The organism is Enterocloster aldenensis (assembly GCF_003434055.1).
GTDB classification, from domain to species: domain Bacteria; phylum Bacillota; class Clostridia; order Lachnospirales; family Lachnospiraceae; genus Enterocloster; species Enterocloster aldenensis.
On the sequence record NZ_QVEX01000021.1, the window covers coordinates 1 to 82508 of the forward strand.

64 protein-coding genes are annotated in these 82508 nt (G+C 51.7%); 60 read left to right on the forward strand and 4 right to left on the reverse strand.

What is annotated here, in order from left to right:
* The first annotated feature begins 100 nt into the window (after window positions 1–100).
* From DWX59_RS25160 to DWX59_RS25430, 54 genes are all read left to right on the forward strand, one after another.
* A complete protein-coding gene (locus DWX59_RS25160; RefSeq protein WP_117562811.1) occupies window positions 101–3586 on the forward strand; it encodes a DNA polymerase III subunit alpha in 3486 nt (1161 codons plus the stop codon).
* Window positions 3587–3676: 90 nt separating this feature from the next.
* On the forward strand, window positions 3677–4651 hold the full coding sequence (gene pfkA, locus DWX59_RS25165; RefSeq protein ID WP_117562814.1) for a 6-phosphofructokinase: 975 nt from the start codon (window positions 3677–3679) through the stop codon (window positions 4649–4651).
* Window positions 4652–4776: 125 nt separating this feature from the next.
* Entirely contained in the window at window positions 4777–5121 is a 345-nt protein-coding gene (locus DWX59_RS25170) for a DUF6145 family protein (RefSeq protein WP_117562816.1), read from the forward strand.
* Window positions 5122–6108, forward strand: a complete 987-nt coding sequence (dusB, locus tag DWX59_RS25175) for a tRNA dihydrouridine synthase DusB (protein WP_117562819.1) — start codon at window positions 5122–5124, stop codon at window positions 6106–6108.
* A 129-nt stretch (window positions 6109–6237) separates the two neighbouring features.
* A complete protein-coding gene (gene greA / locus DWX59_RS25180) occupies window positions 6238–6720 on the forward strand; it encodes a transcription elongation factor GreA (protein ID WP_008716565.1) in 483 nt (160 codons plus the stop codon).
* A 45-nt stretch (window positions 6721–6765) separates the two neighbouring features.
* Entirely contained in the window at window positions 6766–8709 is a 1944-nt protein-coding gene (lysS, locus tag DWX59_RS25185) for a lysine--tRNA ligase (RefSeq protein ID WP_117562822.1), read from the forward strand.
* A 153-nt stretch (window positions 8710–8862) separates the two neighbouring features.
* Window positions 8863–10140 carry an ABC transporter substrate-binding protein gene (locus DWX59_RS25190; RefSeq protein WP_117562824.1) on the forward strand — a complete coding sequence of 426 codons (1278 nt, stop codon included), beginning with the start codon at window positions 8863–8865 and terminating at the stop codon, window positions 10138–10140.
* Window positions 10137–13487 carry a response regulator gene (locus tag DWX59_RS25195; protein WP_235845181.1) on the forward strand — a complete coding sequence of 1117 codons (3351 nt, stop codon included), beginning with the start codon at window positions 10137–10139 and terminating at the stop codon, window positions 13485–13487. The genes DWX59_RS25190 and DWX59_RS25195 overlap by 4 nt, the downstream gene beginning before the upstream one ends.
* A 156-nt stretch (window positions 13488–13643) precedes the next feature.
* Window positions 13644–14075 carry a hypothetical protein gene (locus DWX59_RS25200; RefSeq protein ID WP_117562826.1) on the forward strand — a complete coding sequence of 144 codons (432 nt, stop codon included), beginning with the start codon at window positions 13644–13646 and terminating at the stop codon, window positions 14073–14075.
* Window positions 14072–15028, forward strand: a complete 957-nt coding sequence (locus DWX59_RS25205; RefSeq protein WP_117562829.1) for an ABC transporter permease — start codon at window positions 14072–14074, stop codon at window positions 15026–15028. Before DWX59_RS25200 ends, DWX59_RS25205 begins: the two co-directional genes overlap by 4 nt.
* A gap of 31 nt (window positions 15029–15059) precedes the next feature.
* Complete coding sequence (cdaA, locus tag DWX59_RS25210; RefSeq protein WP_117562831.1) at window positions 15060–15929, forward strand: diadenylate cyclase CdaA; 870 nt, start codon at window positions 15060–15062, stop codon at window positions 15927–15929.
* Window positions 15910–17244, forward strand: a complete 1335-nt coding sequence (locus DWX59_RS25215; protein ID WP_117562833.1) for a CdaR family protein — start codon at window positions 15910–15912, stop codon at window positions 17242–17244. Before cdaA ends, DWX59_RS25215 begins: the two co-directional genes overlap by 20 nt.
* A gap of 132 nt (window positions 17245–17376) precedes the next feature.
* Window positions 17377–17640: an HPr family phosphocarrier protein gene (locus tag DWX59_RS25220; RefSeq protein ID WP_008716550.1), complete on the forward strand. Its 264-nt coding sequence runs from the start codon at window positions 17377–17379 to the stop codon at window positions 17638–17640.
* Window positions 17641–17725: 85 nt separating this feature from the next.
* Window positions 17726–19447: a phosphoenolpyruvate--protein phosphotransferase gene (ptsP, locus tag DWX59_RS25225; RefSeq protein ID WP_117562835.1), complete on the forward strand. Its 1722-nt coding sequence runs from the start codon at window positions 17726–17728 to the stop codon at window positions 19445–19447.
* Window positions 19447–20754 (forward strand): O-antigen polymerase, encoded by a 1308-nt coding sequence (locus DWX59_RS25230; protein WP_117562838.1) that lies wholly within the window; start codon window positions 19447–19449, stop codon window positions 20752–20754. Before ptsP ends, DWX59_RS25230 begins: the two co-directional genes overlap by 1 nt.
* A 226-nt stretch (window positions 20755–20980) precedes the next feature.
* The gene (licT, locus tag DWX59_RS25235; RefSeq protein WP_117562841.1) at window positions 20981–21811 is read left to right on the forward strand and encodes a BglG family transcription antiterminator LicT; all 831 of its coding nucleotides are present in this window, start codon (window positions 20981–20983) and stop codon (window positions 21809–21811) included.
* A 57-nt stretch (window positions 21812–21868) separates the two neighbouring features.
* On the forward strand, window positions 21869–22363 hold the full coding sequence (locus tag DWX59_RS25240) for a PTS sugar transporter subunit IIA (protein WP_117562844.1): 495 nt from the start codon (window positions 21869–21871) through the stop codon (window positions 22361–22363).
* A 17-nt stretch (window positions 22364–22380) separates the two neighbouring features.
* Window positions 22381–22632 carry an HPr family phosphocarrier protein gene (locus DWX59_RS25245; RefSeq protein ID WP_117562846.1) on the forward strand — a complete coding sequence of 84 codons (252 nt, stop codon included), beginning with the start codon at window positions 22381–22383 and terminating at the stop codon, window positions 22630–22632.
* A gap of 133 nt (window positions 22633–22765) precedes the next feature.
* Window positions 22766–24241: a PTS transporter subunit EIIC gene (locus DWX59_RS25250; RefSeq protein WP_117562849.1), complete on the forward strand. Its 1476-nt coding sequence runs from the start codon at window positions 22766–22768 to the stop codon at window positions 24239–24241.
* 372 nt (window positions 24242–24613) lie between these two features.
* Window positions 24614–25729 (forward strand): ROK family transcriptional regulator, encoded by a 1116-nt coding sequence (locus tag DWX59_RS25255; RefSeq protein ID WP_166460305.1) that lies wholly within the window; start codon window positions 24614–24616, stop codon window positions 25727–25729.
* A 117-nt stretch (window positions 25730–25846) separates the two neighbouring features.
* Window positions 25847–26959, forward strand: coding sequence for a substrate-binding domain-containing protein (locus DWX59_RS25260; RefSeq protein WP_117562854.1), 1113 nt, complete (start codon window positions 25847–25849; stop codon window positions 26957–26959).
* A gap of 158 nt (window positions 26960–27117) precedes the next feature.
* Window positions 27118–28650, forward strand: a complete 1533-nt coding sequence (locus DWX59_RS25265; protein ID WP_147325861.1) for a sugar ABC transporter ATP-binding protein — start codon at window positions 27118–27120, stop codon at window positions 28648–28650.
* A 1-nt stretch (window position 28651) separates the two neighbouring features.
* The gene (locus DWX59_RS25270; protein WP_117562859.1) at window positions 28652–29791 is read left to right on the forward strand and encodes a sugar ABC transporter permease; all 1140 of its coding nucleotides are present in this window, start codon (window positions 28652–28654) and stop codon (window positions 29789–29791) included.
* A 20-nt stretch (window positions 29792–29811) separates the two neighbouring features.
* On the forward strand, window positions 29812–31263 hold the full coding sequence (locus tag DWX59_RS25275; RefSeq protein ID WP_166460306.1) for a M81 family metallopeptidase: 1452 nt from the start codon (window positions 29812–29814) through the stop codon (window positions 31261–31263).
* An 11-nt stretch (window positions 31264–31274) separates the two neighbouring features.
* On the forward strand, window positions 31275–32690 hold the full coding sequence (locus DWX59_RS25280) for a M24 family metallopeptidase (protein ID WP_117562864.1): 1416 nt from the start codon (window positions 31275–31277) through the stop codon (window positions 32688–32690).
* 26 nt (window positions 32691–32716) lie between these two features.
* Complete coding sequence (locus DWX59_RS25285) at window positions 32717–34129, forward strand: hypothetical protein (protein WP_117562866.1); 1413 nt, start codon at window positions 32717–32719, stop codon at window positions 34127–34129.
* A 350-nt stretch (window positions 34130–34479) separates the two neighbouring features.
* Complete coding sequence (locus tag DWX59_RS25290; RefSeq protein ID WP_117562869.1) at window positions 34480–34764, forward strand: autorepressor SdpR family transcription factor; 285 nt, start codon at window positions 34480–34482, stop codon at window positions 34762–34764.
* Window positions 34748–35404: an SdpI family protein gene (locus DWX59_RS25295; protein WP_117562871.1), complete on the forward strand. Its 657-nt coding sequence runs from the start codon at window positions 34748–34750 to the stop codon at window positions 35402–35404. The genes DWX59_RS25290 and DWX59_RS25295 overlap by 17 nt, the downstream gene beginning before the upstream one ends.
* 59 nt (window positions 35405–35463) lie before the next feature.
* Window positions 35464–36567 carry a DUF362 domain-containing protein gene (locus tag DWX59_RS25300; RefSeq protein WP_117562958.1) on the forward strand — a complete coding sequence of 368 codons (1104 nt, stop codon included), beginning with the start codon at window positions 35464–35466 and terminating at the stop codon, window positions 36565–36567.
* A 20-nt stretch (window positions 36568–36587) separates the two neighbouring features.
* Window positions 36588–37868, forward strand: coding sequence for an O-acetylhomoserine aminocarboxypropyltransferase/cysteine synthase family protein (locus tag DWX59_RS25305; RefSeq protein ID WP_117562874.1), 1281 nt, complete (start codon window positions 36588–36590; stop codon window positions 37866–37868).
* A 357-nt stretch (window positions 37869–38225) separates the two neighbouring features.
* A complete protein-coding gene (locus DWX59_RS25315) occupies window positions 38226–38828 on the forward strand; it encodes a TetR/AcrR family transcriptional regulator (RefSeq protein WP_117562880.1) in 603 nt (200 codons plus the stop codon).
* A 1-nt stretch (window position 38829) separates the two neighbouring features.
* Complete coding sequence (locus DWX59_RS25320) at window positions 38830–39612, forward strand: nucleoside phosphorylase (RefSeq protein WP_117562883.1); 783 nt, start codon at window positions 38830–38832, stop codon at window positions 39610–39612.
* 162 nt (window positions 39613–39774) lie between these two features.
* The gene (locus tag DWX59_RS25325) at window positions 39775–40836 is read left to right on the forward strand and encodes a hypothetical protein (RefSeq protein ID WP_117562886.1); all 1062 of its coding nucleotides are present in this window, start codon (window positions 39775–39777) and stop codon (window positions 40834–40836) included.
* Window positions 40833–41183, forward strand: coding sequence for a hypothetical protein (locus DWX59_RS25330; protein WP_227115686.1), 351 nt, complete (start codon window positions 40833–40835; stop codon window positions 41181–41183). The genes DWX59_RS25325 and DWX59_RS25330 overlap by 4 nt, the downstream gene beginning before the upstream one ends.
* 14 nt (window positions 41184–41197) lie before the next feature.
* Window positions 41198–42103 carry a cell wall anchor protein gene (locus tag DWX59_RS25335; protein ID WP_227115685.1) on the forward strand — a complete coding sequence of 302 codons (906 nt, stop codon included), beginning with the start codon at window positions 41198–41200 and terminating at the stop codon, window positions 42101–42103.
* Window positions 42104–42161: 58 nt separating this feature from the next.
* Window positions 42162–43733 (forward strand): hypothetical protein, encoded by a 1572-nt coding sequence (locus DWX59_RS25340; RefSeq protein ID WP_117562891.1) that lies wholly within the window; start codon window positions 42162–42164, stop codon window positions 43731–43733.
* A 177-nt stretch (window positions 43734–43910) separates the two neighbouring features.
* Window positions 43911–45287 carry an FAD-dependent oxidoreductase gene (locus DWX59_RS25345; protein ID WP_117562895.1) on the forward strand — a complete coding sequence of 459 codons (1377 nt, stop codon included), beginning with the start codon at window positions 43911–43913 and terminating at the stop codon, window positions 45285–45287.
* 27 nt (window positions 45288–45314) lie between these two features.
* Complete coding sequence (locus tag DWX59_RS25350; protein ID WP_117562897.1) at window positions 45315–46691, forward strand: redoxin domain-containing protein; 1377 nt, start codon at window positions 45315–45317, stop codon at window positions 46689–46691.
* A 4-nt stretch (window positions 46692–46695) separates the two neighbouring features.
* Window positions 46696–48333 (forward strand): VanW family protein, encoded by a 1638-nt coding sequence (locus DWX59_RS25355; protein ID WP_117562899.1) that lies wholly within the window; start codon window positions 46696–46698, stop codon window positions 48331–48333.
* A 152-nt stretch (window positions 48334–48485) separates the two neighbouring features.
* Window positions 48486–48920 (forward strand): RrF2 family transcriptional regulator, encoded by a 435-nt coding sequence (locus DWX59_RS25360; protein WP_117562904.1) that lies wholly within the window; start codon window positions 48486–48488, stop codon window positions 48918–48920.
* Window positions 48921–49068: 148 nt separating this feature from the next.
* Window positions 49069–50619, forward strand: a complete 1551-nt coding sequence (gene cls / locus DWX59_RS25365; RefSeq protein WP_117562964.1) for a cardiolipin synthase — start codon at window positions 49069–49071, stop codon at window positions 50617–50619.
* 138 nt (window positions 50620–50757) lie between these two features.
* Window positions 50758–52419: a SulP family inorganic anion transporter gene (locus tag DWX59_RS25370; protein ID WP_117562966.1), complete on the forward strand. Its 1662-nt coding sequence runs from the start codon at window positions 50758–50760 to the stop codon at window positions 52417–52419.
* A 103-nt stretch (window positions 52420–52522) separates the two neighbouring features.
* A complete protein-coding gene (locus DWX59_RS25375) occupies window positions 52523–53518 on the forward strand; it encodes a dipeptidase (RefSeq protein ID WP_117562907.1) in 996 nt (331 codons plus the stop codon).
* A gap of 146 nt (window positions 53519–53664) precedes the next feature.
* On the forward strand, window positions 53665–54351 hold the full coding sequence (locus DWX59_RS25380; RefSeq protein ID WP_117562969.1) for a response regulator transcription factor: 687 nt from the start codon (window positions 53665–53667) through the stop codon (window positions 54349–54351).
* A 62-nt stretch (window positions 54352–54413) separates the two neighbouring features.
* The gene (locus DWX59_RS25385) at window positions 54414–55814 is read left to right on the forward strand and encodes a sensor histidine kinase (RefSeq protein ID WP_117562909.1); all 1401 of its coding nucleotides are present in this window, start codon (window positions 54414–54416) and stop codon (window positions 55812–55814) included.
* A gap of 154 nt (window positions 55815–55968) precedes the next feature.
* A complete protein-coding gene (locus DWX59_RS25390) occupies window positions 55969–57027 on the forward strand; it encodes an ABC transporter substrate-binding protein (protein WP_117562911.1) in 1059 nt (352 codons plus the stop codon).
* 250 nt (window positions 57028–57277) lie between these two features.
* Entirely contained in the window at window positions 57278–58237 is a 960-nt protein-coding gene (locus tag DWX59_RS25395) for an ABC transporter permease (protein WP_117562913.1), read from the forward strand.
* Window positions 58237–59034, forward strand: coding sequence for an ABC transporter ATP-binding protein (locus DWX59_RS25400; protein ID WP_117562915.1), 798 nt, complete (start codon window positions 58237–58239; stop codon window positions 59032–59034). Before DWX59_RS25395 ends, DWX59_RS25400 begins: the two co-directional genes overlap by 1 nt.
* Window positions 59035–59146: 112 nt before the next feature.
* Window positions 59147–60778, forward strand: a complete 1632-nt coding sequence (locus DWX59_RS25405) for a C40 family peptidase (RefSeq protein ID WP_117562918.1) — start codon at window positions 59147–59149, stop codon at window positions 60776–60778.
* Window positions 60779–60950: 172 nt separating this feature from the next.
* Entirely contained in the window at window positions 60951–61709 is a 759-nt protein-coding gene (locus DWX59_RS25410) for a ClpP family protease (RefSeq protein WP_117562920.1), read from the forward strand.
* Window positions 61710–61863: 154 nt separating this feature from the next.
* A complete protein-coding gene (locus DWX59_RS25415; RefSeq protein WP_117562971.1) occupies window positions 61864–64818 on the forward strand; it encodes a DNA translocase FtsK in 2955 nt (984 codons plus the stop codon).
* 29 nt (window positions 64819–64847) lie between these two features.
* Window positions 64848–66518, forward strand: a complete 1671-nt coding sequence (locus DWX59_RS25420; RefSeq protein ID WP_117562923.1) for a formate--tetrahydrofolate ligase — start codon at window positions 64848–64850, stop codon at window positions 66516–66518.
* Between the two features lie 21 nt (window positions 66519–66539).
* Window positions 66540–68087, forward strand: coding sequence for a UDP-N-acetylmuramoyl-L-alanyl-D-glutamate--2,6-diaminopimelate ligase (locus DWX59_RS25425; protein WP_117562926.1), 1548 nt, complete (start codon window positions 66540–66542; stop codon window positions 68085–68087).
* Between the two features lie 2 nt (window positions 68088–68089).
* Window positions 68090–69547, forward strand: coding sequence for a UDP-N-acetylmuramoyl-tripeptide--D-alanyl-D-alanine ligase (locus tag DWX59_RS25430; protein WP_117562928.1), 1458 nt, complete (start codon window positions 68090–68092; stop codon window positions 69545–69547).
* Here the strand turns inward: DWX59_RS25430 and DWX59_RS25435 are convergent.
* The 4 genes from DWX59_RS25435 to DWX59_RS25450 all read right to left on the reverse strand — a co-directional run bounded on the left by DWX59_RS25435 (window position 69507) and on the right by DWX59_RS25450 (window position 74074).
* Window positions 69507–70469 carry a LysR family transcriptional regulator gene (locus DWX59_RS25435; protein WP_165642415.1) on the reverse strand — a complete coding sequence of 321 codons (963 nt, stop codon included), beginning with the start codon at window positions 70467–70469 and terminating at the stop codon, window positions 69507–69509. The genes DWX59_RS25430 and DWX59_RS25435 overlap by 41 nt on opposite strands.
* Complete coding sequence (locus DWX59_RS25440) at window positions 70459–71418, reverse strand: LysR family transcriptional regulator (RefSeq protein WP_166460307.1); 960 nt, start codon at window positions 71416–71418, stop codon at window positions 70459–70461. Before DWX59_RS25440 ends, DWX59_RS25435 begins: the two co-directional genes overlap by 11 nt.
* A 92-nt stretch (window positions 71419–71510) precedes the next feature.
* Window positions 71511–72578, reverse strand: coding sequence for an NAD/NADP octopine/nopaline dehydrogenase family protein (locus DWX59_RS25445; protein ID WP_117562945.1), 1068 nt, complete (start codon window positions 72576–72578; stop codon window positions 71511–71513).
* Between the two features lie 35 nt (window positions 72579–72613).
* Window positions 72614–74074: an SLC13 family permease gene (locus DWX59_RS25450; protein ID WP_117562946.1), complete on the reverse strand. Its 1461-nt coding sequence runs from the start codon at window positions 74072–74074 to the stop codon at window positions 72614–72616.
* A gap of 219 nt (window positions 74075–74293) precedes the next feature.
* Here DWX59_RS25450 and DWX59_RS25455 point away from each other — a divergent pair, with 219 nt between their 5' ends.
* The 6 genes from DWX59_RS25455 (at window position 74294) to DWX59_RS25480 (ending at window position 82476) form a co-directional block, all read left to right on the forward strand.
* On the forward strand, window positions 74294–75076 hold the full coding sequence (locus tag DWX59_RS25455; RefSeq protein WP_227115678.1) for a maleate cis-trans isomerase family protein: 783 nt from the start codon (window positions 74294–74296) through the stop codon (window positions 75074–75076).
* Between the two features lie 14 nt (window positions 75077–75090).
* Window positions 75091–75798, forward strand: coding sequence for a maleate cis-trans isomerase family protein (locus DWX59_RS25460; RefSeq protein ID WP_117562947.1), 708 nt, complete (start codon window positions 75091–75093; stop codon window positions 75796–75798).
* A 158-nt stretch (window positions 75799–75956) separates the two neighbouring features.
* On the forward strand, window positions 75957–77336 hold the full coding sequence (locus DWX59_RS25465) for an MmgE/PrpD family protein (protein WP_117562948.1): 1380 nt from the start codon (window positions 75957–75959) through the stop codon (window positions 77334–77336).
* A gap of 225 nt (window positions 77337–77561) precedes the next feature.
* Entirely contained in the window at window positions 77562–79034 is a 1473-nt protein-coding gene (locus tag DWX59_RS25470; RefSeq protein ID WP_117562949.1) for an MmgE/PrpD family protein, read from the forward strand.
* A gap of 12 nt (window positions 79035–79046) precedes the next feature.
* On the forward strand, window positions 79047–80324 hold the full coding sequence (locus tag DWX59_RS25475) for an NAD(P)/FAD-dependent oxidoreductase (protein ID WP_117562951.1): 1278 nt from the start codon (window positions 79047–79049) through the stop codon (window positions 80322–80324).
* A complete protein-coding gene (locus DWX59_RS25480) occupies window positions 80317–82476 on the forward strand; it encodes a molybdopterin-containing oxidoreductase family protein (protein ID WP_117562953.1) in 2160 nt (719 codons plus the stop codon). Before DWX59_RS25475 ends, DWX59_RS25480 begins: the two co-directional genes overlap by 8 nt.
* Window positions 82477–82508: the final 32 nt, after the last annotated feature.

Sequence of the window (82508 nt, forward strand, 5' to 3'; positions counted from 1 at the left end):
AGTGTGCTTTTCAGTACACCCCAACATTCAGTATAGAACCTCTTTTCTTTTGGCCGGATCTATGCTAAACTATAACTCATATGGAAGGAGAAGAGAACCAATGGCATTTACCCACTTACATGTCCATACGGAATACAGCCTGTTAGACGGCTCCTGCAAGATCAAGGAGCTGACGGCCAGGGCCAAAGAACTTGGGATGGACAGCATGGCTGTTACGGACCACGGTGTGATGTATGGTGTGATTGATTTTTATAAAGCTGCAAAGGAAGCAGGTATTAAGCCTATTCTTGGCTGTGAGGTCTATGTGGCGCCGAACTCCCGCTTTGACAGGGAGACGGTCAGCGGTGAGGACAGGTACTATCATCTGGTGCTTCTGGCAGAGGACAACCAGGGATATGAGAACCTGATGAAGATTGTGTCCAAGGGATTTGTGGATGGTTTTTATTATAAACCCAGGGTGGATTATGAGGTGCTTGCCAAGTACCACCAGGGGGTGATTGCACTGAGCGCCTGCCTGGCCGGCGAGGTGCAGAGATATCTTACCAGGGGCATGTACGAGGAGGCTGTGCGGGCAGCCGGACGGTATGTGGACATATTTGGACAGGACAACTTTTTCCTGGAACTGCAGGACCATGGGCTGCCCGACCAGAAACTGGTCAATCAGGGACTGATGCGCATGAGCAGGGAGACAGGGCTTGAACTGGTGGCCACCAATGATATCCACTATACGTTTGCAGAGGATGAGAAGGCCCACGATATACTGCTGTGCATCCAGACCGGCAAGAAGGTGGAGGATGAGGACCGCATGCGCTATGAGGGCGGGCAGTACTACTGCAAGTCCGAGGAGGAGATGAAGGCACTGTTCCCCTATGCGCCCCAGGCCCTGGAGAACACCCACAAGATAGCACAGCGGTGCAATGTGGAGATTGAGTTCGGTGTGACCAAGCTTCCCAAATACGAAGTGCCGGAAGGCTTTGATTCCTGGAGTTATCTGAACCATCTGTGCCGCGAGGGTTTTAAGACAAGATACCCGGAGGATGACGGTACCTTAAGCAGCCGTCTGGATTATGAGCTGGACACCATCCGTACCATGGGATATGTGGACTATTTCCTGATTGTCTGGGATTTCATCAATTATGCCCGCTCCCAGGATATCATGGTAGGACCGGGGCGCGGTTCTGCGGCCGGAAGCGTGGTGTCCTATACCCTGGGAATCACCAATATTGACCCGGTGCGCTATAACCTCCTGTTTGAACGTTTCCTGAACCCGGAGAGGGTGTCCATGCCGGATATTGATATTGATTTCTGTTATGAACGGCGCCAGGAAGTCATAGACTATGTGGTACGCAAGTACGGTAAGGACCAGGTGGTCCAGATTGTCACCTTCGGTACCCTGGCAGCCAAGGGCGTGGTCAGGGATGTGGGAAGGGTGCTGGGCCTGCCCTATTCCATGTGCGACACCATTGCCAAGATGATACCGGGCGATTTGGGAATGACCCTTGATAAGGCATTGATGATGAATCCGGATTTAAAAAAGGCGTATAATGAAGACCAGCAGGTGCGTTACCTGATTGATATGTCAAAGCGTCTGGAAGGCCTGCCGAGGCATACATCCATGCATGCCGCAGGCGTGGTGATCGGCAGCCGCTCCATTGATGAGTTCGTACCCCTTTCCAGGGCAAGCGACGGTACGATTACCACCCAGTTCACTATGACCACCATAGAGGAACTGGGACTTCTGAAAATGGATTTCCTGGGCCTGCGTACCCTTACCGTCATCCAGAATGCGGTGCGGTTGGCTGAGAAGGATTATGGCATAAGCATTGATATAGACCAGATTGATTTTAACGACAGGCAGGTCCTGGAGTCCATTGGGACCGGAAGGACAGAAGGCGTGTTCCAGCTGGAAAGCGCCGGGATGAAAAGCTTCATGAAGGAGCTTAAGGCGGAGAACCTGGAGGATATCATTGCAGGAATCTCCCTGTACCGTCCAGGTCCCATGGATTTCATACCAAGGTACCTGAAAGGCAAGAACGACAAGGGGTCCATTACCTATGAGTGCCCCCAGCTGGAACATATATTAAGCCCCACCTACGGCTGTATCGTATACCAGGAGCAGGTCATGCAGATCGTGCGTGACTTGGCCGGATACACCATGGGACGGAGCGACCTGGTGCGCAGGGCCATGAGTAAGAAGAAGACCTCGGTCATGGAAAAGGAACGCCATAATTTCGTGTACGGCAATGAGGAGGAGGGCGTTAAGGGCTGTGTGAAGAATGGGATTGATGAGAAGACGGCCAACCACATCTACGATGAGATGATTGACTTTGCAAAATATGCATTTAACAAGTCCCATGCAGCCGCGTACGCCGTGGTATCCTATCAGACCGCCTACCTTAAGTATTACTATCCCCGTGAGTTCATGGCTGCGCTTATGACGTCGGTCATGGACAATGTTGGCAAGTTTTCCGAATATGTCCTTACCTGCCGCCGGATGATGGGAATCCCGGTGCTGCCCCCGGATATCAATGAGGGGGAGAGCGGCTTTTCCGTGTCAGGGGATGCAATCCGCTATGGGCTTTCCGCCATTAAGAGCGTGGGCAAGCCGGTTGTGGATGTAATCCTTGCAGAGCGTGGGAAGGGCGGGCCCTTCCGTTCCATGGAAGACTTTGTGGGCCGTATGTCCATGAAGGAGGTCAACAAGAGGACGCTGGAGAACTTTATCAAATCCGGCGCCCTGGACACACTGCCAGGCACCAGGCGGCAGAAGATGGCGGTGGCGCCCACCATGCTGGAGGAAAAGGCCAGGGAGCGCAAATCCATGTTTGAGGGCCAGCTGAGTCTGTTTGACATTGCCGGCGATGAGGCCAGGGACGAGTTTCAGATTACCTTTCCCGATGTGGGGGAATACTCCAAAGAGGAGCTGCTTGCTTTTGAGAAGGATATCCTGGGCGTGTACATCAGCGGCCATCCCCTGGATGACTATGAGGATGCCTGGCGCAGGAACATAACCGCCACGTCAGCTGATTTCATGGTGGATGAGGAGACGGAAAAAGCAGGGGTCCAGGACGGGAGCAGGGTCATTATAGGGGGAATGGTTGCCGGAAAGACAGTGAAGACCACCAGGACCAACCAGCTGATGGCGTTCATTACCCTGGAAGACCTTATGGGGTCCGTGGAAGTAATCGTGTTCCCAAAGGATTATGAGGCCAACCGTGAACTGTTTACCGAGGACGCCAAGCTTTTTATCCGCGGCAGGGTTTCCGTTGGCGATGACCCGGTGGGAAAGCTGGTGTGTGAACAGGTGGTGCCCTTTGAGGACACGCCCAAGGAACTGTGGGTCCAGTTTGCGGATAAGGAAGCCTACCGGGAAAGCGAACAGAAGCTGCTTTCCCAGCTGAAGTCCAGCGAGGGAAAGGACAGGGTGGTCATTTATCTCCAGAAGGAACGGGCCAAAAAGATGCTCCCCCCCTCCTGGAACGTCCATGTCACGGACCAGCTTTTACAAGGGCTGCAGCATGAACTTGGTGAAAAAAATGTCAAAGTGGTAGAAAAAGGTCTTGAAAAGCTGGTAAAAATGCATTAGAATAGCGTTGGGCATAAAATGAGAGAATGAATAAGAGTGACATTGCGCGGGCGGTGGACGCAGGCGCTTAATACAAGGAGGTAAATTGCTATGGCAAAGGCAGTGAAGACCATTGGAGTACTTACAAGCGGCGGGGATGCGCCGGGAATGAACGCGGCAATCCGCGCAGTGGTTCGTGCGGCAATTAACAAGGGACTTAAGGTAAAGGGAATCATGCGCGGCTACGCAGGACTTCTGGAAGAGGAAATCGTGGATATGGAGTCCACCAGCGTATCGGACACTATCAACAAGGGCGGTACCATACTTTACACAGCCAGATGCAAGGAGTTTACTACACCGGAAGGCCAGCAGCAGGGCGCTGAAATCTGCCGTAAGCATGGAATCGACGGCATTGTGGTGATTGGCGGCGACGGTTCCTTCCGCGGCGCTGGCAAGCTTTCCGCCCTTGGAATCAATACAATCGGACTTCCGGGAACCATTGACCTGGACATTGCATGTACGGATTACACCATTGGTTTTGACACGGCTGTCAACACGGCCATGGAGGCCATTGACAAGATCCGTGACACCTCCACTTCCCATGAGCGGTGCAGTATCGTTGAAGTGATGGGAAGGAACGCGGGTTATCTTGCGCTGTGGTGCGGCATTGCCAACGGCGCTGAGGATATCCTTCTTCCGGAACGGTATGACGGAGATGAACAGGCGCTCATCAACAGGATCATCGACAACCGCAGACGGGGCAAGAAGCACAATATCATCATTAATGCCGAGGGAATCGGACATTCCGGCTCCATGGCAAAACGTATTGAGGCAGCCACCGGGATTGAGACAAGGGCCACCATCCTGGGACACATGCAGAGAGGCGGCACGCCTACCTGTAAGGACAGGGTTTATGCTTCCATCATGGGCGCCAGGGCAGCCGAACTTCTGGCGGAAGGCAAGAGCAACCGTCTGGTGGCGTATAAGCACGGCGAATTCGTTGATTATGATATCCAGGAAGCGCTGAACATGAAAAAGGACATTCCGGAAGAGCAGTATGAGGTTGCGAAGCTGCTCATAAGGTAAGGAGCGCTGCGGCAGTGTATCCATAATGCAGGGCACTGGCTGCATCCGAATATAGAATGAATGGAAAGTCCGCGCCTGCGGTAGGTTATCTCCTCCGGGGCAGCGGACTTTTGTGGAGAGATGAGATGATGGATACAAAGGTGCTCTGCGGAGCCAATTCCTATGAACAGAAGTATTATTTTAACCAGGAATTCAGTTCACTGCCCCAGTCCGTTAAGGATGAACTGCACATCATGTGCGTTCTTTATACAGAGGATGTGGGGGGAATCCTGACCCTGGAGTTTGATGACAGCGGGACCCTGGAGTTCAAGGTAACGGCTCCCGAGGAGGATTACCTGTTTGATGAAATCGGCAGTGTCCTTAAGATTAAGCAGTACCAGGAAGAAAAAAGGGAGATGCTTGAATCACTGGAACTGTATTACAGGACGTTTTTCCTGGGGGAAGACCTGGACCTGGATGAGGAAGGATAGATGGAACTGAGGATAGGAAACACCATTCTTGAAAATAATGTAATACTGGCACCCATGGCAGGAGTGACGGACCTGCCATTTCGTTTGCTCTGCCGTGAACAGGGGGCCGGATGTGTGGTGACGGAGATGGTCAGTGCAAAGGCCATCCTGTACAATAACAGGAATACAAAGGAACTGATGCAGATACACCCACAGGAACGCCCCGCGGCCATCCAGCTCTTTGGATCGGACCCGGATATCATGGCTCAGATTGCTGCCAGGATTGAGGACGGCCCATATGATTTCATCGATGTGAACATGGGGTGTCCCGTGCCTAAGGTGGTGAATAACGGCGAAGGCTCCGCCCTTATGAAAAACCCCAAACAGGCAGAAAAGGTCCTTTCCGCCATGGTGAAGGCGGTAAAGAAACCGGTTACGGTCAAGTTCCGCAAGGGATTCAATGACACCAGCGTCAACGCGGTGGAGTTTGCAAAAATGGCTGAGGGCAGCGGCGTGGCGGCAGTGGCTGTCCATGGCAGGACAAGGGAACAGTATTATTCAGGAAAGGCGGACTGGGATATCATACGCCAGGTAAAGGAGGCGGTGAAGATTCCGGTGATTGGGAACGGGGACATCTTCACGCCTCAGGATGCCGGGCGCATGATGGAGGAAACTGGCTGCGATGGAATCATGGTGGCCAGGGGAGCGAAGGGGAATCCGTGGATTATCAGGCGCATCAACCATTACCTGGACACGGGGGAAATCCTTCCAGGACCTTCTATAGAAGAGATACAGGCAATGATCCTGCGTCACGGACATATGCTGGCAGCGTACAAGGGTGAGCAGACTGCCATGCGTGAGATGCGGGGGCACGTGGCCTGGTACACCAAGGGAATGCCCCATTCGGCTGCCCTCAGAAATGAAATCAACCAGGTGGAAACACTGAAAGGGCTGGCAGGACTTCTCAATCAGGCCGTGCCGTCAAACCCGCTATCAATTCCAGGTTGAAAAGATGGAAACCATTCTTGACAATAGCCATATTTTCTTATATAATACACTGAATGTGTGGATAGTAAGACAGATACTTAAGTGAAAACAAACATAAATCAAAGAATCAAAAGGAAGGAAGCAGGTAAAATGGCGGATAAGAAACACATATTGACATATGCCGGACTCAAACAGTATGAGGATGAACTGCAGAATCTGAAGGTTGTCAAAAGAAAAGAAGTAGCACAGAAGATTAAGGAAGCTAGGGAGCAGGGAGACCTGTCTGAGAACGCGGAGTATGACGCTGCCAAGGATGAGCAGAGGGATATTGAACTGCGTATCGAAGAACTGGAAAAGCTGCTTAAGAACGCAGAAGTGGTTGTGGAGGATGAGATAGACCTTGACAAAATCAACATCGGATGTAAGGTAAAGCTTCTGGATGTAGAATATGATGAGGAGATGGAATTCTATATCGTAGGTTCCACAGAAGCCAACAGCCTGCAGAATAAGATAAGCAATGAGTCACCGGTAGGCCGTGCCCTGATTGGCAAGGTTGTGGGTGACTGCGTTGAAGTGGAGACACAGGCAGGTGATATCCAGTATAAGGTGCTGGAAATCCAGAGGGTTTCATAAGGAAAACCATTGATAGAATAGATGAACGCAGGAGGAGCGCGAGACGTGGGAGATCAGCAGAAGGTTAACCAGGCAGAACAGGATTTGAATCATGTGCTGAAGGCCAGGCGGGATAAGCTGGCAGAGCTTCAGGCAGCTGGAAAGGACCCTTTCCAGATCACAAAATATGATGTGACTGCCCACAGCATGGATGTGAAAGACAATTACGGGCAGTGGGAAGGGAAGGAAGCAGCCATCGCAGGCCGTATGATGTTCAAGCGCGTCATGGGTAAGGCTTCTTTCTGCAATATACAGGATTTAAAAGGCAGTATCCAGGTCTATGTTGCCCGTGACAGCGTGGGGGAAGAGACTTATAAGGATTTTAAGAAGATGGACATCGGAGATGTGGCCGGCATCAGGGGAACTGTGTTTACCACCAAGACAGGCGAGATTTCCATCCATGCCACGGAGGTGACCCTTCTCTCCAAAAGCCTTCAGGTGCTTCCTGAGAAGTTCCATGGACTGACAGACACGGATATGCGTTACCGCCAGCGTTACGTGGATTTAATCATGAATGCGGAGGTCAAGGATACCTTCATCAAGCGTTCCAAAATCCTTGCCGCCATCCGCAGGTATCTGGGAGGGGAAGGCTTCATGGAAGTGGAGACCCCCATGCTGGTTGCCAATGCGGGCGGCGCTGCCGCAAGACCTTTTGAAACCCACTTCAATGCGCTGGATGAGGATTTAAAGCTGCGCATTTCACTGGAGCTTTACTTAAAGAGGCTGATTGTAGGCGGGCTTGAAAGGGTATATGAGATTGGACGTGTGTTCCGCAACGAGGGACTGGACACCAGGCACAACCCGGAGTTCACCCTGATGGAACTGTATCAGGCATATACGGATTACCATGGCATGATGGACCTGACAGAGAACCTGTACCGTTTTGTGGCCCAGGAGGTACTGGGGACCACCACCATTACCTATAACGGGATTCAGATGGATTTAGGGAAGCCATTTGAGCGTATCACCATGGTAGACGCCGTGAAGAAGTATTCAGGCGTGGACTTTAGCCAGATCCATACCCTGGAAGAAGCCAGGGCCGCCGCCAGGGAAAAGCATGTGGAGTTTGAGGGGCGCCATAAGAAGGGCGATATCCTGAACCTTTTCTTTGAGGAGTTTGTGGAAGAGCATCTGGTCCAGCCCACCTTTGTCATGGACCATCCCATTGAGATTTCACCGCTGACCAAGAAGAAACCGGAAAATCCGGAGTATGTGGAGCGTTTCGAGTTCTTTATGAACGGCTGGGAGATGGCTAATGCCTATTCTGAACTGAATGACCCCATTGACCAGAGGGAGCGTTTCAAGGCCCAGGAAGAACTGCTGGCCCAGGGGGATGAGGAAGCAAACCATACGGATGAGGATTTCATCAATGCCCTGGAAGTGGGTATGCCTCCCACAGGCGGTATCGGGTTTGGGATTGACCGTATGTGCATGCTTCTGACGGACTCAGCGGCAATCAGGGATGTATTGCTGTTCCCAACAATGAAGACACTGGGTGGTTCTGATAGTGGGAAAAAGGCAGAAAAAGTTGTTTCGGTAGAAGGAAGGGCAGAGGAAAAAAAGGCAGAAAAAATTGATTTTTCCAACGTGAAAATCGAGCCGCTGTTTGAGGAAATGGTGGATTTTGAGACCTTTGCAAAGTCCGATTACCGTGCTGTAAAGATAAAAGACTGTGTTGCAGTACCGAAGAGCAAGAAACTTCTCCAGTTTACCTTAGACGATGGCTCTGGCACGGACCGCACGATTTTAAGCGGGATTCATGAATATTATGAGCCGGAAGAGCTGATTGGGAAGACGTCCATTGCCATTGTAAACCTGCCTCCGCGCAAGATGATGGGAATTGATTCCTGCGGTATGCTGATTTCTGCGGTACATGAAGAGGACGGAGCAGAAGGACTTCATCTCCTGCTGGTGGACGACCATATACCGGCAGGCGCAAAGTTATATTAAGAAGCTGTTTGATGATTCATCCGGGAACTTGTTCCTGATAAGCGGTAAGAGGACATTTCTAAGAAGATTTTAGAAATGTCCTTTTTGCATTGGCTGTTACGTGGTATAATATATATGTTTGTCTTAAGTGAAGCTGATAAAAGGGGGGTATCGATGAAAAGACGCATAAAAACAGGGATTTTCATATCGGGAGCCTTATCCGCAGCCCTCCTTTCAGGCTGTGGAGCCGGGAACCAGGTGGTGGATTACGGGAAAACCCAGGAAGAACCTGTGACAATTACTTTTTTTGGAAATAAATATGAAACGGAAAATGTGATTGTTATTGAAGAAATCATTACCGGTTTCATGAAGGAAAACCCGGATGTACGTGTCTCCTATGAAAGCCTGAAGGGCACGGAATATTACGATGCCCTCAGCAAGCGCATGGAGGCCGGTAAAGGGGATGATATCTTCATGGTGAATCATGATGCGGTGTTGGAACTGCGGGATAAGGGACAGCTGGCAGACCTATCTGCGGTCAGTACGCTTTCCAACTATACGGAAAGCATGCTCAGCCAGATGGAGGAAGACGGGGAGATATACTGGCTGCCCACCACCGTTTCCGTATTTGGCCTTTATTGCAATATGGACCTGTTAAAGGAACATAAGCAGAAGATACCGGAAAACCTTGGGGAGTGGGAGGATACCTGCGGTTATTTTCTTTCACGGGGCATAACACCAGTCATTGCCAATAATGATATCTCCTTAAAAACCCTGGCAATCGGCAGGGGATTTTATGACGTATACCAGGAAAAACGTCAGGCGGAAGTGTTTGAACGCCTGAACAGCGGGCAGGAACCCGTCAGCAGGTATCTGGAGCCTGGTTTTTCCCTTGCAGAGGAACTGATAACCAAAGGTTATGTTGATGCAGGGAAAACCCTTACTACAATGAAAACCTCAGATGACCTGGAGGAATTTATCAAAGGTGTGTCGCCTTTCCTGCTGACCGGTGCATGGGCTGTAGGACGGGTCAAAGGCATGGAACCGGATTTTACGTTCCAGGTGGTCCCTTACCCTGTCCTGGATGAGGGGAATCTTGTGGTCATTAACGCAGACACGCGCCTGAGCATCAATGCTGACAGTGATTACCCGGAGGAGGCGGTACGGTTTGTGGAGTACTTTACCAGGCCGGAAAATATTCAGAAATTCGCGGACCAGCAGTCATCCTTAAGTCCACTGAAAAACGGGGCGTCTTCATCTGTCGACGAAATTGCCCCCTTGATATCCTGCTACCAGGAAGGCAGGACCGTAATCGGGGCGGACGGATTTCTTGAACTTCCTATATGGAGCCTGACGGCAGAGGTTTCCCAGAAGCTTCTTTCAGGGGAGCCCCTTAAAGCTGTCATGGACTGGATGGATAAACAGGGCATTACAGAAGGAGGAACACCATGACCGACCATGATGGTGTACATATGAAGACAAAAATAATCCTGGCAGTGGTCTGCATTGGCGCTGCGCTTAGTTTTCTTACCGTCCTTTTCGTACAGGATGTGAGCACGCAGCTTTGGGAACAATCTATCCATACAATCATGGAAAGCACAAAACAGGGCTGTACCACATTGCGCATCCAGCTTCAGGAAGCATATGAGGATATGGGAAATGTTGCAGTGGATTTAGAGGGATATTCATTGCAGCAGAAGCAGGAGATTGTGGAAATACTGGAACACTCCGCCCAATCACGTCATGGTACAGAGCTTTATCTTTCCGATGGTACCTGCCTGTCCGGATATGGAGTATGGGATCAGGCGGTTGGAAAACAGATTTTTGGACAGCAGAGGAAAAGCGGGATTGTCAACCCGCACATAAGCAGCGTGACAGGAGTCAATGTCTTTAACCTGTACATTCAGGTCCTCCTGGCTGACGGCACAAAAGCTTATCTGGTTAAGGAGTATGAAGTGGATACCATTGTGGACAGCTTCAGCCTTTCATTCTATGATAATGCAGGTTTCTCCTATGTTGTCAATACAAAAGGGGACATATTAATCCGGTCCCCACATCCCGGAAGCAATAAAACCGTGAGGAACCTTTTTGACATGCTGGATGTGCCGCAGAATGCACCAGCACAGATGGAAGCGTTCAGACAGGCCCTGGAAAACTCCGGGAATGGCTGGGCAGTGTTCACATACCAGGGAGAAAAGACCGTATTCTGCTTCATACCGCTTCAGCTGCAGTCTGACTGGTATCTGGTATCAATCATCCCGAAGGATACCGTGAATGAGCAGACCCATGAAATCCTCATGCGTGCCCTGACCCTGATGGCCAGCATCATATTGGGGATATCAATCCTGGCCGCCTTTTATATCCGCTATGTGAGACGGACCAATAAGCGGCTTATGGACCAGGCCGCCTACATCGGACATCTGTATAACGCTGTGCCGGAAGGCATTGCCCTGATTACCGTGGAAGAACCCAACCGGATCATCCAGCTTAACAGGGAGGGGATGGGACTGCTGGGCTATCCGGACGGGACCTCCGATGACGCTGTATCCGGACGGAACCTCCGTGAAGTCATACATCCGGATGATTATGAGGACATGGACCGCCTCTTTGACCAGTCGTCAACAGAAGGTGGCAAGGCCGGTTTTGAAAAGCGCATGCTGAAAAACAGCGGGGAAGTTTTCTGGGGAGCAGGTATTCTGGAGAAGACAATGGATGAAAACGGAACCCCTGTCTTAATTGTAACCTTCCATGATATAACGGCTGAGAAACTGGAGAAGGAAGCTGCGGAACGCGACAAACTCCAGGAACGCATTACATTGGTGGGGGCCATCTCCAATGCTTATCCGGTAATCATACGCCTGAACCTGACCAGGGACACCCTGAATTTCATCTATGTCAGACAGGGGCTTATGACAGACCTGGGAAGCCAGGAAACATACAGTCAGCTTTATGAGGACTTTTCATCCGGCGTTCACCCTGATAACCGGATGGAATACGCAAGCCGTTTTTCACTGGAATCCCTGCGTGAAAGCCTGGTCCATAATAAGAATGAGGTATTCCTGGAATCAAAGCATCTGCTGACAGATGGGGAGTATCACTGGATATCCACCCAGATTATTTATGTGGATAACCCATATTCAGATGATATGCTGGCCATCCTTATTTCCCGTCGCATTGACGAACAGCGCCATGAAGAGGAACAGCAGCGGCTGGCCCTTAAAAGCGCCCTGGACAGCGCCAAGGCGGCAAGCAATGCAAAGAGCCGGTTTCTTTCTAACATGAGCCATGATATACGGACCCCCATGAATGCCATCATAGGAATGACGGCAATTGCAGCCGCACACATTGACGACCGGGACAGGGTGCTGGAATGCCTGAAGAAGATTAATCTTTCAGGAAAACATCTCTTAAGCCTGATTAACGATGTCCTGGACATGTCAAAGATAGAGAACGGAAAACTCTCAATCAGGGAAGAACCCTTTAATTTCCCTGAACTGGTAGCAGATGCGGCCGGGCTTATACATTTACAGGCAAATGCAGGCAGGCTTGCCATGGATGTCTGTCTTCCGCACATGAAAAATGAAAATGTCATTGGTGACCCCCTCCGTATGCGCCAGGTGTGCATCAATATCCTGAGCAATGCGGTAAAATATACCCCGCCGGGCGGGTTTGTCAAGGTTGAGGCCTGGCAGGAGGATGGTCTGGTCCTGGGTTATGGAAATTTTGTGTTCCGCTGCACGGATACCGGAGTGGGAATGGACCCATCATTTCTGGAACATATCTTCCAGCCCTTTGAACGCGCCCAGGACCATGCCGGCATGAAGGTTGCCGGTACCGGTCTGGGAATGGCCATAACCAAAAACATCATTGATCTTATGAATGGGGATATACAGGTGGAAAGCAGTCCCGGTAAGGGTACCGTATTCACCGTAACCATACCGCTTAAACTGCAGGATGCACCTGAGGAGCAGGTGCCAAAGGCCTGGCTTGGGATAAACAGCCTGATTGTGGATGATGACAGGCAGACCTGCCTCAATGCAGTGGAACTGCTTAAGGATATGGGACTGAGGGCATGCTTTGTCACGGACGGAGAAACAGGTGTAAGGTATGCTGCGGATGCAAAGGACACAAAAGACCCGTATGAACTCATAATCATTGATTGGAAGATGCCTGGTATGGACGGGATTGAAACAACGCGCCGTATCAGGAAGGAAGTGGGGGCGGCAGTACCGGTCATTGTCCTGACCGCTTATGACTGGTCGGAGATAGAGGGCGAGGCCAGAGAGGCAGGAGTCACTGCTTTTATCTCCAAACCCTTTTACCGCTCCAAAATGTGTTACCTGCTCAGGGGATTGGACGGCGGCGCAAACGAGGATAAGAAGCCGGCAGCGCGGCCGGATTATAAAGGGAAACGAATTCTTCTGGCAGAAGACAATGAGATTAACAGGGAGATTGCCGGAACCCTGATTCGGGAGATGGGCATCATGGTTGAGGAGGCTATGGACGGCAGTGAGGCTGTAGAAATGGTGAGGCAGTCAGAGGAAGGATATTATGACTTGATATTCATGGATATCCAGATGCCGGTCATGGACGGATATCAGGCGGCCAAGGTTATACGGGGCCTGGAACGCGGGGATGCATGCCATATGCCCATTATTGCCATGACTGCCAATGCTTTTGAGGAAGATGTGAGGGAGGCCATGAGGGCCGGTATGAATGCACATTTTTCAAAGCCCATTGACCTGGATGCATTGGAAGCCCTGCTCTCCAAATACCTGAGTGGGGAAAGCGGCAAATAGAACGGGCGCCGGAATAAATTCCCGGCGCCTGTTCTTTTTAAGGAAACAATTCTTCCAGTTCCTTACAAAAACATAAAAATTAATTTAAGGTGTCGCAAAACATAAAAACTTGTGGTATACTAAATTGATATGTTATGAGATTCTTAAGGAGTGCCTATGCTGAACGAAGAAAAGGTCAGATATATGACGGAATTGGCCATATTTGAAAAGAACGAAGGCAAGAAGATATTCCCTATTAACCGCTATTTTAAAAAAGATTATGTAGGCGGACAGATGTTCCGCTCATTTTTTGGGTATACCTTCTGTTATTGTCTTCTGCTTCTGATGTGGGTTCTCTATAAACTGGACGAGCTGCTGAATGATATGAGTATTGACGAGATCCTCCGCGCCGGTGAACGCTGGGGAATCATCTATGTGGCCGGCCTGGCGGTTTACCTGTTTATTACCTGGATTGTGTATGCCAAGCGGTATGATTACGCATCCCGTTCCCAGACCATGTACGCTTCCAAGCTTAAGCACCTGCTGAAGCGCTACGATAAGGACAGGACTGACCGAATGAGGGATAACAGAGGAGGAAGGGCCAGATGACAAGTCTTCTGCTATGGAAAGAGCAATTAAAGCAATTTTATAATAAGTACAGTTATGGCGTACAGCCGGTCATCCGTTTCCTGTTTGCGCTGTGCACGTTCCTGAGCCTGAATGCCAATATCGGATATATGAACAAGCTTAAGAACCCCCTGGTAATCATCCTGGTATGCCTGGTAAGTTCCCTGCTGCCCTACGGTGCCATTGTGTTCCTGGCAGCCTGCCTTCTTGTGGCCCATGTCTATGCGGTGTCGCTGGAGATGGCGTTGATTACGCTGGTGCTTATATTGACCGTGGCAATCCTTTACTATGGCTTCAAGCCGGGAGACAGCTACCTGATTGTACTAACGCCACTGGCGTTCTTGTTTAAGATTCCCTATGCAATCCCCCTTTTGGTGGGGCTGGGAGGCAGTCTTGCATCCGTAATCCCCGTGGGATGCGGGGTGTTCCTGTATTATCTTGTGATGTATGTAAAGCAGAATGCGGGTATCCTTACCAATGAAGGTTCTGTGGATATTGTACAGAAGTACAGCCAGATCCTTAAGTCCGTCATATTCAACCAGACCATGATGGTCATGATTGCAACCTGTGCCGTGGGCATCATCATCGTGTATCTGATACGCAGGCTGTCCATGGATTATTCCTGGATCATTGCCATCATAGCCGGTTCCGTGGCAGAACTTCTGGTCATTTTCATAGGGGATTTTGTTTTTGGCGTATCCGTGGCAGTGGGGCAGCTGATTCTGGGCATACTATTGTCAACCCTGATTGCAGTGGTGTACAATTTTTTTATCATCACAGTGGATTATACCAGGACGGAATATGTCCAGTTTGAAGATGACGATTATTATTATTACGTGAAGGCAGTGCCCAAGATGAACGTGAGCACACCGGATGTAAAGGTACAGAAAATAAGTTCCAGAAAACGCAGCACAAGGGAGAGAAACGTGTATTAATGAAAAAGATTGATTGCAAGGAGGTGACAGCATGGCAGAAATGCTAGAACAGATGTCATCATGGCTGACTCTGTTGCCAAGGATATCACTTGGGAATATTCTGGAGATTGTGATTATCTCCTTCCTGGTGTATGAGATCCTTGTATGGATTAAGAATACCAGGGCATGGAACCTGTTAAAGGGCCTGCTGGTTATCCTGATGTTTGTGGTATTTGCTGCCGTGTTCCACCTGACCGTTATATTATGGATATTAGAAAACACTACAACCATTGCGGTGACAGCCCTGCTGGTAATATTCCAGCCTGAACTGCGCAAGGCCCTGGAACAGCTGGGAAGCCGCAATATACTTTCCAACATCCTTTCCTTTGATGACGGGAAGGACAGCCAGGCTTTCAGCGACAAGACCATCAATGAACTGGTAAGGGCCACCTTTGAGATGGCTAAAGTCAAGACAGGGGCGCTGATGGTAATCGAGAGAGGGTCCTCACTTAAGGAAATCGAGAGGACGGGGATTGAGATTAACGGCCTGGTCACCAGCCAGCTGCTGATAAACATATTTGAACACAACACCCCGCTTCATGACGGCGCGGTTGTCATACGCGGGAACCGTATTACCGCGGCCACCTGTTATCTGCCGCTTTCCGACAACATGACCATCAGCAAGGACCTGGGCACCCGCCACAGGGCAGCGGTGGGGGTCAGCGAGGTGACAGACAGCGTGACGATTGTGGTTTCCGAGGAAACAGGAAGGGTTTCCGTGGCAGAGGAAGGGACTTTGACTAAAATTGCGGATGCGGAAGGATTAAAGAAGATTCTTGCCACCGTTAAGGAGGAAACAGTCTCTTTGAACCGTTTTAAAATATGGAAGGGAAGGCTGAAGAATGGAAAAAAAGCTGTCTAATAACCTTGGGCTTAAAGTCCTTTCTGTCTTCCTGGCATTCTTTGTATGGCTGGCAGTCATGAACATAGCGAATCCAAAAGTAATGCGCAGCCAGGAAGTACCCTTGGAAATCCTCAATGGGGATATCCTTGAATCCAGTGGAAAGACATATGAAGTCATAGGCGACAGGGACACGGTTACTGTTTACTATAAGGTGACTACATCGGATTCCGCCAACATCAAGGCCTCTGATTTCAGGGCTTATATCGATTTGGCAGATGTGTACGAGCCAACGGGCGCGGTGCCGGTTAAACTGGAAGTAAAGAATAACAGCAACAAGCTGGAGTCCGTGGTATCAAAGCCCAGTGTCATCCGGATTGAGACCGAGGATTTACAGCGCAAGCCCTTTAATCTTGAGACCAAGACAGAAGGCGTGACCGAAGACGGATATAATCCCGGCGTGGCCACTGTCTCACCCACGTATATATATGTGAGCGGACCCGTGTCCGTGGTGGGACGGATCAGTTCAGTGGGAATCGTGATTAATGTTGAGGGCGCTAACAGCGACCTGTCAGGCACATTGCCTGTGAGGTGCTTTGACGCCAATAACAATGACCTGACGGACCAGATCGGCGACAGGGTAACCTTCAGCCGCTCTGAGATTGATTATACCCTTCCCATACTGAAGGAGAAGAACCTGAACCTTACCTTTGAGACAGAAGGGACGGTGGCGGACGGTTACCGGTTTACGGGAATTGAGAGCAGCAGGAATTATGTGGAGGTCAAAGGCCTTAAGTCCGATCTGGCCAGGGCGAATTCAGTGACAATCCCAAAGTCCGAGCTGAACATGGATGGGGCAACAGGCGATAAGGAAGTTACCATTGACCTGAACAAGTACCTGCCGGAAGGCGTTGAACTTGCTGACCCGGCTGCCAATGAGATTAAGGTAGTCATTAAGGTGGAGTCCCTGGAGAGCAGGACGTATGAGGTGCCTGTGAGCCAGATTAAACAGGTTGGCGCATCCGGCCAGTATGATTATGAATACGACAGGAAATCACTCAATATAGTAGTAAAGGGGCTGAAGGAAGACCTGGACCAGCTGACGTCCGCAGCAATCCAGGCTGAACTGGATGTAAGCAGCATGGAACCAGGGGACAACATGGGAACTGTAACGCTAGAACTGGGCGATGCTTATGAGCTTGTAAGCGGCAACAGCGTTCTGGTAACAGTCACTGAGAAAGGGCCGTCTGCGCCGGATGGCGAGGCAGAAGAGGATGAAAGCCAGTCCGGGACCAATGAATCCGGGGAATCCGTGAAGGAGACAACCGGGGCATAGGGAATGTCCCGGACATCCATTCCAGCCAACTGCATACCCCGGGGCCTGCCGCCCATCCAGGCCGGCAGCCGCGGTTGCATCAGAATATAGCAGCACTGTACAAAGAGGTGCAGTGCAAAGGAGAGAGGTAACATGGTAAGTGCGACAACCGTTATTAAGAATCCATCCGGCCTGCATCTGAGGCCGGCAGGTATCCTCTGCAAGGAGGCATTGCTCTATAAATCCAAGATATCCTTCAAAATACGGACCACCACGGCCAATGCCAAAAGTGTCCTCAGTGTTCTTGGCGCCTGTGTGAAGTCCGGGGATGAAATCACATTTGTCTGCGAGGGACCGGATGAGGAGGCGGCATTAGCAGCCATGGTGAAGATTGTGGAGGATGGTTTAGGGGAGTAACGGCCTCCATGGTGGGAAATGACCGGAGAGTGACGGCAACCAAAGGTTGTGAGTATAAATGAAAGCAATAAGGAGGTACAAGAGTATGTACAAGGGAACTAGCGCTTCTGCAGGAATCGGGATTGGAAAAGCAGTGATTGTGGAAGAAGCAGAGCTGGTAATCACCAGACAGGCAGTGAGTGATGGGGAAGCAGAAATACAGCGTTTTAAGGGAGCGCTGGAGCAGACCATTAAGGACACGGAGCGTCTGGCAGAAGACCTGGCTGTCAGGGTAGGGGAAAAAGAGGCGGAAATCATGCAGGGCCATATGATGCTGCTGTCCGACCCCATGCTCACAGGGGAGATTGAGAATTCCATTAAGAACGACGGGGTCAACAGTGAGTTTGCCATTGAGAATGTATGCAACATGTATGCGGATATGTTTGCCTCCATGGGAGATGAACTGATGCAGCAGAGGGCCACGGACATGCGTGATATCAAGACGCGGATGCAGCGGGTGCTGATGGGCATCCAGTCCGTGGATATCTCCTCCCTTCCGGCGGGAAGCATCCTTGTTGCAAAGGACCTTACGCCATCCATGACAGCAGGAATCAATCCTGCCAATGTAACGGGCATCGTAACGGAGCTGGGCGGCAGGACAAGCCACAGTGCAATTCTTGCAAGGGCCCTTGAGATTCCGGCCGTGGTGGCTGTGAACAGCTTTATTGAAGGCGTTAAGGACGGGGATGATGTGGTCCTGGACGGCAGTACCGGTGAAGTATATGTGAATCCGGAAGCAGATGTTAAGGCCGGATATGAGGCTAAGAAGGTCCGGTTCCAGGAAGAGAAAAAGGAACTGGAGCAGTTTATCGGCAAGGCTTCTGTGACAAAGGACGGGGTCCGGGTTGAGATTGTGGCTAATATCGGCAAGCCCGAGGATGTGGATAAGGTACTTGAGTATGATGGAGAGGGAATCGGCCTGTTCCGCACCGAGTTCCTGTTTATGGACAGGACTGCCATGCCTACGGAGGATGAGCAGTTTGAGGCCTATAAGAAGGTAGCAGCGGCCATGAACGGCAAGCCTGTCATCATCCGCACCCTGGATATCGGCGGCGATAAGGAAATCCCATACATGGGGCTGGAGAAGGACGAGAACCCATTCCTGGGCTACCGCGCAATCCGTTTCTGCCTTGACCGCAAAGAGGATGTCTATAAGCCGCAGCTGCGCGCCCTGCTGCGCGCCAGCGCTTTTGGCAACATCCGCATCATGGTCCCCCTTGTTACATGTATTGAGGAATACCGTGAGGCAAAGGCATTGGTGGAGGAACTTAAGGCGGAACTGGACAGCAATGGAATTGCATATAACAAGGACATCCAGGTGGGTATCATGGTGGAGACTGCCGCGGCATCCCTGATTGCGGATATCTTTGCAAAAGAGGCTGATTTCTTCAGCATAGGTACCAATGACCTGACCCAGTATACCATGTCGGTGGACAGGGGCAATAAGAAGGTGTCCTACCTGTATTCTACTTTTAACCCTGCTGTGTTAAGGAGCATCAGGCACATCATTGCCTGCGGACGGGAAGCAGGCATCATGGTAGGTATGTGCGGAGAGGCTGCCAGCGACCCGATGATGATCCCGCTGCTTCTTGCATTTGGCCTGAATGAATTCAGCATGAGCGCGTCTGCCATGTTAAAATCCAGGAAGATGGTCATGTCCTACAGCACCAGCGAGCTTCAGGCGGTTGCTGACAAGGCCATGAGTTTTGCAACAGCAGCGGAGACAGAGCAGTATATGAAAGAATTTGTGGAGAATGGAACAGTATAATGCCAGTTTATCTTGTTAGTTATAGTATCAGTTTCATATTGGCCCGGCAGCATTTTTACATGCTGTCTGGGCTGGTTTTAATTATAGCTGCCCTGTGGCTGTATTACAGGGATTATGCGGACAGCGGGAACATCATTCATCTGAGGGGGCTGTTCTGCCTCTTTTTCGTGGGCGGACAGGGGATATCCTGTTTTAAGCTGAGCCGCCTGCAGGGGGATTGGGACAATATGACCTGGCTGTGCCTGGGACTGGCTGTGGTGGCTTTCTGGGGAGTGTTTGAGGTGCTTACAAGGCTGTTTGACGGCTGGAGCGAGGATGATATGGAATCGGTGTACCGGTTCTATGCGTCAGCAGAGTCACCATACCAGGTCAGACGTCTTTTGCAGGCCATGGCAGGGCTGACGGCTGTTTCCTGGCTGGCATTTGCCTTTGAAGCCTGGAAGCTTGGGTTCATACCGCTTTTTTCCTATGGCGTGCCCCATGCGTATTCCTATTTCCATGTGAGCGGCGTCCATTATTTTACGGTGGCCTGTGTGCTGGTGCCCAGTCTTTCCGTGGTCTACAGCCTGATGGTCATGAGGCGGGGCAGGGGAGTGACCAGGTCGGGCGGGTTCTGGCTGTCAATGTGCTTTAACGTGCTGGCCCTGGCCATCCCAGTGCTGTGCGTGTCCAGGTTCCAGCTGATCCTGGCAGTGGGAATGGCGGCTTTTACCTATATTTCCATGGCGGGGAACATTAAGCCTCTTTATGTGGGCATCCTGTTTGCATGCATGGTGCCAGCCTATCTGCTGCTTACCGTGATGCGCAGCCACAGTGTGGAATACCTTAACGGCATATTTGAGATGAAGAACGCCAATATGCCTATTTTCGTCACCCAGCCGTATATGTATATTGCCAACAATTACGACAATTTTAACTGCCTGGTGGAACAGCTTCCATCCCATACATTGGGGCTTAGGATGCTTTTTCCTTTGTGGGCGTTTACCGGGCTTAAGTTCCTGGTGCCGTCGCTGGTGGACTTTCCTTTGTTTGTGACAAAGAAGGAACTGACCACGGTTACCCTGTTCTATGATGCCTATTATGACTTTGGCATTGTCGGGATGGTGCTTTTTGGTGCGCTTCTGGGGGCTGCGTGTTACTACCTGGTGCGGCGCAGGAAGAAGCTTACATGTCCGGCCGGCCATCTGATTTATGCACAGATAGCCATGTATATGATGCTGTCCTTTTTTACAACCTGGTTTTCCAACCCGGCAACCTGGTTTTATCTGGTGGTTACAGGCATGATTTATATATTTGTGAAATCCTGAAAATTATAATTATAAAAAATATCTAAAATATTGTTGACTTTTATCTTAAGATTTGTTATTATTTGGTTAGTGAAGTAAATCTATGGAAGTATAATTAAATAATTAATAAGGATTGTTACTGTTCGGCAGGCAAAACCAGGTTTGTTAAGGGAATTGGATGATATCCGCATAAAAGGCGTATATCTCTTTAACAAAGTTGGTTTTTTTGTTTTTTTCAGGAGCAATTATGAAAATATCGAGAATAATTAATAATAATGTTGTAAGTACCTGCGATGAAGAAGGCAGGGAAGTCATTGTAATGGGAAGAGGCGTGGGCTTTAAGGCCAAGGAAGGCAGCACCATTGATGAGGATAAGATAGAGAAGGTATTCCGTCTGGACAGCCAGAACACCATGGATAAGTTCAAGGAACTGCTTGTGAACCTTCCGATGGAACACGTACAGATATCCGCTGAAATCATCAGCTATGCAAAAGAAGTGCTGAACCGTCCCATTAACCCGAATGTGTATATCACCCTTACGGATCATATAAATTTTGCGCTGGAGCGTTTCAAACAGAAAATGATGTTCAGCAACCCGTTGATCAGAGAGGTAAGAAGCTTTTATCATGCGGAATACCTTATCGGCGAATACGCCATTGCCATGATTGACAGGGACCTGGGGATAAAGCTCCCTGTGGATGAGGCTGCTTCCATTGCCCTCCACATTGTCAATGCGGAATATGATGCGCCTATGGGGGATACAATAAAAATCACCAATCTAATCCAGCAGGTATCAGAGGTGGTTGAGGAGTATTTTAATATAAAACTGGATGAACAGTCCCTGAGTTATGAGCGGTTCATCACACATCTGCGTTTTCTGGCCCAGCGGGTATTTACAGGGGAGCATATGGAACTGGATAACCTGGAGTTCCAGAAGGTCATCGACAGGTTATATCCGGAAGAATATGCCTGCAGCCAGAAAGTACAGGCGCTGATTAAATTGCAGTACGGACATCAGGTGACGGAAGAGGAAGTGGCTTACCTGGCCCTGCACATCAAGCGTATCAGGACAAAGTAGTATGGGTAGTATTATGGTTAAGGTCCCATGCAGGGGACAGAGAAAGGAGTAATAAGGATGTTTGGTTCATTAAAGAAACTGTTTGGGGGAGAAGAAAAGGATGAAAAGGTCATCGCAGCTCCGGTGAGCGGCAAAGCCGTGCCCATGAGCCAGGTCAATGACCCTACATTCAGCCAGGAGATTCTTGGCAAAGGCACGGCCGTCATTCCTTCTGAAGGGAAAATCGTTGCACCGGCAGACGGCCAGGTTACCATGGTGTTTGACACAAAGCATGCACTCAGCATACAGACCGATAACGGCGCGGAGCTGATAATCCATGTCGGACTGGATACCGTACAGTTAAAGGGACAGTATTTTGAAGCCCATGTACAGGCGGGAGACAGGGTCAAAAAGGGAGACCTGCTTCTGGACTTTGACATGGATAAGATAAAAGAAGCCGGATATGATGTGATTACACCTGTCATTGTGTGCAACACACCCCAGTTCCCGAAGATGGAGTGCATCAGCGGAATGGAAGTAAAGGCCGGGGAGACAGCAATCATTCAATTATAATCAGAGGTGGGGATGAGTTGATAGAGCGCAGCTTTATCCTGAAGGATGAGATGGGACTTCACGCAAGGCCGGCAGCCTTGCTGATGATGAAGATGCTTCAGGTCCGATCCGATGTGAAAATATCCTGTAATGGGAACACGGCGGATGCAAAAGATGTGATGGCCATCATGGCCATGAACACGGTGGCGGGGGATGAAGTCGTCTTCTGCATAGAGGGGCCGGATGAAGAGGAGGCCATGAAAGCAGTGGAATCTGTCCTGGCCGGATAACGGCCGGGACAGGTAAAAAATGATTTAAGCCTGAGACCAGGTTTAGATAAAGTAATCATGAACAAGTAAATCAGAGTTTTCCTATGGGAATAATGCCATAAGAGGGCTCAAAATAAGAAAGGGGATTTATGTTATGATGAAATGGCTACAGAAACTAGGTAAATCTTTGATGCTGCCAGTTGCCGTCTTACCGGTTGCAGGTATACTGTCCGGTATTGGTTATTGGCTCTGCCCGGCTGTCATGCAGGGAGGTGATATCACGGGTACGATCCCGATGATTGGTTATTTCCTGACACAGGCGGCCCTGGCATTGATTGACGGCGCAATCATCGCGCTTTTGTTTGCAGTGGGCGTTGCGGTCGGCATGTCAGATGACCATGACGGCACGGCAGGCCTGGCCGGTCTTGTTTCCTGGCTGATGATTACCCATCTGCTTTCACCGGGAGTTGTCCAGACATTGGCTGGCATTGCACCGGACAGCATCCAGGGGATGGCCTTTGCTAAGATCCAGAATGCACTGATTGGTATCATCGCCGGTGTGATTGGAGCTACCTGCTATAATAAGTTTAAGAACACAAGGCTGCCGGACTGGCTGGCATTCTTTTCAGGCAAACGCTGCGTTGCCATTGTTACCGCATTGTTTTCCGTCATAGCGGCAGCTATCCTGTTATTTGTATGGCCGATCGTATTCGGCGGACTGACTGCCTTAGGACAGTCAATTGCAAAGATGGGTGCGGTAGGCGCAGGTCTCTATGCGTTCCTGAACCGTCTGCTGATTCCGTTTGGTTTACATCACGCTTTAAACAATGTATTCTGGTTTGATACCATTGGACTTGGTGACCTGTCACACTTCTGGGCCGGCGACACATCTGCCAATGTAAGCTGGAGTCTGGGTATGTATATGTCAGGATTCTTCCCATGTATGATGTTTGGTGTACCAGGCGCCGCATTGGCGATTGTACACTGCGCAAAGGACAACAAGAAAAAAGTCGCTATCGGCCTTGTGGCGTCCGCAGCCCTCTGTGCATTTATCTGCGGCGTTACAGAACCCTTTGAATTTGGCTTCATGTTCCTTGCACCTGTATTGTACGTGGTATACGCTGTGCTGTACGGTATTTTTACCTACATCACCGTGCTGGTTGGTTTCCGTGCCGGTTTCTCCTTCTCCGCAGGCGCAACAGATCTCCTGTTCTCAGCATCCCTTCCGGCTGCTGCGAAAACCTGGATGATCATCCCCTTAGGAATTGCGGCATTCATCGTATTCTATGTGGTATTCCGCTTCATGATTACGAAGTTTAACTTAAAGACACCTGGCCGTGAGGATGATGATGAGCTTGATGAGACAGTTGTAAAACTTGCCAATAACGATTATACCCAGGTTGCAAAAATTGTGCTGGAAGGTCTTGGCGGCAAAGGAAATATCACAAGCGTTGATAACTGTATTACCAGGTTAAGACTGGAAATCAAGGATTACACCCAGGTGGATGAGAAGAAGATTAAATCTGCCGGCATTGCCGGTGTCATCCGTCCAAGCAAGACCAGTGTACAGGTCATTGTCGGCACACAGGTACAGTTTGTTGCGGATGAGTTTAAGAAACTGATGAAGTAATAGGTATATGGAAGTGTCCAGATTGAGGGGACGGCGAAGGCCGTCCCCTTTTGTGTCTTAAGATGGGAGTGGCCTCCCTGCACCATGATTGACAGATGGAGTGCCATGACGCCGTACAAAAATGAATTAAGTAATGACTAAATTTGGAAATAGTTGTATCATATTAAGAGAGGGGGGAATGGATTGTGCATGATTCATGATGTCAGAGAAGGAAAACAGGAAAAATATACAAATAGCACAAAAAGTAGTTGACAAATAAAACGTAACTAATTATACTACTATTTATAACACCACAGGAGAAATAAAATGAAGGATTTAGCAGCACAACATCAAAATGTACTCAGGTACAATAATAGTAAGGCTGTTATCAGAGTGATACAAACAAATAAATTCAATCCTATATCAAGGGCGGACATTGCCAAAGTGCTCCAGATGAGCCCCACTTCCATCACAAGGATCATCACATCCCTGATGGAGCTGGACCTGATTAAACAGGAGGAGGCTTTCTCAAAAGGTGTTGGAAGGAACGGGATTAATATCTGTATCAATAAGGACGCATTTTTAAGCCTTGGATTTGCCATTGACTGTGATTATCTTAAACTAAGTATCATTGACTGCGAACGCTGTGTGGCAGCGGAAGATATATTCCGCCTGGAGACAGAGGACTATGATATTGATAAGCTGATGAGCCGGGGAAAGCACATGTTCTGGCAGCTCTGTAAAAGGGAAGGAATCAATCCGTCGCTGGTTAAGTGCATGGGGATTTCCTGCTGCGGACTGGTGGATTATAAAAATGGGGTGTCATGTTTCTCACCCCAGCTGGGATGGAAGAACCTGGATATCGGAAAAAAGGCGGAGGAGATATTCGGCATGCCGGTGTGTGTTGACAATGACATTAAGATGGCGCTGGTGGGTGCTACCTTCCAGTCCACGGACATGAACCACGCGGATGTCACATATCTGTCCATTGGCTCCGGCGTGGGGGTGGCCGTCATGTACGGCGGGAATATGGTCCGTGGAATCAACAATGCGGCAGGTGAGATTGGGCATACCATGTTCTCGCTGAATGGAAGGCTCTGCGCATGTGGTAAGCATGGATGCCTGTCAGCCTATATATCGGAGCAGGGAGTGGTAAGGGAATGCAGCAATCAGGGGCACCCCATAGGTGAGCTGAAGGAACTGATGGCCGCCTACCATGGAGGAGAGGAGTGGACGGTGCCCATTATCGACGACCTGACAAAGAATATGGCCATGGCTTTCTGCAATATGATATACACCTACAATCCCCAGTATCTGCTGGTAGGGGGCAACATGGTGGTGGATTTCCCTGAGCTGTATGAGATGGCAAGGGTCAAGTTTTTAGATTTAATCAACGAGGATTTTAATCTGGATATCATAATCAAAAAAAGGGAATTTAAGAACAATGAGGCTATGGGCGCCGCATTTGTGGCCCAGGAACAGTATATAGACAGGTTGCTGACAACTTGAGATCCTTAACAGCATATTTGAATCTGCAAATAAGCGGAAACAGATATGCTTTCAATCAAAAACATTTATTACACCAATGGAGTAATAAATTAAATAAAAAAACCAGGAGGAAAAAGTATGAAGAAATTAACAGCCCTATTATTAACCGTTTCCATGGTAGTATCCCTGACCGCCTGTTCCTCAGGGGGAACATCCGGCACCACAGCTGCTTCGCCGGCCGGCGAAGCAGGCACCCAGGCCACAGAAGCAGCATCACAGGCCACTGAGGCGGCCAAGGAGGCCAGCGGAAAAGAGGAAGGGTTCACCATTGGAATTGCCTTTGCCAATGAAAATGGCGCCAGATGGCACTATGATGAGAAATTCATGGTAGAGACCATTGAGGCGGCCGGAGGCAAGGCATTGGTACAGTGGGCCAATTATGACCAGACAAAGCAGGAGAACCAGGTGGATAACCTGATTACCCAGGGAATCGACGCACTGATACTGATTGCTGTTTCTTCTAATATGTCTGCAACTGTGGAGAAGGTAAAGGAAGAAGGGATTCCGGTTGTCTGCTATGACAATTTTGTTGAGAATGCGCCGTTGGATGCATATCTGGACCGGGATAACGTGGAAGCTGGCCGCATTCAGATGAAAGCAGCCATGGAGGCCATTGGCGGCAAAGGAAAGATTGCCATTATCCACGGCGAACCCACCTCCAGCGTTGTTCTTGGCATGAAGAAGGGATATGACGAGGTCCTTGCTTCCTATCCGGACGTGGAAGTGGTCCTGGAACAGTACTGTGAGGGATACAGCGCAGAAAAAGCCCTTAAATATGCAGAGAATGCACTTTCCGCCAACAACGATGATATCCAGGCAATTGTATGTACGGCGGACGTGCTGACGCTTGGAATCCTGCCGGCGCTGGAATCAGCCGGTCTGGCCGGACAGGTATTCCTTACCGGCATGGACTGTGAGGTGGCAGCTATGCAGGCAGTCAATAAGGGGTATATAGGGGTGGACATCTGGACAGAGATTGATGTATGCGCATCCGAGGCCGCGAAGGCAGCCATAGCCCTGGTTAAGGGTGGGGAAGTGGATTATGATGAGATGATTGATAATGGTGATTACAAGGTCCCGAAAAAATATGTTCCTATCGTAGGCGTGACAAAAGACAATATTGAGGAATGGGCAACACAGATCGCACCGGAAGGATGGATAACAATGGAGCAGATTGAGGGCGGACAGTAACAGCAGGCATGGAAACGCGGTTTATCGGGTGGTAACAGCGGGCAGTAACAGCAGGCAGTAGCAGCAGGCATGGAAATGCGGCTGGATAAGTGGATGGACTTCCTGACAGGGAGTCCATTCCGCTGAAGGGCCCGTATTACAAAAGGAGCGTAAGGGACATGGAAAAACGAGAACCAATACTTAAGATACATAGCCTGACAAAAGAATTCCCAGGAGTGAAAGCAGTATCGGAAGCCGACCTGGAACTGTTCGGCGGCGAGGTGCATTCCATCGTGGGAGGCAACGGGGCCGGGAAATCGACCCTTATGAAAATGCTGGCGGGCGTATATCCCTATCATACATTTACCGGCACAATTGAACTTGGCGGGGAAAACTGTGAGTTTAAGACCATACTGGATGCCCAGAATAAAGGAATCGTCATGATTCCCCAGGACCTTAACATGCTGGAAGAGCTGAGTGTGGCGGAAAATCTCTTTATGAATAAATATCCGGTACATGGGGGTTTTATTGACTATCACAAAATGTACGGGGAATCCCAGAAGATTATTGATGATTTTGGACTGGGCCTGGAACCCCAGACAAAGGTAAAAGAAATCGGGATTGCCCAGAAGCAGCTTCTTGTCATTGCAAGGGCCATGTACAACGATGTGAAGGTACTTTTGTTGGATGAGCCTACGGCCACGCTGTCTGACAAGGAATGTAAAATCCTCTTTGGAAAAATTAAGGAGCTGAGAAACAGGGGGATTGCCTGTATCTATATTTCCCACAGACTGGAGGAGGTAAAGGAGATATCCGACATCATAACAGTCATGAGGGACGGCCATATCGTGGGGACGGCAGAGAATGTGGATATGGATGAAAAAAGGATTGTATCCCTTATGGTGGGACGCAAGGTAGATGAAGTCTACCCAGCCCATCACAGGACGCCGGGGGAGGTAGTGCTGTCCGTAAAGAATGTGACCATCATGGACCAGAAGGTGCCGGATAAGAAGATTGTGGACCATGTTTCTTTTGATTTGAGAAAGGGAGAGATCCTTTCACTGTACGGTCTGGTGGGGGCTGGCAGAAGTGAGACAGCGCTTGCCATTATCGGGGGATTTAACGGGGAAGTCACATGTGAGCAGGAAATCAAAGGAAAAACAGTGTACATAACATCGCCCGGAAAGGCCAACCGTTACAAAATAGGCTATCTGCCCGAGGACAGAAAAAAACAGGGGGTGGTGGACATAGCCAGCGTGGGGCGTAATATCACCATGTCTTCCCTGGAACATCTGGCCCATTATGGTTTTCTGGATAAGGACAGGGAAAGGGATGTGATTCGTGATGTCATTGACAGGCTTTCCATTAAAACCCCTTCATCAGAAACACTGATCCGCAACATGAGCGGGGGAAATGCACAGAAATGCGTGCTGGGAAGATGGATTGCCGCGGAATCGGAAATCCTGATTCTGGACGAGGCAACCCAGGGCATTGATGTGGAGGCCAAGACGCAGATTTATCATATCATGGATGAACTTGCAAGAAAGGGAAAGTCAATTTTGTTTATTTCTTCCGACCTGTCGGAGGTTATGGGGATATCGGACCGCATACTGACCATGCGCCATGGACGGGTGGTCAATATAACGGACGGCAAAAAGGCGGATAAGGACCAGATACTGTGGGAGGCCACGGTAGGAAACAAGGAGGAGTAAGATGGATAAGACAAAAAAACATATATTGAAGCGGGCGGGGACCTGTGTGGCAGTGGTGCTGATGCTTTATCTGTTCAACCGGCTGACAAACCAGGCGTTTTTCTCACAGTGTAACCTGACCATGCTGTTAAAACAGGCCTCTGTACTTATGATACTTACCTCAAGCCTGATGCTTCTGCTTATTGAGACCAACATTGACTTAAGCGGCGGCGCAGGTGTGTATCTGTCCGGCGTTACCTGCGCCCTCCTTGTGGTCAAATGCGGCTGGCCCATTTTCCCGGCCATTGTGGTCACCATTATGGTGGGTATCATGATGGGCGCTGTCAACGGTTTCTTTATTGGCAGGATAGGCCTTCCGGCTTTTATTGTAACCCTGGCAGCGCAGCAGATATTCCGCGGGACAGGTTATGTCCTGACTGACTGCGCCACCATAGGACCCATGCCAAAGCAGTTTACGGCAATCAGCGAGAACTTCATCCCCCCGGCCATTTCGGTCGCGGCCGTGATTTTGATTTTTGCGGCATTTGCATTTATCAATCTGCGAAATTACCGCAGGATGGGCAAATGGTACGGCACGAAAGGACATCTGGTGGAGAACCTGCTGCTTGGCGCAATGGTGGCAGCGGTAGCCATCTGGGTGTTTTACGGATATAAGGGGATTCCCATGGCAGCGGTCATCGCAGGCCTGATTGCATTCATGTCCTATATCATAACCACAAAAACCACCTTCGGAAGGAAAATATTCCTTATCGGCGGCAATAAGGAAGCCTCCAGGCTGGCAGGTATCAATATAGAGAATATTGTATTCAAATCTTATTTATATGAGGGACTGATGTATGGAATCGGAGGGATCGTACTGACGGCCCGGCTTGGAGGCGCTGCATCCACAGGAGGAAACCTTCTGGAACTGGATGCGGTAGCAGCGGCCTGTATAGGCGGTGTCAGCATGAGCGGCGGTGCAGGAAGCATCATGGGATGTATCAGCGGCGTACTTATCCTGACAGCCATAGATAATGTAATGAGCCTTATGAATATTTCCTCTTACCTGCAGATGGTCATTAAGGGCATTATCCTTCTGTTTGCAGTATGTCTGGATTTATATACCAACAAAGCTAAATTTAAGTTTAAATTAAAAAAATAATGTAAAAGAGGTAGATGATTATGAAGATTGCAGAGGGTATGTTCTATCACGAAGCCAATTCCTTTAATCCTCAAATGGTACATAAGGATGATTTTGTATATGAAGAAGGGCAGAATGTGATAGACAGGATGTTTGCCACAGAGGTGTTTGAGGAGGAAGGGGCTCAGATCGTGCCTCTGGTGTATGTAAATACGCTGCCAAACGGAATCTGTTCCAGGGAGGCATATGACTTTTATTCAGCCAGGATCTTAGAACTTTTAAGCCAGGACAAGGATGTGGACGGAGTCATGCTTCATCTGCATGGCAGCCTGGAAGTGGAAGGGCTGGGATCCGGTGAATATGACCTTGTGAAAAGGATACGCAGTCTTCTGGGAAAGGATGTGATAATCGGCCTGGCCCTGGACGCCCATGCCAACAATCATCCCAAGCTGGCATCCCTGGTCAATGTAATCCGCAATTACCGCACGGTTCCCCATACGGACCAGGATGTGACTGAGAAAACAGTTGCACGGCATATGGTGGACTGCATCAGGCATCACAAAAAGACCGTTCCCCAGTACGTAAGGATGCCCTATGCCATCCATCCGGAAAAGGCCACGGCTGCAACCTGGCCCCTGTGCGAGATTTATGATAAGTTGTGGGAAATTGAAAAGATGGAAGAGGTGTCGGTTGCAACACTTGGCATTGGCATGGTTTGGTGCGACTGTGAATCAATGGCCTCTAATATTGTAGTCACCCCATCTGAGGAACGTTATACTGAGGCATGTGCAAGGATAGCAAGGGAATTGGCAGATTACGTGTACGGATACAGGGAGCTGTTTGAATTCGAACAGGTTCCGATGGACCCCCATGAGGGTGTGAAATTCTCTGTCCAGTATCCGGAAAGCCCTGTGTACATATCTGATTCCGGTGATAATACAACAGGCGGCGCCGTAGGTGACCATACCATCCTGCTCAGGGAATTCTTAAAACTTAGGGATTTTAATGGAAGGAAGGTCCTGGTGACGTCCATATGGGATGAAAACGCCGTGGCAAAGTGCCTGGAACACAAGGAGGGGGACAGGATTACCTTATCAGTGGGACATGGCTATGATGAAAACACAAAAGCAGTGGAGGTCACAGGCACCATTAAGAAAATCGGCAGGCTGTTTGGATATATGGGCTGTGAACATGACGCGGTGGGAAATGCGGTAACCATTTCCACGGAAAATGTGGACTTTGTGATTATTGACCGTCCGGGTTCCTTTATTTCCGTGGGGCATTTTACGGAGGGCGCCGGGCTTGACCTGGATGAATACCAGGTAGTCGTGGTAAAGCAGGGGTATCTGTTTGCGGAACTGCGGAAACTGGCAAAACTGGCGATTCTGGCCCTTACGCCGGGAGCAACCCATCAGATTATTGAGAACATGGAATACCACAAAATAATACCGCCTGTCTACCCGCTGCACATCACGCCTGAAGTGGCAGGATAAAGGAGGTGCGGATGGATTCTAAATACGTTGAAGTAACATACGGGGCAGTGACCCCGCCTGAAACCAGTGTGGGACTGGTTCCGGTAGACCTGACAGCGGATACCTGGAACGAACGGCTCCAAAAGATACGTTCCAGGATGAAAGCGGGGGCAATGGATGCACTGGCGGTTTATGGGGACAGGGAGCATGGAGGGAACTTCGCATACCTGACAGGATTTGAGCCCAGGTTTGAGGAAGCAGTCCTGGTCCTCAGGCAGGATGGGCAGGCAGCGCTCATGGTTGGCAATGAAAACAGGAAGATGTGCGCGCACAGCGCCCTCCGGGCAGGTCTGGTCCATGTGGCCTATTTTTCCCTGCCCAACCAGCCCATGGGGAATGACAAAGATATGGCCGGACTTTTTGCAGAGGCCGGAATCGAACCAGGGATGACCGTGGGGGTGGCTGGCTGGAAAATGTTTACCAGCCAGTTGGAGGATAACAGCCAGCTGTTTGATGTCCCTTGTTTTATTATGGATGGGATTAAGAAGGCGGCGGGTCATGGAGCCATAAAGGCAGCATCCCATCTGTTCATCCACCCGGGACATGGGGCCAGGACCATGGTGAACGCCAACGAGGTGGCACATTATGAATTCGGTTCAGCCCTTGCATCAGACTGTGTGTACCGGGCAATGGACAGGCTGGCTCCCGGCATGACCGAGATGGAGGTGGCCGGACATATGTGCAGCCTTGGACAGCCTGTCAGTGTCACCACAATCTGTGCGGCCGGGGAACGGTTTGGCGGGGCTGTGGTATTTCCAAGAAATAAGAAGATACGGGTTGGCCATAAGTTCTCACTGACCATGGGGCTGCGGGGAGGCCTGTCATCCAGGGCAGCTTATGTGGCTGCGGGAGAGGAGGATATGGAGGATGCTGTAAAGGATTATGTGGAGGTACTGGCTAAACCATATTACAGGGCAGCCGCGTCCTGGTATGGAACCGTAAGAATCGGAATCACCGGAGGGGAAATGTATGAACTGGTTGAGCAGGTGCTCCCGAAGGCAGAATTTTCCTGGACCCTGAATCCGGGACACCTGACCGCGGATGAGGAGTGGATGTCCTCCCCCATATATTCCGGGTCAGATATAACGCTTAAGAGCGGTATGATGCTGCAGATGGATATCATCCCAGGAAAGGCGGGGTATGGGGGAGCCGGGGCTGAGGATGGGATTGTGCTGGCAGATGAAACACTGAGAAAGAAAATCCAGTCAGACTACCCGGAGACATGGAAACGGTTTGAGAGAAGACGCAGGTTCATGAAGGAGGAATTGGGAATCACGCTGGAACCAGAGGTCCTTCCCATGTCGGATATTGCAGGTTATATGAGGCCTTACCTGTTAAACAGGGGCTGTGCCTTCAAAATAGCCGGCAGGCAGAGTACAATGCCTTAAAATCAAGAATAAGTCAGGAGATAAATATGAGACATACTATAATTGAAAAAAAAGTAGAGCCGGAGCTGTGGACCAATCCGGTGCCGGTTCATCCGGAGGAGATACCTGTTCTTGGAAAAGAAGACTATGAGGGCAGGATGGCCAGGCTCTGGGAAATGCCCCAGGCAGAGGGGTATGACACAATCGTGATATATGGGGACAGGGAACATTTTTCCAATGTGGATTATTTTACGGGGTATGATGCCAGGTGGGAGGAAACCCTGCTGATCCTGCCGCGCCATGGACGCCCCGGCATTTTAGTGGGGAACGAGGGCATCGGGTATGTGAAAAAGGTGCCGGTGGAGATTGATGTTGAATTCTTCCAGACCTTCAGCCTCATGGGGCAGCCAGATGACAGGAGCCCGCGCCTGAAGGAGATATTGGAGAGAAGGGTGGTTTATGAAGGCGGCAAGATTGGGGTAATCGGTTTTAAGGCATATGGGCCGTCCAGACATACGGTAGGCGGATTGATTACCGATGTGCCCCATTATATGATTGAGACCCTTTGCCAGGTAGTGCCAAGGGAATGTCTGGAGAATGCCACACTTCTGATGGCGGACTGCCAGTATGGCCTGAAACACTGTGTTTCGGCTAAGGAAATCGTGATTTTTGAAGTGGCAGGAACCAGGATATCCAGAGGCGTGCTGAACTGTCTCAGGAATCTGAAGCCGGGGATGAGGGAACTGGAGGCTTCCCGCTTCTGCCAGTTTGACGGAAGTCCGGCCAATATGCATCCCAATATTAATTTTGGGGAAAAGAATGTGGCCCTTGGACTGAACAGTCCAACAGAGTGGGAGCAGCTTGAATACGGGATGCCAATCGGAGTGGGTTATGGGCTCAGGGGAAGCCTGGTGCATAAATGTGGAATGTATCTCAGGGACAGAAATGACCTGCCGGCGGAAAAGTCCGGATATATAGATGGGTTCCTGGTGCCCTATTTTGACAATGTGGCGTCCTGGCATGAGATGATGAGGATAGGCACATCCTGCGGGGATATCTATGAGATGGTAGACCGGGAATTAGGCCTTGGGAAGTTTGGATGTACGCTTAATCCCGGGCATCTGACCCACACGGATGAATGGACCAACTCGCCTTTTGTCAAAGGAGGACAGGTTAAGGTGGCATCCGGTATGGCATTCCAGTGTGATTATACGGTTACATGCCACGACCCATTCATGAGCGCCCATGTGGAGGATGGTCTCATAGTGGCAGGGGAGGGACTCAGGAAGGAAGTGGCTGCCCTGTCCCCGGGCTGTTGGGAACGGATTCAGAAAAGAAGGGATTTTATCATCCGGGAACTTGGGATACAGCTTCCCGAGGAGGTGCTTCCCCTTTCAGATTTAAGCTGCGTATGTTTCCCATATATGGCTGACCTGGGCACTGTATTGGCCTGCGGATAAGACCTGCCACGTATGAGGCAAAGAAGAGATGCATAAGTATGGCGAATGGCTGCCGCGGGACTGATAAATGAACATGGTAAACGGAAGGATTGTTTCGGATGATTGATATCTGAGACAATCCTTTTTTCTAATATATGGAAAATATAGGTTCTTTATTGACACGGACGCAGTAATTTGCTAGAATACATTTAGATGTTTATATAAATATCTAAATGAAGGCCTGCAGGTATTTCAGGAAATGGATACCATGCAGACCGTACAATGCATGCCGTACCACGCAGACCACGTACATACGGAAGGAGGACTGTGTGTGTCATGCATACCACATACATACGGAAGGAGGACTGCCCATGTCCTTTGGCGACACGTTTAAAGCCCTTTCTGACCCCACACGCCGCGAAATCCTTTCCCTGCTCAAGCAGGGGAGCATGACAGCGGGGCAGATTGGCGAACATTTTGACACAAGCGGCGCAACGGTTTCCCATCACCTGACCATACTCAGGCAGGCCGGACTGATAGAAGACCGCAAATCAGGCAAATATATCTATTATGAACTGAATACCACTGTGTTTCAGGAAGTACTTTCCTGGATACAGACATTAATGGAGGCTGACAATCATGAAGAAGACAAATAAGAAACTGACATTCTGGGACATTTTATACTGGACACTGGCCGTTGTGCCGTTCCTCATATCATTAAGCTTTTACAGCAGGCTGCCGGACCAGGTGCCTACCCACTGGGGAGCGGACAATATGGTGAACGGATATTCCAGCCGGAACATGGCCGCCTTCGGCATTCCTTCCTTCATGTTCTTCATGGCGGTACTGGTCAATGTCATCCACAGGATTGACCCCAAAAGGGAGAATATCAGCCGCTCCAAGGAGCTGAAGCAGATAACACGCTGGTTTGTGGTGGTCCTTGCAGTACTGGTGCAGGTCATCATCATCCTGTCCGGAGTGGGCATATCATTCAATGTGGGAACGGTTATCAGCGTACCGATTGCCTTCCTTTTTGTGGCCATTGGGAATTACCTGCCCAAATGCCGGCAGAACTATTCCATGGGCATTAAGCTGCCCTGGACGCTGGCAGATGAGGACAACTGGAACAGGACCCACAGGCTGGCCGGTTATGTGTGGACAGCTGGGGGAATCCTGATGATGATCCTGGGATTTTTCCACTTGTCTGATCTGTATTTCACCATATTCCTGGCAATGGTCCTGATTCCTTCGGTTTATTCTTATATGATATACAGAAAGAAAAACAGCGGTTCATGATTGAATATATGGAATCTTTGAAGTATAATAACAAAATAACGATTCCAAAGGAGGATATCATGGCAGTTTCAAATGTATATTACACCAATATGAGAACCACGTTACAGGAAAATCTCCTGCAGAAGCTGGAGAGACTGGTTAAGAAGGCCGGTATGATGGATATTGATTTCAACAACAAGTATACGGCCATAAAGATCCATTTTGGCGAGCCAGGCAACCTGGCTTACCTGCGGCCTAACTATTCCAAGGTCCTGGTGGACCTGATTAAGGCGCAGAACGGCAGGGTGTTCCTGACGGACTGCAACACCCTGTATGTGGGCCGCAGGAAGAATGCCCTGGACCATCTGGACGCCGCATATGAGAACGGGTATAATCCTTTTACCACGGGCTGCCACATGATCATTGCGGACGGGCTTAAGGGAACCGATGACGTGCTGGTCCCCATTGACGGGGAATATGTAAAGGAAGCCAAAATCGGACGTGCCATCATGGATGCGGATATTGTGATTTCCCTGAGCCATTTTAAGGGACATGAGGCAACTGGTTTTGGAGGCGCCTTAAAGAACCTGGGAATGGGCTGCGGTTCCCGCGCAGGAAAGATGGAAATGCACAATGCCGGAAAGCCATATGTACATACGGATATGTGTGTGGGCTGCGGCTCCTGCCAGAAAAACTGCGCCCACGGTGCCATTACCATCACGGACCGCAAGGCGTCCATTGATGTGAAAAAGTGTGTGGGCTGCGGACGCTGTATCGGCGCATGTCCGGTGGACGCCGTGGATACCCTTGGCGATGAGGCCAACGACATACTGAACTGCAAGATAGCGGAGTACAGCCTGGCTGTGCTTAAGGACAGACCAAACTTCCATGTAAGCCTGGTTGTGGATGTGTCGCCCTATTGTGACTGCCATGCGGAAAATGACGCCCCCATTGTGCCAAATGTGGGAATGTTTGCTTCCTTTGACCCGGTTGCCCTGGATGTGGCCTGTGCGGACGCGGTGAACCGTCAGCCCGTGCTGCCTGGAAGCCTGCTTTCTGAGAAGGAGCATTGTCATCACGACCATTTTACGGATACCCATCCGGATACCAACTGGAAGAGCTGCATCGACCATGCCGTGAAACTGGGGCTGGGCAGCAAGGAATACAATCTGATCACGATTTAACTTAAGGAGGACGAAAGGGCATGAGCAGGAAACGTTCATTAGACACAATCTGTATCCAGGGAGGCTGGCAGCCGGAAAACGGCGGGCCAAGACAGCTGCCTATTTATCAAAGCACCACGTTCAAGTACACAACCAGCGAACAGATGGGACGTCTGTTTGACCTGGAGGAGAACGGCTATTTTTATACCCGGCTTGCCAACCCCACCAATGATGCGGTTGCGGCCAAAATCTGTGAGCTTGAGGGCGGGGCAGGCGCCATGCTTACCTCCTCGGGGCAGGCGGCATCCTTTTATGCCATCCTGAACATATGCCAGGCAGGGGACCATATTGTAAGTTCATCCACTATATATGGAGGCACCAGCAATCTATTTACGGTAACATTTCCCAAGATGGGAGTGGAGTGTACACTGGTGAACCCGGATGCGGATGAAGAGGAATTGAAAAAGGCATTCCGTCCCAATACAAAGGTGGTATTTGCCGAGACAATCGCCAATCCTGCCCTGACCGTGCTGGACATTGAGAAATTTGCCCGTCTGGCCCACAGCCACGGCGTTCCCCTGGTGGTGGACAATACCTTTGCAACGCCAATCAACTGCCGTCCCATTGAGTGGGGGGCTGATATCGTGATCCACAGCACCACCAAATACATGGACGGCCATGCCATGACGGTGGGCGGCTGTATCGTGGACAGCGGTAATTTTGACTGGGAAGCCCAGCATGATAAATATAAAGGGCTGACGGAACCGGATGATTCCTACCACGGCGTTGTATATACAAAGCAGTTCGGCAGGATGGCCTACATCATGAAAGCAACGGCCCAGCTGATGCGCGATTTAGGTTCCATCCAGTCCCCGCAGAACGCGTTCCTCATTAATGTGGGCCTGGAGACCCTTCATCTGAGGATGCCAAAACACTGTGGGAATGCCCTGAAGGTGGCCCGGTACCTTCAGGCCAGGGAGGATGTGGCCTGGGTGAATTACCCCGGACTTCCAGGAGACAGGTATTATGAACTGGCAAAGAAGTATATGCCTGACGGAACCTGCGGCGTCATATCCTTTGGTTTAAAGGGCGGCCGTAAGGCTGCGGCTGAGTTTATGGATAAGCTGAAAATGTGTTCCATTGAGACACATGTGGCTGATTCCAGGACAGCGGTCCTTCACCCTGCCAGCCATACCCACAGGCAGCTGAACGATGAACAGCTGGTGGAAGCAGGAGTGGACCCGTCCATGATACGCTTTAGCTGCGGGATTGAGGATGCGGCGGATATCATTGAGGATATCAGGCAGGCCCTGGAGGATTAAGGTGGGCCTGGAATATGCCTTGTGCTTTGGCTAAGGGCTGTTTAAAACGTATGGAAAAGATATAAAAGCATATTTAATTCCAGCTGTACCGGTAGTGGTGATTACCGTACGGCTGGAATTTTTTTGCATAAAACCAACTGCGCGCCAGCTTATGTTTTTGAGCTGGAAATACGGATGCAACAGAATGCTTTCTGCCGGAAATACGGATGTATCAGAATGCTTTCTGCCGGAAATAAGATACATCGGAATGCCTTAACTGGTAAATAAATGCTTGACAATGCGACACTAATGTCGCATAATAAAAGAGACACAAACGTCGCAAATAAACGGAGCATATATTATATATGGGAGAAACGGATGGGTATCAAGGGAGAGAAAACAAAACAGCTTATATGCCGGGCAGCCTATGGACTGTTTGCAGAAAAGGGGTATAAGGATGTCACAATGCAGGATATCTGCATGGAAACCGGTCTCAGCAGAGGCGGCCTGTACCGCCACTATGAAAGCACGGGACAGATTTTTCAGGAAATCATCACATATCTTCAGGCAGGTCAGAAGGATGAATTTGCCGGGAAGATAAAGGCCAAGGCGCCTGCTGCAGGGATATTGGAGGAGGTCCTTTGCCGGTATGAGGAAGAGATGATGGACAGCAGCAGTTCCCTGAGCCTTGCCATCTATGAGTTTTTCAGCAATCCTTTGTCGGCGGGATGCAGCCATTCCATTTTCCAGCAGTATCTTGCTTCTAAAAAGATGTGGGTGGAGTTGATTGAATATGGAATTGGCACAGGGGAATTCCGTCCGGTGGAACCGGAGGCTGTTTATGATGTGATTGTCTTTTCCTACCAGGGGGTAAGGATGTACAGCAGACTGATGCCGGTTGACAGGGCAATTACCCGGAGAATCACAGGACAGATTAAGAAAATGCTTCTTAAGGCAGAGGAAAAAGAGGAGGGCGCATAAGATGAAGACCGTATTTAACAGAAACAGCACACAGCCGGATGGATTGGGCGGTTCCCGCGCATTGATCAATCCATGGGATGTATTAAAGCCGGTTCCCGGTTTTCCGCAGACCTGTGTGTCTACATTTTCCGCAAAGATAATCCAGCGTTTTGCGGCAATGGAACAGACAGAGGTCATAGCGGGATTATATACTGCCAATGGAGTCAATCCGGTGTATAAGATAACATATGGAGGCAGGGAGTTTGGCCTTTATCTTTCACTGGTCGGTGCGCCTGCCAGTGTTTGCGGACTGGAGGAGGTAATTGCAATGGGCGCCAGGAAATTCGTGTTTTTTGGCTCCTGCGGCATCCTGAATGAGGAGGCGGTGGGAAATAGGCTGATTGTCCCAACCGGAGCTGTCAGGGATGAGGGGACCAGCTACCACTATCTTCCTCCAAGTGCGGAAATTGAAGCGGATGAAGAGACCACCTCCCTGTTAAAGGACTGCCTGACAAGATGCGGCTGCCCCTTTGTGACAGGAAAGATGTGGACCAATGACGCCATATACAGGGAGACGTTGGATCTTGTCAGGGAACGCCGGGACGCGGGCTGCATCGGTACTGATATGGAGTATTCCGCACTTCTGGCAGCAGCCCGTTTCAGGGGGGTGGGGTTTGCGCAGTTTTTCTATGGTGCCGACAGCCTGGACAACGATGTATGGCAGCCCCGGGATCTGACGGATTATGGATTTGGGAACGCGGATAAGTACATGACCCTGGCCCTTGAGGCTGCTTTGAGGCTGTAGGGCGCCTGGGCATAACCTGTAGGGAAATATTAGGAAAAACGTAAGGTATCCGGTTCCCGGCCGTGGTAGAATGAAGGTAAGCACGGGTGTGTCTGTAACGTCATTTCCGCCGGCTGGCGGAAAGCAGTTTTCAAATGCACCCTAAGAAAACGGAGGGGAATCATGACCGGAATCTATGGGCTGATACATATGGCAGTGGATCTGTCCTGTGCCTTCCTGGTGTACGCATTTGTGGTGGGAGGGGAACACTGGTATATCTGGCTGCTGGCCTACAATTTCTGTGCATTTGCCTTGCAGATGCCAATTGGCGCGGGGGCTGACCGGCTGGACCGGAACAGCCTTGTTGCTGCAGGCGGCTGCGGGGGCGTGCTCTGCGGCCTGGTCCTGGCCATGGCCGGGATGCCGGCCATGGCTTCTGTCATTGCAGGTATCGGGAATGCATGTTTCCATGTGGGAGGCGGTATTGATGTGATGAACCGCAGCGGGAACAGGGCAGCATTGCTGGGCATGTTCGTGGCTCCGGGGGCATTGGGGATTGTATTGGGAAGCAGCATTGGAAGATATGGAAACAGGATAACAGAAGGAACCATGCGGGTGGGCACTGCCCTGGCATTGGCAATGGCTGTGTCTGCCGCAGCTATCTGCGTCATGGCTGAACGGAAGGGGATATGGAGGAGGTCGGGCAATGCACCGGTTACCTATGGGAACCTGTCCTTTTCTCAGCGGATGGCGGTCCTATGCTTTTTGGGAACTGTCATACTGCGTTCCTATTCCGGAATGGTACAGGACTTCCCATGGAAGGAGGAACTGGCCGGAAGCGCCTGGTTCCTGGTCTGTGCAGTGGTCCTGGGGAAAATGGCGGGCGGGGTCCTGGCAGACTGCATGGGAGTGGAACAGGCGGCGCAGCGTTCCATGTGCGCGGCCGCGGCCGGGTTTCTCTGCCAGATGTACCCTTTGACGGGAATCCTTGGGGTTTTCTGCTGGAACATGTCCATGCCCCTTACCTTGTGGGCGGTTTCCGGATTATTTCCTGGAGCAAAGGGGTTTGGCTTCGGCCTTCTGACCTTTGGGCTGTTTGTGGGGTTCTGCCCTGTATATCTGGCGGGAGCCGGGATATATACAGGAGGAGCTGCCAGGGCGGCTGCTTCCCCGGCCGGCATGGCTGTGATGGCCATCCTGTCCATGCTGCTTTTGACATGGGGGATAAGGCAGGTGAGGGAATGATGGGAATTTGGGTAATTGGGACCCTGGCAGTGTCCCTGGGGCTTACCATTGTTCTGGAGGAAACATTTGGCTGGATGTGGGGAGTCAGGAACAGGTGGGATATGACGCTGGTTGTACTTGTGAATGTCCTGACCAATCCGGCGGTGGTGTATTTATATTATATGAACATGATTTTTGTGGGCTGGAACCGGATTCTGGTTACTGTATTCCTGGAGATGGCCGCGGCTGCGGCGGAAGGCCTGTGTTATGGGGCAGCCGGGCGCGGCATCAGACATCCATGGCTGTTTTCAGCCGGGGCAAACCTGTTTTCCTTTATGATGGGAACCGTGCTGGCCCTGTTGATATAAGGAGGTGCATTGATATGAAAGGAAAAAGAGGGAAAAGAATGCAGTGGGCCGTATGTTTTGGGAAAACAGCCATAAGCGCGGCCATTCTGGCGGCTTGCCTGTGCGGGATGTCTGCCAAAACCGCACGGGCGGATGTAATCTGGACGCCGGAGGATTCATTTTATGAAAAAAATTATGATGACTGTGATTATGTGGGACGCCGGTATTATGCCAATGGCCCCAAGGGATATGTGTCTGTGGTGAAGGAGCCCGGGGCCCGGGAAGTGCTGGATTTCATTCCCAATGGGGAAATATTCTATGTATCCATGTCTTATGATAAGGGCATCACGGATACCTGGGGTCTGGTCCAGTATAAGATGGACCGGGACAACCGGCCTGTGGAGGACTACAGCTGGGATGATGACGCCACGGTGGGCTGGATTGACATGGACAGCCTTGTGGTGGTTTATGATGGACAGAGCTTTGCCGAGGAACATAAAGCCGGGATAAAAGAAACAGGAGGAACGGATATGCCCCAGGTGTCCATGCCGGATAATGGCGTGATTTATCTGTGGGAATATCCTGGATCCGGGGAACTGTACGGCAAAGTGGATTCCCTGGAAGGGAAGATGGAGTTTGATAAGACATATGAGGATGAGGACAAAAATCTTTGGGGACATTCTGTATATTATTACGGATATAAGGATTTCTGGGTCAATATCAGCAGCCCCGGTGAGGAACATCCCAAGGCAATGGAGATAAAAAAGCCGGAGCTGGTTCCGGCCATGAGCCGGTCTGACCTGGACGGGCTTCCCAAAACAGGGCAGGATAAGATGGCGTTACCTGTAATTGTGGGAGGGCTGATTGTGTTTGTTATTGTGGTGACGGGCGCGTTGATTTACGGTATGTCGGTCAGAAAGGGAAGGAAAAATCCTGAATGACAGATAAAAGGACAATGAAATAAGGTTGTAAATAAGGCTGTGGGAAAGGAAGGAGCTCATGGGACGGGAGATTGGATACAGATTTGAAAACGGGTTCAATGGTATGTTTAGATGGGGAAACGCATATTCCGTGCATAGGGGAGGCAGTAAGGACGGACGGAGGATGATTTCCGCGGCCGGGATCTTACTGTGGGCGGTACTTTTAAGCGGCTGCGTCCAAGGGATGGATACAGGTATTGTCCAGACAGCGGATTCCCACGTACAGGCGGCCGGGACCGCGCCTCAGGAAAGCCCGGTTTCGGGCGCGGAGTCCGCAGCAGACCATGCCGGACCTGTAAGCGGAGTCCAGTTTGTGGAGGGACATGGTATCTGCGCGCCCGGGTCGCCTCCTGTTTATTATATGGATCCGGGGCAGCAGCCCATAGAGTCAGAAGGAGCCAAAGCATGGCTTGAATCCGTGACCTATCAGGATGGGAAATGGTATTACCGTGTGAAGGTGGAGGATTATTCAGCCACGGTCATACCGGATGATGGGAACTGGGTTTGCCAAAGCAGTGATTTCCTGGACCGGGCCGGCCTGGGGTCTGGGGCCGGGAGGCAGACAGGGGAATCCATGGCAGATTATATTGAAGGCACCGGAATACCGGGCGGAAGGGTCACGGCAGCCAGACGCGCCAGTTCCATTGAATATGGGACTTATGAAACCAAGGGATGCTTAACAATTTACCTGGAGTATTTCACGGAAAACCAGGCCCTTGATTCCTTGTCTCCTCAGGGCACATATGAACTTCACGTACCGGGATTTGAGCAGGCATTTTCCGTTACGTTCGTGAAGGCCGGGGAATATCCGGCGGCGGAAGACATACCTGGGATTGTATTTCATGAAGGGATGGGAATCATGGCAAAAGGACAATGGACGGACACGGGCCTGGATATAACCTATTATACATACCCGGAACAGGGGTATATCATGTATCCGGTTCTTTCAGGACTCAGCTATAGGAAGGGGGACCTGGAAGGATATGGACGGCTGAGGGACAGAGGGCACAGCGCCAATGTTTCCTGGGATTACTTAAGCGGACTGCCTGAGGGAATCCAGGGACAGACAATCTCCTATGACCTGGCGCCGTCCGCAAAGGGCGGCCGCATATGGCTGGGGTTTGATTCTGTAGGTATGGTCCATACCGGGGAGCCGGTGAAGCTGTTGGTTCCCGTAAGGGACGGGCCCGCGGACCTGGATACTGTGATTGAACTGGAAGAGTGCACGGTAAAATTCACCAGCGCCAGGCAATCAGGGGAGCCAATCCAAAAGGATGCCTGGGGAGAGGATGGGACAGGGCCTTTTGTGTTCGTGGGGACAGAGGTCAGGATGAGGGATCCTTCCAGGAAGTTCACGGCGCTTATCATGCATAAGGCGGTAGAAAACCCTGCATCCTACCCATACCCCATAACGGCAAGGCCAGTTTATGATGAGTCCGGCGCAAATGGGAACAATTCGGGAAACGCAGGGCTTAAGGGGTATGAGATAAGCTGCAGCGAATGTGGATCCGCCGTGGAGCTGGAGATAAACGGAGTGATGTATGACTGGGAACAGGAATTCCTGGTTCCGGTCCAGATAGACGGACTGTAATGGCATGAAGATGTATTACCGGTATAAAAGAAAAGCCTGGGGATATCCTCCGGGCTTTTTGTTATCTGCCCAGTTGCCCGGATTATTTTTATAATATGCTTGACAAAGATAACTGTATCATGTATAGTTACAGTAAGAACTGTAACAAATGTGATTACACAACAAAGGAGAAAAATGATGATAGAGAAGATGAATCAATATGACGCGGTTATAATAGGCTTTGGTAAAGGCGGCAAGACAATGGCAGGAGCCCTTGGGGCGGCAGGCAAAAAGGTTGCCCTGATTGAGCGTTCTTCCATGATGTACGGCGGCACTTGCATTAATGTGGGATGTATTCCTACCAAATCACTAGTATATCGTGCCGGCCTTGCTTTTGCAAAGGGAGGGGAACAGAACCATAAGGCAGATGCTTATAGGGAAGCCATGGCTCAGAAGGATGCACTGACAGCCAGGCTAAGGAAAAAGAATTATGATAAGCTGGACAGCAGCCCTAATATAACGGTCATGGACGGCACAGCCAGCTTTGTTTCACCTCATGTAGTGGAGGTGGTAAATGGGGAGGAACGGTTTCGGGTGGAGGGAGAGCTAATCTTCATTAATACCGGTTCCAGTGCCTTTGTACCGCCCATTGAAGGCCTGAAGGATAACCCGTATGTTTATACAAGTGAAGGGCTTTTAAACCGCAGGGAACTGCCTGAAAAGCTGGTTATCATCGGAGGCGGATATATCGGGGTAGAATTTTCTTCCATTTATGCAAGTTTTGGCTCAGAAGTGACCATACTTCAGGATGGGGATGTTTTCCTGCCAAGGGAGGACGCTGAGATTGCAGGGGAAGTGAAAAAGTCACTGGAGGCAAGAGGCGTCCGGGTCCTGACCGGGGTTAAGACAAAGGCTGTGCGCCAGGGCCAAGGCAAGGCAATTGTGGACCTGGAGGGCAAGGAGGGTCCGTTGGAGCTTCAAGCGGACGCAGTGCTGGTGGCCACCGGGCGAAGGCCAAACACAAAGGACCTGAATCTCAAAGCCGCAGGCGTTGAGGTCAATGCCAGGGGCGGCATCATTACCGATGATTCGCTTAGGACCACGGCGCCTCATATATACGCAATGGGCGATGTGAGGGGCGGGCTTCAGTTTACATACATTTCCCTGGATGATTTTAGGATTGTAAAATCCAGCGTCCTGGGAGATGGAAGCTACGATTTAAAGAAGAGGGGGGCTGTGCCCTACAGTGTGTTCCTGAATCCTCCATTTTCAAGAGTGGGTATGGGTGAGAAGGAGGCCCTGGAAGCAGGATACAAAGTTAAGGTGGCAAAACTGACGGCGGCATCCATCCCAAAGGCCCAGGTCCTGGAGCAGCCGGTTGGACTTTTAAAGGCAGTGATTGACGAGGAGACAGGATTGATTCTGGGAGCCCATCTGTTCTGTGAAGAGTCCTACGAACTTATCAATATGATTAAACTGGCCATGGATGCAAAGCTGCCCTACACCGTGCTGCGGGATACCATCTATACACACCCCACCATGAGCGAGGCTTTTAACGATCTATTTGCAATATAAACCATTTCATTATAAGGAGATTACTTTATGGGATTTTCATTTGATATAAGCGTACCTGTCCTGACCGTATTCCTTCAGGGCCTGGTCAGTTTTTTCTCACCCTGCGTGCTTCCGCTTTTGCCCCTGTACATCGGATATCTGTCAGGAGGGACCGGAAAACGCGGGGAGGATGGCCGCATCCACTATGAGCGGAAAAAGGTCATGATCCATACCCTTTGTTTTGTCATTGGCGTAAGCTTTGCATTCTTCCTGCTGGGATTCGGCTTTTCAGCCATGGGGAATTTCTTTAAGAGCAACCAGCTGATGTTTGCCAGGGTGGGAGGCATCCTGGTGGTGCTTTTTGGACTGTACCAGCTGGGCTTTTTCGGCACATCCCAGGTACTGGGCAAGGAACGGAGGCTTCCGTTTAAACTGGATGCCCTGGCCATGTCGCCATTCACGGCGCTGCTCATGGGATTTACCTTCAGCTTTGCATGGACCCCATGTGTGGGCCCGGCCCTGGCCAGCGTGCTGTTGATGGCGGCTTCCGCAAGCACCAAGGCAATGGCTTTTGGACTGATTGGCGTGTATACTATTGGTTTCGTCCTTCCGTTCCTGGCAGTGGGACTGTTTACAACCTCGCTTCTGGAGTTCTTTAAGACACATGTCAATGTGGTGAAGTACACGGTTAAGGTGGGAGGCGTCCTGATGTTGGTCATGGGGCTTTTGATGTTCACAGGCAGGATGAATGCCGTGACCGGATATCTTTCCACATTCCAGGCGCCGTTCGCTGCATCGGATGATAAAACGGCCGGCGGCAATGGCGGGGATGATACGTCCCGGAGCCAGGGCGCTGCAGGACACAGCATGGAGGAAGAAGAAACGGATACAAGCGCGGCCCATACAGAATCAGAGGAAGAAGGGACGGATACAAGCGCGGCCCATACAGGAGCAGATGAAGGGACGGCAGATGAGCAGACGCTTCCTGCCATTGATTTCACCTTGACAGACCAGTATGGGAATACCCACACCCTGTCGGATTACAAAGGCAAGACCGTGTTCCTTAATTTCTGGGCAACCTGGTGTCCGCCATGCCGTGCCGAGATGCCGGATATCCAGAAATTATATGAAACATATGACACAGAAGGGGACGACGCCCTGGTTGTACTGGGAATCGCTGCCCCGGGCATGGGAAGCGAGCGTTCAGAGGAAGGGATTAAGGATTTTCTGGATGAGCACGGATATACCTATCCTGTCCTGATGGATACCACAGGCGATATCTTTATGGGTTATGGCGTATTTTCCTATCCCACCACATTTATGATTGATAAGGACGGAAATGTATTTGGATATGCCAGCGGACAGCTGAGTGAAGACATGATGAAGAGCATAATTAAACAGACAATGGAAGGGAAGCGGAGTTAAAAGCATGAAAAGAGGCAGAGGCAGAAGAAACCATAACAGAAGAGCAAGGCATATCTGGCGTAAAACATGGTTGCTGTCAGCGCTGGCCGCTGCCGCCATCCTATACGGAATCGTGGAACTGAGGACGGGAAAGGAGAAGACGCAGGACAATGCCCAGGTAAGCGCAAAGATGCCGCCCGCCAATCCCGCCGCAGCAAAGGGCCTGGCCAATGACAGGGACAGCGGTTTTGGGGACAGTGGGGAACCGGAATATTTACCGCAGGAATGGAGTATCCGGGTGGTGGATGTAAATGATACGGAAACCGTGGAAATCCTGGCCGGATGGTACCAGGAAACGGATGATGCATCCATAAGGGCATCCCTGGAAAAACAGGCGGCCCGGATTGCTGCAAAATGGAACCGGAACCCGGTGGATTCCCAGATGGAAGCCTTTGATAAGGAGACAGGCACATACCTGTATTCCGATGAGGTGTATGGACGGGTGCTGGATGAAGGCAGGCTGGCAGAGGAACTGTTCCGGGAAGTGAAGGCCTGGAAGCAGGAAGGAGGCGGGCAGGGCAGGGGACAGGCAGGAGAAAACGGCCGGGAGGAAACCCGGCCCGGCCCGGTCATACAGGCATCGTTCCTGTCGGTGGCCCCGGTCCGCACAAAGGCCCAGGCAAAGGAACAGTATAAGGTCATAGGTACATTTTCCACCACCACCACCAGCAATAAGAACCGGAACCAGAACATCCGTCTGGCAGCGGATGCGGTCGACGGCCTGGTGTTAAATCCGGGTGAGGAGTTTTCCTTTAACATGGCAACCGGGAACCGTACCAGCGATAAGGGATACCAGCCGGCAGGCGCGTACCGGAACGGGGTACTGATTGAGGAGCCGGGCGGAGGCGTATGCCAGGTATCCACCACCCTGTACCACGCAATCATCCAGTCAGGCTTTAAGACCACGGAGCGTAATTTCCACAGCTTTGCCCCAAGCTATATTGAGAAGGGACAGGACGCCATGGTAAGCTTTGACGGTTATGCTGGCCCAGACCTGCGGTTTGTCAATACAGGCAGCACATCCATTGGGCTGCGGGCAGCATTTGCCGACAATAAACTGAAGCTGTCAATCGTAGGGCTGCCGGTGCTGGAGGACGGGAAGACCGTATCCATGCGCTCGGAAAAGGTCAGGGACCTGGAGCCGCCGGAACCAGTGTATGAGGAGAATCCGGAACTGGCTTACGGGGAAGAAAAGATAGTGGAACAGGCCCAGCCGGGATCTGTGTGGAAGACATACCGGCAGGTAAAGAAGGACGGCGAACTGCTGGAAGAGACGGCGCTGCATACCAGCACATACAAGGCAAAGGCTGCCAAGATACAGAGGAACTCCTCTGCCGTGCCGTCCGGGGAGGTACCGGGCCGGGAAAACGCGGACCAGGCAGCCGGGCTGCAGGAAGATGGGAACCGGAATGGAGCAGGAATGCCCGGAGGGGACCAGGAGGCGCCTTCCCGGGATGCGGTTCCCCAGGCCGGAACCGGCCAGGACGGTCCGGTTCCGGATACAACAGGACCGGAAACACAGGGCCGGGAGATTGTCATACAGAACATGCCTGATATGGGGATACCGGACCTTAACCTGGCAGGGCCTGGCAATGGGGGCTGAGAAAATATTGCAGCTGTTCTGGCGGCGGGAACCTGCGCAGCCTGAACGATTACAAAATATTCGAAAAAAGCAGTGCATTTTTCTGGAATTAATGGTATTATTTACAAAGATGTACCAGATGTTCTGGTGTGTGAAAGGGGAGTAGTGATAAAGTGACAAGCGAATTTACAATTGCAGTCCATGCATTGGTTTTTCTCAACCATAAGGCCCAGGTGTATTCCAGCGAGGGCTTGGCAGATAACGTCTGTACCAATGCAGCGAGAATCCGCAAAGTCATGGCAAAGCTTAAAAAGGCTGACTTAGTGAAGACAAAGGAAGGCGTGGACGGCGGATACCTGTTCCACCGGGATAGCCAGGAGATAACCCTGTCCATGGTGGCAGAGGCCCTTGAGACCCCATTCGTGACAGTTTCATGGAAGAGCGGGGATCCTCATATGAGCTGTATGATTGCCTCAGGCATGGCCGGGGTGATGGATGAATTATATGGTGATTTGGACCGTTGCTGCAGGGAACGGCTGAGTCACGTGACAATAGCTGATTTAGACCACAGGATATTTGGAAAAGACGCAGCGGTGATGACCAGGTAATTCCGGTCAGGCCGCGGCGCCTTTTTGCTTTCCGGCAAAGACGTATGATGGAAACACAGACATGCCGGCAGGCCTGACGGCTTGCAAAACAGGCCGGGTCATGAGATAATAGGAAAACCGGACAAAACAGAAGAGGAGTGAGTGAATGATGAAAAAACTGCGGGGATTATTCAGGATCATATTTGGGCGGACAGCGTTTGTCATCCTGTTCATGGCCATACAGCTGGGGATCCTGTTCGGGGTGTTCAGGTGGCTGGAGGATTATGTCCATATCATATATGTGGTGTCCATCCTGCTCAGCGCCGTGGTCATCATATATATTTTCAACGAGCCCATCAATTCCAGCTTTAAGATGGCCTGGATCGTGCCCGTGCTGGTGATTCCCGTATTCGGGGTGCTGCTTTATATCTTTGTCCAGATGCAGTTTCAGACCAAGCTTCTGGCCAGGCGTCTTAAGAACACCATAAAGTCCGCGGCGCCCTATCTGAACCAGGACCTGGCCGTACAGGAGAAAATCAGGAAGTCCAGCCAGAGGAGCAGCCATCTGATTGATTATATGAAGGATTATGCCGGGTACCCGGTATATGAAAATACCTCTGTGGAGTATTTTCCGCTGGGGGAGGACAAGTTTGAGGCCCTGAAGCGGGAACTCAGGGCTGCCAGGCATTTTATCTTTATGGAGTATTTTATTGTTGAGCGGGGATATATGTGGGACAGTATCCTGGAAATCCTGGAAGAGAAGGTAAAGGAGGGCGTGGAGGTCCGTGTCATGTATGACGGGATGTGCTGTCTGATGCTGCTGCCTTACCGGTATCCTAAGGTACTGGAGGGGAAGGGAATCAGGTGCAAGATGTTCTCACCCATCAAGCCCACCCTGTCCACCTATCAGAATAACCGCGATCACCGCAAGATTGTGGTGATTGACGGCCAGACCGCATTTACAGGCGGGGTAAACCTGGCGGATGAGTATATTAACAGGAAAGTACGGTTCGGCCATTGGAAGGATACGGCCGTGATGCTGAAAGGAGACGCGGTGAACAGCTTCACCATGATGTTCCTGCAGATGTGGAATGTAACGGAGCGGGAACAGGATGACTTTGGCCGTTACGTACTGCCAAGAGGCGCCGCAGAAACCGGGGAAGGGGAAACCGGGGGCTTCGTCCTTCCCTATGGGGACAGCCCCATGGACCGGGAACAGGTGGGGGAAAGGGTGTATCTGGATATCCTTAACCAGGCCAAGAATTATGTCCATATCATGACCCCGTACCTGATACTGGATGACGAGATGGAAAATGCACTCTGTTATGCTGCAAAGCGCGGCATTGACGTGGCCATCATCATGCCCCATATCCCGGATAAGAAGTATGCGTATCTTTTGGCAAGGACCTATTATCCTGAGCTGATTGAGGCAGGTGTGAAGATTTACGAATATACGCCGGGCTTTGTACATGCAAAGGTATTTGTCAGCGATGACGAGAAGGCGGTGGTGGGAACCATTAACCTGGATTTCAGAAGCCTGTACCTGCATTTTGAATGTGCTGCTTATATATACCGGAATCCCGTGGTCCTGGATGTGGAAAAGGATTATCAGGATACCTTGATGAAATGCAGCCGGATTACCATGGAGGATTGCAGGGATTACAGCTGGGGCGGCAGGAAGCTGGGACGGCTGATGCGGCTGGTGGCCCCCCTGATGTAGGAGGGGGCGTATGTTTTAAGGATGATTTTGTATTATATGAGAAACATTCCGGAAAGCTCTTGATGGAACCACCCATTTCCATATATAGTTAAATAGTTTATAAAAATTTTATATTTAACAAAGGATAGGGAAATGAGTATGAAAGATTTAACACCACAGCTGTTTCTGTCCATGAAACAGTATACCGGAAAACAATTTACAGCAGATGTGATATCAGGCATCATAGTGGCAATCATTGCGTTGCCGTTGTCCATCGCCCTGGCCCTTGCTTCGGGCGTTACGCCGGAGCAGGGCCTTTATACTGCCATCGTGGCTGGCTTCATCATCTCCTTTTTAGGAGGAAGCAAGGTGCAGATTGCCGGTCCCACCGCTGCCTTTGCCACCATCGTGGCCGGGATCGTGCTGAAGAACGGCATGGAGGGGCTGGCTGCTGCCACCATACTGGCCGGCATCCTGCTGATTGTCATGGGCGTGCTGCGCCTGGGAAGCCTGATACGGTTCATACCGTATACCATCACCACCGGGTTTACCACAGGCATAGCCGTTACCATCTTCATCGGCCAAATTAAGGACTTCATGGGGATAACCTTTTTACATTCCCCGGTGGAGACCATGGAGAAGCTCAGGGAAGTCTTTGTGTGTATGGATACCTTAAACCCCATGGCAGTGCTCATAGGTGCCCTGTCCCTGGCAATCCTTATCATATGGCCCAGATTTATCAAAAAGATACCGCCGTCCCTTGTGGCTGTCATTGTGTCGGCTGTCCTGGTAAAGGGGCTGGACCTGAAGGTGAATACCATTGGGGACCTGTATACCATATCCTCCGGCCTGCCGGTGTTCCATATGCCCCATATCACATTTGGCCTGATTCAGAAGGTGATGCCGGATGCCCTGACCATTGCCGTGCTGGCTGCCATTGAATCCCTCCTGTCCTGCGTGGTGGCTGACGGCATGGTGGGAGGAAGGCATAACTCCAATATGGAACTGATTGCCCAGGGCGCAGGCAATGCGGCGTCCGCCCTGTTTGGCGGGATCCCGGCAACAGGGGCCATTGCCAGGACGGCTGCCAATATCAAGAACGGGGGACGCACGCCAATGGCCGGCATGGTCCATTCCGTGGTATTGCTTCTGGTGCTTATATTCCTGATGCCCTATGCGGCCCTGATTCCCATGCCGGCCATTGCCGCCATCCTGTTCATGGTTGCGTATAACATGAGCGAGTGGAGGGAATTCACTGACGTGGTGAAAACCTCGCCTAAAAGTGATGCGGCGGTGCTGCTGATTACATTTTTCCTGACCGTGGTCTTTGACCTTGTGCTGGCCATCGGCGTGGGGCTTGTGTTATCCTCCTTCCTGTTCATGAAACGGATGGCGGATGTGTCTGATATTTACGGATGGAAGTATGCGGAGGATTACAGGGAAGGGGAGGACGCGGAGCGGATTGACTTAAAGCCGGTTCCAGCCCATGTGATGGTGTTCGAGGTCAGCGGCCCCATGTTCTTTGGCGCGGCGGACAAGATTGCCCAGATACCCTTTGATTCCAGGAAGCATGTGCTGATACTCAGGATGCGCAGTGTCCCGGCCATGGATGCCACCGCCCTTAACAGCCTGAAGAAGCTGAATGGGCGCTGCAGGAAGGCACATGTGACCATGATCCTGTCCCATGTCAATGAACATCCCATGTCCGTTATGGCCAGGTCGGGCTTTGACCGGGAAATCGGACATGATAATATCTGCCCCTCCATTGATGCGGCCCTTGAGCGCGCCTCTGCCATTGACAGGCGCAGTGGATCGGTATAGACTGAAATGGACCGGGCAGTTAGGGAGAAGGCGCGTTGGCGGGCATAAACCGCTGCTGCCGGGAATAGATTGTGAATACGAAACCGGGAAAAGGGGATATAGGATGAAAGTCATCGATATGCACTGTGATACCATATCTGAATTACATAAAGACCATTTGCAGGGAGGCAGTTCCTCCATACTGGAGAACAGCCTGATGATAGACCTTAAGAAAATGCAGGCAGGGGATTACGGACTCCAGAATTTTGCCTTGTTCACCAGCCTGGAACGGGCGGAGGGAAAACCATTTGAATACTGTATGGGTCTTCTGGATACATTTTATACGGAGATGGAGGCCCACAGTGACATGATTGGCATTGTGCGGTCCTACCGGGATATTGAGGACAACTGGAGGAAGGGCAGGATGTCGGCCCTGCTGACCATCGAGGAGGGCGGCGTTTGCCAGGGCAGCCTCAGGTTCCTGCGGGATTTCTACCGTCTGGGGGTCAGGATGATGACACTGACCTGGAATTTCCCCAATGAGCTGGGATTTCCCAACAAAAGGGAACGGCGTGAGGACGGAACCACGTATCTGGTGCCGGACCAATCCAATGGCCTGACCGGCACGGGGATTGAGTTCGTGGAAGAGATGGAGCGCCTGGGCATGATCATAGATGTGTCCCACCTGAATGATGCCGGCATATGGGATGTGTTCCGGCATACGAAGAAGCCCTTCGTGGCAAGCCATTCCAATGCAAGGGCAGTGGCGTCCCATCCAAGGAACATGACCGATGACATGATACGGGAACTGGCAGACCGGGGCGGCGTCATGGGAATCAATTATTATACCTGTTTTTTAAGGGACTTCTGTCAGGATGAGGCACCGGTAAGCAGGGTATCCTATATGGTGGAGCACATGAAGCACATCCGCAATGTGGGAGGGATCGGGTGCCTGGGGCTGGGGTCGGATTTTGACGGCATTGAATGCGAACTGGAGATGAAGGACGCGTCCATGGTGCCCATGCTGGCAGATGCCATGAAGCGGGAAGGGTTCAGCCAATCCGAAATCGAGGCTGTATTTTACAAAAATGTGCTACGTGTTTACAGGGAAATCCTTTAATTTAAATAATTTACCTGGATTTTACATTCCTATGGAGCGGATTTTACTTGCATTTGGTATGCTGTTTACATGGAAAGTCCACGGTCCGGACCATCGTGGAAAGGATAGAACAGGCAGGCATGCCGGGAAAGGCGGATAAGCGGATAATGGAGAAGATTTACATCATAGAGGATGATGAGAATATAAGGAACCTGTTAAAAATTGCCCTGGAGGGATTCGGGTATGGCTCAGAAGGGTTTGAGACAGCGGAGGAGGGCCTTAAAAGGATGAAGGAGGAACAGCCGGACCTGGCCATCTTTGACTGGATGCTTCCCGGAATGGATGGGATTGCGGCCATTAAGCAGGTGCGGCAGACCGACGGCCTTAAGGATATTCCCATCATGCTCCTGACGGCCAAGGAAAAGGAACTGGATAAGGTCATAGGACTGGACTGCGGCGCTGATGATTACATGGTGAAGCCCTTCGGGGTGCTGGAACTTTCCGCCCGGATCCGCAGCCTGCTGCGCAGGACCAGGCGGGAGGCGTCCAGGGATGTCCTGTCTTATCAGGGGATATCGGTAAACAGGAAGACCAGGGAAGTGATCAGCAGCGGACATCCGTGCGAACTTACCCTAAAGGAATTTGAACTCCTGGTCTATCTGCTGGAGAACCAGTCCCGGGTGGTTACCAGGGATGAACTGCTGAACCGGATATGGGGTTATGAATATGACGGGGAAACCCGCACACTGGATATGCACATCCGCACCCTGCGCCAGAAGCTGGGCGATGAGGGCGGTTCCTGCATCAAGACGGTGCGGGGCGTCGGCTACCGCGTCATCAAGGCGGATGCTTAGGACAGCCTTTTGCAGATACCGGTGAATGCAGTACTAAATCCCATGGAACAAAGGAGGAAATCATGCGTAAGGCCATATTGGAACGTTTTATCCTTGTGTTATTAGCGGCGCTGTGTATTCACAGCGTCATATTTTATATTGCAAGCAGCAACATGATACTGGATACGTCCAGCAGGGACATGAGATACACCATCAAGGCGATTGACAGCATACTGGATTATGACGGGGATTTAATGAGCCAGATGCAGCATCTGGAGGCATTTACCGACATGGACTCCAGCCGGATCACCCTGATACGCACGGATGGGACCGTGATAACGGATTCTGATGCGGATGCGGAATACCTGGATAACCATCTGGGGCGGGAGGAAATCAGGAAAGCGGTGGAGGAGGGGGAGGGATACGCCAGAAGGTATTCCTCCACCCTTAAAAAGACCATGCTCTATGTGGCCTGCCGCTCAGACCATGCAGACATGGTGCTGCGCCTGGCCGTGCCTTATTCCGGCATCAGCGAATACCTGCCCATGCTGTTTCCGGCAGCCCTTGTCAGCTTTCTGGCAGCCCTCATCTGCTCCCTGGTGACCACCCGGAGGTTCGTTTCCTCCGTGACCCGTCCCATGAGGGACATTTCCGGGAAAATGCTCCAGGTCAAGGGGGATTACACGGAGCTTCATTTTGACCGGTACCAGTATCCGGAAATCAATGTCATAGCAGAGACCATCACCAACATGTCCCAGAATGTCAAGGAGTACCTAAGCCAGATTGAAAAGGAAAAGCAGATACGCCAGGAGTTTTTCAGCAATGCTTCCCATGAGCTTAAGACGCCAATCACCTCCATCCAGGGATATGCGGAACTGCTGGAAAGCGGTCTGATCCAGGATGAATCCATGAAAATGGATTTTGCCAGGAGGATTAAGAAAGAGGCGGTCAATATGACTGGCCTGATTAACGATATCCTGATGATTTCCAAGCTGGAGGCAAAGGACGCCGAGGTGGTGATGACGGATGTGCGCATCAGCGTGCTGCTGGAGGAAATCATGGACAGCCTGAAACCACAGGCAGCGTCCAGCCAGGTGTTCCTCCATGCGGACTGCCAGCCTCTCTGCATCCGGGCCAATGTACAGCAGATGAAGGAACTTCTCACCAACCTGCTGAGCAATGCGGTCAAGTACAATCATCCGGGCGGCCAGGTGTGGATTAATATCCGGGAGCAGGGCGGCAGCATGGTAATCCGGGTACGGGATAACGGAATGGGGATTCCGGAGGAAAGCCTGGACCGGATTTTCGAACGGTTTTACCGGGTGGACAAGGGACGCAGCCGGAAACAGGGCGGAACCGGCCTTGGGCTGTCCATTGTGAAGCACATCGTGAATTTTTATCAGGGAATCATCCACGTGACCTCCAGGCTGGAACAGGGCACGGAGTTTGTGGTGACCATTCCCATGGACCGGGATGGGATATAAGCCTTGTTTTGCATTGTACTGAAAAAAATACACTTTATTGCTTTAAAACCATAGGAATTTAAAGCAATAAAATTGACGGCGGAATTTTTTTGTAGTATGATAGGAAACATCCCTGAACGGGAGCAATATTTGGGTTAAAAGAGGAGAGAGCATTATGAAAAAGACATCAAAAATCATGTCCCTGGTCCTGGCCGGAGCCATGGTCCTGTCCCTGGGCGCATGCTCAGGAGGCGGCACCGCAGAGACCACAAAAGCAGAATCAACAGAGGCAGTGACAGCCGCATCTTCTGAGGAAGGCACAGAGGCTGCATCCGAGGCAGGAGAGGGCGCAGGACAGACAGCAGAGGGCACAACCTATAAGATCGGTATCCTTCAGCTGGTACAGCACACAGCCCTGGACGCTGCCAACGAGGGCTTCATCGCAGCCCTGGATGAGGCAGGCATCCAATATGACCTGGATTCACAGAACGCATCCGGGGACCAGTCCGCATGCCAGACCGTTGCATCCAAGTTCGCCAATGACAAGAAGGACCTGATCCTTGCAATCGCAACGCCCGCGGCACAGGCAGTGGCCGGCGCGGTGACAGACACACCGGTGCTGATCACAGCAGTGACAGACCCGGCTGAATCCGGCCTTGTGGATGATAACCAGAAGCCGGGGGGCAATGTGACAGGAACGTCTGACCTGACTCCTGTTAAGGAACAGATTGACCTGTTAAAGCAGATCCTTCCGGATGCAAAGAAGGTGGGGATCCTTTACTGTTCCGCTGAGTCCAATTCCGAGATACAGGCACAGATGGCCAGGGAAGCAATCGAGGCTGCTGGTATGACCAGCCAGGACTTTACCGTGTCCAGTTCCAATGAGATCCAGACCGTGGTACAGTCCATGGTGGGCAAGGTTGACGCAATCTACGCGCCCACTGACAATACGATTGCGGCAGGCATGACAACCGTTGGCATGGTAGCAGGCGACAACAACCTTCCTGTTATCTGCGGTGAATCCGGTATGGTGGATAACGGCGGACTTGCAACCTACGGCATTGATTATTATCAGCTGGGCTACATGACCGGCCAGCAGGCGGTGAGGATCCTTACAGAAGGGGCGTCACCTGCAGACATGCCGATTGAGTACCTGCCGGTAGAAAAGTGTGAACTGACCGTGAATGAGGAAACAGCAGCAACACTTGGTATTGATGTATCCAATCTGAAATAAGACAGTGTATTCCATATTCTATGGAAATGCCGGTGGATGATAGGGCGGTGCCGCAGTGAGGCCGGGTTTACTCCCGCTTTACGCGGCACCTGTTTTAGGGCCTGTTCCATACACCAAAGGGCATGTCGGATAGTCGGATATAGATGGTTTGCTCAAGCCGTCTGATGAAGGTGTGGTCTGTTTGGGCAAGCTATTTATCAAGACAGGGAGGCAGTGACAGGAGTTAACAGTACATATGGAGGTCATATAAATGAACATTTTAAATGCACTGCAGGGCATGGGACCTGCGATGTTGGATGCGGTGGGCCAGGGCGTGCTCTGGGGAATCATGGTATTAGGCGTATACATCACTTACAAGCTGCTGGACATAGCGGACCTGACCGTGGACGGCAGCTTTGCCCTGGGCGGCTGTGTATGCGCCATGCTGATTTTAAACAAGTCCATGAACCCGGTGGCGGTGTTCTTAAGGAATCCGGTGGCGGCCCTGGCAGTGGCGACCCTGGCCGGTATGGCAGCCGGATTTGTTACCGGCATCCTGCACACCGTGTTTGAGATTCCTTCCATCCTTGCAGGAATCCTGACCCAGATATCCCTGTGGTCCATCAACCTGTGGATTATGGGTAATAAGAGCAACCTGCCCCTGTTAAAGGTGGACACCATGGTCAGCCGGCTGTCCGGCGCGGCCGGGCTCAGCCAGGCCCAGTCCTCCCAGGTCATCGGTATTGTGGCGGCTGTCATAGTGGTGGCCATCCTCTATTGGTTCTTCGGGACGGAGATTGGAAGCGCCCTTAGGGCAACGGGCAATAATGAAGACATGATACGCGCCCTTGGCGTCAATACCAAGCTAACCAAACTGCTGGCCCTGATGCTCAGCAACGGCCTGGTGGGAATGTCCGGCGCCCTGGTATGCCAGAGCCAGAAATACGCGGACATACAGATGGGGACCGGGGCCATTGTCATTGGCCTGGCAGCCATTGTCATCGGTGAAGTGCTCTTTGGATGGTTCAGGAATTTCGCATGTAAACTGGCGGCAGCCGTGATCGGATCCGTCATCTATTTCGTCATCCGTGCCATTGTGCTTCAGCTGGGATTAAACCCCAACTACATGAAACTGCTATCCGCGGTCATCGTGGCCCTGGCCCTGTGCGTCCCTGTGGCAGCGGCCAAATGGAAAGCACATAAAGCCTATTCAGAGGGAGGGGAAAACTAATGCTTGAACTTACAAACGTGCGCAAGACATTTAACAAAGGCACCATCAATGAAAAGAAAGCCTTAAACGGAATCAGCCTTTCCTTAAATGACGGGGATTTTGTGACGGTCATCGGGGGTAACGGGGCAGGCAAGTCCACCATGCTCAACATGATTGCAGGAGTATACCCCATTGATTCCGGGAAAATAGAAATCGGCGGCATCAATATTTCCAGACAGCCTGAGCATAAGCGGGCCAAATACATCGGCCGTGTGTTCCAGGACCCCATGAAGGGGACCGCGGCAGGCATGGAAATCCAGGAAAACATGGCCCTGGCATTCCGCCGGGGCAAAAGGCGCGGCCTTGGCTGGGGTATCCGGGCCAAGGAAAAGGATTATTACCGCGACATGCTCACCCGCCTGGGCCTGGGACTGCAGACCAGGATGACCAGCAAGGTAGGGCTCCTGTCCGGGGGCCAGAGACAGGCCCTGACCCTTCTCATGGCCACCCTCCAGAAGCCGAAGCTGCTGCTGTTAGACGAGCACACCGCTGCCCTGGATCCCCAGACAGCCAAAAAGGTCCTGGACCTTACCAATGAGATGGTCACCGAACAGAAATTGACCGCCCTTATGGTGACCCATAATATGAAGGATGCCATCCAGATCGGCAACCGCCTGATCATGATGCACGACGGACGCATCATTTACGATGTGTCCGGTGAGGAAAAGAAGAAACTGACCGTGGATGACCTTCTTAAAAAGTTCGCCGAAGCCAGCGGCGGCGAGTTTGCCAATGACCGTATGATGCTGGCAAAATAAGGCATGTCTCCAAATTTAAGAAAATTTTCATATTTTGGCCCATGGATATATGATATACTTTACGCTGTATGAGTTTACATGCCGAAAAACAAAGTTGGAGACGAATGGAATCATGCTTGAACACAAGGATTATATCTCGAGCCTGAACAAGGCCAGGAAGAAGCGCAATCAGAACATAGACCCCAGATACCTGCTAATCCTGCTGGCAGCGGTCATTGTGGTTGGAATTATTATACTTGGCGTAAAGGCGGCCATGAAGGAGCCGGCTTCAGGCCGCGCAGCCGGGAACAGGCCGTCCCAGCAGGCCGCGGGGGCGGCGACCTCCTCGGATGCCCAGCCCGCAGGTGCCCCTTCCCCGCAGGAGGAAGCGGCCAGGAAGGAAGCGGAGGAGATACAAAAGACCATTGACTCTTATTCCAATCTGGGTATCGTACAGGTATCCGGATATCTGAATATCCGTGAGACGCCCAGTACGGACGGCAAGATCATCGGAAAGCTGTCAGGGGACGGGGCCTGTGAAATCCTTCAGACAGAAGGGGACTGGTCCCATATCACGTCAGGCGGCGTGGACGGCTATATCAGCAACCAATACCTGATCTCAGGGGATGAAGCCAGGGAAAAGGCAAAGGAACTGGTGAAGCTGAGGGCCACTGTCACAACCGATAACCTGAATATCAGGCAGGCACCTGAACTGGACCCCAGCAATGTGGTGGGACAGGCCCTTAAGGGCGAGCGCTATGTGGTCCTGGGACAGCAGGATGGATGGATACAGATAGAAGAAGGTTACATTTCCGCTGATTACGCAGAGGTGTCCTATTCCCTGAATGAAGGCCGCAAGCTGGATATGAAGGCCATGGCCATCAACCAGTATGATAACCTGGTCATCTCCAAGGTGAATAATTATCTGAATGTCCGGGAAGAACCCAAGAGCGACGGCAAGATCATCGGCAAGATGACCAGTAAGGCGGCCGGCGAGGTACTGGAGACACTGGACGGCTGGTATAAGATTAAATCCGGCCCCATCATCGGATATATTTCCGCAGACCCCCAGTATACGGCAACAGGACAGGAGGCCAAGGATATCGCCATGCAGACAGCAACCCTGCGGGCGGTCATCAACACGGATGTGCTGAACGTGCGTACGGAGCCGTCCACGGATGCCAAGATCTGGACCCAGATTGTTAAGGACGAGCGTTATCCGGTGGTGGCCCAGTTGGACGGATGGGTGGAGATTGAACTGGATTCCGTGGATGAAGAAGACGGGACCACCATGGACAAGGCCTACATTTCCACAAGGGACAATAACGTGGAGGTGCGTTATGCCCTTAACGAGGCAATCAAGTTCTCGCCGGCAGAGGTTGCGGCCAACAAAGCAGCGTCCCGCCGTTCGCAGATTGTCAACTATGCGCTCCAGTTCGTGGGCAATCCATACGTATGGGGAGGCACCAGCCTGACAAAGGGCGCGGACTGTTCCGGGTTCACCATGAGTGTGCTGGCTAAATTCGGTGTGTCACTGCCTCATTATTCAGGCTCACAGGCCAAGATGGGCAAGGCGGTGACCTCGGGCAACATGAGGCCCGGCGATCTGATATTCTACGCAGGCAGCGGCGGCCAGGTGAACCATGTGGCCATGTATATCGGCAACGGGCAGATTGTCCATGCGGCCAGCCGTAAGAGCGGCATTAAGATATCTACATGGAACTACCGGACCCCGGTGGCTATCAGGAACGTATTAGGCGATTAATCCAATTGCATCGGCAGCAGCCGGCCCTCATGGAAGTGACATGGGGCCGGCTGCTTTTTCTTTTGTTTTCCGTTCCATAAAATCATATCATGCATATTTTCTTCCTGAACGCGCAGACTAATGGTTAAAGTGTATCAACACACAGGATGATTCATGAAAGGAAGTTGCGACCATGGGACAGGCGAAAAACAGTAAGAAGAAAATGGATAACCAGGAGCCGGTAAAAAAGGATGATGAGGCCAAAAGACTGGAACGTGAGATAGAAGAAAAAGAGGACAACCGTCTGGAGGAATACGGACAGGTTATCCTGGAGGATAACCAGAAACAGAGGAAAATCCATCTGATTACCATTATCGGTGAGGTGGAAGGACATGAGAATTCATCCGGCAGCAGCAAGACCACCAAGTATGACCATATCCTCCCAAAGCTGGCTGAGATTGAGGATGATGACAGCGTGGACGGCCTTCTGGTCCTTCTTAACACATCGGGCGGGGATGTGGACGCGGGCCTGGCCATTGCCGAGATGATTGCATCCTTAAGCCTGCCGACCGTATCCCTGGTACTGGGAGGCAGCCATTCCATCGGTGTGCCCCTGGCTGTTTCCACCAACTACTCCTTTATCGTGCCCTCCGGGACCATGATGATCCACCCGGTGCGCATGACCGGCATGGTCATCGGCACGGCCCAGACCTATGAATATTTTGAAATGATCCAGGACAGGATCCTTACCTTTGTGGCCAGCCACGCAGACATTGCATATGACCAGTTAAGGGACCTGATGCACAATACAAAGATGCTGACCCGGGACCTGGGAACCGTGCTGGTGGGGGAACAGGCAGTGGAGGCAGGACTCATCAACCAGGTGGGCGGGATTAAGGAAGCCCTGGGGAAACTGTATGAGATGATTGACGGGAGAAAGCGATACAGATAGATTGCCGGATATGGGCAGCCGCAAAATGTTAAAGTTGCATTTCTTATGATTTTTTTGTATACTAAATATAACTGGGCCCAAATGGCAGAAATGGATACGCCGGATACGCGGCCCGGTCAAAAGACTTGTAAGAGAATGACAGGGGGCTATGTTTGTGGCTGAATCAAGTAAACGACAGCAGAGTGGGAACAGGAAACCGGGAAGGCCAAAGGGCAGTACCGCAGGGAAGAAGACAACTTCCCCAAAGGGCCGCAAAGCCTCAGGCAAAAAGGGATATACGCAAGAGAATACAGAGTTTATAAGAGCAGAAGTGGTCATCATCTGCTCTTTTGCTGTTGCCATTCTTTTGTTTTTAAGCAACTTTAAGTTATGCGGCGTGGTCGGGGATGTGCTAAGGGGCGTGCAGCTGGGGATTTTTGGCATGGTGGGTTACCTGCTGCCCATATTGATTTTTGTGGGCACCTGTTTCCACCTTTCCAACCAGGGCAACCTTCATGCTGCCATGAAGCTGGCGGCCGTGGTGGCGGCGGTCCTTGTGGTCTGCGGCCTGTTGCAGCTGTTTTTCGGTACGACCCCGGCAGGGGCGCCCTGGGGGGACTATTATAAGCAGTCCACCCTGAGCGGTGTGGGCGGCGGATTCCTGGGCGGCATCCTTACCTCCTTTTTGGTGGTGGGCCTGGGCAAACCAGGGACCTTCCTGGTGCTTGCCGTGCTGTTCATCATCTGCATGGTCTGCATCACGGAGCGCTCCTTTGTTAACGTGGTGAAAAAGGGCGGCGACAAGGCTTACCAGTACGCCAGGGAAGACATGGACAGGCGCAGGGAAATCCACGCCCAGAGGGCGGAGGAGAGGAAGCGGCTCCGGGAGGAGCAGAAGGTGCGGGGGGTCAACCTGGATGCCACCCGTCTTACTGCTTATGACGAATATGATGGGGACGATGAATACGGCAGCTATGACGAAGCGGCATTTGACCGGGAATACGGCGCGGACCTGGAGGCCTTGGAGGAACCGTATGAGGATGAGGCCATGGACCGTGGGGCCGCTGCCGCGCAGTCCATGGATTTTGGGGCTGCTGCCCCGGTCAATGAGTTCAGGGGCAAATTCGACCCGCCATTGGAACCGGGTGCCGGGGAGGATGCCTCCTTTGACATGGATGACGTGGGGGCTTTGGCCCGTTCCATTGAGGGACACAGGCGCAGGCGGGAAGATGTTCCGGTGGTGACCGGCATAACCGTGGAGGAAGACGGCCCGGGCCTTCATGGCAGCCAGGACGTCATCCATGTACATAGGGATCCGCGCACCCTGGAAGAAATGGATATGGCTGTGGATGCGGCAACGGGGGGCAGCCGGCCCGAAGAGGAGGTTCCGTGGGACGCAGGAACCGGGGACAGGGCCGGACGGCAGCAGCAGGAGGACTACCCTGAAACGGATACATACATGGAAGATGACTCGGAACAGGGGCTTAATTATGACAGCGTATTCGTGCCGGAGGAACCAAAACGTGTGGTGACTGCTTCGGGCAAGGTCATAGAAACAGAAACCGAACTGCTTAAGAAAAAGATAGAGAAAAAGAAAGAGGGGGCTGCCAAAGGGGATACGGAGATTTCCGTGGCAGAGGAGATTAAGAAAAAGGAAGAGGTGGTCAAGAAGGAATATGTATTCCCTCCCACCACCCTGCTTAAGAAGGGCAGTAAGAGTGCAGGCGCATTTTCAGGGGAAGAATACAAGGCCACTGCCATCAAGCTGCAGCAGACCCTGCATAACTTCGGCGTCGGGGTTACCGTCACCAACATAAGCTGCGGTCCTGCGGTGACAAGGTATGAGCTGCTTCCGGAACAGGGGGTCAAGGTCAGCAAGATCGTGGGCCTGACCGATGACATCAAGCTGAGCCTGGCTGCGGCCGACATAAGGATTGAGGCGCCGATTCCAGGCAAGTCCGCAGTGGGCATCGAGGTGCCCAATAAAGAGAACAACATGGTTTATCTCAGGGATCTTTTGGAGGCAGAGTCCTTTATCAGCCACAAGTCCCGTCTGGCCTTTGCAGTGGGCAAGGACATCGGCGGCCAGGTGGTGGTGACGGATATTGCCAAGATGCCCCACCTTTTAATCGCGGGCGCCACGGGTTCCGGTAAATCCGTGTGCATCAACACCCTGATCATGAGCATCATCTTCAAATCAAAGCCCGAGGATGTAAAGCTGATCATGGTGGACCCCAAGGTGGTGGAGCTGAGTGTCTATAACGGCATCCCGCACCTGCTGATTCCGGTGGTCACGGACCCCAAGAAGGCGTCCGGCGCCCTTAACTGGGCCGTGGCTGAGATGACGGACCGCTACAAGAAGTTTGCGGAATGCAATGTCAGGGACCTGAAGGGGTATAACGAACGGGTTGAGAAGATTAAGGATATAGAGGATGAGAAAAAACCTCAGAAACTGCCCCAGATTGTCATCATCGTGGACGAGCTGGCAGACCTTATGATGGTGGCCCCGGGCGAGGTGGAGGATGCCATCTGCCGCCTGGCGCAGCTGGCCCGTGCAGCGGGCATCCATCTGGTCATTGCCACCCAGAGGCCTTCTGTGAACGTCATCACCGGCCTTATCAAGGCCAATGTGCCGTCCAGGATTGCATTTGCTGTTTCTTCGGGCGTGGATTCCAGGACCATCATCGACATGAACGGGGCCGAGAAGCTGCTGGGCAAGGGCGACATGCTGTTTTATCCCGCGGGTTTCCCAAAGCCCCAGCGTGTCCAGGGCGCCTTTGTGTCGGATGAGGAAGTGGGCCGGGTAGTGGATTTCCTTACGGAGCAGGGCATGGTGGCAGAGTATAATCCTGAGGTGGAGAGCAGGGTATCCTCGCCTTCCATGGACGGGGGAAGCAGCCAGAGCGACAGGGATGAGTATTTTATCCAGGCCGCCAAGTTCATCATAGAAAAGGACAAGGCATCCATCGGCATGCTTCAGAGGATGTTCAAGATTGGATTTAACCGGGCCGCGCGTATCATGGACCAGCTGGCCGAAGCCGGAGTGGTTGGGGAGGAAGAAGGAACCAAGCCCAGGAAGATACTTATGAGCGCCGAGGAGTTTGAGGAGTTTATGGAACAGCAAGCATGAATCATATAAAAAACAAGGAGGATATACCCATGAAGTCAGATATCGAGATTGCTCAGGAAGCAATGATGCAGCCTATTAAGGAGGTTGCGGCGTCTTACGGGATTTCCGAGGACGACCTGGAACTGTATGGTAAGTATAAAGCCAAACTGACAGATAAGCTGTGGGATAAGGTGAAGGACAGGCCGGACGGGAAGCTGGTGCTGGTGACGGCCATCAACCCCACCCCGGCCGGCGAGGGTAAGACCACCACCACAGTGGGCCTGGGCGAGGCATTCGGGCGTATGAAGAAGAGCGCCATCATCGCCCTGCGGGAGCCGTCCTTAGGGCCCTGCTTTGGGATCAAGGGCGGGGCTGCCGGAGGCGGATATGCGCAGGTGGTCCCCATGGAGGACTTAAACCTGCATTTCACAGGCGATTTCCATGCCATCACCTCGGCCAACAACCTGCTGGCAGCCCTCCTTGACAACCATATCCAGCAGGGCAACGCGCTTGGAATCGACCCAAGGCAGGTGATGTGGAAGCGCTGCGAGGACATGAACGACCGTGCGCTGCGCAATATCGTTATCGGCCTTGGGGCAAAGGCGGACGGCATGGTAAGGGAAGACCATTTTGTCATAACGGTTGCCTCTGAAATCATGGCCATCCTCTGTCTGGCTGACAATATGGAGGATTTAAAAGCCCGCCTGGGCAGGATTATCGTGGCCTATGATTTTGCAGGCCAGCCAGTGACCGCAGATGACCTTCATGCAACCGGCTCCATGGCAGCCCTTTTAAAGGATGCCTTAAAGCCCAACCTGATCCAGACGCTGGAGCACACAGGCGCCCTGGTGCATGGAGGACCATTTGCCAACATTGCCCATGGATGCAACAGCGTAAGGGCCACCAAGACCGCCCTTAAGCTGGCTGATATTGTTGTGACAGAGGCTGGGTTCGGCGCCGACCTTGGGGCAGAGAAGTTCCTGGACATCAAGTGCCGCATGGCTGGCCTTAAGCCGGACGCAGTGGTGCTGGTTGCCACGGTAAGGGCGCTTAAGTACAATGGCGGTGTTCCCAAGGACCAGCTGTCCGTGGAGAACCTGGATGCCTTAAAGCGCGGTATCGTAAACCTGGAAAAACACATTGAAAATATCCAGAAATACGATGTGCCAGTCATCGTGACCCTCAATTCCTTCATAACCGATACAGAGGCAGAATATGCTTATATCAAGAAGTTCTGCGAGGACAGAAGCTGCGAGTTCGCCCTTTCCGAGGTCTGGGCCAAGGGCGGTGAGGGCGGGATTGCCCTTGCCCAAAAAGTGCTTGAAACCCTGGAGCACAGGCCGGGCAATTTCCGCGTGCTGTATCCTGATGATATATCATTAAAGGATAAAATCCACACGGTCGCCACGGAGATTTACGGCGCGGACGGGGTGACCTATGCGCCCGCTGCCTCAAAGGCATTAAAGAACATAGAGGACATGGGATTCGGTAACCTGCCCGTATGTATGGCAAAGACCCAGTACTCCCTGTCCGATGACCAGACAAAGCTGGGCAGGCCCACTGGTTTTACCATCAATGTGCGGGATGCCTATGTGTCCGCAGGTGCAGGCTTTGTGGTTGCGCTCACAGGCTCCATCATGACCATGCCGGGACTTCCTAAGAAACCGGCGGCTGAGAATATTGACGTGGATAAGAATGGCAGGATAACAGGACTTTTTTAGGACAGACAGAGAGGATTTCATATGGTATTAAGAGATTGGCTTAAAGGACTGGAATATGAGTGCATCAGGGGCAGCCTGGACACGGAAGTGTCGGAAGTGGTATATGACTCCAGAAAGGCTGCGCCGGGAGCGGTGTTTGTGTGCATGGCAGGAACCAGGGTGGATTCCCACCGGTTCGTGCCGGATGTATTAAAGGCCGGTGTCCGGGTGCTGGTGACAGAACGGGGGATTGAGGAAGAACTTGGGAAGGCGGCAGAGGAAAGCGGCCTGACGGAGAAGGAGCTGTCCCGGGTCACGGTCCTTCAGACCGGGGATGGACGGCACGCCCTGGCCCTTCTTTCAGCTGCCAGGTTTGACTATCCGGCGGCAAAGATGGTTACCATCGGCGTCACAGGCACCAAGGGTAAGACCACCACCACCCATATGATTAAGACAATCCTTGAGGCGGCAGGAAAAAAGGTGGGCATGATCGGCACCACAGGCACGGTGATTGGCGATAAGGTGACCCCGACCATGAATACCACCCCGGAATCCTGGCAGCTGCACCAGGCATTTGCACAGATGGCAGACAGCGGCTGCCAGTATATGATCATGGAGGTTTCCTCCCAGGGCATCAAGATGCACCGGGTGGATGGGATTACCTTTGATTACGGTATTTTCACCAACATTTCCCCGGACCATATCGGGCCGGATGAACATGCGGATTTTGCGGAATACCTGTACTGTAAATCCAGGCTCCTGAATATGTGCAGGATTGGACTTGTAAACCGGAATGACAGCCATTTTGAGGATATTGTAAGGGACGCGGACTGTGAGCTTTATACCTATAGCGTGACGGAAGAAAGGGGCGGACTTCACGGAAGTGGGGAGTCCGGGGCTGATTTTACGGCTTCAGATGTCCGTTATGTGTCCCGGCCGGATTTTGTGGGCACTGAATTTGATGTGAAGGGCAGGTATGAGATGGATGTCCGCCTTGGGATCCCGGGACTTTTCAATGTGGATAATGCCCTGGCAGCAGTCAGCGTGTGCAGCTTCCTGGGACTTAAGAAGGAATGTGTGGGCCATGCCCTGGAGCATATCCGCGTCAATGGCCGCATGGAAATCGTACACACCTCTGCCAGGTGCACCGTGCTGGTGGACTATGCCCACAATGCGGTAAGCATGGAGAGCCTGTTGACCACCCTGCGCCAGTATCATCCAAAGCGTCTGGTGGTGGTCTTTGGCTGCGGCGGGAACCGTTCCAAGGACCGCAGGTATACCATGGGTGAGATTGGCGGGCGGCTGGCTGATTTAAGCATCGTGACAGCGGATAATTCCCGCTATGAAAAGGTGGAGGACATCATAGCGGATATCAGGGGAAGCATTGAGAAGACCGGAGGCGCGTTCCTGGAGATACCTGACAGGCGGGAGGCCATTGAATACAGCATAAGCCATGCAATGCCCGGGGATATGATTGCGGTTATCGGCAAAGGACATGAAGACTACCAGGAAATCAACGGAGTACGCCACCATTTCCTGGACAGGGAAGTGATAGAAGAGGTGGTAGGAAAGCTGGGTGAAGAGGCATGAGTATGGATGGATTCACGTGCAGGGATTTAGTCCTGGCCACAGGCGGGACACTTCTTATGGGAAAGGAGGATACGCCCATCCGGCATATCAGCCTGGATTCCCGGAAGATGGAAGGGGAAGACCTCTTTGTCCCCATTATCGGTGAAAATGTGGATGCCCACGGATTTCTCTGCCAGGCCATCGGAAACGGGGCGGCCGCTGTATTCACCAGCCGCCACCGCCGGCCTGAGGAGGTAAGGGCAGATATCCTTAAACAGTGCGGGGAGGACGTATCCAGGATGGAAGCAGCCATGTCCGCTGCCTGGATTGGGGTGGAGGACACCAGACAGGCGCTTCAGGATTTCGGCATATACTGCAGGAGCCGCCAGAAGCTTCCGTTAGTGGGGATTACCGGCAGTGTGGGCAAGACCACCACCAGGGAGATGGTTGCGGCCGCCTTAAGCGCCGGTTTTACTGTCTATAAGACCCCGGGCAACAGCAACAGCCAGGTGGGGGTGCCCATCACCATTGCAGCGATTCCAAAGCAGGCACAGATCGGCGTCATTGAACTGGGCATGAGTGAACCCGGGGAAATGACAAAGATAGCCAGGATAGCCAGGGTGGACTGCGCTGTCATGACCAATATAGGCGTTACCCATATCGAACAGCTTGGATCAGTGGACAATATCCTTAAGGAGAAGCTGCACATCCAGGATGGGATGGCAGAAGACGGAAGCCTGATATTAAACGGGGACGACCGGTTATTAAAATCAGTAACCCCCATGGGGAACAGGAGAAAAATCCTTTACGGCATGACGGATGGCTGCCAGTACCGGGGGGAGGACCTGCACCTTGTAAACGGATATCCGGTGTTTACCGCGGTCCATGGGAATGAGAGGGTCACGGTCCGCCTGCGGGTCATGGGAAGCCATATGGTAAGCAATGCCCTGGCAGCCCTGGCAGTGGCACATGAATATGGGATACCCATGGAAGCTGCCGCTGCCAAGCTGGAGGAATTCGAGGGATTTAAAGGGCGCCAGCAGATCTTCACCCTGAAGGGCGGTATAACGGTCATCGACGACAGCTACAACGCAAGCCCTGTGTCCATGAAGGCCGGGCTGGAGGTCCTTGGTTCCATGGAGCCGGAGGGAAAAGGCCGGAAGATTGCAATCCTGGCCGATATGAAGGAACTGGGGCCGGATGCGCCCAGGTTCCACCGGGAAATCGGGGAATACATAGCAGGACATCCGGTGGACCAGGTCGTGCTTTTTGGCAGGCTGGCGGCTGAAATCGGACATGGGCTGGGCGCGTCCGCATCCCCGGTGCCAGTGGTGTCCTGTGAGGAACTGGAACAGGTGGGGCAGTGGCTTTATGAGAACCTGAAGCAGGGAGACTGTGTCCTGTTCAAAGGGTCCAACAGCATGAAGCTGTCACAGGCGGTCAGGGGGCTGGAAGAATGGAAAGGACGGGAAGGTTCTTAAGGTCCTTAAAATAGTTCCTGATGCAGTTTAAAGCAGTCTTTTCCTGGTCGCGCAGACTGGCTGTCCCGCGGTGGAGCAGGCATAGATACATTGTATTGGGATTCTGCTCTGTTTCAATGAGCGGTATTGCTTTAAAAAGATGATGGTCATCTCCGGGCGCGCTGCCGATGGCTAAACCGGGCAGGATGGCAGCCATGTTCTGGCTTAAGATGCTCCGCCTGATCAGGGCAATATTGCTAAAAATAGTGTAACGGTTGTCCGGTCCCAGGGTTTTAAGATAGACCGGACAGGTTTCCGACGCAACGTAGTGTTCTAACATGGCCAGGTCGATGTTCTGCAGTTCTTCCTGGGAAATCTGCTTCCTGGCTGCCAGAGGATGGTCCCTCCGCACCAGGAGATAAAAATGGTCGGTGTACAGGCAGTCTGTCCGGATCTGGTAACGGGATGCAATCATGCGGTAATTTTCCTGGCTTTCTTCTGTAAAATAAGTCAGGCCAAGATTACCGCTGTTTTTAATCAGGCAAGATCCCACGTCCATTCCCTTTACAATCTGGAATTCCAGCCTTCCCCTGGATTCCTGTTCCCAGAACAGCTGGTTGATGGGAACCGCCAGCGCGCTGTGGATACTGGGGGAGATGACGATGGACACGGGCTGGGTAAGAAGGGCGTTGACCGTGCTCAGCTTCTGTATATCCTCAAAACATCGATACATTTCTTCCATGAGGGCCAGGGCTTCCTCGCCTTCGGCGGTCACCTTCACACCCCCCTGTATTCTTTGGAACAGAGGGAATCCCAATTCTTTTTCCGCACCTTTCAGGATGGAGCTTAAAGTGGTGTGGCTCAGGTATAGTTTCCCGGCCGCGGATGAGATTGAGCGGCTGTGTCCGATTTCAATCAGATATTTAAGCTGTTCAATCTTCATGTGCAGCCTCCTCCTTGCCATTGTCTTTTTTCCGGCTGACTGCCCGGAAATATCTGCGGATACACGTGGCCAGGACTTCTTCCTGGTGTTTCAGCTTCCGGCCGCTGCAGGTTATCATGCAGAGATAGAGATGGTTTGGGTGTTCCGTGTTTTTTAAGGAAACCAGGGAAAAGTCCCTGATATCATCCGCAGATTCACCGCCAGCTGAAAATCCGGGGATAAAACCGACCATGCCCTGGTTTTGTATTGCCTGATACATGGCGCTCATATCTGCGAAGCTGGTGACGCCGGGACAGAGGGAGGGAAGGGAGCCAAGCACCATGTCATTCTTCATCAGTTTAATGGTGGCCAGCCGTTCCAGGGGAATGGAACGGGCATCGATTTCCCTGAGCCCGGCCAGCGGGTGGTTCCTGGATACAAGAAGGTAAAGGCTGTCTTCCAGCAGCGGTTTGATGGTAAGGGCCGGATTCCCGCTGCTGTGCCCTGAATGGCGGATGGCGTCTTCGGACAGGTAAAGCAGGCCTATATTTGCCCTGTGCTCCAAAATAAAACCAGGGATATCCTCGCTGGAACATTCCTCCAGGGACAGGCCGCCCGGTATATTGAAACGATAGAACTGCTCCAGGAGGGGGATGGACAGGCGCACGGAAATGGTGGGCGCCATCAGCACATTGATGGACGGGGCTCCGGCCGTTGTGCGGCGTTTCAGCGCCATCAGCTTTTCATACTGTAAATTGATTTCCCAGGCAAGGGTCATGAATTTTTCTCCTGCTGAGGTGGTCAGCACGCCTTCGGGCGCCCTCTGGAAAATCTGGAACCCAACTTCCTCCTCAGCCGCCTTAACAATGGCGCTCAGGGTTGTCTGGCCGATGTGAAGCTTACGGGAAGCGGCTGAGATGGAGTGGAACCTGTGGATTTCCAATAGATAGTGAAAATGTTCTAGTTTCATGAAAGCAGTGACCTCCATAAGTATCAGGATAAGTCCCAAAGTAAATATGAGAAAACCAACAGAGGACTGTACATCGTACAGTCCTCTTATTATCAGAGTTCCTTGTAGATATCCTCCATGTCCATACCCTCTGCAAAGCCCAGATTCCCAAGGGTGCGGCCGCCATTGATATAATCGCGGTCATTGATTGCACCGGCCACGCCTAAAAAGGAGCGGAGCACCGGCATATCAAGGCCGAGACGCCCGGCAGCGGAGAGGACGAAGGCGCCTCCGCAGCTGCAGTCTTCATGGAGATAACGATGATCTACGGCATTGGGGCCGTCCATATACTCATAGAATACATGAACCTCCGGGTGATTGTCAAGGTCCAGTACCTTGTCAATCATTCCGGTGGGATTGCCGTGAACCGTCAGGCCCATGGCTTCAATCACCTGCTTTCTTTCTTCGCTGATTTTCCGTATACAGCGGACCACAGAGGGGGTGAATGCATATTTGAACAAGGAAAACTGATTTCCCCTGCGGTCAATTTCAGGGGCGGACAGGACGGTGCTGGCAATGTGGTTGATTACATTGCCTGCATTGACCACGCCTTCAAATACATTCTTATTGGCAGTGTATTCCACTACGCCTTCTAATGCATCCAGCACCTTCTTTGTGTCAGAAGCGGGTAGGGATGCTGCCTTTCCCTTTAAGTTTAACGGCATGCCGACCGTGACCTCGGCAGGGGCGGAGAGACGGCAGGGACAGAAGTTGCCTTCCTTTTCTGTCAGGGTGACCTTTGCGGTAACCCCCATTTCTTTAAACACATCCCTGAAAATGAAGGAACCCAGATTTCCCGGAATTATAAGGATGTGCTGTCCATCCTTGACATAAGGGGCAATCCGGCGGGCAATTTCCTCATGGCGGTCTGAGGGAACATGGATAAAGATGGCCTCTGCATGTTCAACGGCTTCCTCTGGCTCCAATGTAATGTTTGCAGGCGTGCCGGTCCCGTGGACCTTGCCGCGCAGCTGGATGAACCCCATTTCTTTTACAGCATCCAGTTCCTTCTGGAAACGAACGTCATCATGGAATGTTACCTGAAAACCCCTCTGTGACATGATGGCAGCAACCGCATGGCCGGTGGAACCGGCTCCGATAACAGTAATATTCTGAATCATATTGAATTCCTCTCTTTCTTACACAATCTAATCATTTATCCCGCAATCAGCTGGGCGATGGAGAATACAACGGTAGTGGTTATAAGGATGAGCAGGGCGCCAAAGCAGACAACTTTGGTCCGCATGCCGGCGTCCGGTATCTCGCTCCGTCCATGGAAAATAGAGGCCGGGGCAGAGGCGCCGGGAAGGACAATCCCAATGTTGGCAATCCAGATCAGGGCAGCGCCCGCTATGACCGGGTTCATGCCCGCGGCCATCACAAAGGGGCTGACCACAGGAATCATGGCCCCGCCAAAGGCGATGTTGGACCCTATGTTGGTAAGGATCATCATCACGATAATGGTGAAGATTAATATAAACAGCGGACCCCTTCCTGCAAATAAGGGTTCGAATATTCCCGTAAGCCAGGGAAGGATCCCGGTTGCCTCGTTGGTCATGGCAGTTGCCAGGGGGATAGTGATTGCGCACATCATGATGACAGGCCAGCTGACAGCTGCGTCAGAGTGCTTGATATCATTGAACACAATGGCTGCCTTTTGGTCCCCCTCACCGCTGGGAAGGACCATCAGGATGGCGGAGCACAGGCAGTACAGGCCGCCCACGGTCAGGGTATTGTTAACGAAAACAGAAACCGGGTTTTTGGTAAATGTTCCGGCAAAAATGGACAGCAGCATGATGATTACATAAACAATGATGATGCGTTTGGCCCTGGGCCTTAAATGCTTGCTGTCCTCCCCCATTTTTTCCACGTCAAAGCCCTTCATGATGCTGAAATCCACTTTGAAAAGTTTGGCGCCAAGGATGACGTAGGCTGTCATCACGATAGTCCCCACCAGGCCGGTGAGAAGGAACATGAATCCCAGGTTGACGATTTCCCCGGTAACATCAGCCCAGGTTGTTGCCAGGCCCAGCATCCAGCTCTTATAGGGAATCATTCCTCCGCCCATGACCATGGACAAAAGAATGCCGCCAAAGCCGTAGTAGCGGAAGGTGCTGTCCTTGTCATAACCGCAGGAATCAGCAATATCCGTCCAGATGGCGTAGAGCAGCAGGGCCATGGCTATCTGGCTCAATACAATGGCGGACCACATGAAGATGAACATGAAGCACCATGTATAAAACAGCGGTTTTCCCTTAAATGCCTTCTGGGACAGGGACCAGCGGATGAACCATTTCCCAAAACCATATATTACAATGGCGCCGGCGGTAAAATACTGGGTGATGATCTGGAACACGGTAGAACTTCCCATGGTGGCGGATATGCCTGCATTCATGCTGCCCGGGAACCCGCTTAAGCCGTAAGCGATGAAGGCGAAAAGGGAGGGCCAGATGATCTCGCAGGTGGAATATCCGTAAATAACGCCCAGGAACGTGCCTAACAGCCTCATACCCATGGGGGTAAGGGTGGCAAAGGGCGGAAGGAAACCAAAGCCGAACATAAGAAACAGCGTGATGATGATGTGTACATACATCATAGGTGAATAACCTTTCTTCATACCAATCTTCTCCTTATTTTGAGTTGTATCACTTAATCTGTCATTTAATCCGTCCTGCACCCGGGGCAGGGTGCAAAGACGATGTTGCAAGGAGCAGGTTGGGGCTATTATATCATCTGTGCGGAAAAATAAAAGACATTCCAAAGAATCTGCCTGCACATTTCTTTGCTAATGGATACCAAAAATATCGGATGGCAAAAGGCGCAAAGGGTTGCTAGAATGATGGCAGGAGCAGACAGGGTCAGGGGCATGACTACAGGAAAGGAATGGGAAAAACGGATTATGTATGGTTGGAGAGCGAAAATCGGACTGATTACCCCAATGAGTGAGAATGCCGAGCATGCATTTCATATTTATGCACCGGAAGGGGTTTCCTTTGCATCAATGAAAATTAATTTCCCGGGGCCGACCCCGGAAGGACTTATGATTTTAACGGACCAGCTGGAGGAGACGGCTGCCAAATATAAAGGTTATGATGTGGACCTGGTGGTGTTCGGCTGTACATCCGGCAGCTGCATCAAGGGCGCCAACTGGGATAAGGAATGCATCCGCAGGATAGAAAAGGCCAGCAATATCCCGGGGCTTACCACCAGCACGGCGGTACTGGAGGCGTTCCAGGCGCTGGGAACAAAGAAGGCGGCTGTATTAACCCCGTATCCGGAGGCAACCAATGAGGCGGAAAAGAAGTTTTTAGAGGACAATGGATATGAGGTTACAAATATCATCGGCATGGACGTAAGTTATATACGCCGGGACGGACATAAGCTTGAGGAGGCGGATGAATATTTTCTCTACCGCAATGCCATCAACATGGATTTAAAGGGGGCAGACACCTTTTTCTTAAGCTGTATGGGCCTGACCACCATGGAAATCATTGATGATCTGGAGACCGCCCTTAAGATACCCGTGGTCACCAGCCATCAGGCAACTTTATGGAGCGCGCTGCGCCACTGCCGGGTAGGGGCAAAGCTTCCTAAAATGGGCAGACTGTTTACGCTGTAGAGGAGGAATGGGACATGTATAGTTTACGGGCAAGAATCGGTGTAATCGCCCCTTTGGACGATCAGGTGGAATATGCATTTAATAAATATGCCCCAGAAGGGGTTTCCTTTGACAGTACCCGGCTTTCCTTCCCGGGTCCGACGCCGGAGGGGCTAATCTATCTGTCGGACCAGCTGGAGGAAGCCGCAAGGATGTATCAGAAAAAGCGGCATGACGTGGTGCTTTTCGGCTGTACCTCAGGCAGCTGCATCAAAGGTTATGGATTTGATAAGGAGTGTATCGAACGGATTGAGAGGGCCTGCGGATGGCCGGGGCTGACCACCAGCACAGCGGTGTTGGAGGCTTTTAAGGCCCTGGGGCTTAACAGGACCGTGGTCATGACCCCGTATCCGGAAGAAACCAACGAGGCTGAGAAAAAGTTCCTGGAGGACAATGGAATCACGGTCACCTCCATTACAGGAGTGGGATTCAACAAGGTGGGTGAATACGCCCATCCGGGCAAGGCCTTTTTATACCGCCAGGCCAAGAAATTGAAAACAGAGGGGGCCGAGGTGTTTTTCTTAAGCTGTATGGGCCTGGCCACCATGGAACTGGTGGAAATCCTGGAGGAGGATCTTGGGATGCCGGTCATTACCAGCCATCAGGCCAGCCTGTGGTCCTGCCTGCGCCACTGCAGGGTGAATGATAAGATTGACGGGTTAGGCAGGCTGTTTACACTTTAGGTAACGGTCCGGACACCGGGAAAATAAACGTCCGGACAGTAACCAATATAGAGCCGCCCCACTAGGCTCGAAAGTACCTCGCCAAGTGGGGATGACATGTATCGCACGTAAGCGTCCAGGATACGGACGCTAAGTGCCCGTAACGAGGAGGATGGAAAATGGGTTTCAATGTTCATGAAATAACAACGGATAGGACGAAACAGCTGTGTCATTTTATTAAGACACTGAAGTACGAGGATATACCGCCGGCAGTCATTGAGCAGGCGAAGATGATGGTGATGCAGACCTGCGGCGTCAGCCTGTGCAGCGCGCAGTTAAAGCAGGTCAGGGATGCAATGGAGATATCCAAGGAAATGAGCCCGGGGGAACAGGGCTGCGCCACCCTTTGGGCGGACGGCAGGAAAGTAAGCTGGGAGGCAGCTGCTTTTACGGCAGGTACAATGGGCGATGCCCTGGACTGGGAGGATTGTTCCGTGACAGGGCATCCCTCCGCAGGTGTGATCCCGGCAGCAGTGATTGCCTCGGAGGTGCTGCACAAGAGCGGGAAGGAACTTCTGACCGCCGTGGTGGCTGGATACGAGGTGTACCAGCGGGTGGCGCTGGCAGGGAGGAGCAGCATTGCCAGCTACAATATCTTTGGAATCCTGCCGGTGCTTATGAAGCTTCTGGACCTGCCTGAAGAGAAGATGAACCAGGCCTTTGGCGTGGGAACCGCCTGCGCCATCATACCGGCCAATGTCCACGAAATCACCATGTCGGATTCCCTGAATTACCTGTACGGCTACCGCATGGAGAACTGCGTGACCATGATCAAGACCGCCTTAAATGGTATTGAAAACATGGAGGACGCTTTTGACGACCCTACCGCATACCTGGTCCACTGCGGGTATCAGGAACCGGAATGGCTTACAAAGGAACTGGGGACCCACTGGATGATGATGGATATGCTCCTGGTAAAGCACTGGCCGGCCAATGTATTTGTCCAGACCTATGCGGAGCTGGCCTCCCGTCTGGTGACCAAATATTCCTTTAACCCGGATGAGGTGGAGGAAATCATCATCCGCCCGTCCGTTGCCTTCCGCCACTGGTACAGTGAGACAGGATATGAGTCGCTGACACAGGCCCAGTTCTCCATTCCTTATGTGACGGCCTGCGCCATGTATCATCCGGAGCCGGGAGCGCTGTGGTATCAGCCTGAAACCATGAAGGATGGGCGGATCATCGCGCTGATGAACAAAGTAAAAGCAGACGGGTTTGTGAAGATGTCGGGAATGAAATTCATCAAGGACCTGATAGACGGCAGGCATCCGGAGAAGTTCATGATTGTGCGCTTAAAGGATGGGACCGAGTATACGGAGGGCGCCTTCACCCATCCGGGCCATCCGCGCTACATGCTGACAAGGGATGAGTTTAAGGAGCGTTTCCGTCTGGAAACAAAAAATATCCTGTCTAAGGAAAAAACAGAAGGCGCCATTGCGTGCATCTGCCATTTGGAGGAATGCCAGGATGCATCCGTGCTTCCCGGTTTCTTCTATTAATCCGGCGTTTCAGTTTTAATCATCCGGCCACTGCGGGAAGCGGTCAAAAGACCCGGCTCCATGTCAGTGGAATGAATTGCACGTCAGCGCAAAAACAGGCGCTGCGTGTTTATGGCGAGTCACTGCACTAAGCCCGTGAAAGACCTCGCTAAGTGCCAGTGACATGTATCGCACGTAAGCGCCTAAAAGGCAGGTGCTAAGTGCTCATAACGAGGAGGTACAAGTATGCGGTATAACCGGTTATATAAAGACAATGATTTCCTTACTCCAACTACATATACCCAGGAGCTGTCGGAGTACGCGGAACAATTATCCTATGAGGACATCCCGCCGGAGGTGGTGGAGCGGGCCAAGATGATCCTGCTTCAGACCATTGGCGCGGCCCTGGCTGCCAAGGAAACCCCCATTGCGGAAAAAGCAGTGAAGATGGCCAGGGAGGCCAACGGCGGCCCCGGCGGCCCTGCAACGGTCTGGGGAATGGATGAGAAGATGGCTGCGGTCAATGCAGCCCTTGTCCTGGGAACCATCAGCGATGCCCTGGACTGGGAGGACTGCTCCTGGACCGGTCATCCGGCGGCCGGGGTGATTCCCTGCGCATGGCTGGCAGCAGAGGAAAAGCATAAAAGCGGCAAGGAGCTGATCACGGCCATTGTAGCCGGGTATGAGGTATATCAGCGCATTGCCATGGCGGTCCAGCCATCGGACGAACGATGGAAGACAAAGGGCTGGGGATTGACCAGCTGGCAGATATTTGCCTGTATCCTGCCGGTTGCCAAGATTTACGGACTGGATGCCAGGAAAATCAACCAGGCCATCGGAATGGGCTGTGAGTGCAGTACCCTGCCGGTTGCCTACCATGCAACCACCATGTCGGATTTCTATCACTATGAGCACGGCTACCGGGCCAGGGACGGATTCCTGATTGCCAAGTCCGTGGAGAAAGGGATCCATAACCAGAGGGATGCCCTGGATGAACCCAGGTGCTACACCGGGGTCATATGCGGGAATGACGGTTCCAATGGTTCAGCCGATACCACAATCAGATCCGGGGAGGCCGACCTGTCCTGGCTGACCAAGGAGCTGGGGGAGCGGTACCTGATCATGGATACACTGCTTAAGCACTGGCCGGCCAACATGTGGGTGCAGACCCCGGTGGAACTGGTGAACGGCATGGCGCAGGAACATGGATTTGGACCAGATGATATTGAGGAAATCATCCTGGACCCGCCCATCCGCAACCGCATGTGGGCTCCGGATGAAGGCTTTACATCCGTAACCCACGCCCAGTTCTCAGCCCCCTATGTTATTGCCACCATGCTGCTGCACCCCGAGCCCGGCGCCTACTGGTATACGCCGGAAATGATGAAGGACAGGGAAGTCATTGCACTGGCTAAGAGGGTGAAGCCCGGAACCTCTCCCGAGGATTCGCCAATGACAGGCTTTAAGCAGTTTCGGAACGGTTCCTATCCCATGAAGACAATCACGGTTACGTTAAAGGACGGGCGGACCTTTAACGGGTCCATGGACTGCCACCCGGGCCATCCGGCTAATATGATGGGGCGCGGCGAGTTTGTAAGCAGGTTCCGTATCCAGGCAGCCCCTGTGCTTCAGGGAGAAAAACTGGAGCAGGTCATTGAGACAATCTGCAATATTGAACATGTGGACGATATTGCTTCTGTCAGCGGAATGCTTGCTTAAGCGGAGGACTTTATGAAGAAAATAGCCATTATCGGTTTTGGCGGCGCTGGTTACAGCGCTGCCAGGGAAATACGCAGACTGGATCCCCGGGCTGTCATTGATGTGTATTCGGATACGGATACAGGCCCATACAACCCCATGCTGACAACCTATTATGTGAAGGATTCCCTTCCATATGAAGGGATGTTTCCCTTCGGGACCCTGGAGGAAATCGCAGGAACCCTTGATTTGAACGTGAACTGCCGGACGCCGGTGACAGGGCTGGTTCCCGGTGAGCGCAAAATAATGCTTTCAGACGGCAGACGGAAAGTTTATGATGAAATATTAATCAGCACAGGGGCGTCTGCCGTCATGCCACCTGTCCCCGGAATCACACTGCCAGGCGTATTTAAGATGAGGACCATGGAGGACGCCGTGGATTTTAAGCAGAAGCTGGACTCAGGAAAGGTGCGCGGCTGTGTGGTGATAGGCGCATCCTGGGTGGGAATCAAGGTGGTGGAGGACTTAAGGGCCAGAAACATTGCCTGCACCCTGGTGGACGGAGCGCCCTGGATGTTTTATACCGCTGCATTTGAAGAAACCGCCCGCAGGGTCCGGGCAGACCTGGAACAAAAGGGGGTGGCCGTGTCCTGCGGCCAGATGCTCTCAGCCATTGAAAGGGAAGAGGATGGGCGCCTGACAGCTGTCATGGAAAGCAAAAGCCGGTTTACGGCTGATTTGATTGCTGTGTGTGTGGGCGTGCGGGCCAATACTGGGTTTGTACGGGACAGCGGCCTTGCAATGGGACGGGCAATTGTGGTGGATTCCCGGATGCGGACCAACTATGACGGGATTTATGCGGCCGGGGACTGCTGCGAGGCCATTGATACCCAAAGCGGGAAAACCAGAAACATAGGGGTATGGTTTAATGCCGTCAGACAGGGACGCACGGCCGGGGCAAACATGGCCGGCGTTCCAATGGAATTTGACGCCAATGTGCTTGTGAATCTGGCTCATTATCTGGACTATGATTTTATCAGCATTGGGGACATCAGCGCCTGCGGCCCGGAGGACCTGGTTTATGAATACGAGGATGAGACATATTATATCCGCGGGACAAAAAACAAGGGCAGGATCCGGTGTATCAATGTCATTAACTCTTCGGACAGCAATGGCCTGTTAAAAAGTATTTTCATCAAATCACTTAAAAGCCCGGAAGCGGGTCTGGATGTCCAGAGCATCTGTTATCTGATGGATAAGGGCTTTCCGGCAGGTTTTATAGAATATTTAGGAGGAAAATCCGTTGACTGAACTTGAGAAAAAGATAAAGGCAAAGATACCGGGCGAAGATACCGGGATTGAAATAAAACATTCCCTGTGCGCGGTCTGCAGTCCGGGCCATCACTGCGGTGTTGACTGCTATGTGAAAGACGGGGAAATCATCCGGGTGGAGGGTACGCCGGAGCATCCCTATAACCACGGTAGGCTGTGTACAAAAGGTTCCGCGCTTAGGAACTACATTTACAGGGAAGACCGCATCAGGACGCCCTTAAGGCGCGTGGGGGAAAGAGGGGAAGGCAGATTTGAACCAATCAGCTGGGACGAGGCGTACCGGATTATTGCAGAAAAGCTGAATCAGGTAAAGGAAACCTATTCCCCGCATTCCGTGGCGTTCTTCAGCGGTTACTGCAAGTGGTACCGTCCTATTTTCCACCGCTTTGCCCATGTGTTCGGAAGCGTTAATTTTGGTACGGATGACAGCACCTGCAGCGCCTCAAAGGTAATCGCGGACAAGGTGACCGCAGGATGCGGCGCAGGACCTGACATGGGCCATGCCAATACATTTTTAGGCTGGAATTACGATGGCTATTATTCCGCCCATCTCTCCGTGGCAGGTGTGCAGAAACTGCGGGAGAGGGGAGGGAAGGTAATCATCATCGATATACGGGATACCCCGGCATCCAGGAACCTGGCGGATATTTTCCTGAAAATCAATCCTGGTACCGATGGGGCGCTGGCCTTAGGTATGGCAAAGCTGATTATTGACAATGGCTGGGCGGACCTGGAATACATTGAGAAATATACATACGGTTTTGACCAGTATAAAGAACTGGCGGACCAGTATCCTCTGGACAGGGTAAGCAAGATTACGGGTCTTGATCCCGGCCTGATTTATGAGGCGGCAAAGCTTTATGCCACAAACGGACCGGCCTGTACCAACTATTCCGCATCCGCCCTGGTCCATCACATTAACGGTTTTAACTCCCACCGGGCCATCCTTTGCCTGTCCGCCCTTACCGGCAATTTTGACAGGGCGGGCGGCAATGTACCTAATCCGCCCACCTACCTGCATAAACCTGCAGGCTTTAAGGTCAGGGAGCATGCGTTCAGGTCCGACCGTTATCCCAAGGATGGGGAGCGTATCGGGGCACGGCGGTTCCCTCTGTGGAATGCCCAGTTTGATGAATTCCAGGCAATGGACCTGCTGCGCCAGCTGGAGGAGGGGACGCCCTATCCTGTAAAGGCTATCTTTGCGATGGGAATGAACGCCAAAATGTTTCCTGAGACAGATAAGCTTCTTGCTGCCATGAAGGATAAGCTGGATTTCTTTGTGGACACAGACATGTTCATGACTATGACGGCCAAATATGCGGATATTGTCCTGCCGGCCTGTTCCTCGGTTGAGCGGGGGGAGTTAAAGGCGTATCAGGGAGGTTACCTGACCTTTACAAAACCGGTAATCCCGCCCCTTTATGAGTCTAAATCCGATGTGGATATCCTGTGCGGCCTGGCCCGCGTCATGGACCTGGATGACCCGTACCTGAAGGCTGGTTATGAGGCGTCGGCAGACTGGATGATTGATGGCTGCGGACTGACGGTTGCGGACTTAAAGGCAAGTGACCTGCCTGTGAAGGTACCTGCCGCCAAATGGCCTGTCAAGCCCGGAAACTGCCTGGAAAACGGATTTAAGACCGCCACAGGTAAGTTTGAGTTTTATTCAACTGCCATTGCATCCATCGATCCTGCCTTTGGCCTGAATCCGCTGCCGGATTACCGGGATTCACTGGAAGACCAGAATGACCCTGAGACAAAGGAGAAATATCCATTCTATCTCTGCACCGGCGCAAGGCTGGCCCATGCCATCCATTCCAGGGCCCATGAAACCCCGTGGCTGCGGAGTATCCGGCCCGATCCTACCTGCGAGATACACAGGGAGGATGCCAGGAGGCTGGGAATCAGGGAAGGGGACAGGGTTTCATTATCCAGCCCTTACGGAGAAATCTTCATGAAAGCCAAGCTCACAGGAAAGACAAAGCCAGGCGTCATCCTGACGCTCCACGGTTATACGGAGGCCAATGTAAACGAACTCATAGGACGCAATCATGTGGATCCCTATTCCGGATTTCCCGGATTCAAGGGAATGCGCTGCAATATCCGCAAATGCCAGGAGGTTGAAGAGTGAAAAATAAAGTGAATTTTTGGGCGCACTTATAT

Excerpts from the sequence above, each read along its gene's own strand:
- DWX59_RS25430 (WP_117562928.1), top strand. The coding sequence starts at position 68,090 with ATGGATGGATTCACGTGCAGGGATTTAGTCCTGGCCACAGGCGGGACA.
- DWX59_RS25215 (WP_117562833.1), top strand. The coding sequence starts at position 15,910 with ATGGAAAAAAAGCTGTCTAATAACCTTGGGCTTAAAGTCCTTTCTGTC.
- DWX59_RS25375 (WP_117562907.1), top strand. The coding sequence starts at position 52,523 with ATGAAAGTCATCGATATGCACTGTGATACCATATCTGAATTACATAAA.
- DWX59_RS25465 (WP_117562948.1), top strand. The coding sequence starts at position 75,957 with ATGGGTTTCAATGTTCATGAAATAACAACGGATAGGACGAAACAGCTG.
- DWX59_RS25420 (WP_117562923.1), top strand. The coding sequence starts at position 64,848 with ATGAAGTCAGATATCGAGATTGCTCAGGAAGCAATGATGCAGCCTATT.
- DWX59_RS25370 (WP_117562966.1), top strand. The coding sequence starts at position 50,758 with ATGAAAGATTTAACACCACAGCTGTTTCTGTCCATGAAACAGTATACC.
- ptsP (WP_117562835.1), top strand. The coding sequence starts at position 17,726 with ATGTACAAGGGAACTAGCGCTTCTGCAGGAATCGGGATTGGAAAAGCA.
- DWX59_RS25335 (WP_227115685.1), top strand. The coding sequence starts at position 41,198 with ATGAAAGGAAAAAGAGGGAAAAGAATGCAGTGGGCCGTATGTTTTGGG.
- DWX59_RS25260 (WP_117562854.1), top strand. The coding sequence starts at position 25,847 with ATGAAGAAATTAACAGCCCTATTATTAACCGTTTCCATGGTAGTATCC.
- DWX59_RS25445 (WP_117562945.1), bottom strand. The coding sequence starts at position 72,578 with ATGATTCAGAATATTACTGTTATCGGAGCCGGTTCCACCGGCCATGCG.
- DWX59_RS25385 (WP_117562909.1), top strand. The coding sequence starts at position 54,414 with ATGCGTAAGGCCATATTGGAACGTTTTATCCTTGTGTTATTAGCGGCG.
- DWX59_RS25325 (WP_117562886.1), top strand. The coding sequence starts at position 39,775 with ATGACCGGAATCTATGGGCTGATACATATGGCAGTGGATCTGTCCTGT.
- DWX59_RS25475 (WP_117562951.1), top strand. The coding sequence starts at position 79,047 with ATGAAGAAAATAGCCATTATCGGTTTTGGCGGCGCTGGTTACAGCGCT.
- DWX59_RS25205 (WP_117562829.1), top strand. The coding sequence starts at position 14,072 with ATGACAAGTCTTCTGCTATGGAAAGAGCAATTAAAGCAATTTTATAAT.
- DWX59_RS25450 (WP_117562946.1), bottom strand. The coding sequence starts at position 74,074 with ATGAAGAAAGGTTATTCACCTATGATGTATGTACACATCATCATCACG.
- DWX59_RS25240 (WP_117562844.1), top strand. The coding sequence starts at position 21,869 with ATGTTTGGTTCATTAAAGAAACTGTTTGGGGGAGAAGAAAAGGATGAA.
- DWX59_RS25425 (WP_117562926.1), top strand. The coding sequence starts at position 66,540 with ATGGTATTAAGAGATTGGCTTAAAGGACTGGAATATGAGTGCATCAGG.
- DWX59_RS25220 (WP_008716550.1), top strand. The coding sequence starts at position 17,377 with ATGGTAAGTGCGACAACCGTTATTAAGAATCCATCCGGCCTGCATCTG.
- DWX59_RS25460 (WP_117562947.1), top strand. The coding sequence starts at position 75,091 with ATGTATAGTTTACGGGCAAGAATCGGTGTAATCGCCCCTTTGGACGAT.
- DWX59_RS25295 (WP_117562871.1), top strand. The coding sequence starts at position 34,748 with ATGAAGAAGACAAATAAGAAACTGACATTCTGGGACATTTTATACTGG.
- DWX59_RS25285 (WP_117562866.1), top strand. The coding sequence starts at position 32,717 with ATGAGACATACTATAATTGAAAAAAAAGTAGAGCCGGAGCTGTGGACC.
- DWX59_RS25305 (WP_117562874.1), top strand. The coding sequence starts at position 36,588 with ATGAGCAGGAAACGTTCATTAGACACAATCTGTATCCAGGGAGGCTGG.
- pfkA (WP_117562814.1), top strand. The coding sequence starts at position 3,677 with ATGGCAAAGGCAGTGAAGACCATTGGAGTACTTACAAGCGGCGGGGAT.
- DWX59_RS25435 (WP_165642415.1), bottom strand. The coding sequence starts at position 70,469 with ATGAAGATTGAACAGCTTAAATATCTGATTGAAATCGGACACAGCCGC.
- DWX59_RS25230 (WP_117562838.1), top strand. The coding sequence starts at position 19,447 with ATGCCAGTTTATCTTGTTAGTTATAGTATCAGTTTCATATTGGCCCGG.
- DWX59_RS25405 (WP_117562918.1), top strand. The coding sequence starts at position 59,147 with ATGCTTGAACACAAGGATTATATCTCGAGCCTGAACAAGGCCAGGAAG.
- DWX59_RS25160 (WP_117562811.1), top strand. The coding sequence starts at position 101 with ATGGCATTTACCCACTTACATGTCCATACGGAATACAGCCTGTTAGAC.
- DWX59_RS25300 (WP_117562958.1), top strand. The coding sequence starts at position 35,464 with ATGGCAGTTTCAAATGTATATTACACCAATATGAGAACCACGTTACAG.
- cdaA (WP_117562831.1), top strand. The coding sequence starts at position 15,060 with ATGGCAGAAATGCTAGAACAGATGTCATCATGGCTGACTCTGTTGCCA.
- DWX59_RS25200 (WP_117562826.1), top strand. The coding sequence starts at position 13,644 with ATGCTGAACGAAGAAAAGGTCAGATATATGACGGAATTGGCCATATTT.
- DWX59_RS25340 (WP_117562891.1), top strand. The coding sequence starts at position 42,162 with ATGGGACGGGAGATTGGATACAGATTTGAAAACGGGTTCAATGGTATG.
- cls (WP_117562964.1), top strand. The coding sequence starts at position 49,069 with ATGAAAAAACTGCGGGGATTATTCAGGATCATATTTGGGCGGACAGCG.
- DWX59_RS25400 (WP_117562915.1), top strand. The coding sequence starts at position 58,237 with ATGCTTGAACTTACAAACGTGCGCAAGACATTTAACAAAGGCACCATC.
- DWX59_RS25315 (WP_117562880.1), top strand. The coding sequence starts at position 38,226 with ATGGGTATCAAGGGAGAGAAAACAAAACAGCTTATATGCCGGGCAGCC.
- DWX59_RS25320 (WP_117562883.1), top strand. The coding sequence starts at position 38,830 with ATGAAGACCGTATTTAACAGAAACAGCACACAGCCGGATGGATTGGGC.
- DWX59_RS25330 (WP_227115686.1), top strand. The coding sequence starts at position 40,833 with ATGATGGGAATTTGGGTAATTGGGACCCTGGCAGTGTCCCTGGGGCTT.
- DWX59_RS25470 (WP_117562949.1), top strand. The coding sequence starts at position 77,562 with ATGCGGTATAACCGGTTATATAAAGACAATGATTTCCTTACTCCAACT.
- DWX59_RS25195 (WP_235845181.1), top strand. The coding sequence starts at position 10,137 with ATGACCGACCATGATGGTGTACATATGAAGACAAAAATAATCCTGGCA.
- DWX59_RS25380 (WP_117562969.1), top strand. The coding sequence starts at position 53,665 with ATGGAGAAGATTTACATCATAGAGGATGATGAGAATATAAGGAACCTG.
- DWX59_RS25265 (WP_147325861.1), top strand. The coding sequence starts at position 27,118 with ATGGAAAAACGAGAACCAATACTTAAGATACATAGCCTGACAAAAGAA.
- DWX59_RS25455 (WP_227115678.1), top strand. The coding sequence starts at position 74,294 with ATGATGGCAGGAGCAGACAGGGTCAGGGGCATGACTACAGGAAAGGAA.
- DWX59_RS25190 (WP_117562824.1), top strand. The coding sequence starts at position 8,863 with ATGAAAAGACGCATAAAAACAGGGATTTTCATATCGGGAGCCTTATCC.
- greA (WP_008716565.1), top strand. The coding sequence starts at position 6,238 with ATGGCGGATAAGAAACACATATTGACATATGCCGGACTCAAACAGTAT.
- DWX59_RS25345 (WP_117562895.1), top strand. The coding sequence starts at position 43,911 with ATGATAGAGAAGATGAATCAATATGACGCGGTTATAATAGGCTTTGGT.
- dusB (WP_117562819.1), top strand. The coding sequence starts at position 5,122 with ATGGAACTGAGGATAGGAAACACCATTCTTGAAAATAATGTAATACTG.
- DWX59_RS25440 (WP_166460307.1), bottom strand. The coding sequence starts at position 71,418 with ATGAAACTAGAACATTTTCACTATCTATTGGAAATCCACAGGTTCCAC.
- DWX59_RS25250 (WP_117562849.1), top strand. The coding sequence starts at position 22,766 with ATGATGAAATGGCTACAGAAACTAGGTAAATCTTTGATGCTGCCAGTT.
- DWX59_RS25270 (WP_117562859.1), top strand. The coding sequence starts at position 28,652 with ATGGATAAGACAAAAAAACATATATTGAAGCGGGCGGGGACCTGTGTG.
- DWX59_RS25355 (WP_117562899.1), top strand. The coding sequence starts at position 46,696 with ATGAAAAGAGGCAGAGGCAGAAGAAACCATAACAGAAGAGCAAGGCAT.
- DWX59_RS25170 (WP_117562816.1), top strand. The coding sequence starts at position 4,777 with ATGATGGATACAAAGGTGCTCTGCGGAGCCAATTCCTATGAACAGAAG.
- DWX59_RS25275 (WP_166460306.1), top strand. The coding sequence starts at position 29,812 with ATGAAGATTGCAGAGGGTATGTTCTATCACGAAGCCAATTCCTTTAAT.
- licT (WP_117562841.1), top strand. The coding sequence starts at position 20,981 with ATGAAAATATCGAGAATAATTAATAATAATGTTGTAAGTACCTGCGAT.
- DWX59_RS25280 (WP_117562864.1), top strand. The coding sequence starts at position 31,275 with ATGGATTCTAAATACGTTGAAGTAACATACGGGGCAGTGACCCCGCCT.
- DWX59_RS25410 (WP_117562920.1), top strand. The coding sequence starts at position 60,951 with ATGGGACAGGCGAAAAACAGTAAGAAGAAAATGGATAACCAGGAGCCG.
- DWX59_RS25390 (WP_117562911.1), top strand. The coding sequence starts at position 55,969 with ATGAAAAAGACATCAAAAATCATGTCCCTGGTCCTGGCCGGAGCCATG.
- DWX59_RS25290 (WP_117562869.1), top strand. The coding sequence starts at position 34,480 with ATGTCCTTTGGCGACACGTTTAAAGCCCTTTCTGACCCCACACGCCGC.
- DWX59_RS25350 (WP_117562897.1), top strand. The coding sequence starts at position 45,315 with ATGGGATTTTCATTTGATATAAGCGTACCTGTCCTGACCGTATTCCTT.
- DWX59_RS25395 (WP_117562913.1), top strand. The coding sequence starts at position 57,278 with ATGAACATTTTAAATGCACTGCAGGGCATGGGACCTGCGATGTTGGAT.